This is a genomic window from Shewanella sp. SG41-3, from assembly GCF_014164545.1.
Classification (GTDB): domain Bacteria; phylum Pseudomonadota; class Gammaproteobacteria; order Enterobacterales; family Shewanellaceae; genus Shewanella; species Shewanella vesiculosa.
Genome location: NZ_JACJFJ010000003.1, coordinates 277,283 through 392,625, shown reverse-complemented (window position 1 = coordinate 392,625; position 115,343 = coordinate 277,283). Strand labels below are relative to the sequence as shown.

The following is a 115,343-nucleotide window of genomic DNA, read 5'->3' as shown; positions in this document are numbered from 1 at the left end:
CCACTGCGCAGTAATGAAGTGTTAAAGCCGATTGATTCTGAAATAAACGGCATCGGCGAGAGTGCTTCACGCGTTACTGGGTTAATGTTGGGGTACTTGTTGTTAAAGCTAGTTTGTTCAAACACCCGGTTAGTTGTGGCGTTATCACCCGCAATCATGTAGCCCAGTTGGCTGGCAAGTGCTAATAATCCACCGCCGTTATAGCGAATATCCAATACTAAGTCGTCTACTTGTGCGTTGCTCAGTAACGTCATGGCATCGTATAAGCCTTTTTCGGCCGTCGCGATGTGAGAGTTAAATTGTAGATAACCCACTTTGCCATTAGTCGTTTGAATGGTTTTAGTATTTTGCACTGGCGTTGATACGATTGTGCCTGCCGATAGTGTCACTGTGCGGTCGGTTTGGGCATTTAAATCTCGCACGGTAAACACAGTTTGTTTACCAGTGGCATCGGGAAATAAACCTGCATTTAAAGTATCGATACTGTCGCTATCATTGGCATTTGCTACGCTAACACCGTCCACCGATACAATAATGGCACCACGACTAATACCTGCATTGCTTGCCGGCGTGTTTGGCTCGTTGAAGGCCACAGTCACTTGTCGTGACACACCTGCCGATGCATTACGTAAATTTAGCGTCATGCCATAACCAACAGAGGCCCCAGATCCATTGAGTAATTCCCATTCTGCTGTCGGCATAGAAAAGTGAAAGTTATCTTTGAGGTTGCCTGTGTCTGACAATTCGTCGGTTTTAAGTAGTTCAAAATACTCGGCAACGCTATATGGTGCCGGATCGCGATCAATAATTTCGTCATACCAAAGGTAAGTGTCATCGCTCCACGACCGCAACCACAATTTTTGTGTTAAGGGGACACTGCACTGATTGGCTAATGTCGAGTAGTTAGCAAATTGACCAGCAACCCATTGAGGTGACGTTGAGCCAGTATTGCTATTGTTATCGCCGCTTGATGAGCCGCCACCGCCACAGGCTGTTAGTAACAGGCTGGCGCTGATAATGAATGGGGCGAGAGTGTTGCTTGAGAGTAACTGCATAATAATCCTTTATATACTCAAATATCGTGGTTAATGTTTAATCTTACAATTGACAACTTTATTACAATTGACCTAATTTGTAACTCGGTTTCTTGAGCAATACTAAGATTGATAAACCATGCTATTTGAAGTGTAATGATATTTCTATACGCGGCTACTGGTTGTAATGTTCAGTTCAACCTTAGTACTGTGTTTGTGGTTTCTTGCTACTGTTTTATTGCTTACTCATGTAGATATACTAGATGTCAAAAGCTCCATTTGTATAAAATTGCCACAAGCGGCTGCCAACTTCATTTTGAAAGTTCAACGGCCCTAACCAGAGATATCATTACTATGTTCGACAAATATAAAGTAAAAAAGGCGGGTCAATGCTAATTTCACTTATGCATTTATCTGTATCCCGCCAGCGGCAATATGGCGCATCTGGCATCAAACTACTGTTAATTATTTTAGTGACTATGCTGGTCACAATTGGATTAACGTTTTTTATTATTCGCACTTATATTTTTCCGTCGCCATTAACGCCTGTAACGTTAAATGCCCAAGAAGAGCAAAAGCTGGATCAAAAACTGACCCAGCTTGGTTGGCAAGTTGAACCTAGTCGCCAAGTGAGCCAATCACCTAATTCACGCGAACCAAGTAATCGTGGTCATAACAACGCAGAGCTAACCCCGCAGGCATATCGCGAATTTGATGCCGACCGCCAGGTGACTTTTAGCGAAAAAGAAGTGAATTCAATGATTGGCCGTAATCCTGATTTTGCGCAGCGGGTTGCGATAGATTTTTCAGACAATTTGGCCAGTGCAACCTTGCTGATTTCAATTCCTAAGGACTTTCCTCTGATGGCTGGAGAAATCTTACGGGTTAATACTGGGCTGGACATTCATTTAGATACCAATGGTCGCCCAGTAGTTGCTTTAGTTGGCGTGAGCTTAATGGGCGTGCCTATTCCCAATGCATGGTTGGGTAACATGAAAAACGTCAATCTAGTGAGTGAGTTTGGCGACCGTGGTTTTTGGAATACCTTTGCCGATGGTGTGGATAATATTCAGATTCGTGATGGCGAACTGTCGATCAAACTGCGAAAGTAAATGCTACATATCGGTTTGAAAGCAATGTTATAAGTATGGTGTAAGCAGTGAGCCTGAATATCAAGCTCATTGTTTATTGACCGTTTTTTAAGCCCACTCATGTTGAGTAACACGAATACTTATCACAGCTAACATTATGTTCTGTATAGCACTTTTACCACATGCCAACCAAACTTTGTTTTGACTAGGTGCGGTGTTATTAGCTCGCCATTGAAACAGACTTTATCAAACGGGGGCACCATTTGACCTTTTTTGAACTCACCTAAGTTGCCACCATTTTTGGCTGATGGGCAGCTAGAATGTTTTTTGGCTAGCACATCAAACTTGGCGCCTTTATTGAGCTGCTTGATGATGTCTTCAGCTTGGGTTTGGTGTTTCACTAATATATGTAATGCTGCTGCAGTTTTGGCCATGATATCGGTCTTAGTTTCTCTGTGATTAGCAGATTATTATACCTGTTTCATCAGCTAAATTGGCAGTAGATCCTTGCACTAATGGATCTATTCAATCCCAATATAGGCAAATACTGTAAGGTTTGGACCTGTTAATGCCTAAATCTTGAAGTTTTATTATTGTAATTTACTAATATTAATGATGCTAATAATGATGTCTTTCATTATGTTATATCGCTACAACACGTTGAACTGACGCTGAGTGGCCAGAAAATTAGCTAATTGAGTATTACATGGATTACAGTATTGATCGGTTGGTAAAAAACGACGAGCACATAACAAAAAGGAAATTTTAATGCTTAAGCGAATCATACCCTTATGTATAGCGAGTGCGATAACTATGGCAATACCTGTTCATGCAGAAGAAGATAAATATATTTGGTTAGAAGATGTTGAAGGCGCTAAGCCAATGGAATGGGTTAAGCAGCAAAATAGCTTATCTGCTACCCATATTAAGGCTTATCCAGGTTTTGATAAATTAGTCGCCAACAGCTTAGATATTTTAAACGATAAAGCCCGCATTCCTTATGCAACTCGTATTGGCGATTATTTGTATAACTTTTGGAAAGATGAAACCCACGAGCGTGGCATTTATCGGCGAACTACGTTAGCAGAATATGCTAAAGCCGAACCTAAGTGGGAAACCGTGATCGATATCGATGCCCTTGGTAAAGCTGAGGAAGTTAATTGGGTTTTCAAAGGTATTGAATGCCAATATCCACAGAACAAGCGCTGTTTTGTTTCATTATCTCGTGGTGGTGCTGACGCTGCTGAAGTGCGCGAATTTGATTTAACAACGAAAGCCTTTGTCGATAGTGCTCAAAAGCCATTTTTGTTGGCCGAAGCAAAGTCGATGCTAAGCTGGATTGATAAAGACACTGTGTTTGTTGGTACTGATTTTGGCGATGCGCAAAGCATGACCGACTCTGGTTACCCAAGTGTGGTTAAATTGTGGAAGCGCGGCACTCCTTTATCTGCCGCTAAATTGGTCTTTAGAGGGGATAAAAAGTCAGTAGCCGTGTCGGGTTATGTGATGTTCGATGATAAAACCCCACTCAATATCGTCACAGAAAGCTTAACCTTCTACACCGCTAAACATTATGTCTATCAAGATAGTCAGTTAGTGTCGCTGCCTATTCCTGAAGATGCCGATTTGAAAGGTTACTTTAAAGGTCAGCTATATATTGAGCTAAAAAGCGATTTAGTCACCTCAAAGGGTACGTTCAAACAAGGTGCCATTGTTTATACACCAGTTGATAAGCTCATTGCGCAAAAACCTGAGTTTAGTGAACTGGTATCGCCAACTGCGCACGCTTCAATTTCACAAGTAGCATTTAGTCAGAATGCTATTTTTGTGACTTGGCTGGATGATGTAAAAAGTAAACTCGTCCGATACATGCAAAACGATAAAGGTGAGTGGCAAAGCAAGCCGGTACCATTTGAAGCCAATGGCACCTTAAGTATGTTTGATGTAGAACGCGATAGTGATGACTTTTTTGTTAATTACACCAGCTTTTTAGAACCCGCCAGTTTATATCGCTTAAATGGCGCGAGCTTAAAAGCCGATAAAATTAAAGCCATGCCGCAACAATTTGACGCTAATAAATTTGTCACCCAGCAGTACTTTGTTAAGTCAAAAGACGGCACTAATGTACCTTATTTTGTGGTGATGGCTAAAGACATCAAACTCGATAGCAGTAACCCTACATTACTTTACGGTTATGGCGGTTTTGAAGTGTCGCGTTTGCCAGCCTATTCGGCCACTATTGGTAAAAACTGGTTAGAGCAGGGCGGTGTTTATGTACTGGCTAACATTCGTGGTGGTGGTGAATATGGTCCTGCTTGGCACCAAGCAGCATTGAAGCAAAATCGTCATAAAGCGTATGAAGATTTTGAAGCCATTGCCGAAGACCTAATTGCTCGCAAGATTACTTCAAGCAAACATCTTGGTATTCAAGGTGGCAGTAATGGTGGTTTGTTAATGGGAGCTGCCTTTACCCGTCGTCCTGAGCTCTATAACGCAGTCGTGTGCCAAGTGCCATTGTTGGACATGAAGCGTTATAACAAATTACTGGCTGGTGCTAGTTGGATGGGCGAATACGGTAATCCTGATATTCCTGAAGAGTGGGCATACATTAAAACCTATTCTCCATATCATAATTTAAAACAAGGGGTTAAATACCCTAAAGTGTTTTTTACCACCTCAACACGCGACGATCGGGTTCACCCTGGACATGCGCGTAAAATGGTCGCAAAAATGGAAGATATGGGCATAGATGTGTTGTACTACGAAAATATTGAAGGCGGCCATGCTGGCGCGGCCGACAATACCCAAGCCGCTCAGTTAAGCTCAATGGTTTACGCTTACTTAATGCAGCAACTTCGTTAAATATAGTCGCTCTGTGATGAGTAAAAAGGGTTTCAGCAGTGCTGAACCCCTTTTTTTGTGTCTGACATTGATATGACTCGGCTCGAAACTCCGCATGTCTCAGTCGTACTCTTTTATGATAAAAAGAGCCGCAGTGTAGTGCTGCGGCAAAATAGCCTGAAGCTAATTGCAAGGGTGCTATTCTCGCCATTAGCTAGGGGGAGGCTAAATGACGATGAATTAATCTGCACTTATCAATTCAATTGCATTACTGGCAAGCGAGCCCTTAATTTGAATCGCAACCTTATAAATCATTGCGGCATTGGCCGATGCTTTACTTTGTAAGTCGAGGTCACTGACATTAAAAGTATATTTACCCGCAGTATCGGTTGCTTCTAATGTTCCGCTACAACTATCACTCCCTGCACCATCGCATTGATAGCTTTGAGTGACATGCCAACGTTTCCAAGCCTTAGGTTTTATCGATAGCGATGCTGGATCAGGAAAGCCAAAATAGACGATATCGTAATTGGCTACATCAATGAGGGCTTCGCCGTCATTATTGGCGACCGTGAATAATAACGAGCCAGTGGTAGCATTAAATGTATCCAGGGTAACAACTACGCTGCTTGCATCATCAATACTAATGCCATCAAGAACTGGTGGTACAACAACTACTGGCGGTGTCACCACTGGCGGTACAACCACCACAGGGGGATCAATAACCGCTACATCGTCATCATTGTCACTATTACAGCCAAAGATTAGCAATGAACTGGCTAATATGGCGCTAAGATATTTAACATTCATCATGCGCTCCTTAATTGTAATGTCCGGTATGGCAGGTCGTGCATTCCATGTCGCTTTTCACACTGGCAGCAGAACCCATCGTTTCGGTGACACCATGGCATGATTGACATGCTTGGGTTGTCGCCGATGGTTTCGCTTCTGCTAATACCGAAATATCCTCGCCGCCATGAGCTCGATTCAATAGATCGACAATGTAATAAGCCATAGTGGCAGATAGGCGTTTACAGCGTTCACCTTTTAATGCGAAAGGCTTTCCTGATGCCGCAGACCAATTACTAATGGATGAATGGCACAATGGGCTGTTAGCAATAGATGTTGCCCCCACTTCTAATGATTTTTCGGCTGTAGAGCCTATCCCTGCAATGAACTCAGCTGAAGATAAAGGCAAATCGTTGGTTTCATAGTAACGGAATGAAGCCCCAATAATCGCGTTGTTTTGGCCATTAATATCATCAAGAATGTTGATCAGCATGCCTGCTGCATTTAAGTTACCGCAAAGAGTACCTTGGCCTACCACGCCAGCCCAACCGTAGCCGGCTAATGCTGTTGGGATAGTCGCAAACTTGTCAGCATCAATACTGGCCGATACCGCGAGCATAGTCACAATGGCGTGAAAGACTTGGTGCATACAACCGCCGCCAGTTTCATAGGCTAGCTTGGCAGTAGCCATGGCATCTAACGGTGCATATTTGAGTTTTTCTCCTAACGCTAAACGGTAGTTTCCATCTGCATCTGTAGCAGCAAATGCTGATGTACCTAAGAGGGTTGCCCCGGCTGCGGCAGTGCTTAATCCAATTATTTTTGTTAATGCTTGACGTCGATTTATGCTCATTTTGATCACCCTTATATCATCATTATTGTTGTGTTTAAGCGCTATGACTTCATATGGCTTAGGCTTATTGTCATATTTTTGCTGGTCGGAATATCGACAGCAACTTGATGACCTAACGATAAGCAATGGGGCGATTAAAGGTGTGATTTATGCCAGATAAAACGGCTTTTAAAATAATGTTCAATTGAGTGAATAAACTTGAACTTTGAAGACTAACCCGCCACAAAAAAAAGCCGTATTTTGTGATAGAAGTCTGATCATTTATAGGATTTACGTACATTTATCTGAGTATTTATTGAAATTAACTGTATGAAATGATGTGACAAATATCGCAATTACATCAATTTTGACCACTATTAATTACAAAGAATAAGGAATTAAAGCGTGAAGATAGCAGGATCACAGATTTTATAAGATTTTCTGCATACACTTTAGCCATTATGTGAAGTATTGAGGCAGTTGGTATGCAATTGGGCCATTGCAGGTTTGATAGCGATAAAGGTGAGCTGATCAATCAGGAAAGTGGTCTGGTGTGGTCTCTTCCCAGAGCAGAGTTACATGTACTGAGATTATTAGTCGAGTATCAAGGCAAAGTCGTTGCTAAACCTATATTAGAGTCTGGTCATAAAGACGGTTCACATCTTAGTTCAGCGTCTGTTGCCAGAGCTATTTTTACATTGCGCTCATTTCTTGGGCCGCAACATGAAACGCTTATCGAGACAGTAAAAGGTCAAGGTTATTTGCTCAGACATCACCGTGCCCGCAAAGAAACCCGTTACCAACGAAGACGTTTTACCATCAAATCTTTACCAGTATTGCTGGTGGTCATAAGCCTTTTTAGTGTATTGCTGCTTAGTCTATGGTGGTTTAATCGGCTTGGTCCCTCAATCAGTCCGACTATGCCGCTGAGTATCGACACGGTAACCTTGGATTCTGGTCAGCAAGTTGAAATGATTTTATATTCGCCCTCAAACACCAATAATGAGTTGTTGATTGCTCAAGGGCAGCTGCTCACTCAGAGTCTATTACATTGTCATGAGACAGTATGGAATAAAGTCTTTCTATCTTTATCTCACGATAAGCAGGTGCTGAACATTACCTTCAGAGGCGACTATTTTGGCCAGTCGATTATTCGTAATATCAAAATTAGCGATTTGCGCCAACCCAAGCGTTTTATCAATCCAGAGTGGCTTAAACAGGTGAGTATTTGTGATTCGTCACCAGTCCAGATCGCCTCTTCGCATCAATCTTGGAGGCGTTAGCATAATGGCAAGAAAAGGGTTATGGCTCATCAACAGTGTTATTTTGCTGTGTTTACTGGCTTGTATTGGGACTATTTACTCGCTCACATCTAAGGCGCCAAACTTTATGCTGAGTTGCAGTTCCGAACTGTTTAATCATCAAGCTGGCGAGGCAGACCATAATCATTACTTATTAGTTGATTTGGTCTCTAAAGATGGCTTGGCGCAAATTAACTATCGTTATTTCGACTTATCCGGTAATTCAGCTGGAACGTTAGCGATGACTGGAAAAGTGAACCGAATTGATACTCAAAGGCAAATATACGATATCTCAGTGACCACAAAACAAGAGTATTTAGGCAGTAAAAATGTTTATAAACCAGAGCATTATGAGTATCTATCGTATGTTAGTGGCATTAATTTAAATAAGAACGGTATGCATTCATTAACTATTCAGGTGCTAGAACGTGATGAGGCAAAAGACTATGCAGTGGTATTGTTTCAGCCTAGTAATACCGTATGTGGGTGTCGTTTAGTCAATTAAAGCCAATCTAACAGGCCGAGACTTAGTATCGGCCTGTTAGATTAGGTGTTGTATTTTTTATACGTTTATCGAATTTAACCTTACTTTTGGGGTGTGCGTTAACTCACCAACGGGCAAAATAGTACGCCCGTATTCGGCATTCAACACTTGCGCCATCGCAAAGTAAATAGCGCTTGCACCACAGAAAATACCTTCAAATCCGGCAATAGTGCCAAGCAATGCATTATCAGTAAAATCGCGCGCAGCCAGTAAGAAAAACAATATGGTTAATGAGCCAAATATTACTTGTTTTGCTCGAGGGTAGCGTAACGAACCCACAAACATAAAAGCTGTAAATGTGCCCCACAGGGTTAAATACCAGCCCATAAAGTGTGCTGGACTGGCCGCTACACCCATATTAGGCATTAAAATAATCCCCACTAAGGTTAACCAAAATAAGCCGTATGAGGTAAATGCCGTAGTACCAAAGGTATCGCCCCGCATAAAGCACATTATGCCGACAATCACTTGGCCAATGCCCCCGTAAAAGATCCCCATTGCGAGGATCATCGAGTCAATGGGGAAATAGCCAGCATTATGAATGTTGAGCAGTATGGTGGTCATGCCAAAGCCCATTAATCCTAATGGTGCAGGATTCGCTAATTTTGTAACCATGATGTTTCCTTAATGGAAAAATATAACGACCAAATAACGTCGCTAGAGATTAATTTGTACCCCGATTGGGCAAGGCGCGCATTTTAGAGAAAGCTTCAGCGGGTAGCAATAAGTGACAAGGGAGCCATGATGTTAGTAGTAAGATAGATATTATTATTTAAAAACAATAACTTAGTATTGCCTCGTACGATAAGTGTGTTAAGTATATTAATATGTGAGTAATAAATTATTTAAATTCAATTAGATACAGAAAACACCTTCAACTGGTGTGATATTATTCAAGTCGTTGCTATTGCTGTGATGGGCCTCAAATATAAGGCTAAACTGTTGTCAAATCACCTAATGAAGTCGTTACTGCAGCAGGCTAATTTGTGACGTAAGCAACACTAACTGATTAAGTTTGTAGCGGCTTGCAAAAACAATATTTACTGTAAATTAATCGTTAACCTCTGCTCGAATTAACGAATAGGATAAATGCGCTAAAGTCAGTATCTATGACCTATTTTGTATCAAACGTGTGATTTGTGCCCCAGACCACAGACTAAATTTCTACTGCTAGTTAGTCTGTGGTGAGGTGTTAACTAAAACTACATCAAATAGGCCAACATTATTTTGGTTTATTTATCATCGGAGGTTATATGCAGCATAAGTTTATTACGACGGTCTTAGGGACTTTACAGCCCAATCTTTTGCAATCACTTGCTCAGGTAAGCCGTGAAATTGGCGCAAGTTGGGAGACCAGTAAAGTCATTAAACTCGATGGGCAATTTGTTGCAATGATGCGGGTGATGATAGATGCAGATAAAGAAACGCTATTAAAACAAACATTAGAGCAGAAGTTTAGCCAACTAACCTTTGTGTATGCTGAATTTGAAAGTGAATCGATACATTTTTCTCAAGAGTGTAAGCTCACTTTAGATTGCAGTGACCGTTCAGGGTTAACTCATGATATTAATGAAATTTTAGCGGATCTTGATGTCAGTGTTGATCACCAAGAATGCTACCGTGTGCAAGTAACCAGTTTAGGCAAAACGGTATATAGTGCCAAGATGACGTTAAGATTACCTGAGAATGTAACCATCGCGTTGTTAGTCTCTCAACTTGAAACCTTAAGCGACAATATTCGCATCGGCATAGAAGACTAAAATACCTTGAACTAACGTCCACTATGGATTTAGCTCAAGATGTAAACCATCATATTGAAAATAAACATATAGCGAGAAAGACGGTAGCTTTTTGAACCGTACTTGGCTTTAATCACTGCTTTGGCCTTGGGTTAAGGCAGTGATGCTTTATTGACGGCATTGACGGTTTTATTGGCTGTGTCGCCATCAGCCAGGCTGCCAATGACAACCTGGTTGATGAGGCTCTGCGGCAATTACACCGTTGGACGGTGCAAATCAAAGCGTAATTCTTCAGCAATACCATAATAAGCCGATGGGCCGCCGGCTCTAAATACCGGATCTGCTAATGCGGTTTGGTAGATACCTTCAGCGCTGAGTAAGTGCTTGTCAATGTGCACTGCCACAACCTCTCCGAGCACTAACCAGCTATCAATTTTGTCACCATTTGCTGCCGTTAGTTGGATGCATTGCGACAGTTTACATTCGAAGCTAACAGGACTTTGTGCAATAAGATCGGCCTTAACAATATTACCTGCTATTGGCGTTAATCCGGCAAATTCAAATTCATCAGTACCATGAGGAAGTGCGGCAGATGTTTGATTCATTTGTACTGCTAGGTTACGGGTAGTGAGGTTCCACACAAATTCGCCAGTTTCAACGATATTAGCCACGCTGTCTTTCCAGCCGACACTGGCAAAACCGATAATTGGCGGATCATAGTTAAAACAGTTAAAGAAGCTATAAGGTGCAAGGTTGCGTTGGCCATGAGCATTACGAGAAGAAATCCACCCTATTGGTCGCGGGCCTATAATGGCATTGAGTGGATTATGTGGCAGACCATGGCCTTTGCTTGGTTCATAAAAGTAGCGGTTATCAGTACTCATATCTTACCTTGTTTTATTGTTAAACGTGTCTGATGGTATCAAGTAGGTTAGTGGCAATAATATCAGTAAATCAGCCCCATTAAATTCATACTATCAGATCCATATGATGACTTTATTAGCCTAATGGTGACCTTTACTATCACGGGTTAAATGCCGTCCATAGTAATCGCAAACCAACGATGATCATTAAGCTAAGAATGATTTTTTTAAACTGTTTTTCGTCAAATTTATCCTGGATGCGTAGTCCCAATTTTACGCCAATCCAAGCGATAGGCGCTAATGATGCCGAGATTAATAAATTGCTCAGGTTAATTTGCCCCAACATACTATAGGGAATTAACTTAACTAAATTTATCACCGCAAAAAACACTACGGCAGTTCCCAAGTATTCTGTTTTAGCTAAACGCAGTGGGATCAGATAGGCATTTAATGGTGGTCCTCCCGCATGGGCAACAAAGCTGGTAAAGCCTGCAATGGTGCCGCACATTCTACCAATTAGCGCGGATGGTTTTCGTTGTGACCATTCACCTAATGTGAGGCCGTAGATGCCAAACCCTAATGAAATCACGCCAAGTATACCGCGTAAGTATTGTTCATTAAGTTGATCAAATAATAGATAAGCCACCACAATACCGACGATAGCAGCAGGCAATAAAATCCACAATTGTGCTGTATTTTGCTTCCCCCACCACGAGCGTACACTTAAAAAGTCCATATAAACGAGCAAGGGTAGCATCACTGCCGCAGCGGTTGCGGGGCTAATCGCTAATGCTAATAACGGCACAGTTAACCCGCCAGCACCACCAGCAAAACCTGATTTTGATATACCTGTGATTAATACTGCTGGAATAGCCACTAACCAAAATAATGGATCTGTTAACACCGACACTCCTGCGCCAATCATGATTATTGGCAATTAATAGTAGATAGTTAGAATTGGCAATTTGGATTATTAGGGAAAGATAATATCACTGCCTAATGGTATATGCTCAGCTGGTGAATAGCATATTTAATCTCAACTTAGGAGAAATGCGCGATGATCTAATTGAGCGAATAGTTACCCTAGGGCGTTATTGTACTGATCAATAATTATCTATTTACCCTTGTGGGTGCAATTAATTTATTATGATGTGAGACAATAATGTTGGTTAATTTTAGTTTTATGTTGAAAAGCGTTATTGCCTGATATCCTATTGCAAAATAACGTGATAATTTACGAATAAATGGAATTCACATCGTTAATGGAGGAACAATGCTGGCATTTTTGAGCGCTCATGGAAATGTGCCTTTTTCAATTGCACTGGTAATAGTGATCATGTTGGGCACGTTTGAGCTTATCGCAATGATTGCTGGTTTAAGCATTTTTAGCGCGTTAGACAACTCGTTATCAGTCGATATTGATACTGATGTCGATATGGATGCTGAAACGTCTATCACCGGTATGACAGGTTTATTGGGCTGGTTGTGTCTTGATCGTTTACCGCTGCTTATTTGGCTGGTATTGATATTAAGTAGCTTTGCGATTGCAGGCTATGTGATTAACTTTACTAGCTTACAAATCTCAGCAGCACTACTGCCGCAACTTATCACTGTGCCTATCGCGTTTATTATTACGCTTATTTCTAGCCACTTCCTCGGCAATGCTGTTGCCAATATTCTTCCTAAAAATGAAACCTCGGCTATTTCTGTTGACTCTCTTGTCGGTTGCGTCGCTACCATTACTCAGGGGCGTGCAGTTAAAGGCATGCCTACAGAGGCGGTGGCACGTGACGAATTTCAACAAAAACACTATGTATTAGTTGAGCCAGAACGCCTAGGCATTGAATTTGTCCGAGGCGCGGAAGTTGTACTGTTAGCTCGCAAAGGCAAGGTGTGGACGGCTGCACAAATTTAGTTAACTTAATAATAATCACTCTATATTTTCAAACGGTCATGCCATTGCATTGTGCTGACATGATCGAATTACTCTGTTGTATTTAAAAGGACATTAAATGGAAACCTTAACAAGCTTTGATTCTGGAAGCAGCTTTATCTTATTAATTGCAGGCCTAGTTATATTAGGTTTGATTGTAATAGGACTGATTTTTGCCAAACTGTATAAACGCGCCAGCAAAGAAATGGCATTTGTGCGAACAGGCTTTGGCGGTGAGAAAATCATTAAAGATGGTGGCGCAATTGTGCTGCCAGTGCTGCACGAAACGATTTCGGTCAACATGAATACCTTGCGTATTGAAGTCGAAAAAAACCAAAAAGATGCGCTGATCACCAAAGACAGAATGCGCGTGGACGTAAAAGCCGACTTCTATTTACGAGTAGCGCCGAATGCCGAAGGGATTTCTATGGCGGCACAAACCTTAGGCACTCGTACTAATCGTGTTGAAGAACTCAAAAAATTAATGGAATCAAAGTTTGTCGACGTATTACGTACCGTGGCAGCCGAAATGACCATGACCGAAATGCACGAGCAGCGCGCTGACTTTGTTCAGCGAGTGCAGAATAATGTCGCCAACGATCTTGAGAAAAACGGTTTAGAACTCGAATCTGTTTCACTGACGGGTTTTGATCAAACTGACTTGCAATTCTTTAATGAAAATAATGCATTTGATGCCGAAGGTCGGGCACGTCTAGCTAAAATTATTGAAGAAAAACGTAAAGAAACCAACGATATTCAACAAGAAAACCGCATCAAAATTGAACAGCGTAATCTTGAAGCGGAAAAAGAATCGTTAGAGATTGAAAAGTCGGAAGAAGAAGCACGCCTCGCGCAGCAGCAGTCACTTGAATTTAAACGTGCCGATCAAAAAGCTGAAATCATTAAACAAAAAGAAAACAAAGCCCGCGAAGAGCGTGAAGCCGAAATTGCTAAAGAGCGCGCAATTGAAACCGCTGAAATTGAAAAAACCAAAGACATCGAAACCCGCGAAATTGAAAAATATAAGTCTATTGAACAGTCACGCATTCAGCAGCAACGCGATATCGAAGTATCAGAACAAGACAAACGCATTGCCGTAGCCGCTAAGTCAGAAGAAGAGTCTGCCGCCCGTGCTCGCGCCGCAGAAGCGGAAAAAACTAAGGTAGAAAAAGAAGAAGCGGTGATTACTGCGCGCCAAACTGCTGAAGCTAATCGTCGTAAAGACATCGAAGTTATTGACGCTCGCAAAGAAGCTGAGCGCGACGCAGTAGGTGTTACTGTGAGAGCGGAATCAGAAAAAATTGCCGCGGAAGATAGAGCGAGTGCCATTTTAATTGAAGCGCGTGCCAGTGCAGACGCTAAGATGCTCAAAGCCTCAGCCGATGAGAAAATCTATGCAGTAGAAGCGGCAGGTAAGCGGGCGCAGTACGAAGCTGAAAACGTACTGAGCAACGAACAAATTGCCTTACAAAGATCATTAGCGATATTAAAAGCCTTACCTGAAATTGTCGCACAAGCGGTTAAACCACTGGAAAACATCGAAGGCATTAAGATTTTACAAGGCTATGGTACGGGTAATCAGTTTGGCAATGGTGAGAGTAACGCATCGCAAGGTGGTATTGCTGAGCAAGTGACAACCGCGGCACTAAATTATCGTGCCAATGCACCTGTTGTCGATGCCATGCTGCGCGAGTTGGGGCTAGTTAATGCAGAGTCAGGTAATTTAAACGACCTACTGACAGGCAATAATACACTGACATCTGAAGCGATTAATGCCATTCAATCGGCCAAAACAGACTTTAGTGTCGATGAAGTTGCCCCTGGGGTTAATCCAGCCCAATAAGCTGATTACCCTGAGGGTTTACATAACAGAGTGTTGTTATCTTGATCTATTAATAATAAAAAGCGTCGATAGACGCTTTTTATTATTTACCTGACTGATGAGCATCACACCGCGATAAACCATAAATCAGTCACGCGGGTAAAATGGCTTTACTTTAGCTTTGTGATACCAATTAACACGCAAATGATACCCCCTGCCATTCCTGCCCATGCTTCTATCGGTGTATCACCACTTAATGCCCTAGTAAATTGAGAGCTCGCTGAATCATAAATATTGTAGCCCCACAAAGCTAAAAAAATACCCGCAATGACAAGCACAATTCCGATAATTTTATTATTCATTCTTACTCCAGACTCTGATGACGTTATCCTTGATGGACCTAGTTGAATAGACCTAGTTGAATAGACCAATGTTAATAGCCTCTATTATTAGCCATAAGACTGACGCTGCAAACGAAAAACGGACATTTAAAAGGTACATTTACAGATAGTTTTCGTTAATGAGCAGATAAATGCTCGCGTGTATCGAGTTATTGTCGTTCAAATAATACTGCTATAAGCTAAGTCATTGCTGGCTGTATCAATACCTCTATAAATGATTTTGGTGATTTCTATTGTGGTTTAAAGGCATTAAATTCACCTCTGATTTTTTCTATTCGCTCACGATTCACCCCAAAATCAGAACTGCCAATACGCGAAGCTGATCTAACATGTATGGTTATTTTATCCGCTGCGGTTGATGGGAAGTAAAACTCCACATCATCGACAAAGCGCATTATCTGCGAGGTAAACTCTACGCGAATATAATCGTCCTCAACCACAACGATATTGGCACGCTCTGCAGTCTTGAGTATGTGTAACAGGCGCACTTGTGCTTGCTGCTGGGTTCCGCTGAAATACAGCGGTGCGATAGCGTGCTCTTCATCTGCTGAGGTTTGTTGGCTATTAACGCAGTTTGGCGAATTAGGGCAGGGGGTCAATTGGCTATTATTGATGCCTAAGGTCGGTACAGTGCCAGAGCAGCCCATTAACAGCATCATGCTGAGTGTGATAATTGAAATCTGTTTGTACATTATTAATATCCTTTTATTTATTTTCACGGTGACCGTAACTTAATACTCGAGTTATTTGCCATTTGTCGTCTACTTTACGCCAAACCATGACAAAGTCAGCTTTACCTTCGCATTGGTTGGTTTTATTGTGACAAAAGATATGTTCCCCTTCGGTAATCGCCCCAAAATCTTTAATCGGGTGGACGTTAAAAGAGCCCTCAACCAGCTTTCGAGTGTAATGGCCACAGGCATTATTTTTCGTATTGGCGATCATGGTGTCACGATCCCAGGTTACTCCGCCATTATCATGATAAAACTCGACATCAGTGGCAAAGTAGCTCGCATGTTTCTGCAGTTCTTCAGGATTTTCACAATGATTAAATGAGTCAAACACCGCGGTATCAAGCGCTTTCATTTGGTCAGCTAAGCCGCCATCATCTGCAACCGATGACATCGAAACCAAGGTTAATAAAACTAAGTAGATTTTTTTCATTACTATCGACTCCTTGAGAGTAAGTCACCTGAACTCAGGATATGTACTAATGTTGAGTTCGGACAGCATAACATTGAGCTTAATATTATTGGCCGGCTAACATCGCCGCCAACCTTTAGGTCATTAACATAACGGCTTTTAGGTTAAGTAACGATAGCCTTTTATGACAATTAACAGGGGAAAGAGGCTGATTTAATGACGGTAGGTTTTTTAAGATGAGTTAAGTCATAAAAAAACTGCCGATGAGCATGGCTTATCGGCAGTTGATTTTTATTCAATAAAGCTTTGTCAGCTCGGCATTACTGCTCGGCTTTTACATCACGTAGCGATGCAGCTGCTTTGTCACCAACATCATCAATAACTGTGTTATGTGAGTTGTGAGTCTCCGTCAGGCGACGCATCAGCGGTAATACGGCAAGGGCGATAAAGGTACAAACCACGGCTGCGATACCCAGTTTATTAAATAGGCTGGTATACACAGGCAAGGTTTGCAGTGGATCAACTAAATCTTTCGGCACACTGGCGAAGTTAGCGACCACACCGCCCAGATACTGTGAAATACCAGAGGCGACGAAATAGGCTCCCATCATAAAGCCGCCCATACGCGCTGGCACGTAGCGGGCAATCATCGCAAGACCAAGGCCACTCACCAGCAATTCACCTAAAGAATATGAGGCATAGCCCCAGATCATGATCCATGAAGAGGTTTTACCATTGACGGCAAATTGATCAGCAAAGCCATAGATAAAGAAGCCGATAGCCACTACTGCAAAACCGAGGGCAAATTTCGCCGCGATAGAGAAGTCTTTATTATTGCGACCCGCCCACGAATAACTCCACGCAAGTACAGGGCTTAACACCATGATCCATAATGGGTTTAATGCTTGGAACTGGGCTGGTGACCAAGTCCATAAATGGGTACCAAAGAATTGGAAATCCCAGTCCACATTGCGCAGGGCAAACAACGCTAATGAAGTCGACATTTGCTGATAGAAAATAAAGAAGAACACGGTTTGCACTGTGAGGATCAGCGCTGCGATCAGTCCTGCTCGTTCACTGGTTTCGCTGGTGCGGATCAAGTGAAAGAAGATTGCCAATACCGCTACACCAGCGGTGTAAACGAAGACACGGGCAACCGCTTCATATTCAAGAATAATGGCCGAAGCGACAACCGACAATGCAGCTAGCGCCAATACGATGGCAAGGCTTTTTTTGTTTACTGGGCGCGTATCAGGCTCTGAACCAAAGTGGGCTAAACTTTTACGCATGAGTGCATAATTGCCTAAACCTACCAAAATACCGACACAACACACGGCAAAGGCCGCATGCCAGCCAAATTCGTTACCATACTCGGCATTAACGTAATCTTTAATCCAAGGTGTCAATAACATAGAGAAGGTCGAACCGACGTTTACCGCCATATAATAGATGGTAAATGCACTGTCAATTTTAGAATCATCACCTTCGTAAATCTTACGAACTAAGTTACCGGCATTTGGTTTGAACAGGCCATTACCGACTACAATCACACCGAGTGCTGAAAACATAAACCAAGTATTTTCAGTGGGTACTGCCATTAGCGCATAACCCAGAGACAGAATCCCTGCACCGAGGAGCATAGTGCGTTTAGTGCCGAGGATCTTATCCCCAACCCAGCCACCAATCGCCGGTGATACATAAATGAGCGCCGCACAGGCACTCCACACTAAGTTCGCGCGAGAGTCATCAAAGCCAAGTCGCTGCACCATAAAGTACACAATCAGCGCTTGCATGCCGTAATAGCCAAAGCGTTCCCATAATTCAATAAGGGACACAGTCATAAATGAATGTGTTTTACTTACCGGAGCAGTCCCAATAGTCATATCGCTTGCTTCCAACATTGTTGTTTTAATATTTGAGCTCAAAAGTATAAGGCGATAACCAAAGCAAACCAATGGTAGATAATGGTAAAAACAGATTTTGTTACAAATCAACTTTTCAATTTCAGTTAATCTTAAGGTTTTTGTTGGTTCAATTTTAATAGATAGAAACTTCTGGACTCAAATGGCTCAATCCAAAAAACAATGTTCACAACTGAGCTCTCTCGATAAATGTGGCGGAGGGATAGCTTGCTTACATAAAGAGGAACCCATGGGTTAAAAGTCCTATCTTTCGTCAAATGAAAAAAGGCTCATCATTGCTGATGAGCCCTTCGTCTTTAATGCGGCGAATCGGGGAGGTATTTCCTATTTCTAAGACGCCTGTATACGCGGGTTGCAGGGGTATTGAATGAGTAAATTGTCTATCTAATGTCGCCATAAAAATGATGTTCAGTCAGAAATGCTAAAGCTGAATCATAGTTATAGTTATAGTTATAGTTATAGTTATTGAGCCATAGTCTCTTGTTATGTGTTGTTTTCTGGGAGTTCTTTGATTACAACAAAGTAATAAACAAAATACCCTATCCAGGATATAAAAAACGACATTAGAAACCAAATTACTTTCTGTGCACCTTTTGCTTTCTTAGAAACTAAAGCTAGTATCCAAGGCAACATCCATATTATAAAAACAGGAATAATCAAAATTTGCCAAATACTTATACCTCCCATAATAAACTCCCTTTTAATTGAAACTACAAAAAACATAATGCTTAAAGCTGCTGCACGGTGCGCATCAGTTGCCTTTACTTGTTAGTGTTTGTCCAGCTTTTGCATCAAGGCTAAAAGCTCATTTACAACTAGCTCAGGTTCATCCACCTGAACAAAATGGCCACTTTTTTCTGTTAGAACAGTTTTCCCCTGTGGAAATGCACCAGCCCAAGTTTGCCACAGTTCCCCCCACATTTTTCTGCCTTCATCGGTAAAAAACAAGTTAGCAGGATTCTTTGTTTTCCTGACAGAGGCAATAACCGTTACGGGTATATCTTTGATCTGTGGATAATCAGGAAGCGGTCTTTTACTCCAAAAATCGAGATATTGGTTTGACATACCATTAGCCATATCATCTAGCTTGATTTGAGCAATTTCTCGGTTCGCTTTTTCTAAATCAATGGCCCGCAATATATCAACATCATGTTCAGAGGACGGATCTAACAATAAGAGCGCTTTTATTTGTTTTGGATAAGCAGTTGCAAAGTCTCTTGCGATGTTGCCACCATATGAATGAGCGACCAAAATGACAGGCTGTTTAATATTCAAATTAACTAAAAGTTCACTAGCGTAGTCTGCATAATCATTCGACGTAAAATGACGCTTAATAACTGTTGATTTGCCATTACCAACTCTAGAATAGCGAATGACCGTTGCATGCTCTGCTATTCGGTTGAAAACAGTATCCCAATCAGACATGCTTGCACCACCACCAGCTTCCAATAAAACGGTATGCTTACCCAGCCCAGCAACTTCGTATTCAAGTTGAAACTCATTAACGTTAATCAGGTTAGGTTGTGCCGCTAGTGAGAACGATAATGCAATGCCAATTAATGAAATGAATTTCAAATCTGCTCCTCAAAACAGTAACGCCCCTCTAATAAGTGAACCATGTGCTGGCGGGCGATTTGCTCAGCAAATGGTATGACAGACATGGTAAATCTTAATTTAGAGTCTTGTTATGCATTTTAAGTGCAACCCACTTTATGGGGGTTCGAATAAATACCCAGCAGAGCGATGCTAATAGTAGGCCAGAAAAGTAAGCACTAAGTGCTAACTGCTCATGATAGCTAGCACCATCGACCTCAATCTTTTTCAACAGGTTATTACCTTTAAGGTACTCCCCCTTTATTGATTTACCACGTATTTCATCTCTGTACAATTCGCAAAAATTGTATTTTTTAGTCATGAAATAGTCTGTGCCATTTTTTGAAAATCGAACTGAATAGGTACTAAACTTTCCATTTAGTTCACATGAGATAGCGCTATTACTTAAATCTATTTCTTCGATATTTTCATCTGACCAGACATGAAAAAACCAAACCGATATACTTAAAAGTATTACAGCTAAAATGACAATATCGATTTTATGATTAATCCAAAATTTGGTCATTTACCCACTTTGCATAACAGATTATTGAACGGCTCTCCCGATAAAGTCCGCTATTCAAGTTATTGATTTATATCATCCTACATTCTCTATATCTTTGATGTAAAGTGATAAAATACTCTCAACATTCCAACTCAACCGAGGTTGCGCGTTAATGTCGTTTGAAAAATAAGCGATAATATTTATTTGCAATATTATCAATCAATTATACTTTTCGAAATAAATCTACATTACGACTTTAGGCTTACCTAATGAGTGGTTTGATTTTACTTAAGCAAAATCTATTTATACCTGTATATAAAATCAGCTCATTCTGTTAAGCACAATCTAGCCAGTAAATAATGGTTTGTATAGAAAAGTACCCAATACTTCGAGTAACTATTTCTCAATAAATAAAGTCAGCATGTATGCCTCAGCGATTACACTGAATTACATTTAGGAATGCGGCATATAGCGTTAAATGAATACATAAACTATGTAAAGAATGAATTAACACAAACTGAAAACATTAAAATTCTCGTGTAATTACGCAGTAATCAAAAAAGCTGATTCTATAACAAAAAAGCCCCATCATTGCTGATGAGACTTTCCCGTTGAATGTGGCGGAGTGATAGCTTGCTTGTAATAAATAGGAACCTTGGGTTCAAATGTTACAGACACAAAAAAGCCCTATCATTTCTGATAAGGCTTTTTCATTGAATGTGGCGGAGGGATAGGGATTTGAACCCTAGAACGGGATAAACCGTTGCCGGTTTTCAAGACCGGTGCATTCGACCACTCTGCCATCCCTCCGAACGCGGTGAATAATAAGGGTATTGGCGAAAATGTAAAGCCTTGATGTGTTCGATGGCACAACAAATGTGCAAAATGACACAAAAAGGCTCGCGTTTGCACAATATTTACCCTTTTTAGTCTTTAACGCGCTTTCGCTACTGACCTCTCTTACTGGCGAATTGCCAACAAGAGAGGCTGCTGTAACGACAATAATACCTAGTTAACTAAACCACGACGCTTTAATAAAGCATCCGTTGATGGTTTCTTACCAGTAAAGTCGATGTAGTCTTGCATCAGATCTTGGCTGTTACCTTTTGACAAAATAGTGTCACGGTATTTTTGGCCATTTTCTAAGGTTAATCCACCGTTATCCATCATGTAAGAGAACGCGTCAGCGGCAAAAACTTCAGTCCACAAGTACGCGTAGTAACCTGCTGAGTAACCGCCACCGAAGCTGTGGCTAAAGTAGGTGGTTTTATAGCGAGGAGGCACTGGTGTGTAATCCAAACCGTGTTTTGCGAGTGCTTGTTTTTCAAAGGTTGCCACGTCAGTGATTTCAGTATCTGAAGTAATTGAGTGCCATTCCATATCCAGTAAGGCTGCTGCTAAGTATTCAACTGTGCCGAAACCTTGGTTAAAGGTATGCGACTTTAATACTTTAGCCAGTAGCTCTGCTGGAATAGGTTCGCCCGTTTTATAGTGCTTAGCGTAGTTGGCTAGCACTTGTGGGTCGATACTCCAGTCTTCGTTTGCTTGTGATGGAAACTCAACAAAGTCACGAGCTGTTAACGTACCAGCAAGGCTTGGATAGTTAACTTGTGAGAATAACCCGTGAATAGCATGCCCAAATTCATGGAACATGGTGCTCACTTCGTCGAATGTCATTAGCGTTGGTTGACCGTCGGCTGGCTTTGGAATGTTCAGTGCGTTGTAGACAACAGGCTTAGTGCCTTTCAAGAATGATTGGCTGACTAACTCATCCATCCATGCACCGCCACGCTTGCCTTGGCGCGCGTATGGGTCTAAATAGAATAAACCAATAGAGCTACCGTCTTTATTAAAGATTTCATATGCGGTGACGTCTTCTTGCCACACAGGTAAGTCAGTACGAGGTTTTACCGTGATGCCGTAAAGCTTATTCATTGCAAAGAATAAACCGTCGTTTAATACGGTATTCATTTCAAAGTATGGCTTAACTTGGCCGTCATCTAGGTCATATTTGGCTTTACGAACTTTTTCAGCATAGTAAGCCCAGTCCCATGGCTCAAGTTTGAAGTCTTTACCGTCTTTAACGATTTCAGCTTGAATATCAGCGGCTTCCACTTTTGCTTTAACCAGTGCTTTAGGGGCTAAATCGTCGAGAATTTCGTAAACGGCTTCTGGGGTTTTGGCCATTTGGTCGCCAAGAGAATAAGCAGCCCATGTTGGGTAGCCGAGTAGTTCAGCTTTTTGTGCGCGCAGTTGAGCAATTTTGATGTTTAATGGCGCGTTAGTGTCCATGGCGCGATAAGCTGAAGTTTCCCATAGCTGTTTACGTAAATCGCGGTTTTTGAGGCTAGACAATAGCGGCTGAGTGGTGGTGTTGACTAAGGTGATCATGTAGCCAGTTTTGCCAGCATCTTTTGCGGCAGCGGCCAATGAAGCGATGTCACTGTCTGATAAGCCATCTAGCATGGCTTTATCTGTCACGACGATGACGTCATCTTTAAATGATTTCAATACGTTTTGCGAGAAACTGGTTTCAAATTTAGCCAATTCACCGTTTAATTCACGCATTTTAGTTTTGTCTGCATTAGACAGTTTAGCGCCGGCACGGACAAAACGGTCGTAATACACTTCAACTAAACGTAAGTCTTCACCAGTTAATGTTGCTTTGTTTTTATAAACCGCTTGAATGCGAGCAAATAACTTATCATCAAGATAGATATTGTCTTGATGTGCCGTTAGTTTCGGTACGATTTGTTCTTCAATACTGGTGAAGTTGTCATCTGAAATGAGCCCTGACAGATTGAAAAATACCCGTTGAGTGCGATCTAAAATCGCACCGGTTTTTTCAAGTGCAACAATAGTATTGTCGAATGTGGCCGCTTCACTGTTATTAGTAATTGCTGCGAGTTCAGCATTATGTTCTTTTATGCCTTGCTCAAATGCTGGTAAGTATTCGCTGGTGGTTATCTTGTCGAACTGAGGAGCCATGTATTGTAAAGGGCTTGGTGTTAACAGAACGTTTTCAGCAGTTGCTGGTGCTTGGGTCATGGTTGATGCTTCTACTGTTTCGGCTGCCGCTGAGGTGTTTGCTGATTGCTCTGAACACGCGCTGAGCATCAATGCAGCACTAACTGCAGTGGTAATAAGTGTTTTACGCATTGTAATATCCTTGGGTCTTGGCCCTTTTAGGTGTTTGTATGCCTATTCAAAATGTGTTGCGTGGCTGAATAGTGACAATAAAAACGTAATGAAATCGTACCAAACTCAAAAATAAGCGGTTGCTCATCAGTTGGTATAACTTAATACAATACCAAGCCTGTGCCTTGTCGCAAAGGTTAAAGGGATTAACTAAGATTAATTATTGTAACTAAAGTTGCCAATAGTGATATTTGTTAGATTTTGCTGCAAATCGAGCGCAATTGTAGTGCTAATTTAGCTATATTCGCGTAGCTTAATAGCAATAAGTAGCACTATGAGGGTGATAGATGAAAGCAGGTAAACACGATACAAAACTGCTCAAGCTCGCGATGGAGATTGGCATGGGATATGCGCAAAAACGTGGTTTTGATGATTTTGGCAAAGGCATTTCACCAAAAGATAAAATCGAGTGTATTTATCGATTATTAGTGCAAGACAATTTAATTCAGCCCTTAGCCGAAGATAAAGATGATGGCCCGAATCGCAAACATAAATTGATATTGTGGATTAGTAAGCAGCTGCCTAAAGAGCATGAGTTATTAAACTAACGTTATCAACAGGCACCATAGAATTAAGCCCAAATGAAATGCTATTTCATTTGGGCTTTTTTATTGATGTTAAGGTTATATTGCTGGTACTGGCTTTAATCCAGACTGTTATATTTCGTAGATACTTTAGTGTTAGCTATTGACCTAGCGTGATTCAATTTCAACAATTTTTAAGCTTATCAACTGTTTTTGCCATTGCTGCTTATTAATACCTTCTACCCAAATTGCATCACTTTGACGATGCTGGCCTTTACGCAGGTACGTTTCTGGCATACGGAATATCGCTTCCCAGGCTTCAAGCTTTTCTGTTTTAAGCAACTCACCCATGTCATTGTAAAAACTCACTTCAACTTCAACAACCGTGACATGTTCGTTGCTGGTGCTGTCAAAATCGAACACTAAGCCGAGTTTATCGCCTTTCCATTTTGTGTCTGCAAGGGTGATTTTAATGCCATCTTTAGCCGTACTCGCTAATAATTCTGGCTGTGCTAACGCCGTTGCTGTTAAACGGGTAGTTGATACCTGAGTATTAACTGCTGGCGCAGTGGGCATGGTTACCTTTGGCGCTGCAACAGGGGCTGCTGGTGCAATTGTAGCGGGGGTTGCTATGCTTGTTTGCTCTGTGATGCCTGCTTTAGCGGCGAGCTCTGCTTGGGTTACGGTTTCAGTAATGATGTATTCCCAAGTGAAATCGTCTTTTAGGCGAACATTGGCGCCATTTTCTAAGGTGATCACCGCGACATCGGCGGCCATTGCTGCTGGAGCAAGGAATAAAAATAGGGCTGATGCGAGCGCATTAAGTTTGGTTTTCATCTATTCGTCCTGATTGAAAGTCGTTACTACTTTGGCCATTCTACGTACATTTATCGTTGAATTGGAAATAAAGTAAGATTGTAGATCCATATTATATCCGCTCATGTTAAGTATGGTTTTATCGCTGTGGCTAGGTTATGCGTAAGTCCACTGTAGATGGTGAATTTAAGGTTAAAAAATATACTGCTTTAAACGCAGTTTGTTGATGTTGATCAAATTTAGGTACCTCTTTGTGCGCAACACTGGTTGGGTTTCGAATACATAGAGGACGTGTGATGAAAACTTATTATTCAGTATTAATGTTATCTACGGTTTTATTACTAAGCGCTTGTGGTGGCAGCGATAGCACAACCGATGAGGTTATCCCTTTAGGGCAGTTTTCTTTAGGGGTGTCTGATGCGCCTATGGCTGGAGTGTCTCGGTTAGGATTAGTGATGAATGAACTTGTTATGACAGACGCAGCGGGTGAAATTCACCGTTATAGTTTGCAACATAGGGAGTTTAATTTACTCGATTATCAAGGCATGAACCGGCATCTTGCCATTGATAATATCGATCTACCTGTTGGCCAATATCATAATGTTCACGTGACAATTGATCAGGGTGATGGCAATCAAGGTTGTTATGTTGAAGATGGTCAAGGCCGTCATAGTTTGCAAGTTGAAAATGGTTATTTACCAATAGATGATGTTGAGATTATTGCTAACCAACAACGTGTAATGACGTTGGAAATTAACTTATATCGGGGTTTGTTAAGGGAGCAGGAACAATACCAATTAAGTCATAGTGCAATGTGGTCAGTGGATAATAGTCAAATGGGACATTTAATTGGCGAGGTTGATCCGCAATGGATTGCCAATTGTGAAACTGACTATGCTGCTGTCACTCCTGTTGGTGGGGAGTTTTATCATTTAGCCTATTTATATCCTGAAAGTGTCACCTCTGTTGATCAAATGGCCGATATGGGCACAACACATCCAGCAGGGCTAACGGCTCCGTTATCGGTGAGCCGATTGTTACAAACTGCGGATGGAGATTGGTATTTTGCAATGGGCTATTTGCCTGTAGGCAATTACCGCGTTGGTTATAGTTGTTTAGGTCATTTAGATGATCCAATCATTGATGATATTAGCGCAGGGCCTTTTGCTATGTATGAAGATGCAGGCGCTATCACCATTGAATCTGGCCCTCTCGGCGGACAACAAACGATACATGAGTGCGGCAACGGCAATGGTGGCCATCATCAAGGGCATGGTGGCTAGTGCTGAGGCTAGTTGAACTTTCTATCATTTTATTAATGCGTTATATTTTTTTAACAAGACTTTTTACCCATTTGATTTGGTCAATCAACTAACAATCAGTAAGACATCATTGCTTGTATGTCTTACTGACTCTAGCTAGGTTATTTTCCGATATTTATGCTCATTATGTTGCGAACGATAATAATGTTTGCGCGTCATAACCTCAGTTATCCCCATCGAAATGACCCAATAACAAACCGCTAATATTAGCGATTGCTGAAGGTGATGTAGCTCATAAAAGCTGACATTAGTGCCAAAAACGGCTGTTGATTTACAGGGTAAAGCGTAAACTCATCCTTAACATGTAAAATTTATACATGAATAATATTTAAGGAGTAGAGTTATGTTCTGTGTGCAATGTGAGCAAACCATTAGAACACCGGAAGGCAATGGCTGTAGTTACTCGCAAGGTATGTGCGGCAAGTTAGCGTCGACGTCTGATATTCAAGATTTATTAATTTATATGCTGCAAGGCGTGTCGGCTTACGCAGTTAAAGCCCGTGAGTTTGGCATTGTAGACAGCGACATTGATGTGTTTGTCCCTAAAGCCTTTTTTGCCACACTGACTAACGTCAACTTTGATGATGACCGTTTAATTGATTATGCCTATCAGGCTCAAACCTATCGTGACCAATTAAAAGTGGCTTATATGGCTGCCTGTAAAGGCAAGGGCGTAGAGCCAGAAATGGTTAGCGCCCAGGGCGAGTTATTGCTCGGCGCTTCAAAGCCTGAAATGTTAGCCCAAGCACCCATGGCACTGCCTAATCGTGGTGACGTGCATGAAGATATTCTTGGCTTACGTTTATTATGTTTATACGGTTTAAAAGGTGCGGCTGCTTATATGGAGCATGCTCGCGTATTAGATCAAACTGACGTTGATGTGGCTGCTGAGTTCCATAACATCATGGCATTTTTAGGCGAAGACTCTATTGATGCTGACAAATTATTTGCTACAGCAATGGAAATTGGCCAATTAAACTATCGCATTATGGCGATGTTAGATTTAGGCGAAACCACCTCATTTGGCCACCCAGAGCCAACGCAAGTAAATACAAAATCTGTTAAAGGCAAGGCGATTTTAGTGTCTGGCCACGACATGAAAGATTTAGAGCTTATTCTTGAGCAAACCGAAGGCAAGGGCATTAATGTCTTTACTCACGGTGAGATGTTACCCGCTTTGGCTTACCCAGCCTTTAAAAAATACTCGCATTTAGTCGGTAACTACGGCGGTGCTTGGCAGAATCAGCAAAAAGAATTCGCCACTTTCCCTGGCGCAGTGGTGATGACCTCAAACTGCATTATCGACCCTACAGTGGGTGAATACTCTGACCGCATTTATACCCGCAGTATTGTCGGTTGGCCTGGTGTGACCCATGTTGAAGGTGATGACTTTAGCGAAGTGATTAACAAAGCACTCGCGCTTGAAGGCTTTATCTATGATGAAATCCCTCACATTATCACTATCGGTTTTGCTCGCAATGCATTAATGGCTGCAGCACCAACAGTGGTTGAAAACGTTAAGAATGGTTCTATTAAGCACTTCTTCTTAATTGGTGGTTGTGATGGTGACAAATTAGAGCGCAATTACTTTACAGACTTAGCTAAATCTGTGCCTGATGATTCAATTATTTTGACCTTAGGTTGTGGTAAGTACAAATTCAATAAATTGGAATTTGGCGACATTAACGGTGTGCCACGCTTGTTAGATATTGGCCAGTGTAATGATGCTTATTCGGCGATTCAGTTAGCGTTAGCGTTAAAGGACATTTTTGAATGTGACCTTAATGATTTACCGTTAAGCATTGTGTTGTCGTGGTTTGAGCAAAAAGCGATTGTAGTGTTGTTAACCTTGCTATCTCTAGGGGTGAAAAACATTCGTACAGGCCCAAGTGCACCAGGGTTCTTAACTGAAAACTTGGCCAATATCCTTGAGCAACAATTTGGTTTACGTACCACTACCGATGTTGAATCAGACTTAAAAGCGATGATCAAGGTAGCGTAATCCTGTCATAACAATCGTGCATCTAAGCCAGGCTTGTTTGCACGATTACGACTAAAACGATATGAGATTTTCATATTGCTATCTGTGTTTTTTACTGCGTTAAAGGTATCTAAATGAGTAGTACTCCCTCAGTTGGTTTTTCATTTTCACAAGCGCTTTGTGCCCAAGCGGCTAAATCTGTTACACCTGTTAACGAGGCCCCCGTTATCAAGACCACGCCAACGCTTGAATCTACAGCACAGGTTAGTCAGAAAGCACTTTTGGTTGCCGATAACTGGCAACGAGGCGAGGTACAGCTTTGCTGTGTTGAAAAATGGCATGAAACCCACGATGTGGTCAGCTTTCGCTTTCAGGGCCTTACACCGGTTAAATTTAGTTTTAAACCGGGGCAGTTTATTACCTTTAAGTTAGATATTAATGGCGACAAGGTTTATCGCAGTTACACTATTTCATCGTCACCTTCACGACCATTTTCATTAGTGGTGACGATTAAAAAAATCGCTGGTGGCGTGGTGTCTAATTACTTAACTGAGTCGCTCAACGTAGGTGATGAAGTGACAGTGACTGGCCCAGATGGGATATTTAACTTGGTCGACATTGAGGCCGATAAATACTTATTTTTAAGCGCCGGTTGCGGTGTGACGCCAATGCATTCTATGTCGCGCTGGCTTTGCGATACCACCACCGATAGCGATATTGCCTTTGTACACAGTGCCAAGACGGTCGATGACATTATGTTTGCCAATTCAATGGCGACGATGGCATCTCGTAGCCAACATTTTAATCTTAATTATGTACTTGAGTCTGATGATAATCAGCAAAATTTGACTGATAAATATGCCTCTACAAGTTGTGAAAGTGGTCGTTTAAGTTTAGCAACCTTAGTTAAGTTAGTGCCAGATTATCAACAGCGTACCGTATTTGTGTGCGGACCTGAACCCTACATGGCGGCAGTAAAATTAATGCTTGAAGCTGCCGAATTTGATATGAGTCAATTCAATCAAGAAAGCTTTGGTGCCAGTAGTGCCATGGGGTTGAAAGCTGCATTAGAAAGTAATCCATCAACCGAGCAGTTTATGTTGAGTATAGGTGACAAACAGGTGCCGTTAAGCGGCGATCAAAGCCTACTTGATGGTATCGAGTCAGCAAAGATACCGATAATTGCCGCATGTCGTTCTGGCGTATGCGGTGCGTGTAAATGCCAGGTTGTTTCAGGCACCACAGTATCGTCTAGTCAAATGGCGTTAACGCCAGACGAAATTTCCGCGGGGTTTGTGTTGGCCTGTTCAACTAAAATAACCTCGAATGTGCGCTTACAAATGTGATTAGGGTAAATATCTCCCTATTTATAGCTTCAACACTTAGCCAGTAAACATTTAATGCTACGAGTCTACTCTTGGTTACGACTAATCTTGTGAGGTGATCGAGGTGATTAAGTATTGTTGGGCAAAATCATCAGCATCTACTGGTTTACCCAAATAATAACCCTGCCATATGTTGGCGCCTTGTGTCGCCACAAAGTCGGCTTGAAATTGATTTTCAACACCTTCTGCAACCAATGACAACTGTAAGTTATTTGCCATGGCAATAATGGTGCTGACTAACTGTCGGCTCTGTTCTGAGGTATCAAGATTGCAAATAAAACTGCGATCAATTTTAACCGAATTAAACGGATAATGTTGTAAGTAACTGAGTGACGAATAGCCAGTACCAAAATCATCTAACGATAAACGGATCCCGTGCTGATTTAACTTGCTCAATACATCTTGGGCACATACTGTATCGTGGATTAACGCATTCTCGGTCAGCTCAATTTCAAGTAAATGGCCAGGTATTTTGTATAACTCAAGCAAGTTAACAATCTTGTCGACCAGGTAGCTGTCTTTTAGCTGTATGGGTGACATATTGATCGCCAGATAAAAATCTTGATTATAGAGTTCTCGCCAATAAGCTAATTGTTTCAGCGCACTTCTTAATACAAAATAACCCAGTTCAATGATCTGTCCTGAATGTTCTGCAATTTCAATAAATTCAGTTGGTGAAACTTGGCCTAACGTTGGGTTATGCCATCTTATCAGCACTTCAGCACCGACAACATTTTTGCTTTGTGTGCATACAAACGGTTGGTAATGTAACGACAACTCATCGCGTTTAAGTGCGCCTCTTAGTAATGATTCCATTTGTATGCGACTAGACAGTTCAGATTCCATTTTTTGGTTAAAGAACTTATAGCTATTACTATTACCTGTTTCACAATGAGACAGAGCCGCACTGGATTTTCTGGATAGGTCCATAAATCGGCTACCATCGTTAGGATAAAATGCGACTCCCATTGCGGTGGTAACGGATAATGACAAGTCTTCGACATAAATTTCTTGGCCAAAGTGCTGACATAATCGACAGCAAAAATTCGCTATTTTATCCGCGAACAGCCGTTTTTTTGTGGTGATAACGATACAGAAGGTCGTCTCACTAACAATGGCAATATAGGTGTTATTCGTCATAAAGCGTTGTAGCTTTTGCGCCACTATACTTCGCACTTTTTCACTGATGTCATAACCTAAACCGTCTTGAACGACTTTTAAGTTGGTAATGCTGAAATGGATTACTGAAATACAGGTAAATTCATTTTTTGTCGTCAGTTGGTTAAACATGGTTTCGAGCTGATTGAATTTAGGCAAGCCAGTAACAATATCAAAACGTTGTTGAATATCTAATAGTTTTTCCGCTGCAACTCGTGAGTCGATTTCTTGCATTAATTCATTGTTAAGCTTCTCTAATTCAAAAGTCCGCTGCGCAATACGAGTTTCTAATAGTAAGTTGGCTTGTACCAGTTTTTCCTTTTGATCAAGTATTTCTAGATTACTTTCAACATTTTTACGAAAGCACTCCAATAGCATGATGATGTCGGCGGAGTAGCCTTTTGCTTTTTTGTCTGATACGCAAATGGTGCCAAAGGTCTCGCCGTTGGGCCAATTGAGTGGTAAGCCGTAATAAGAAATCATCCCATGGGCAAGATCTGGATTTTGGCTCCAAAGGGGGTCGTTTAATGCATTCTCAACGTGTAATTCAGTTTGCTGTTTAATCACTGATTCACAATATAAGCCATGGCCTAGCTTGCCCTTCATCCCGGGTGTATATGGGTTATCGTTGTTATTGTTGGCGACACAGACTTCCACTTCATTAGCATGAAGTTTCATGATTAATGATGCTGGCACTTTAGCGACCTTGGCGATGAGGTCGACAGCCGTTTGCCAAGACGTTAGCATTTCTGGCGGTATTGAAATGGTGTTATTTTTCAACAACATTATGACCTCTTATTTTATTGTTACTCAAAAAACATACTGTTTGTACGTAACGAGATACGTCAACAGGTCGCCACTCTGTAACATTGGCGAATTCGAGATTATTAACATTTAAAATAGTGAATCGTTACAAATTATTTTAAAATCAAATGCTTAAAAGTTTTGTGTAAAGTGCAACGAGATAGTGTGAGGTCTTGAATGAAGGGAAATACTGGTTGGGTAATTTCTAAAGAGTCCATTGTGATGCTACATAACGGGCTAACTGCCGTAGCTACTCTTTCATCCATGAATCTCGCATCGATCCCTTACAACGTACAATAACAAACTAACATAAAATACTATCACTATGTTGGTTATTAATGTTTTTGTCGCGAGTTCGAGCACAGCTGGTCTGGTTATATGGATTAGCTTGGCATTGATAGTGTTTAATTTAGTGTATAAAAAAATCATTCAAAAATGACTTTTATCTCTTTGCTTACAAGCGCTTATTTTATAATCAAATTTGCTTTTTTTATAAGCTGGACTTGATAGTGAAACATGAGCTTGGCTAATCGTCAGCTTGGATCATAAAGCCTGCTTTATTGGCAAAGCAGGCAAGCAATTTGCGGTTAGAGCTTTTGTTAAATTGAGTACTTAACTTGAACTTGGGATAAAAGGTCGTTAGTTGTTGTTAAATGACATCACATAACGATTGAAGGTCAACTCGCCATCTTGGTATTGGGAGTGGTAGGTCATTCCTAGTTTAGTCGCAACATTAATTGAACCGCTGTTGGCATCGGCTACATCGGCATAAACAATGTCTAAATTCATATGTTTGTTTGCGTATTCAATACAAGCCTTATTAGCTTCAGTGGCTAAACCTATCCCCCAATAATCTGGATGTAAGCGGTAGCCAATATCAATGGCATTGATGCGGATTTCATTTTTAAAACCGCAAAACCCAATAACAGTATTGCTATCTTTAAGGACCACAGCCCAACGACCAAAACCGTACTGTTGATATTCAACTAACCAAATATCACGAATGATGTTTTCTGCATCTTGCAACCTTGTGCACATTCCCGCATCGCCAGTGTAACGATTAACCTGCTCAGGGGTATTAAAGTGCAATACTGCAGGAGCGTCTTCAAGAGTAAATTCGCGAATAATTAACCTTGGCGTTTCAGTAATGACTTTCATTATTTTTCCTTTTGATTGGTTTCCCTGCTTATCCTCTGTATGACCACAATGAGTTAATCTTTTAAGCGAGTGCCAGGAAATTACAACCCATTACAAAGTGGCCTAAGCTTGTGGTAGGTTAACATATTCAATTTCCGACAATTAAGAATAATATGGCCTGCCTTCGTGTTGTTTACCCGTTATTAGCGTTAGCGATTTCAGCTGCGTCACTGTCATTGACAGCAGCTGCAAGTGAACTTGATCAATCTGTCACTAAAGCCTTGCCTAAACTTGAGCAGCTTTATTTACATTTGCATCAACACCCTGAATTGTCATATCAAGAAAAAGCCACTAGTCAACGTATGGCGCAAGAGCTTAAACAACTCGGTTTTGAAGTGACGTCAAATTTTGGTGGTTATGGTGTGGTTGGCATTGTTAAAAATGGTAATGGGCCAGTGGTGATGATCCGCGCTGACATCGATGGCTTACCTATTATTGAACAAACGGGCAAAGAATATGCCTCGACCGTGACCACAGTAGATGCCAGTAATAATACCGTGGGGATTATGCATGGTTGTGGCCATGACATTCACATGACCAGTTTAATTGGCACAGCACAACAATTGATGCTTCACAAAGCCGATTGGCAAGGTACGTTAATGATGGTGGCTCAACCAGCAGAGGAGGTCGGTGGTGGTGCAAAAGCCATGCTTAAACAGGGGTTATTTGATCAATTCCCAACACCAGATAGTATTATTGGTTTACATGTTAGTGCAGCAATTCCAGCAGGAAAAGTCGGCACCGTAAGCGGTTATGCCTTGGCGAATGTTGATTCGGTTGATATTACCATTAAGGGGAAAGGCGGCCATGGCGCTTATCCGCACGCAACCATAGATCCGGTTGTTATTGCTGCGCGCACCGTACTTGCACTGCAAACCATTGTTAGCCGCGAAGTGTCACCATTAGAGCCTAATGTGGTAACTGTTGGCTCGATCCATGGTGGATCAAAGCACAATATTATTTCCGATGAGGTCAAGCTGCAACTGACATTACGCTCTTACAATCCTAAGGTTCGTGAACAGCAAATAGCGGCGATTAAACGGATTACTTCGGGTATCGCAATAAGTTCAGGTTTGCCTGATGACCTTATGCCTGTGGTGTATGTGCATGATGATGAAACTATCCCTTCAACGTATAACGATCCCTCATTAGCCGCTAAGGTTAAAGCCAGTATTGAAGCCGAGTTAGGTCGTGATAATGTGCTGGTAGCACCGCCCGTAATGGCTGGCGAAGATTTTGGTTTATATGGACTCACACCAGAGAAACGTCCTATTACCTTATTTTGGCTTGGCGGGGTCGACCCTAGCCTGTATCAAGCTAGCCTTGAGTCTGGCGATACCTTACCGTCTTTGCATTCGAGTCAGTTTGCACCAGATTATCCGTTAACGATTCGCACTGGTGTAAGAGCGATGACGCGCACCGCGATGGATTTATTTAATCAGCCAGCGCAATAAATGCCAAGTGTTCAGCGATAGGATTTCCTTTAGCGATAAGTGGAATAGCAGCTATAATGGCGACTATTCTCATTTTTAACCCCGTGGGCAGTATATGATTGTTTTTACAACTAATCTTGGCGATTTTACCGTAGAACTGGAAATGGAACGCGCGCCAGTTTCATCAAAGAACTTTTTAAAATATTGCCAAGACGGCTTTTATGACGGAACGATATTTCATCGAGTGATTAAAGGCTTTATGGTGCAAGGTGGTGGCTTAACTGCCAAAATGAAAGAAAAACCCACTCGTGACCCGATTGCCAATGAAGCCAATAAAGGCTTGAAAAACGTGATCGGCACATTAGCGATGGCGCGAACAGATGCACCACATTCTGCTACTGGGCAGTTCTTCATTAATGTTGCCGACAATGATTTTCTCGACCATGCAGCCATGACTAATGCTGGCTGGGGTTATGCTGTATTTGCTAAAGTCACAGCGGGGATGGATGTTATTCAGCAAATGGAGCGGGTGAAAACTACCACCATGGCTGGCCATGAAGATGTGCCGCGTGAACCTATTATTGTTGAGAAAGTGACTATTATTGACGAAAAAACTGTGGCTTGAGATTGTTGATTTAAGAGTTTTGATTCAGTGACTTGAATCAATTAACTTACTTAACGTTTCAGTTTTGGTCTGTGCTTAAAGGCATAAATATAAAAAAGGTTCGACAGTGATGTCGAACCTTTTTTTGATCGGCAATTAACACCAAATTACATTAAAGTGTGAAACGGATACCAATGGCAACGCCGTCATCTTCAGACACTTCCATTCTTGCTTGTTGTGCTTTGTCTGCGCTGGTGAAATCGCTGTAATCACGACGCGCTTCAATATACACAACAGTATCTGGATCAAATACATAATGTAAACCTACTACGAAAAACTGACGTTTGAACATGTCATTTGGGTCAGCATTATAGTTAGGTTGGATGACATAGTTAGTGCCAGCATCCAATATGTTATACGACAAGAACGTACGAATATTGTTATCAAACTTGTATGAGAATAATGATTCAAGACCTACAGCGTCGTTAATTAAACGGCCGATATTGTCTGTGTCATGATTTTCATTTTTGTTGACGTTGGCAGCAGCATAAAAACCATTCTGGTCAAAGTTGCCCCAAGTAATGCCCATGCCGTAAATAAGATCAACAGCAGTAGATGAAGTGCCATTACCAAAGGTCACATCAAACTCACCGCGGTTAACACCAGCAGTTAACACTAATTTGTCTGTTGCTTGATAAGTTACTGCACCACCATAGGTGTAGTTATACTCAACTTGTTGCGCAGAAGGTGAACTTGCTGCCCATAATTCTTCACAGGCATCTTGAGTAATATTTTCAATATCGCAAGTATAGAAAGCGCTGTTTTTAAGTTGCGCCTGTACTGCAAAACTGACATCGCCAAAACTGTTACGATATTGAACGGTTTTGTCGCCACGACCAACACCGTTTACCGCGCCGTCATCTTTGTTATAAGTGTAAACACCGGCAGTGTTACCGTCCCACACAAAACCATAGTTGGTACTGTATACCACGTCATACCAAGCACCCCACTGCTTGCCAATTGTGATGCTACCGTATTTGTCGTGTGATAAACCTGCATAGCCAAGACGGTTATAGAAAAACTCTTCTTGGATTGATTCAAAGCGGTTGTTATACACAATATCTGTGCTGCCTACAGGGTTTACACCCCATTCAAGCAAAGCGTATGCTTTCCAATCATTTTGTAATTGACGACTAAAACCAAAATTAATTCGAGAAGCACCGTTAACAACTTCTGTTTCGCCTTGGGTATTGATGACGCGCGCATCGATAAATCCGCCAATTTTAACAGCATTGACATCATCTTTATAAATTTCGATTGCTGAGGCCGAAGGGATAACCAGAATGGTTGAAATCAATGCTGCAACTAAAGTTTTATTCATTTTAATCTCTTGTCTTGTTATTTGAGTAAGCACAGCTTAGTCCGTTAATATATCTTTCCATTGAGACGACGGAGAGTAGCAAACCATCAGTCGACTAACAAAGTGAAATATGCTCAAAAAAGGCGATATACATCATAAAATGCATTGTTCAATGACTTAGCTAAAGCTCGTGTTAATAGCGAGTTAGGTGTCAGTTAATAATTGTAAGCAAATGTTAATTGGTGGTTGCTTATGCATGTAAGGTAGTTTTTTACCCAGTCATAGTGGTGTGCATTTTATCTATAATTAATTTGATGTAGATCGCTACTTTATTCTTCAAATGTCATACGCTTAATTAGGCACTGTTATCGATTTTTCGGGAGCAACACTATGCACATGACTTTGCAGTTTTTCGGCGCAACGGAAGAGGTCACTGGATCTTGCCATTTACTCACGGTCAATGGACAGCAAGTGCTGCTTGATTGTGGCTTAATTCAAGGGAGTAAAGCTGACGCGTTACGTAATCACGATCCTTTTCCATTCGATGCGACACAAATCCATGCAGTAGTATTAAGCCATGCACACATTGATCATTCCGGCCGTTTGCCTTATTTGATTAATCAGGGTTTTACTGGCCCCATTTATACTCAAAAAGCCACTGCGCAGTTATGTGATGTCATGTTGCGCGATGCGGCCATGCTGCAAGAAAGAGATACCGACAGGCAAAATAAAAAACGAGCTAAACATGATTTAGCGCTGCTTGAGCCGTTATTTACTGAGAAAGATGTCGATCAAGTGATGGCACAATTTGAGGTGGTAGATTACGGTCAACGAGTGCAGGTTGCCGATGCGGTAGAAGTTTGTTTGTCTGATGCCGGGCATATTCTAGGTTCTGCTGTGGTTGAGTTGTGGTTAGGCAATAAACCTGAGCAAAAAAAACTGGTGTTTAGTGGTGACTTAGGCCGAGCAGGCATGCCTATATTGGATGACCCAACCTTTATTGAACAAGCCGATTTGGTGTTGATGGAAAGCACCTATGGCGATAGATCTCACCGCAGTTGGCAAGATACCTTGGTCGAGTTGAAATCCATCTTTAAAGATACGATTCATCAGAGTCGTGGCAATATTTTAATTCCCGCGTTTTCGGTTGGGCGTGCCCAAGAGTTGTTATATTTGTTTCATTTATATGCCAAAGAGTGGGATTTATCTGGTTGGCGTATTTGCTTAGACAGCCCTATGGCGATAAAGGCTACTGAGATATATGTTAATAATTACCCATTAATGGACGATGATTTTAAGCGCTTTACCCGCTTATCTCCCGGGAAGCATCCCTTGTTGTCTTGCGCTGAGTTTATTAATAGTACCGAAGAGTCGATAGAGCTAAATGATATTCATAAAGGGCTGATTATTATTGCGGGCAGCGGTATGTGTAATGGCGGCCGTATTCGCAATCATTTTGTGCATAATTTGTGGCGTACCGAAGCCGATATTATTATTTGTGGTTTTCAGGCACTAGGTACACCCGGGCGACTATTAGTGGATGGGGCAACAGAACTCACTATTCATGGCCAGAGCGTTAAGGTGGCTGCCCGTCTTCATACTGTGGGGGGCTTATCTGCTCATGCCGATCAAACCGAATTATTGAGTTGGTATCAGCATTTTCATCAAGCCCCCCCGGTGATTTTGGTGCATGGTGAGTCAAAAGCGCAACAAGTATTAATTGAAGCATTGAATCAAGATGCCACTCATAAACCGAAAAATAGTGCCATTGCCCAGCGCGGAGATTGCTTAGATTTAAACGCTTTGCCTGAGTTGGTATGGCTGAATAAGGCAAGTGAATCTAATGAGACACCAGAAACGTGACTCGAGTTAATGTGTTATTAGGTGATCGATTGCTTAGCCTGCGGGCTAAGCATCAATTTCGTGTTGCAGTTTTTCAATATCATCTAAAATACGCATAAACTTTTGCCCAAACTCGGTTACCTCATATTCTACTCTAGGTGGGATTTCAGGGTAGTTGGTTTTATTTAAGATGCCGAATTCGATGTTTTTCTTTAGGCATTGATTCAACACTTTAGTGCTCAGGCCTTCAACCGATTTGACCATTTCACCAGGGCGATTGATGTTATTAGCCAATAACTGATACACAGTTAACGACCATTTGCAGCCGTAAATGGTTTCAACCATACGAGCACTTTTTTCTGGCGCCGATTTTCGGGTAAATAATTTTTCGTTTGTATTCATTAATATGTACCTAAAAGTACCCATGCAACCGATTTGTACTTACTATTCAAAAGGATAGTTTACCAATAAGCTTACCACAATTACTATTACATTAGGTGCGAACACATGACGAATTTAACTTCAAAAACAGCGCTAATTATTGGCGGTACGAGTGGTATTGGTTTTGAAACGGCTAAGCAATTAGTCACTCAAGGTATTGATACCATTATTGTGGGTAACAAGGCTGATAAGCTTAATGCGGCAGTGGCGCAGCTATCATCATTAGGACATGTTAGCGGATTTCAAGCTAATTTATACGACGCAGAAGACTTAGCGCGTTTGCTCAAGATGATCGACGCAACTGATCATCATATTGCACACTTAGTGAATGCCGCTGGATACTTTAATCCTAAGCCATTTTTAGAGCATCAAGTGAGTGATTACGATATTTATATGGAACTTAACAAAGCGATTTTTGTTATTTCCCAAGCCGCTGCTAAAAACATGGTTAAACATGGCGGTGGCAGCATAGTGAATATTGGGTCTATGTGGGCTAAACAAGCCATCAAAGCCACACCATCAAGTGCCTATTCTATGGCTAAAGCAGGTTTACATGCGTTAACTCAACACATGGCAATGGAACTGGCAGACAGTCATATTCGAGTTAATGCAGTATCGCCAGCGGTTGTAAGCACGCCAATTTATGAAGCATTTATTGAACCGCAAGATATGACCGGTGTGCTTGAAAGCTTTAATGCATTTCATCCTATCGGCAGAGTGGGCAGTCCGACCGATGTTGCTAATAGCATAGTGTTTTTGTTATCAGAGCAAGCATCTTGGGTGACCGGAGCCGTGTGGGATATTGATGGCGGCGTAATGGCTGGCCGTAACTAGTTATACTTCAAAAGGCCAATGCAGTCGCCATGGTCGTTACTGTTTGGCTATCGTCCTAATATCTAACCCAGTGTTGAGTATCCGACGATTAAGTTGTCGCGATGCGCTAATGCGCAGGTTGGGGTATTAATGTTCGATGTTAGTTGGCAAGGGGCGATCTGGTTCGCCCTTTGTTAGCAGAGGTCATCTTTTGAGGCTGATTAGATTAAATCACATTTAATAAGCGTTAATATTTCATTCTATAAATCACTCTGACACGTTAAGCTATGCACAAATAAGTGATGTGAGCAGCGTGATGAAGTTAGTTAACATAGATAAAAGCCGATACCGTTCAGTTAACAATCAAGTGCAAATCGGCTTAGTGGCAACACTGGCTATTTTATCTTTGGTGTTTGGGCAACTGATGATTTATTTCTTTGGCGTTAAACAGCTCGCGGGTGTTGAGTCGACGGGCAATTTCCATCTGAACTTTACCGGTTTTATTTTAGCGATAATGGCGTGTAGTTTATTAGTTCGCAATTTACGTCATAAGCCAAGGTTTTATGAAGTGTATTACGTGTGGCAGTTAAAGCAGCTACAAAACAAAATTTTCCGTAAACTAAAATCAGTACAACAAGCCGCCAAAGATAATAATCGCGATGCGTTAGTGATACTGAGTTTCTATTATCAAAGTTTATCGTTAGTTTATAACTTAGATAACAACACCTTAACTATATCAAACGTCAATAATGAATTGGATAAACTCCAACAGTGTATTGATGCTGCTGGATATTCAATTGATGTAGAAGAGTTTACTCCCGGGATGTTGCAAGCTTTTTAGTACCCTCTATTTTTACCTACAATAAGGAGCCATGATGTCAATATTGGCAGATATTCCTTTTTCATTACTCGAACTTGCGCCGATGCGCGAAGATTCCACCATATCAGACACTTTACAAGGCAGTTTGCGTTATGCCCAACACGCCGAAAGCCTTGGTGTTAATCGTTTTTGGTTAGCAGAGCACCACAATATGCCGGGCATTATTTGTTCGGCTACTTCGATTTTAATAGGTTACATTGCCGGCGGTACCAAGCACATTCGTGTTGGTGCTGGTGGTATTATGTTGCCCAATCATCCTCCTTTAGTGGTAGCAGAGCAGTTTGGCACTTTGGCTAGCTTGTATCCGGGACGAATTGATTTAGGCCTGGGCCGCGCACCAGGCAGTGATCCGGTGACCAGTTTAGCGCTTAATCGTGATAATCAAAGGGCAGAGCATTTTCCTGATGAAGTGAGCGAGTTGCAGTCGTTACTCGGCCCAAGTCAACAGCGTGAAAGCCGTCACGATAAAGCAGTGCGGGCGATCCCTGGAGAGGATACCAATGTGCCGATTTGGTTATTAGGCTCTAGCTTATTCAGTGCTAAATTAGCCGCTCAGCGTGGTTTGCCTTATGTGTTTGCAGGCCACTTCGCACCACGTTTTCTGTCTGATGCCATAGCGCTTTATCGACGAGAATTTACTCCTTCTTCAGTATTGGATAAACCTTATGTGATGGTGGGTTTGCCTTTAGTGGCCGCGCCTACCGATGCTGAGGCTCAGCATCTTAGTACGACCTCTAAACAACGTATTTTAGCATTAATTCGTGGTCAAGAGATGTGGCTTAAGCCACCAATCGACAGCATGGATGGTTTATGGAGCGAACAAGAAAAAAACTATGTTGATAGCTTTTTAAGTTTGTCTATTTGCGGTGGACCCGCAACCATTAAACATCGTCTAGAAGTGTTTGTTGAACAGCTTGGTATTGATGAGTTGATGTTTACTAATGATTTGTATGACAGCGAGCATCGTTTACGTGCCCTGGATATTTTAATGAGTGTGAAACAATAAAATAGTTTGAATCACATCCCGTAAAGATGGATTAAAGCGCTCACAGCTTGTGAGCGCTTTTTTTATGTCATGACAAATCAGTGTTCATTAATAAAGTGGGCGCGAATGATTTCTAATATGGCTATTTGGGTTGCCTTGCCATGTTGATTGAATTGATTCATATTAAGTTAATCAATGACTACACGGAATGTTGCCAATGTTGAGCGTTAAGCGTTTATGCAACCCGAAGCTTGCCTTATTATTCTGTACTGTTTTACTTAGCGCTTGCTCTGTCCATTCAAAAAATAGCCAACACGCTTCTGATTTACCACAGTTTAATCAAGCACTGATCCATTCCACTGCTACTGAAAATGTCCCTGAGATTGCTAGTCTGACGTATCTGTCTGAAGCACAGCGACAAGAATTAGCTGCATTTATTGCCAAAGATAATATTAAAGCACTGCCCAATCGCTTAAAAGTGTCTGAGTTCATTAAGCATAAAATGACTAATTTTAATTATGAAGGCAAAAATTATACCAGTACTGAGTCATGGAAGAATCAATCTGGTAATTGTATGGCATTGGCATTATTGACCTATTCAGTTGCAAAAGAATTGAATGTATATCCGGTGTTTCAAGTGGTTCATGCTGCGCCAATATTGACCAATATTACTTCAGATATTCTTGTCACCTCAGACCATGTGCGCACGTTTTTGTATGACGAGAAACCAAGTGGGCATTTTTTTAGTGGCGGTACTGCTACTGTGATTGATTATTTTCCGGATCGTTTTGATCGCACTGGTGCCATCGTCTCTGAATCTGAATTTTTAGCGATGTTTTATCGTAATTTAGCGGCCGATGCCATGCTAGCAAAACAGTATGAATTTGCTTTTATATTACTTGAGCGAGGGTTAATGCTAGCGCCAGATTATGATGCTTTGATCAATATGATGGCCATTACTCATCGGCGCTTAGGCGACGAACAGACAGCTGAAAAACTCTACCTGCATGCCCTTGATATTAAGCCGAATTCCTTGGCAGTATTAAGTAATTATCGCCTATTACTGGAATTACAAAATAGAGTTGTAGCAGCAAAAAAGATCGACCAATACTTGTTGTCGCTTGAGTCGAGTAACCCATATAGCTACTACAGTTTGGGTATTGAGGCATTGGAGTTCAAAGATTATCAAACCACAGTCACTTTCCTAGAAAAGTTTATCGATAACGCGCCTTATTTCCATCCGGCTTATTTTGCGCTAGCCAGAGCTCAATTGGGCCTAGGCAATACAGAAAAGGCTCAGAAAATATTAAAAAAAGCGATAGAACTGACTGATATGCCAGACAGTAAAAAGCATTATTTAGCCAAATTAGATATGTTAAACAATGTGTCTGATTAGCTTTTTGACGCTTCATACCACAGTAGCTTACAAGCATGACAACCTTTGACATTAACATAAAAAAACCAAGACAGATGTCTTGGTTTTTTTATGTTTAAATCAGTGAAACTAATTTATAACAGCTTAAATAGCTTGGCCATTTACGGTTAACTTTACATCAATATTGCCACGTACTGCGTTTGAGTATGGGCAAACTTGGTGCGCTGTTTTAACTAACTGTTCAGCTTCTGCTTGGTCTAAATCAAGTTCAACGGCTAGTGCCACTGTCAATGCAAAGCCACCATTATCATTGGCGCCAATACCGACCGTCGCTGTGGTTGGAGCTGCCTTGATAGCCACTTTAGTTTGGCCAGCGACATGCAAAATTGCGTTAGAAAAACACGCTGCATAACCTGAAGCAAATAACTGTTCTGGGTTAGTAAACTCACCACTACCACCCATTTCTTTTGGGTAGCTTAATTGTAAATCGACTTTTTTGTCGTCGGTAGAAACTTGGCCATTACGACCTGCAAGAGCTGTAGCTGAAGTTGTGTATAACGCTTTCATAATAGACCTCATAAAGTAGTTAAAGATATTGTTGTATCAATTCTGTTGATTGCCCTGGCTGATATCTAAATTGTGTAGATAGCTCATCATTAACTGGTTAACGATATTAGGTTGTGTGCAATCTAATTGTGTTCACTATAGGCCTAGTTTTTTACTTTTGCAACTACATTGTGTGCAATTTAATTTTCTATTATGTCTGCCTATCACGATTTGATTGGCGTAAAGAGTATTTTCATTGCGGTATCAATTTGATTAGCTTGTCATTCTTCTGTCACCTTTATGTCATCATTTGCTTTCACAATAGCATCTCATTAGACCTCTTAGGCGATGCTAAGCATCGCCATATAACAGCTAACGATAAAAAGGATAGGCTATGAAACGGTTTGTAAATCGTCGAGATTTTCTGGCAATGTCAGCCAAAGGCGTAGGCGCGGTAGTCGTGTCGTATGGATTAATGGGCTGCGGTAGTGATGATGACGATGCAGTATCGGCTCAGTTTTTACAAGGTGTTGCCAGTGGCGATCCCGCCACCGATGCGGTGATTTTATGGACCCGTGTTACGCCTGATGTTGACGCTGAGGTTACCGTTTCATGGGAGGTTGCCACCGACAGTAAGTTTACTCAGTTAGTCACTAACGGCCAAATGACAACGACTAAAGACCGTGATTATACCGTTAAAGTTGACGCGGTCGGACTTGAAGCGGGACAGCAGTATTTTTATCGTTTTAAAGCTGGCGATACAGTGTCAGAAATTGGCCAAACGCGCACCTTACCAGAGGGCAGTGTTGCATCGGTAAAGCTAGCGGTAATGTCATGTGCTAACTTCCCCGCGGGTTACTTTAATGTGTACGAAATGGCGGCGCAGCAAGATGATTTAGACGCTGTGGTGCATTTAGGTGATTATTTATATGAATACGCTCGTGGTGAATATGCTAGTGAGCATGCCGTTGAGCTAGGTCGTGAAGTTCTGCCTGCCGGTGAGTTATTTCTACTAGAAGATTATCGCACCCGTTACAGCCAATATCGTAGTGACGCCAGTTTACAAAAACTGCATGCTAAAGTGCCATTTATCACAGTGTGGGACGACCACGAAGTCGCTAACGATACTTGGAAAGACGGCGCCGAAAATCATAACGATGGCGAAGGTGATTTTGATCTGCGTAAACAAGCCGCACTGCAAGCGTACTTTGAATGGCTGCCTATTCGACCATGGAGTGAAGGTAACCATGAGGAAATTTACAGAAGTTTCAATTTCGGTAATTTGGTTGATTTGCACATGCTCGATACTCGGGTATTGGCTCGTGATAAGCAATTAGAATATAGCCAATACATTGATGCCACGACAGGGGCATTTAACAGTGCCACATTTTTAACTGATGTGACGGATACTAACCGTACTTTGCTAGGCCAAACACAGCTTTTGTGGTTACAGCAAACCTTATTGCAGTCTACTGCTAAGTGGCAAGTATTGGGTCAACAAGTGTTAATGGCTAAGATGTTAATGCCAGCCGCTATTGCAACTCAACAAATGAGTATTCCGCAGTTTGCTGAGTTAGCAGGAATCGCGCAATTAGCCGGTCGCGCTCAAGCAAGTGACCCAACATTAACCGCAGAAGAATTAGCGTATTTGCAAGCTAACCAAGCTAGGTTAACTCCAGAGGTTATGGCTCTGCTTCAATTACCTGCTATTCCATATAATTTAGATGCTTGGGATGGTTATGCTTACGAGCGTGAAGTGATTTTAGCAACCGCGAAATCGTTAAATCACAACTTGGTGGTTATTGCTGGTGATACCCACAATGCATGGGCGAGTGAATTAACTGACAGTGGCGGGGATGTCGTAGGAATAGAATTTGCCACCAGTTCGGTATCTTCTCCTGGGCTTGAGTATTATTTGGGATTGTCAGATGCTGAAATGCCGTCAACAGAAGCCGCCATTGTGAGTTTGATTGCCGATCTTAAATATGCCAATTTAAAAGACCGCGGTTATTTATTGCTGAGCTTTACGCAAGATGAAGTGCGCAGTGATTGGCAGTATGTAGATACTATTTTAGATAAAACCTTTGCTCGTTTAGAAGCGCGTGGCTTCAGCGCCACCAGCACAGCAGGTAATCCTAAAGTGACTGCGGTGTAATAATGCTTGGATAATGGTCGCAATTTAGGCCGTGGCCATTTACGCCTATTTACTCACCGATAAGCGCTCATTTATATGAGAGATAACATTCAGCCACCTTTAGGTGGCTGAATGCATTATCCATAAAGCAGATAACGAAAATTAATTTATCGTCAAGGCGACGATTTTTAATGGATGATTGTCATCAAAGGCGGGGAAGTCAGGGTGACAGTGAAGCCACTGGCTGCTAGTGACTGTGCGGCCTTGTTTTTCAACACAACGCACTAAGCTGTCGTACCATGCTTGGCGATCCACTTTAGCGACATTATTACAGCAAACTATAGTGCCACCGGCTTTAGTTGTCAGCACTGCTGGCTTAAATAGGCCTTGGTAATCATTGACCAGATCGACTATACCAAAAGCACTCTTGGCAAAACGCGGGGGATCTAAAAACACTAAATCAAATTGAGTCGCGCGCAGTTTTGGGTATTTTGGCAGTTTTTGATTACGACGTCCGCCGATAGGTAAACCGGCTAATTGACGCAGTGCCGGAAACGCATCACTTTGGACAAACTCACACACATCAGTGACATTATTTAACTCGGCATTTTTTTGCCCAGCAGCCAATGCAAACGATGAGAAGTCGACATTCATGACGCGTCGCGCGCCGCCCATTGCCGCAGCAATACCAATGCCACACGTATATGAAAACAGATTTAATACGGTTTTATCTTGGCTATTGTTGCGAACAAATTCGCGGCCAATGCGCATGTCTAAAAACAGTAGTGGGTCTTGACCTTCATGACGTAATTTAGAGGTAAAGGCTATACCATTTTCATGGATAACTTGGGGTGATTGTGAGTAATCTTGGGCTTCATTTTCGCTATGGTTAGCAATGCGAGAATGGCTGCCTGAGCGATCGTTATATACGATATGGAAATCAGCATGGGCGCTAAGGATGCTTGATATGTCTTCAAGTTGTTGCGCCGTTAGCGTTTGGTGAAAGGTTTGGATTAACCATGCATCGCCGTAGCGGTCGATGTTTAAGCCATTTTCACCTTCAACAGTGCCATGAAAAACGCGATAACAATCGGTCTTATCGTGGGACGCTTGCTCAAAAAAAGCACTTCGTTTGGCTAGCGCATCGGCTAAAACAGCTTGAATAGACATGGGGGCTCGTTAAATGGTGTGGCAATTGGCGCGGATTATAGCAAACATTCCCATTTAGTGAACTTACGGCAGAGACTATTCCTCAGGCAGGTATACCTTAAAGGTTTTGTCGGCAATGATTTTGCCATTGAGGGTTAATGTCATGCGCCAGTTACCAAGTTTGTTGTTAACCGGCGCCCAGATGCAATCACCCAGATAAAAGCGCCAATCATTTTCCTTGATAAACACTTCACCCTCAAACGGTGGGCGAATGTTACCGTCATCGTCAGGAATGTCAGGATGATAAATACAGTAAGTTAGTATCTGGTTTTTGGCTTTTTTGATGCGAGTGATAAAGCCAAATTCAGTATCGATAAGGGCGGGCACATGGACCGTTGCCTGTAACAAGCGCGGTAGCTCGTCACTACTATTGTCCCACTGGCTAAAAATCCCACTGTAAATAATACTGACATCCGCTTTTAATTTACTCAAGCGCTACCCTTATTCACTCTAGTGTTGATCATTTAAGTGTTTAATTGCCGCTTGTAACGCGAATTCATAACCTTGTGCGCCTAAGCCACAAATCACGCCCAGGGCTTTGTCAGAAAAGTACGAATGGTGTCTAAATGGCTCACGGGCATGTACGTTGGATAAATGCACTTCAATAAATGGAATAGCCACGCCGAGTATCGCATCGCGCAGAGCAACACTGGTGTGAGTAAAAGCAGCAGGATTGATAATAATAAATTGTGCATCAGTTGCATGAATCGCATCAATAAGCTGGTACTCAGCATTGGACTGAATATGTTCAAGTTGAACGCCAGCTAGGGCCGCATTTTTGCTTAACTCGTCAACAATAGTTGTCAGGGTTTGGTGACCGTAATGCCCCGGTTCGCGACGGCCAAGTAGATTTAAATTAGGACCGTTGATCAATAAAATTTTTAGGGTTTGGCTCATAATGGTTCCTGTAAACATCGCAAAGTAAGTCGATTTAATCTGCAGCACAAAAGCGGTTAACAAGCATTCTTACCGAAGACGGTTATTAGGTAAACCAAAAAATGCTCAACTCGCGCATAAGGTTAAACGATTGAGCGATGGAAGAGACACTTTTTATTAATAGTCAGATTTATTTTGGCGCATTGCCTTAGTGGCACCGCGTTGTTTCTTTGTTTCAATACGTCGTTTTTGACTGCCTTTTGTTGCCCTGGTAGGGATACGAGCTTTTTGCACAATACCCACGCTTTTTACCAGTTCAATAAACTGTTCTAATGCCGTTTGACGGTTAAAATCTTGGCTGCGTGATTGCTGGCACTTTATAATGATCTTACCGCTTTTAGTTATGCGATGGTCGGCTTTTTCGAGCAGTTTTTGTTGATAAAACTCAGGTAAAGACGATGAGGCAATATCAAAGGTGAGTTGAGCGGCGGTAGAGACTTTATTAATGTGCTGGCCACCCGCACCGCTTGAGCGGACAAATTGCCATTCAATTTCGTTGTCTTGCAATATGACTCGTTGAGTAATTTGTATCATTCGGGTGTGGTCGTCCCCTTAAATTGATTATCGATAAACCTATTCTTATACTTAATATTTCAAAAGTACGAGGGTTTATTTTATGTGGTATTGGCCTATTCTACCGTAATTGGACAAACTTTTCAGTGTTGTCATTGGACCATCTCTAGTCTGATCAGTTGGCTCGGAGCAACTAAAATTCTGATTGGCCTCTGAGTTATTACATATTTAATGAAATGAATAGAATAGTTTTGCTATTATTAGCGCCATTGTGGCTTTACACGATTACATCACCGTATAAAGTCTGTTCTATGGCCTGATTACAAGGCTGGAGTTGCCGTTATGTTGTGTCAAATTCCCGATATTTCCAAGGGTGTGATTAGTTTATTTGTCAGTGGCCGTTTATCGGCACAAGATTATCGTACCCGTTTACAACCTGCCATTAAGAGTTACCGTAAAGATTGGAATCAAGTGTGTCTGTATATTGAAGCTGATGTATTACTCGAAGGCTGGGAATTTGGTTCATTAACCGGCAGTGGTGAAGTGCAGTTACCTGAGTTTGATGCGCTAGTGTTTGTCGGTGGCCCTGATTGGGTGGGTAATTCGGTTAGGTTGATGGGGCCATTTATGCAAGGCGAAGTAGCATGGTTCCCATTAGAGCGTAAGCAAGATGCTGTCTCTTGGATTGCCAAACGTTCTGCGTGCTAGAAGCCGTGTGGTAGCAGCTTTTATATTGCTAACGATTATTTATGGCGAAAATGACTCATCATAAGCGTTAGCTAGTAGCAAATTATCAGCAACTGTTGCAAAATTCATCTTTAAAGGTCAGTAGGCCTTAGTATTAATCGATTACTCTAGAACAGGATTACTTATGTCATTATCAAAGCTTTTTGCCGTATCAAGTGCGTTATTGTTAACGCTTAGTTTAACGGCATGCGCCCCTGAAGTGGGTAGTGAAGCATGGTGTAAGCAAATGAAAGAAAAACAAAGTGGTGATTGGACTGCTAATGAAGCTGCCGATTATGCCAAGCACTGCGTATTTAAATAATATTGTTTAGGAGTGGGTGGTTGAGTTATCGCGTTTTGCCTTTTATGGCTAGTATAGCCAAATTACTGATTGCCATTGTGCTACTTCAATTTGTAGGCGCCAACATGGGCGCGCATCAGTTGCATGCGGGCAACAGTAACGAAGAGCAAAATAACCACCCACATCTGCAATTTACCACCGAAGTGATTACCCTTGCTGAATGTGTCGACTGTGCCTGTGCGCTCGACGGCTTAGGTATTCATTCTGTTAATGATGATCATCAGCATGCTGCCAGTAGTACCGATATTGAGCGCGTTGATGTGTGCTTAGATTGCCAGTGTCATGGCGGTCATGTGGCACTTGCTATGCTTAGCGATAATATCACCCATGAGCATTTTCATGATGCTTATGCCAATGTTAGCCTGCACTACTTAGCTCCAGAATCTTTTCCGACTTATCGTCCTCCGATAGCTTAATCCTGTTAAACAGCTTTTTATTGTTTAGATCTGCACCTTGATCTGCTCACATTGCGTAAATGAGTGCTACTTTTTTGCATTTTATTTTAACGTTATCTGACGCTTATTAAGGCTGGTGGCTAAACCGATTATCGTTGATTCCTTCTGGGGTTGTCGACGGTCTAGATTGTTTTTAGGATTGACCATGAAAACCAAATTAGTAGCGCTTTTATCTTTATTGGCAGGATTAAATGCCAAATTTACCGTACCTCATCTCAAGAGTCGTGTCGTTATCATTGCTCATTCAACAGCATGGATAAATAGCCAGAGGGGGCTATTGCTCTGTTCTGGGTTATTGACATCATTATTCTTATTATCGAGCTTGCCTGTTCAGGCAAGCAATGAATCTACAGCAACTGACCACCAAGAGTTATTGTTAAGCTTAAATACTGAGCAAAGACAGTTAGCCGGAATTGAAGTGTCTGAATTGAGCCTACAAGCGTTTAATTTACAGGCGGTCGCGACCGCGCAATTAATCGTCGATAAAGACAAAACCATTACCATAGCCCCGCAATTAGACATGCAGATCCTCAAGCGTCATGTAGTGCCCGGAGAGCAGGTCACCCAGGGGCAGCCGTTGTTAACCATTGGTGGTGCTGACATTGCTGCTGCCCAAGCCGATTACATTAATGCCGCCACTGAATGGGATCGGATCAAGCGCATGACCCCAGGCACCATCAGTGCCAGTCAGCGGATGCAAATCGAAGTGAATGCCGAGTTAAAGCGAGCTATTTTACAAGCCATCATGATGACACCCGCGCAAATTAAAGCCTTAGCTAAATCACCGAGTTCGATTGGCCAGTTCCAGTTATTAGCACCTATCAATGGGCGAGTTCAACAAGATGTCGCGACGTTAGGCCAGGTACTCGATGCGGGTACGCCTTTAATGCAACTCACCGATGAGTCGTATTTATGGGTGCAGGCCGAGCTTACGCCTCTACAAGCGGATCAAGTGGATATGGGCCGCAATGTGTTAGTGCGTGTCGGTGATCGTACTCGTGACGGCATTATTATTGGTCGTTCCCATGAAATTAGTGCGCAAACCCGTACCGAGCAAGTGTTGGTGAGAATGGCAAATCCAGGCCATGAATTACATGCAGGAGAGTTTGCCGAATTGTACCTAGCGGAAGATAAGCAGGTGAAATCGGTTGGCTTTATTGTGCCTGATGCTGCGTTAACTCGCAGTGGTGATGGCGACTGGCAAGTGTTTATTGAGCAGGAGGGGAAGTTCAGTGCAGTCGAGGTGACTGTGGTTGAGCGTCAACGCGGGTTGAGTTTTATTCGCGGTTTAACACCGAAAACTCGGGTAGTTATTTCAGGGGCTTTTTTCTTAGCATCTGAGCAAGCCAAAGCTGGTTTTGACATCCACAATCACTAAGCGCTAGGACATCATCATGTTATATAAATTAATTGAGATTGCCGTTGAAAAGCGGTTATTGGTTTTACTTAGCTTGCTCGCAGCGGTTGTGGCTTCAATATTCATGCTGCCAAAACTAAATTTAGATGCGTTTCCAGATGTGACTAATGTGCAAGTGACCATTAACACAGAAGCTGAAGGTTTGGCTGCCGAAGAAGTTGAAAAACTGATTAGTTATCCGGTCGAGTCGGCTATGTATGCCTTACCCGCGGTGACTGAAGTGCGTTCATTATCGCGCACTGGTTTGTCGTTGGTGACAGTGGTATTTGCCGAGGGAACCGATATTTACTTTGCCCGTCAGCAAGTGTTTGAACAACTACAAGCTGCCAAAGAGTCGATTCCTGCGGGTGTTGGCACTCCTGAAATAGGCCCAAACACCTCAGGTTTAGGGCAAATTTATCAATACATTTTACGGGCTGAACCTGAAACCCATATCAGCGCATCTGAGCTGCGTAGCTTAAATGATTACTTAGTTAAGCTGATATTAATGCCAGTAAGCGGTGTGACCGAAGTATTGTCATTTGGCGGCGAGGTGCTGCAATACCAAGTGCAAGTTGACCCTAATAAACTGCGCAGTTATGGCTTGTCGCTGACCCAAGTTAGCCAAGCATTGGAAAGTAATAATCGTAACGCAGGCGGTTGGTTTATGGACCAAGGCCAAGAGCAACTAGTGGTCCGTGGTTATGGTTTATTGCCCGCAGGCGATGCTGGCTTACAAGCCATTGCCGACATTCCGTTAACCGAAATCAATGGCACGCCCATTCGAGTGGCCGACATTGCTAACGTGGCATTTGGTAGTGAAATAAGAGTCGGTGCAGTGACCATGTCGCGTAGGCAAGCTGCTGATAATAACTCGTCATCTGATGTACAAGCACTGGGTGAAGTTGTTGCTGGTGTCGTGCTTAAACGCATGGGAGCCAATACCAAAGCCACCATTGATGACATCAATTCACGTATTAGTTTGATTGAGCAATCCTTACCAAAAGGAGTGTCATTTGAGGTGTTTTATGACCAAGCCGATTTGGTCGAGCAAGCGGTGACCACAGTCGTTGAAGCGTTATTAATGGCCTTTGGGTTTATCGTGATTATTCTGGCGTTGTTTTTGGTCAACATCCGCGCCACCTTATTGGTATTGCTGTCGATCCCAGTGTCGATCGGGATCGCGTTATTGATCATGTCTTATTATGGTATGTCGGCTAACTTAATGTCCTTGGGTGGTCTGGCGGTCGCAATAGGTATGCTCGTTGATGGCTCGGTGGTGATGGTTGAGAACATCTTCAAGCATGTTAGCGCTGAAACGGGCGCCAACCCAAATGCTGCTGTGCATCTTGATGGTGATCATCATGCTACTCGTAAAAGTGACTCTGATGCCCAAACCCAAAGTATGGCGATTAGGGTCATGCTGGCGGCCAAAGAAGTGTGCAGCCCTATCTTCTTTGCGACAGCGATTATCATCGTGGTGTTTATGCCGTTATTTGCCCTTGAAGGTGTAGAAGGTAAGTTATTTCAGCCGATGGCGATTAGCATTATTTTAGCCATGATGGCGGCATTGGTGGTGGCATTATTTGCAGTACCCGCATTAGCGGTATTCTTGTTCAAACGCGGTGTTGTGGTGCGTCAAAGTAAAGTGCTGGCACCCATTGATGCGGTTTATCGCCGTATTTTGACACTGGTATTATCAAGCCCTAAATCGGTGATGTTAGCCGCTGTAGTGTTGTTTATCTCAAGCATGTTGTTATTGCCAAAGTTAGGCACTGAATTTGTGCCAGAACTCGAAGAAGGCACCATTAACTTACGCGTCACACTGGCACCGACAGCAAGCTTGGCCACTTCTATTAACGTCGCGCCTAAAATTGAAGCCATGCTGCTGGAGTTTCCAGAGGTGGAATATGCCTTAAGTCGCATTGGCGCACCAGAGCTTGGCGGCGACCCCGAACCTGTGAGTAATATTGAAATCTATATTGGTCTTAAGCCGATAGAGCAATGGACATCGGCAAGTAACCGCTTTGAGCTTCAGCGCTTAATGGAGCAAAGATTAGCGATATTCCCGGGATTATTGCTGACCTTCTCACAACCCATTGCGACTCGAGTGGATGAGCTATTATCAGGGGTTAAAGCGCAGTTAGCGATTAAGATATTTGGCCCAGATTTGAGCATATTATCGGAAAAAGGTCAGGTACTAACAGACTTAGTCGCAGCCATTCCTGGGGCGGTTGATGTATCGTTAGAACAAGTCAGCGGTGAAGCTCAGTTAGTGGTTCGGCCTAAACGTGAAGTACTGGCACGTTATGGGATCAGCGTTGATGAAGTGATGAGTTTAGTCACTCAAGGTATTGGTGGTGCCAGCGCTGGTCAGGTGATTGACGGTAACGCCCGTTATGACATTAACCTGCGATTAGCCGCGCAATATCGTAATGCGCCTGATGCAATTGAAGATTTGCTCCTCAGTGGCGCCAATGGTGCGATTGTTCGCTTGGGCGATCTCGCTGATGTGGTGATTGAAATGGCGCCGCCGAATATTCGTCGTGACGATGTACAGCGCCGCGTGGTGGTGCAAGCCAACGTGTCGGGGCGTGATATGGGCTCGGTGGTCAATGATATTTATGCCATAGTGCCGCAAGCTGAATTACCTGCTGGCTATACTGTGGTGGTGGGCGGCCAATATGAAAACCAGCAACGAGCGCAACAAAAGCTAATGTTAGTGGTGCCCATTTCTATCGCACTGATTGGCCTATTGCTGTATTTCTCGTTTGGTTCAGTCAAACAAGTGGCCTTGATTATGGCTAATGTGCCATTGGCATTAATCGGCGGCGTAGTGGCTTTATATGCTACTGGCACCTATTTATCTGTGCCCAGCTCCATTGGCTTTATCACCTTGTTTGGTGTTGCGGTGTTAAATGGTGTGGTGCTGGTGGACTCAATTAACCAGCGCAGACAATCATCAACTGAAAGCCTATACGACAGTGTTTATCAAGGTACAGTAGGGCGTTTACGTCCGGTGTTAATGACGGCACTCACCTCTGCATTAGGGCTGATCCCTATTTTGTTATCGTCTGGCGTGGGCAGTGAAATTCAACAGCCGTTAGCTGTCGTGATCATCGGCGGTTTGTTTAGCTCAACCGCCTTGACGTTATTAGTGTTGCCTACGGTTTATCAATGGTTGTATCGCGATAAACTATCATTGTCATAAAGCCTATTCGCTAAATAATACTTCAATCTTAAGCCTAATCATCTGATTAGGCTTTTTCATTTTTATGAGTAAATCATGTAAAAAACTGCTTGCTTATTTAAGATTACAGTTGTAATTTAAATAAATAGATTACGTCTGTAATCCTTTTTTGTCCTCACAAGTTTTAACAACAAATGAGCGGTATAGCATGAAAGAGATCAGCAATAGTGAATTAGTGGTGTTGCAGCAGCTTTGGCAACAGTCGCCATTAACCTCGAGCGAAGTGGTTGATGCCTTAGCACAAAGCCATGACATGCATGAGAAAACGGTGAAAACCTTGCTTAATCGTTTAGTTAAAAAACAAGCCGTCAGTTTTGAAAAACAGGGGCGGGTTTACCATTATTCACCGTTAATCGCTGAGCAGGACTATACCGTTAAAGAGTCGCTTTCTTTTGTGGATCGCATGTTTGCCGGCAAGTTAACCCCACTGGTTGCCGGATTTGCGCAGAAAAACAAACTGTCGGCAGAAGATGTCGCCGACCTGCAAACTTTACTCGATGATTGGCAAAAGGAACAAAAGTGATGATCAATTGGTTTATGGAACAAACCCTTTCACTGAGTATGGTGTGTTTGGCAATACTGCTATTACATCGGTTTTTATTGTCTAAGCTTGGCGCGCACTATACCTATTTTATGTGGATATCAGTGCCGCTATTTGTTTTTGCCGATTTACTGCAAATGATATTACCACAGCACTTTAGCTGGTTTGGCAGCGGTAATAGCGTCTCAGTCATCGAGCAATATTATGTGTTGGCTAACGATACTGTTGCCTTGTCGGCAGGTTTACTTGATCAACGCTATTTGCCTTATCTCTACGCCGCAGTGGTTGCCTTATTAGTGATTAATATCGTAATGGAATACGCCAATCTGCAACGGTTAATTAATGATGCAAAACCGCTAGAGGTAAGCTCTAGCAAGCTTAAGGTGCTGGTTCATTCTCAGATTGAATCACCTATGTTAGCGGGATTTTTCACCCCCAGTATTTTAGTCCCTCATAGCTTTATGCAACTCGATGATAGCCAGCAGCAAGCCATTATTCAGCACGAGATGTATCACTATCAACGTGGTGATTTGTGGATGAATATATTGGCTTATGGCTTAACCGTGTTGTTTTGGTTCAATCCCTTGATGTGGCTCAGCTACCGCCGATTTAGACAAGATCAAGAATTGTCATGTGATGCGCAAGTGACCGCCGACATGAAAACCCAAGCTAAAATTGCCTATAGCAAAACACTATTGGCCTATTCACAGCATGCACCTTTGAGCATGCTACACACCCCTTATGGGGACAAAACTATCTTAAAAGAGAGGATCTTACAGATGAAAAAGCAACATGGAAAAAGCACCCTAGCATTGATTGGAATGACCTTGGTTATTGGTATGAGTGCCTTTATGTTTAATCAGCAGGCATTGGCAGGTGACAATCTTAAGGCTAAAACCAACACTGATGCTATGGCAATGCCAGTAATCAGAATTGAGCCTAGCTATCCCATAGATGCCGCTAAAGAAGGGCTCAACGGCTATGTGCAAATGATATTTGATATTAGCCCAGCAGGAAAAGTGAGTAATGTTAGGGTAATGAAGTCAGCGCCAAAACAAATGTTCGACGCATCGGCAGTTGAGGCGCTTGAACAGTGGCAGTATCAAACTTCAGCAGATGGTTTTAAAGACGTACAAGTACAGTTAGATTATGTGATCCATCAGCCTGAAAAATCAGTGGAGAGAATCACAGTAAATTAGGGTTTAGTCATATCGCCAATATTGAAAATGATTCAATGCCTCATTGCTATGGGGCATTGAATCATTTTTAAACCTGAGGCGGTTTGGGCTTTAATTTGAGTCCCAGTTTATTGGCAAGTGGTTCGATGGCTGCGCCTTGAACAATGACCGATATCAGCACAATAAAAAACACCATGTGGATCATTTCTCGCGAACCTTCAACACCTGCCGCAGCGGGGATCAGCGCAAATACAATTGGCGTAGCGCCTTTTAGACCTATCATAGAGACAAACAAACGCTTGCGCCAAGTTGCTTGCCTAAAGGGCAGATAACACAATTGCACCGCTAATGGCCGTGCCACCAGAATAAGCAAGATAGCAGGCAGTAAAGACACCATAAACACAGGTAATAACTGCTGCGGGAATATTTGTAAGCCCAAAATAATAAACATTAATGATTGCGCTAACCAAGAAATCCCATTAAAAAAATGCTTACTGACTTCAGCACCTTTCTTTAAATAGTTACCAATAATCACTCCGGTAATGTAAACCGCAATCAGTTCGTTACCGCCTAATATTTCGGTACCAGATACTGTGATGGCAAAAGTCGCCAAAATAAATACAGGAATAAGTCCAAATTCAGGTAGTTTGATACGATTCAATGTCCAAACGGTTATTTTACCCATCAATAGGCCAATAATTGCCCCAACACCAATTTGTTGTCCTAGGTTTAATAGTATCGATATTGTTGTCGGAGCGCCGTTAGTACTATTGATAATGTAGTCGGTTAGCATGATAACCATCAGCAAGGCGACCGGGTCATTAGTGGCCGATTCGAATTCTAAAATAGTGCCGGTGCCGTGTTTTAATTTAAGTTTTTTGGATTCTAAAATAGAAAATACGGCTGCAGCATCAGTCGATGACACTACCGCCGCAAATAACATGCAAGTAATGAGGTTAAAGTCGAGTAAGGCATTCAGGATAAAGCCAAAAATGATTGTCGTGAAGATGACGCCGGCAGTGGACAGCATGCCGCCTTCTTTCCAAGAAAATTGAATATTTTTCATTGGTGTATTCAGCCCGCCCACAAATACTATGGTGTTTAATGCGAGAGTGCCAATCAACGAGGTCAGTTGCAGATCATCGTATACAAAACCAAATTCCCCATTACCAAAGGCAAGTCCTACACCCATGAAAATTAAGAGTGAGGGTAGGCCTAATGTCTTAGAAGGGTGATGGAGCAAAATGCCAATAGCAATAAGAATAGAGATCCCTAAAATAATGATATCAGATGGCATATAGGCACTCCTTGGCTAATTTAAACGTTATTAAATGGCTATTTTAACATTAAATTAGCCCAAACTTGCTTTATGAGTATTTATTAATAGTTATTAATATTAATTTATAACTCATCAGTGATTTGCACCAACTAGCATGCGTTCAGGTATCAGAGTTTATAAATAGCGGCTATGAGCCACTCTACTTTAGCTTTCATCATAATTGATAGATCTTTTTTCCTGCTAAACAATATTAGTTTGCCACATTTTCATTACATTATTTGGTGCTAATATCTGCATATATAAGTGCATTGTGGAGACATCATGGCGATATTAATTAGTGTTTGGGGTGTTATCATCAGTTGTGTTGGGCTGTTTATGTTACTTAAGCCACAAGGTTTTGCTGATGCTATTGTTCTATTTAGTCGCCAAAGGTATTTTCATGCTGTCGAAATCATTTCTCGGTTAATGATTGGCGCAGCATTGTTACTCGATGCGGATAATACTTCATTCCCGCTAGTGTTTGAGGTGATAGCTAACTTGCTGTTTATCATTGCAGTTTTTTTAGTTTTTATGACTGAGAAATATCATAAGATGTTTGCTTTATGGGCCGGTACACATTGTATTAGTTGGTTCAGACCTGCTGGTGTAAGTGCGCTGATATTTGGCTTATGGGCAGTATATGTCAGCATCAATTAACCACTCTTATTTGTTATGCAAACAGTTGCTAAGTTATTTTTTTGTCTTTTTTGTTAATTTTTTTCGCAAGTAAAATTCCTCCTAAGCCGCAGCACCATTGAACTTGAATATTTCTGAAATGTTAATGAAATGTGAGTGTAATATTTAAGCAGTCTCTTTGTCATTTTTGCAGGTTAGTTTGTCATCCAGCCAACTTACTCACATGCTTACATCCGTCTCCGGAGATGATAATGGAACTGAAAAATCTTTTTAAACTGACTGCACTTTCTACTGCTCTTGCTGCAACATTAGGGCTCGCTGGTTGTGGTGGCGATATTAATATCAATACAGGTAGTGATGTTGTTACCCCTACCACACCAACAACGCCAACTACTCCAACTCAGACAGCTCAAGAAAAATCATACAGTGGCTTTGCAACTAAAAGCACCACAATGACTGCTGTTGATGGAAAAGAAGTTTGGGTATTAAAAGGAACATTAGCGCCTTCAACCGCCGCATCAACCGTGACTACTGGTGGCCAAGATGGCGACAAAATTGTACTAGGTAATGATGTTGTTTGGCAGCTAGATGGTGCTGTCATCGCCGGTGGCGATAACGCCAATTCGGTTGAGTTATCTATTTTGCCCGGCACTAAAATACTCGGTGGTAGCGATTCTTATTTAGTGATCAGCCGTGGTTCAAAAATCATTGCCGACGGTACAGCAACTGCGCCAATCGTATTTACTTCAGTTGAAACCGCTTTAGGGCAAGAGGGTAAAGCGGGTCAGTGGGGTGGCTTAGTGTTACTTGGTAATGCACCGGTAAACACATGTCCTGATTTAACCAATTGTTCAGCGTCTTTTGAAGTGGGTAACCATAGCTACGGCGGCAACGATACTGAAGATAATTCTGGCTCAATCAAGTATGTACGCGTTGAGTTTGGTGGTTTCAAAATTAACGACACACAAGAAATGAACGGCATCAGTTTTGCTGCTGTAGGTGCGGGTACTGAAGTTGATCACGTACAAGTGCACATGAATAACGATGATGGTTTTGAATTTTGGGGCGGCAATGTTTCCGTTACCAATATCGTACTAACAGAAAACTTTGATGACTCGTTAGATTGGACTAACGGTTGGCAAGGTAGCGCACAACACGTTTATATTCGTCAAGCTGATAACGGTTCTAACCGTGGTATTGAAGCCGACAGTAACAGCGACGCAAGCGCATTACCTATGTCGAAACCAACACTCGCCAACTTCACTATCCAAGTCGCTAACGGCACTAACAGTGGCGGTGACGATGCAGAAGGCATTTTGTTCCGTAAAGGCACAGGTGTTAATGCTTATAACATGCTCGTTAAAGGTGATGTTGATTCGGGCGAATGTTTAGAAGTTAACGATGACGACACAGTAAACAATGCCAATACTGCAGAATTAATCATGCAGAACAGTTTAATTGACTGTGTTGAGCCGTTTAAAAATGCTAAGGCAGATGCAGCAGAAGGTCGTACATTGGCATTAGATGTTGAAGCATGGTTTAACGACCAAGACGGTAACTTAGTTGCTGCAGCAGATTTAACTGACTATATGCCTAATTCATCATCGGTAGCCTTAACCGGTGGTAAAGCTGACTTAAGCAACCTTGATTCTCGCTTAGTGAATGCCCAGTATATTGGTGCATTTGACGGCACAAATGATTGGACGACTGGTTGGACTACAGCAATCCATGATGATGCGACGCCAACACCAACTGAGCTGCCGGTGTTAACTTCTTGTCCTGTTGGCACCACAGCTTCAGCTGCGACAGCGGGTTTATATAAAGATGCATCAGTGACGCTTATTTGTACCCTAGAAGGGAATGTTCTGAGTAACACAACCTTACTTGCTGGTCAGAACGTGATGTACAAAATTGATGGCGGCGCTGTTCTTGTCGGGGCAGATAAAACCACATCGGCAACATTAGCAATTCAAGCGGGTGTTAAATTATTCGCGACATCTAACAGCTATATTGCCATTAGCCGTGGTTCTAAAATTATGGCTCAAGGTAGTGCTACTCACCCAATCGAAATGACGTCTGAAGAAGATGTTATTGCCGGTGCCACTGGTGAGCGCGGACAATGGGGTGGATTAGTTATCTTAGGTAACGGTTTAACAAATACCTGCCCAGATAAAACGGCTTGTGATGCATCGTTTGAAGTCGGTGACTTCCCATATGGTGGTAACGACAACGCAGATAACAGCGGACAAATCAGTTACGTAGTAGTTAAGTATGCTGGCTTTAAAGTCAATGATACTCAAGAAATGAACGGTATCTCATTTGCGGCAGTAGGCAGCGGAACTCAAGTAGACCATATTCAAATTCACGCTAACGGCGACGATGGCGTTGAGTTTTGGGGCGGTGCTGTAAACTTGAAATATGTCTACTTAACAGCCAACTTCGATGACAGCTTAGACTGGACCAATGGTTGGACGGGTAAAGCACAGTTTGTCTACATCACTCATGAAGACGGCAATGCAAACCGCGGTATTGAAGCTGATAGCAGCAGTACTGGTGCAGCAGCGACCCCTGTTTCTGCCCCTAAGTTAGCTAACTTCACTATTCTACCCGGTACAGATACTGCAAACGCTAGCGGTGACAACGGCGAAGGTATCTTACTTCGAGTGGGAACAGCAGGTGAGTTATACAACGTACTTGTGCAAGGCCGCAAAGGTAGTACTGCTGACACTGAGTCTGGTGAGTGTTTAGAGCTAGATGGTTCAGTATCAAGCTTGGTTGATAACGTGAATAACAACACCTTAGTGATGTCTCATTCAATTATCGATTGTAATGAGCCATTCAAGACTTCAGGTACTACCGCGATTAATACTGAAACCTGGTTCTTGGGTCAACAAGGTAACTCTGCAACGGCAGTGACTATCACTGACGGCATGCCAGCAGCAACCGATACAACACTACTTGGTAAAGGTAAAGATTTAAGTACAGATGATAGCTTCTTCGAATCAACCAACTTTATTGGTGCATTCGATGGCCAGAATGACTGGCGTCAAGGTTGGGCTTACTTTCCACAGTAATCACCTTTGATGAACTAAATCTGTGACCTATTAATAGCCGCTCGCAAGGGCGGCTATCTCTGAACCGCATACAGGATAGTATAAGTATGAAAACCAAGCCGAGTTTTACCGTTAATAAGTTAAGCCTTGCCATTATCTCTGTGATTTCTGCGGCAACGTTATTAACCACAACCCCCGTATACTCGCAAGAACCCGCTCCTGTTCGTGATCCTGGTGAAGTGATTCCGATTGAACCCATTGAAGTGATTTCAGTGACAGGGCGTTTACGCAGCTCAGCATCAGAAGCAACCGAAGAGCGTCGTGAACAAATTGCTGTAGCCGATATTATGGGCTCAGAACAAATTTCAAGAACCGGTGACGGTGATGCAGCAGCAGCGCTTCGTCGAGTGACCGGTTTGACCTTAAAAGATGGTAAATTTATCTATGTTCGTGGTCTGGGTGAACGTTATTCAAGTACTTCGCTTAACGGCGCGACTGTACCCTCACCGGATCCAACCCGTAACGTAGTGCCACTGGATATGTTCCCAGCATCGATCATTGAATCGTTATCGGTGCAAAAGTCAGCGTCAGCCAATGCGCCAGCAGCATTTGGTGGCGGACATGTGGATATTCGTACTAAATCTATCCCTGCAGATTTCTTTTTTAAAGCTTCAGTAGGCGGTCGTTATAACACTAATGACTCGAATGACAGCTACACCTATAACGGTGGTGGCGATGATTGGACTGGCCAAGACGATGGCACCCGCGGTATGCCAAGCAACATTAATAATACTATTGATCAATACGGTGGCATCAGCCCGATTGATATCGTCAGTGGCTCAAATGGAGCGATTAACTACCCTGCGGCGCAACAAATTAACCGTGAGTTAGCGTTAGATATGTATCGCGACATGACGCTACAAAGTCAAAGTACAGATCCTGCCGTGCGCGGTGATATTGCCATTGGTGATCGTTGGGACATTAGCGACGACATCATTTTTGGTGCTTTGTCTGCGGTGTCGTACAAGAAACAAGCTGAAAATTACACTAAACGTGAAGTTGAACTTGATGGTGACAGCAGCCAAGTGCAAGTTGAAAACCAAAAAGATATTGTTGGCACCGATTCGATAGTGCAGGTGTCTGGCATGTTGAACTTAGGTTTAGAAATTGGCTACAACCATAAAATCGAAACCTTCACCACTTATCTTCAAGATACCTCAGATGACGTATCAACGGGTATTGAAGAAACTATCGATACCTTAGGCGAGCCTAATGCACTGCAAGTCTATGCTATTGATTACGAAGAACGTTCATTAATCAGTAATCAAATAAAAGGTCATCATTTCATTGAGTATTTGAATGACGCTGAATTTAATTGGAAGTTTTCTGATGCACGTTCTGAGCGTTATGCACCAAATGAAGTGTCGTATACCTATAACGTGATTTTAGATGCAAACAACCAGTTACTCTCTCGCAATCTTAACACTCAAGATGCACCTAAGTATGTCTACAGCCGCTTAGAAGATAACACTCAAAACTACGCTTGGGACTTTACTTACCCAATCAATTTAGATGCCACAGTGATTAAACTGACAACGGGTTATGAATACTTTGAACGCACCCGAGAAAGCTATGCTACCCGCTTAGGTTTTGATGTTGATTTAAGCCCAACAGATGTTAACGGTGGTATTTTATCCGGCGACTTTAATGATATTTTCTCTGATAAAAATATCAACGACAACACTCTAGGGCTAGAGCTAAAAGACGCGTCAACCGATACTGAAGACTACATTGCCGCCGAGAAAAACGATGCTGCTTTTGTCAGCATGGACATCGACTTTGACGATGTATGGCGAGTCTATGCTGGTCTTCGCTACGAAGACTTCCGCCGTGTCACTTTGCCTATTGACCCAAATGGACAGATTTCAGATGAAGGTGGCCGTTACGATTTGGCGGATTACGCCATCGCTGAAGATGGTTGGTTCCCGTCGTTATCATTAACCTGGAAACAAACCGACACCACTCAGTGGCGTTTAGGCGCAAGTAAAACCATAGTGCGTCCAGATCTCCGTGAAGTATCGCCAGTTCGCTTCCAAGATCCGGTTACCGATTTTGATTTCTTCGGTAATCCAGAACTTAAGAGCTCCGACATTCTAAACTTCGACTTACGTTGGGAATATTACTCAGATTCGGGTAACAATTTCAGTATGGGCGCGTTCTATAAGGATGTAGATGCACCGATTGAACCTATTCAACGTATTTCAGAAGCCGGTCGTCAGCTGAAGTTTTATAACGCCGAGTCGGGTTATGTGTATGGTCTTGAAACCGAGTTTTTACAAGAATTGGCGTTTTTGGGCAGCGAAGGCAGTATTTGGGAAGACTTCTTTGTGGCGGGGAACTTAACCCTTGGCGACTCAGAAATCAATATCGCTGCTAATGGCGAAATTGACCCAACCAATCAAACGCGTCGTATGACTGGGCATTCACAATGGGTGGCTAACTTACAATTAAGTTACGACTCATCAGACAGTTATCACAGTGCTACATTGGTATATAACGTGTTTGGCGAACGCATTGCTTACGGCGGACGTGGTGGTTTAGATGATGTATTAGAAAAGCCATTTCACAGCCTAGATTTTACCTATAGTTTCTTCCCGACAACCAGCACTACTGTGAAGTTAAAAGCGAAGAATATCTTAGGTGAAACCACGGAATACCAACAGCAAGATATTGAAGTTTATGCCAAAGATCCTGGCACTGAATTTACCTTGCAGTTTAGTTATCAATACTAATACGCGTTAGTTTTAAGACTTAGAAGAGTACTGGTTTTTAGTGATTTTTACTCATCATTTCAATCGCTAAAAATGTGCACGGCCACTTTCTTCGGAACAAAGAAAGTGGCCTTTTTAGGTTATGTCGCTGCGAAACTCATATAAGTTCAGCTTATCCTCATGATGAATAGATTAACCCCAGTTTAGACATTGACACTTTTTCATTCCAAATTGGGTAGAATACAGATTCGCTCATGATTGAACTCTCGATGGAACCACCTTAATGCCCAAAGTATCATCCGTATCCATTCACCTTAAAATATGTGTTTACATAATGTTAGCGTTATCAGCCAGTGCTTGTGCTATGCCTCTAGGGCTCACTCAAGCCGGTACGATTGTGTCATCTGATATTGATGAGGCCAGTGGTTTAGCCATATCGCGACTTAATGACAAGGTATTATGGGTACATAATGATAGCGGCGATTCGGCGCGATTGTTTGCGATTGACTCAAGCGGTAAGCAGCTGGCAACGGTTAACGTTGAAGGGGTAAAAAGTATCGATTGGGAAGATATAGCCTCGTTTACGTATCACAATCAGTCTTATTTACTCATCGCCGATATCGGTGATAACCAGGCGCAACGATCGCAGTATCAATTACATCTGATCAAAGAGCCTGATTTGAGTCAATTACACGGTAATAAACTACTCTCGGTCAAACCCAGTTGGAGTATGACATTTACCTATGGAGATGGTGCTCACGATAGTGAATCTGTAGCGGTTGATGTTGCCAAGCAAAAAATACTGCTACTGACTAAACGTGATAAATTGCCGATTTTGTATGAGTTGCCATTGATCGATCCTGCTTTAGGACAAACTGAATCAAACCATTCAGCTAACAATCTAGCCGCTAATTCAACTAAACAGTTCAACAGGCAAGCAAAAAAGTTGGGCGAGATAGCGCCGTTACCATCGGCGATGCTCGATTACACCAGTATCTATACTTGGATAGGTTTTGCCGGAAAGCCTACGGCAATGGACATTTCTGCTGATGGCTTATCGGCGGTGGTATTAACCTACACTCACGCGTTCTATTTTACTCAAACAGAGCCAGGCGATTGGTTAACGCTGTTTTCTTCACCGCCACAACAGATCAATTTACCCAATATCAGACAAGCCGAAGCGGTGGGTTTTAGTCAAGATGGCCGCAGTATTTACATCACGTCTGAAAATCTACCTGCGCCATTGTATAAAGTTGATTTAAAGGCTTATCGAACTCAATTTTAGGTAATTTGCACCCGCGCTGCGATGAAATCCCCTAGATTGAATAAATGTTAACCCTCAAGGTTCAACAATCACTTGGCCGAGAGCTCTTTTCTAACAATTTCAGCCCCTGCACTCAATGCATGTAACTTACCTCTTGCGACATGATGAGGTAAGGGCGCCATGCCACAGTTGGTGCATGGATATAGTTTATCGGCATCGACATACTGAAGTGCTTTTCGGAGGGTATTGGCGACTTCCTCTGGTGTTTCAATCGTATTGCTTGCTACATCTATGGCACCAACCATCACTTTTTTACCTCGAATGAGTTCTAGCAGCTCAATGGGCACATGAGAGTTATGGCATTCTAGTGAGATAATATCGATATTAGACTGCTGTAGTTTCGGGAAAGCTTTTTCATACTGTCGCCACTCTGAACCCAGTGTTTTTTTCCAATCTGTGTTGGCTTTGATGCCATAGCCATAACAAATATGCACAGCTGTTTCGCACTTTAGTCCTTCAATGGCTCTTTCTAAACAAGCAATCCCCCAATCATTTACCTCATCAAAAAAGACATTAAATGCTGGCTCATCAAATTGAATAATATCAACACCTGCCGCTTCTAATTCTTTGGCTTCCTGATTAAGTATTTTAGCAAATTCCCACGCTAGCTTTTCGCGACTTTTATAATGGTCATCAAAAAGCGTATCTATCATTGTCATGGGGCCTGGCAGAGCCCATTTAATGGGCTGTGTGGTTTGCTGACGTAAAAACTTGGCATCTTCAACAAAAACTGATTTTTGGCGACTAACCGGGCCGACAACCGTTGGTACACTGGCATCATAGCGATCACGAATTTTAACGGTTTTACGTTTATTAAAATCAACGCCGTTAAGATGTTCAATAAACGTAGTCACAAAATGTTGGCGTGTTTGCTCACCATCACCAACAATATCAATGCCTGCGTGTTGTTGATCTTGTAATGACAAACGTAACGCGTCTTGTTTGCCCTTAATTAATTCTTCACCTTGTAGTTTCCAAGGTGACCAAAGTGTTTCGGGTTCAGCGAGCCAAGAAGGCTTAGGTAAACTGCCTGCAGTTGAAGTGGGTAGTATTCTTTTGTTAATAAGTTTTTTCATAATAAATCATGCCGTATATTGGGTGTAATTATTAAACGCAGCGATTAAACGTAATTGGCAGACCATTGCTCAAGCACCGTTTGATATGGTTTGATGAAGTGTTTTTCAGCAAACTTTCCCTGCTCATTAGCCAACTGGCTACGTTCTTCTCGATCATAAACAATTTGCGTTAATGAATGATCCTGGTTCTTTAAATTGGGTTGATAGGACTTTCCAGCGGCGGCATTCGCATTATAAATCTCTGGTCGGTAGATTTTTTGAAAGGTTCCCATGGTGCTGATGGTGCTTATAAGCTCAAGATTAGTGTAATCATTAAGTAGATCACCAAAGAAATGGAAAGCCAACGGCGCAACACTATTTGGCGGCATAAAATAACGTACCTGTAGGCCCATTTTTTTGAAATATTGCTCAGTCAAAGACGACTCGTTTGGCTGGTATTCAACACCCAATACAGGATGCTGATTTTCAGTTCTATGATAGGTTTTGTTATCTGAAACACTAAGGCAGATAACAGGCGTTTTGTTAAAATTTTGTTTGTAAGCATCTGAATTAACAAAATACTGAAACAGCTTGCCATGCAGTTCGCCAAAGTTATCTGGAATACTGAAGTTGGGCTGGTCTTTATTATGAGCCTGCAGTAATACGCTAAAATCATAATCCCGCACATAAGAGGAAAAATTATTTCCTACAATACCTTCAATGCGTTGATTAGTTTGATGATCAACAATATTCGTTTTCAATATTTCAATCGATGGGAAGGTTTTACCACTACCTTCAATATCCATATCAACAGAAATGATTTCAAGTTCGACGGAGTAACGATCGCCTTTAGGATTATCCCAATTCGCTAAGGCATTAAAACTGTTGTCAATCATCTTCAACGCGTTGCGCAAGTTTGCTTGGCGATAGCTTCCTCTGGCCAAATTCGCAAAGTTGGTGGTGATACGTGTATTGTTTGATGGATGATAATTTTCATCGAGACAAATGCTCTTAATCGTAAATGTGAAATCTTTATTCATGATGATCTGGTATCCAATTTTGTGATTTAAAAGCCGGAATGTATGTTTTGCTCTTTATCGATATGTTCTATTCGTACTGATTTTCTGAGCAAGTCACTGTTACAGCTTTGTTTGCTTGGTGCCTGATGGCTTACTTAGGGAGCAGCTGTAATATTGCTTGGCGCTAAAAGCATGAGTTATTTATACGTGGGTCAGAACATGAAGAAAAACGGTTTTATTTCACCTGCTACATGAGCAGTATTCATGATTATAAATAAGCGTGATTACCTAGACATAGTTTGCGGTGTCGGATGACAATTCTGGATAATATGAGTATTGAATAACAGGCTATCTGACCTTGTTAGCCAGTGCTTGTTGAAGAGACTGGAGATATTTTTGTACTAAAACCTGCAATATTTTCACAATCTAACCAAACAGCAGCAGCGAAAAAATGGCGACGAAATGGATCCCGCTTTTAACTTCATTTGTAGTCAGCTTCGGTCTATCTGATTTGTAACGAGTGAAAATTCTAACGTTTTCCACGGGGAGCTGATGTGAATGGAATCTCGAATGTCGTGGGGCATGGTCAATAATGTTCTCGACATCAACTGACATTCCCCATATCCATATGGGTCAGGTGCCAAAGAGCGACCCTGCCACCGAAAACTAGCCTGACGTCTTGTCATTCTCAAGTATTCTTCTCTTTTATAAATAGTCTTCAATCCATTGTATTCTCATAGGTTTGAAGCTAAGAATTCTCAAAGAGATAATCGAAAAGTTTGTCGGTTTCAGCTAATGTGCTCGCAATATTTACATTACTGTTGTTTGGCTTGATATTGCTGTTTAACGTCTTCAATCAGTTTTTGCCACTGAGGATATTCAGCAAAGCTTTGTTGTAAGTCGCCCCAAGGCGTTAGCGCATCGGCCATTGAAGGCGCTTTAGATTGTGTGGTCTGGTATAAATAATAAAATGCTGACGCACGATAATTTGCTGCGCAATGGACTAGCACTGGAGCGTCGCCATTTTGCTTCATCAGGATAAAGAACTGCTCAACATCTTCTTTTGTAGGATGCTGCCAGTCCACGCTAATATTGTGATAATTCATCCCTAGCTGAGTCACTATTTGCTGCTCATTTTTTAATGCATTTGGGTTGTCATTAGGAATGAGATTAATCACCGTTTTGATACCTGCTTGAGCGAGTTGTGCAAATTGCTGCTGTGTGGGCAAACCCGCGGTAATCACTTGTTGGTTATTAAATTTAACCGCTTTTATGTCGCCAAGTTTACTGGTGTCAATATGAGCCATGCTACCTCCTTTGTTCATATCCGCACTGAACACTTGCGCACTAAAAAAGAAACAACAGATCAATAAGCTAGCTGACAGTACGCAATAGCGTTGCAGTATATTCATGTGGATCCCTCAGATTGATTGAATATGTAATAACACGTTTCGAATTTCCGCTAAGCTGGTTAATCATTGATGATAGTTAAGCGTGTCGGATATGCGCAATTATCTGCAATTAATACCAGTGATAGCAATCCTTAAATTGGCAGCTAACGGGCACAGGCTATTTTTGTTGTCACTGCTGCTGAATCTCATTATTGAGCAATTGTTGTGTGAATGGTTGTGTAAATTGCTCAATATTTCAATTTGTCCTTTCGCTTGAGTAACAATCCGCTCAGGGTTGGTTTGCTAATCAGTATCAAGGCTTGTTTAATGTCTTTTTCATCGTTAAACACAGTGAAATAGATATCTATTGGCAAATATCATTGTCGAGTTAAAACTTGTCTATATCGACTCCAAATTGCTTAGTGTCACTATCCAGTCTACTTTTAAAGTAAGACAAGACAAAAAACTCATCAAAGGACGTGTTATGCAGACATTTACAAAGTCATTTATCTTAGTTTCTGTTCTTAGCAGTAGTGCAGTATTGGCGGATACCATTAGCATTCGAGCCGACAATTGGTTTCCCATGAATGGCCAACCCAATGCTAAGCAACCAGGTTACATGATTGAGTTAGCAACCAATATTTTTACTGCGGCAGGTCATACGGTGGATTACAAATTAATGCCTTGGGAGCGCGCTGTTGACTCAGTACGTAAGGGCGAATTTGACTGTGTGGTGGGTGCCTACAAAGATGACGCGCCAGATTTTATATATCCTCAGGTACCCTGGGGAATGGACAGTACGGTATTTTTTGTTAAAGCAGGAGGTAGCTGGACTTACACTGGACTGTCATCACTACAAGGAAATAAGATTGCGATAATTAAAGGTTATGCCTACGGTGATGAATTTGATAAATATGTGACAGAGAACCCCAGTGTGTTTGATGCCATAGGTGCCAATAATGGCCTTGAAAACAACATTAAGAAACTCCAGGCAGGAAGGGTAAATGCTGTTGCCGAATCTCCCAGTGTCATGGGAGCAAAACTTAAAGATATGGGCGTTAGTGGCATAGTTGCGGCGGGCTCTTTGGGCGAGGCGACAGAAATGTATATTGCCTGCAGTCCGGCAAAGGCAACGTCTGCTGGCTACATCAAGTTGATTGATGAGGGAACCGCAAAGCTAAGGGCATCGGGCGAATTCAATAAAATATTATCATCTTATGGGATCAGTGATTGGCAGTAATTGTGTGCCGCTATAGTTAGTCATTCTACATCCATTCAGCCTTGTGCGAGCAAGATACTGAAGACAATATATCGTCACTCAAACATAGACGCTTTCGGTGAATTAAGACCATCGTCTCTCACCGAAGGCTCTTGATCTAAGACTATTGCCTAAGCTATCTATTTAACTGCTCTCCCTTGTTGTTACGTTTGATGCGACTCATCCTGCTATAAGCGATTGTACTGCGCTGATGTTCATCAAAGAGGCAGGCTATGCATGCATTCTTTTGAATGGGGTACCCCAATGAACTCCGTACCACTGTGCCTGTCAATTGTCACCCCCATGCGGATAACCTTATCCTTAGCCCATTCGGGCTAGTACGGGTTGGACTGTGTCACTTATTCATCGTAAACAGCAACCTTAGTGAGTTTGCAAAATTATACCGAGTTACCCTAGCTTGGTTTCTATTTGCGAAAATGAGCATTGTCGTTTATTGTTCAACGACTCTCCTCACCTTCGATTTTCTATATATGCGAAAGCTCGCACTTCTAATTCTTGTTTGCTCTACTCTGGAAGCTTGGGCTACGCCAAGGGTAAGAGTTGAGTATCGTGATAAGCCACCTTACACTTATAGCGAAAGTGGTCAACCTCGCGGCTTTATTATCGATATGACCAAGGAGATCTTCCGCCGTGCTGATGTTGCAGCAACTTATTCAGAAGTCCCGGTTAAGCGTATTTTTGCTAATATTCAGAACGACAGTGAAGCTATCTGCTCCCCCAGCTGGTATAAGCTGGCCGACCGGGAGTTATATGCAAATTTTTCTCTGGTGATCCATAAAGATAGGCCGCATATGGTGCTAGTGGCCCCCAGGGTTATCGAGCTTGTAAAACAACACCAGAGCTTAAGTTCATTGTTCGAAGACCCACGACTCAAGCTCGGCGTGGTTGCCCACGTGTCCTATGGCCCTGAGCTTGATCTGGTGATAGAGAGTAAAAGTCATTCTGTAACAGATTCGGCGCGATCCGTGGAGAGTTTGGCTAAGATGGTGTCACTCAATCATGGGGCCGACTATATGCTTATAGACAGGGAAGATTATGATTATATCAACCGAATGGGTGAAATCAGTGCCATGGGTTTGTTGCCAATGTATTATTCTGACATGCCGCCAGGACTTAATCGTTACCTTATGTGTTCCAAAAGCGTAGATGCAGAGACTATGGCTCGTCTGAATCAGGCAATACGTGAGTTGTTACCCGAAATCAACGACTGATGCATCGAGCTACCCACGGTTAAGTTTATTCACTTGGCTCATTCGTTCTGACCCCACTTATATGAGCATAGTCCCTGCTTAGTTAATCTAGCTGCATCCAATCGACTTGAACGCCAGCTTGCTCAAACATATCTTGGCTGACTTTAATCTTATCTCCCCAGCGTGACAGGTAATCTTCGTTGGGTTGTGGACTATGTACGGCGCGCAATCCAGTTTGGATAATCTTGGCGGCGCAGTTTGGACAAGGGAAGTGAGTCACCCAAATCTCACAGCTACTGAGATCTCGTTTTGCATGGAGAATGGCATTTTCTTCTGCATGAAGTGTCTTTAGCAGTTTCATTTCACGGTTATCGGTTTCAGCACTATCAGATATTCCGTGAGGATAACCATTAAAGCCTAAAGAGACGATGCGATTGTTTTCGGTGATTACTGCGCCAACTCGGGTGGAGGGGTCTTTACTCCAAGATGCTACGAGCTCGGCCATTTGTAAAAAGCGTATCGCCCATTTTGTCATCATCTTATTGCTATTCCTATGCTTTATGTATCACTTTAATTGGCTGCTATTCTCTATGCACAACAGTGATAAATCAACCTTCAACCTTCAATATTCTAATCTTGGACCCACTTATCCTTTGTTATATAAGTAGGGTCATAGTGCGCCTGTAAAGCTGAATTTAACTGCCAATTCTTTAGGTTGCGTTGACTTATTTCAATGAGAGAGCCCGAACTTACTCTTCATGGCTCAAAATAAAATTATTCACAGCTTTTGATATCAGGTCTTTTTTCATCGTAGTGCGTGCGAGAGGCTGGTTAAACCAAAAGCTCATCGGCTGATCAAAACCGATACCGTGCATATAGTTGTAAAGCGCTTTACGTAGCCCTTCGCCAAGCATGTCATGATCGGTACCTGTTGGGTCGGTGAAGTCGACATCGTTTTCAGCGAATAAGATTTCAGGACGTTCAGCAAGGGTGATGCCAAATTGCTCTGGGTTGATGCCGATAGGGCTGTGGATCGTGGCGACAAAACGGTGCCAGTAGGCGGACTGGAAACAACCTTGCTGCATCAACTGACGCACCATTTCCAATGAGTCTATGGTTTCTTGTTCGGTTTGTGTGGGAAAACCATACATTAAATAGGCATGCACCAGAATACCCGCGTCACTGAAGGCTTTAGTCACGTGGGCGACTCGTTCAACGCTCACGCCTTTTTTCATTAGTTTCAGTAGTCTGTCTGACGCCACTTCAAGGCCGCCGCTGACCGCGATACAACCAGAATCTGCCAGTAACTGGCAGCGGTCTGGGCTAAAGGTGCGCTCAAAACGGATATTGCCCCACCAACTGATCACGACCCCACGTTCTATAAGGCGTTTTGCAAACGCAAATAAGGTTTTTGGCGGTAAAGCTTCATCGACAAAATGAAAACCTGTTTGTCCGGTTTCTTCGATAAGCTCTACAATTCGGTCAACCAACACATCGGCGCCTGCGGTATCGTAGCGGTCGATGTAGTCCAAGCTAACGTCGCAGAAGCTGCATTTGCGCCAGTAACAGCCATGGGCTATGGTGAGTTTATTCCAGCGGCCATCACTCCAAATACGGTGCATCGGGTTGAGCATTTCACACAAAGACAGGTATTCGCCCAGTGGCAGGCCGTCGTAAATCGGTGCGCCGACTTCGCTTTGCGGAATATCGTGCAGCTGATCATTCTGATTTAAGTGGACATAAGGTTGGCCATTTTCATCTTCGGCGAGAAAGTAAGTTCGCACTAACTCGTCTATCTCTCGCTTACCTTCAAAGTACTCTAGTAGGGTGATTAAGGGACGTTCGCCGTCGTCTAGACAGATATAGTCGACAAACTCAAATACCCGAGGGTCTTTGAGTGCGCGCAGTTCGGTATTAACAAACCCGCCGCCCATGACGATAGGGATATCAGGGTTAATGGCCTTACAGGTTTGCGCAATCCGTAACGCGCCGAGCATATTACCGGGAAACGGCACGGTTAGTGCGACTACGCTCGGTTGCGTGTCTTCCAGATACATCTCGACCAACTGCTCCAAAATTTCAGAGCTGAAACTCGGTTCGCCCATTAGAGTGTCGTAAAGGTTGTCAAAGCTTGGGTTGGCCGCTGCTAATTTCTCGCCATAACGGCTGACTTCAAAATACGGGTCAACACCTTGGGTGATGACGTTCGACAGATCATTGATAAACAGTGTCGCGAGATATTTAGCTTTATCTTGTACGCCTAAATTACCAAAGGCCGCTTGCAACACATCGCCAGATACGGCTTCCATTTGAGCAATTGCATCAAACGCTGGGCCTTCAGGTAAGAAGCGGCGCGAGTTAATCCGCATCGCTAGGCTGGGGTCTTTACCCTGTAAAAAACGAATCGCGGGCTCTACGGTCAGATGATAACGCTCAAACTCAGCCAGAAAATTGAAGATAACATCAGGCAGTTCATCGTCTTCAAAATGCTCGAAGTTTTCTTCCACGTGCTGACGAATAATCTCTAGCGCAGGCGCCGTCATCATCTCAAGAAACAGCTCAATCGCAGGATCTCGTTGCACCGCCTCATAGCCTCGTGAGCGTAAAAAACCGGTCAAATACGCTGTTGCTGGATACGGTGTATTCAGCTGAGTCATAGGTGGAGTCATTAGAAGAACGGTCATAACCTGCCTTTAAATAGTAAAACCTGAATGCTTATTGCGAAGCAGAATAATGGCAGCAAACACTGCGGCCACAACATAATAATGAATTCTAACAAATGGCCTGTAAAAAAGCCCCGTAAATTAGATAATGGTTGATTGAGCAACAGCTCTTTAATTCATCAGGATTGACTATATGCAGCGTCACTCAAGGATGAATAGTCGTCAGTGTCGACCTTAATAGTTTGCGAATCATGCGATTAGGATACTGAGGCTTGCCGATAAAGTGCTCGAGTCAGATGGACTCAATCTTCATCTGACCCTTTTTAAGGTGTTAGCGTTAATTAATAATAGGGCGTAAATAGCCTGCGCCAAGTTGTTTCATTTGTCGTTCAACCCAGACGACTCTCTGGCGAAGGTAAGGGGTTAAATTATTGGGATCGCGTTTACGAGGGCTTGGTAGTAGCACTGCCAGCCGCGCAGCTTCATTACTGCTGAGATTGCGTGCCGATTTATGAAAGTAATGCTGGCTGGCTGCTTCTACGCCGTAAATTCCTTTGCCAAACTCAGCCACGTTTACATACACCTCTAAGATACGTTTTTTACCCCAAATCACCTCAAGGCTCAAGGCTAAACCCGCTTCCAGACCTTTACGAATAAAGCTTCGCCCCGGCCATAGCAAAAGGTTTTTAGCCGTTTGTTGGGTTATAGTGCTAGCCCCGCGAAGGCCTTCGCCATCGTCTGACTGGTTAAGGGCTTTACTGATAGCAGTGAAATCGACACCGAAGTGCTCTGGAAAACGCTGATCTTCTGAGGCAACCATTGCCAGCGCTATTTGCGACGGCAACTTATCAATGCTGACCCAGTGCTGGGTAACTGGATAAGGGCTTTGCAGCATAAATGACGTAGTCGGTGGTGGCACAAATCGTAGCAGCAATAATAATAGCGTCAGTAATAGCAACAACCGCCACATGACAAACCATGTCCAACCGAAAAAACCTCGTTTACGATCTGCCATTCACTGCCTCTTGTTATCATTAGCCTTTAGGTCTGTGTCGTTTTCGACGTGCAAGAGTATAGGATATTAACCATCAATACCAAATGCTAATCAATGTCGTGCAGATTATATATCTAAAAGACAGATTATCTGGTCTCAGTGTACAGATTGGATTAAGCCACAACAGTAAGCCATGGCATAAAAATGTGTTCTTATGACAACCTCAACAAGCTGGAGGATTTGATAAAATAGTACGGATGTCGGCTAAACTCGTTTGCCATTGTTGGTAATCAAGCCTAATAGGATAGGCGTCGTTAGCAACCATCAATACTAACGAGGGGAATCCTTGAATAGGCAGTTGGCGGGCAAGGTTAATTTCTGTGATTAATTGCTCTTCTGTTTCACTGGCGTTTAGTTGCTGGTTAAAAAGATCTGCCGGGATGCCTAATTGAGTGGCGATAGATGTTAAGGTGCCAATATCAGATGGATTGCGCGCGTGCAGGTAATAAGCCTGTTGGATTGAGTTGATCATTTGCTGCTCAAGTCCATATTGGCGTGCAACTATAGTGGTTCTGCAGGCCAGATAAGTTGATCGTCTAGGTTGGCAGTGCTGCCAAAAGTCGTGATTAAATTGAGTCCCCAATTGTTGAGCTATCTTGTGCCAAGTTTGTTGGAGCATTTGCTGCATGGATTGTGGCATAGGCAGTTCAGAATCGGGTGCTAAACCGCCAACTAAGTATTTTATTGTCAGTTGTTGGTTAAATTGCTGCAGCAGTTGGGCTTGGAGGGTGTCCCATGTGGGGCGATATCCCCAACACCAGCTGCACATAGGGTCGTGTACATAATAGAGTGTTGTATCTGACATTATGGTTCTCTTTATTAATTGCTTTGCAGCCTAGCAACTCAATCTATCTTAAATACAGTAGATACTAATATTGTCATATTAGTTCGCTATTTTAGTCATATTCATTGCGTAAGATAATTTTAACAAACAATGCATTACAGCATTACTACACGGAGGTACTAAAATGACAGGGCAAAAAAGTATAACACTGGGCATTATTTCTATTTTAACCAGTATGTTATGGGTCTCAGGCTGTAACAGTAACGACAATAATGACACGGCTTCAGCAGTGGTAGATAAAAGTGTTGTCGCGCAAGTCGGCCCTAGGCCGTTATTTTTAGTCGATCAAATGCAAGACAGTGAATTAAAAACTCAATTAGCCCAATGCGAGACTGGACCATTTTACCGCACTGACTTTGCCATTGGCCATCGTGGTGCCTCGATGCAATTTCCTGAGCACACCAAAGAATCTTATCAAGCGGCTATTGATTCCGGTGCCGGTATTGTTGAGTGTGACGTCACTTTTACAGCCGACAAAGCGCTGGTATGTCGCCATTCACAGTGCGACTTAGCAACGACGACGAATATTCTCGCAATCCCTGAGCTTGCCAATAAATGTTCGGTGCCGTTTTCACCTGCCGATGCCGCTAATGGCGTTAGTGCTACAGCAACCTGTTGTACAAGTGATATTACGCTGGCTGAATTTAAAACCTTAAAAGGCAAAATGGATGGCTTTAATCCTAAGGCCACCACGGTTGCAGAGTTTATTGATGGTACACCAAACTGGCGCACCGATTTATATGCGGGTAATGGCACCTTAATGACCCATGCTGAGAGTATAGCCTTGTTTAAAGCCGCAGGTGTAAAGATGACCCCTGAGCTTAAATCGGCCAGTGTGAGCATGCCTTATGATGGATTTACTCAGCAAGATTATGCCCAAAAAATGCTAGATGAATATGCCGCCGCAGGTGTCGATGCATCACAGGTATTCCCGCAGTCATTTAATTTAGACGATGTAAAATATTGGATAGCCAATGCGCCAGAGTTTGCCGAGCAGGCGGTTTACCTTGATGGCCGCGATGAGCAGGCTGGATTTGATCCGCAAAACAGCGCGACTTGGTCACCGAGTATGGATGCCTTAGCCGCTGATGGCGTGAAAATTATCGCGCCACCTTTATGGATGTTAGTCACCTTAGATAATAACAAGGCCATCATAGCTTCTGAATATGCCAACGCGGCTAATGAAGCAGGCTTAAAAATTATCGCATGGTCTCTTGAGCGTTCTGGCCCACTGAGTCAAGGTGGGGGCGGTTGGTATTATCAAAGCATTGCTGATGCTATAGATAACGAAGGCGACACTTTTGAGTTATTAGATGTACTGGCTAAAGATGTTGGTGTTATTGGTGTGTTTTCCGATTGGCCTGCAACGGTAACTTATTATGCAAATTGCATGAATATGTAATGTTTAACAGCATGCTTATCCCGCGTTTAAATGGGGTAAACAGGATTGACTTAAAAGGTGCCAACATTGTTGGCACCTTTTTTATTCTATTCACTATACTCGTTATGGTGCGGTATTAATCACTCACGGTTCGATTAGCGATACACAATGGGTGATGATCATTGCCTAGGTTACGTGTCGAAGCATTATTGAAGTGACTGAAATAGTAAATAAATTCAATCTACAACCATGTTGTTAGCCTTTAGTCTATATAGGCAGTATTGGATGACAGTGGTAGTGTTACAGCACAATAATACTGATAACAATATAAAAAATAAGGATATTGCAGGATGAAATTAACTAAACGTTTTTGCATGATTGGCGCAGCTGCTGCGCTGTCTATTAGTACCGCTGTTATGGCTGCGCCGACATTTATTAACATCCTCACCGGCGGAACCAGTGGTGTGTATTATCCTATTGGAGTTGCACTTTCACAACTCTATAGCAAGGGTATTGAGGACTCTAAAACTTCTGTTCAAGCGACTAAAGCTTCTGTTGAAAATCTTAACTTATTACAAGCGGGACGAGGTGAGTTAGCCCTTGCATTAGGTGATTCTGTGTCTGCAGCATGGGCTGGTGATGCTGACGCTGGCTTTAACAAACCACTGGATAAGTTACGTGTGATTGCGGCAACCTATCCAAACTTTATTCAAATTGTCGCCAATAAAGACGCTGGGATTAATAGCCTTGCAGATTTAAAAGGTAAACGCATTTCTGTCGGCGCGCCAAAATCAGGTACCGAGTTAAACGCACGCGCTATTTTCAGCGCTGCCGGCTTAAGTTATGACGATATGGCTAAAGTCGAGTTTTTGCCTTATGCCGAATCTGTTGAGTTGATTAAAAACCGTCAATTGGATGCGACGTTGCAATCATCTGGCCTAGGTATGGCAGCCATTCGAGATTTAGCAGCAACAATGGCGATTAACTTTGTTGAGATCCCTGCTGATGTGGTGGCTAAAATCAATAATCCTGCTTACCAAGTCGGAGTGATTACAGCCAATACTTATGAAGGTCAAACGGAAGATGTCAGTACCGTGGCGATTCAGAATTTACTTGTGAGCCACAGTAAGGTCTCTGATGAAATTGCTTATCAAATGACTAAGTTGATGTTTGAAAACCTTGACCGTTTAGGCACAGCGCACTCTGCGGCGAAAGACATAAGCTTAGAAACGGCTACTAAAAACTTACCCATCCCATTACATCCAGGTGCTGAACGTTACTACAAAGAAGTGAATGCACTGTAATCTTATGCTTCTTTTTGTGAGCGCTTGCTTAACCTTAAGCAAGCGCTTAGTTGTTTTTTAGACACACCGATTTTAGCTGTAGTAAGTGTAGAGGCGTACCATGAGTGATCCATCCAATAACCAGACTACTATGTCTGAACATGGCTTAAGTGCAGATACCCGCGATTGGCCAAAAGCATTGTTTTTTGTGGCGCTGATTTTTTCAATTTTTCAAATTACCACAGCTGCATTTCATCCGGTTTCAACCCAAGTATTACGCGCAGTGCACGTGGGTTTTTTATTATTAGTGGTGTTTATCAGTTACCCCGGTATGGGCAAGAGTCAGCCATGGCAACCTTTGGCGTGGCTACTCGGTTTAGCGGGTATGGCAACTGCTGTGTATCAATGGGTGTTTGAAGCAGACTTAATTCAACGCTCTGGTGACTTAACCCAAAATGACATGATAATTGGTGTGGTATTAGTTGCGTTAGTGTTTGAAGCGGCAAGGCGAGTGATGGGCATTGCACTGCCTATTATCTGTGGTTTGTTTTTAGCTTATGGTTTGTTTGGCGAATATTTACCGGGTGAATTAATGCACCGGGGCTATGGTTTTGACCAAATAGTTAACCAGTTAGCCTTTGGTACAGAAGGCTTATATGGCACACCAACCTATGTTTCAGCGACTTATATTTTCTTATTTATTTTGTTCGGTGCCTTTTTAGAACAAGCCGGAATGATCCGTTTATTCACCGACTTTGCCATGGGCTTATTTGGTCACAAAGTCGGTGGGCCAGCAAAAGTGTCTGTGGTGTCATCGGCACTCATGGGCACCATTACCGGGTCGGGGGTTGCTAATGTGGTCACCACTGGACAGTTTACTATTCCGCTTATGAAACGCTTTGGCTATCGTTCAGCTTTTGCCGGCGGGGTCGAGGCCACGTCCAGTATGGGTAGCCAAATTATGCCGCCGATTATGGGCGCTGTGGCTTTTATTATGGCCGAAACCATTAACGTGCAATTTATTGAAATTGCTAAAGCGGCGATGATCCCTGCGGTATTGTACTTTTGCTCAGTATTTTGGATGGTGCATTTAGAGGCCAAACGCGCCAATTTATCTGGCTTACCCAAAGATCAATGTCCTGATCCATGGGCGGCGATTAAGTTACGTTGGTACTTACTCATTCCGTTATTTATTTTGATTGGCTTGTTGTTCTCTGGGCGTACGCCACTGTTTTCAGGCATGGTAGGTTTAGCACTGACCGCCATTGTGATTTTAGGTTCGGCGATAATTTTAAATGTATCATCTGCTGTGATGCGTTTTGCTTTTTGGATAGCACTTGGCGTGTTATGTGCTGGCTTCTTTCAATTGGGCATAGGGGTGATGTTTGGCATCATTGCCATACTGATGGTGATGTGTTGGTTTGTTAAAGGCGGCAAAGAAACCTTAATATTATGTTTACATGCATTGGTTGAAGGTGCCCGTCATGCCGTGCCTGTAGGTATTGCCTGTGCGCTGGTGGGGGTGATTATTGGTATCGTCTCACTTACGGGTATAGCCTCTACTTTTGCTGGATATATCTTGGCGGTGGGCCAAGATAATCTGTTTTTATCGTTAGTATTGACCATGATAACTTGTCTTATTTTAGGCATGGGGATCCCCACGATTCCTAATTACATTATTACCAGTTCAATAGCTGCTCCAGCATTACTCGACTTAGGTGTGCCGTTAATTGTGTCGCACATGTTTGTGTTTTATTTTGGCATTATGGCTGACCTGACTCCACCGGTTGCGCTAGCGTGTTTCGCGGCCGCGCCAATAGCAAAAGAGAAAGGCTTAAAAATCAGTTTGTGGGCTATTCGTATTGCGATTGCTGGGTTTATTATTCCTTTTATGGCGGTATACGACCCCGCGTTAATGCTCCAAAGTGGCGGTGTGCTAGAGACTATTTTTGTAGTGCTTAAAGCAACCGTTGCTATTGGTATTTGGGGGGTGATTTTTACCGGCTACTTATTACAAAACCTTTATTGGTGGGAACGTATTTTAGGCTTTGTTGCTGGTGGCTGTTTGATTTTAGCGACGCCATTAAGTGATGAATTAGGCTTTGGTTTAGCTCTGGCATTTATTTTACACCACGTATGGCGCGCTCGTAAGCTCAAACGTTTAGCGCAGGACGAATAATGCTAGGGTTATGTTTAGGGTTAGCTGGCACTATTTGGGCGCAATTGCCGGCTGAACAAATGACTCTGTCTTGGACGCACACGATTGAAAAAATTCGTTGGGCCGAAGATTATCGTTTAACGAATAAAGGTTTTATTTTAGAACAAGCCAGGGTAAAAGGCAGTGGTGCAGGGATGGAAATTCCTGCCGATGCGGTGTTAAAAGATGGCAGTTGGCACTACAAACCCAATTTACCTATTTTGCCAATACTAAAGTTAGGCCGAACTCCAGAAGCGGGGGATTTTCAGTTATGTGTTTCATCGGCTCAGGCTGGGCAACAATGCCACCCAATGAGCTTTTGGGTCGGTGAGCCTACCACTAAACAGCCCTCCATTGAGCTATGGGGCTGTGATATACCTGTATGAGTTTGGTGTGTTAACAATGCCGATAAGATGTATTAGACATAAAAAAAGCTGAATCAATTGATTCAGCTTTTTTTATTGAATTTTTTACCACGACTTACTTTGCAAATGCATCTTGTAGTGCAGGTACAACTTGTTTTTTACGGCTTAATACGCCGTCTAACCACACGCGGCCATCAACGGTAGGCTTACCGTAAGCACGCTCGGTTAAATCTGCTGAATCAGAAACCACTAACATTTCTGAACCTTCTTTCATGATATCGGTTAGCAGTAATAATACGCTGTGACGATTGCCTTCGACTTTCAATTTAGCTATATCAGCTTCTAAATCAGCTTTGATGTCGTCAAATACAGACAAGTCGATCACTTCTAATTGGCCAATACCAACTAAGTTACCGTTCATGTTGAAGTCTTTAAAATCGCGCATAACTAGGTCACGTGCTGGCGTGCCTTCAACTGCTGATTTTACTTTAAACATGTCCATGCCGACTTCTTTAAAGTCTTCAACACCCGCTATTTCAGCTAATGCTTCGACACAACGAATGTCTGCAGTGGTACAGGTTGGTGATTTGAAAATGACAGTGTCACTTAAAATGGCGCACATCATGATGCCAGCGATGTTTGCTGGAATTTTTACTTGGTAAAAATCGTACATCATTTTGATTACTGTGTTGCTACAACCAACTGGGCGAATCCAACATTCTAGCGGAGTAGAAGTGGTGAGATCGCCTAATTTGTGGTGATCAACAATACCGACGATAGTTGCTTGAGCAATATCATCTGGTGCTTGAGTAATTTCTGAATGGTCAACAATGTAGACTTCTTCACCAGCATAGCTGGTTTTGTATTCAGGTGCTTCAAAACCAAATTTCTCTAAAATAAATGCGGTTTCTGGTGATAACTCACCTAAACGGGCAGCAATAGCTGGTTCACCGATTTGGTTTTTTAAATATGCTAATGCGATTGCACCACAAATTGAATCTGAATCAGGGATCTTGTGACCCACTACATACATTGCCATTGAAACACTCTCCTATAAAGTTACCATGATTTTAACAAGGATTAATCCTGATAGCATTAAAAAATACCACTTGAGTTGTTTAGCGCATCACCGGAGTATTATTACTAATGATTTGAGTCATCCATTAATAAAAAGCCCCAAGCTAAGAGTCTCAAGGCCTATTGTATTCTATAACCTAAAATAGCACATATGAACTTAGCTATCTTTTATGTAAGGCCATTAAATTCGAACTTTAATGACTACTTTGCGGACTTTCTGTGGGGTTGCGCTCGTACCAGGCATATGAATGTCACCAGGGAAAAATAGCGCAAACATCCCCGCCTTTAGCGGAATAAATGCTGCGTCATCTTGGTTCGATTGAAAATCGAATTCGGCGTAATCATGCTTATCAAAATATGGCTTAGAAGGGGTTTGGTTGGCTAAAGGTAAATAGCCAAACTCTTCTTCACCGCTAACCACATATTGCACATCAATATATTGACGATGAACTTCAAATGGCTCTGTTTCTTTGGGTTTAGTTTCATAATCATTAATGATAACGAAAATATCTTTGCCTTCGATTGGGTAGTTTCCTACCTCAAGTTGGCTAAAGTCGGTCTCGGCAAGATGGGCTAAGGCTTTGGCTAATCTCGGGCTGAGTGACGTATATAGGTGACGGTTAGTTAAAGTATCAACAATCATAAAAATTCCGTAAGATAATAATCACAAAAACATCATAGCGTGTTAGCGTTAAAGCATACAGTTTTAGCAAGATATCAGCATTACAAATATAAGAAGGATTGTACATTGCCTGCATTACGTTTACTTGCTGGACCAACTGCTTACGAACAACTTGAAGCGAACGGCTTGCAACAATCATTATTTACCCAGATTTTTGCTGCTTCAGGCGGGCCTAAATGGTTGGCGATAGCGGGCTTAGATAAATATTTATTTAGTGAGTTTTTTAAACAACGCCAAGATCCACTCTATACCATGGGCGCCTCGTCGGGCGCATGGCGCTTATCTTGTATGGCACAACAAGATCCCTTAGCGGCTTATGAAAGATTAGAACATTTTTATATCCATCAAGATTACCAAAAAAAACCAACGCGTGAACAAGTCAGTGCCCAAGTATTGCACATTGTGGATGGTATTCTGGGTGAGCAGCAAGGTGCTGATATTATTGCTAATCCGTTAATTCGTCATCATATGGTGGCGTGCCGCGCTCGGCATTTAAATCGCATTCAGGCCAAGTTTGGCTTAATGATTGGGCTGTCGATGGCGGCTGTGAGTAATGTGGTTAATCGTAAAAGCTTAGGTTGGCATTTTGAGCGGGTAATTCTGAGCCATAAAGATGATGCATCACCTTTTAGGCGCTTAAAAGATTTGCCGACTAAGCATGTTGAATTAACCCAAGACAATATTCGTCATGGACTATTGGCCAGTGGATCGATCCCGTTGCTGCTTGATCCGGTTAAAGACCTGCAAGGATCGCCAAAAGGCCATTATTACGATGGCGGCATTACCGATTACCATTTTGATATGCCATTACCCGCAGCAACTGGCTTGAGTTTATATCCGCACTTTTATCCTTATATGAGCCCCGGCTGGTTTGATAAATCCCTTTTATGGCGCAAAGCCAAAGCCAATTACCACAATGGCTTAATTTTAGCACCGAGTAAGCAATTTATTGCCAGTTTACCCTTTAGTAAAATTCCAGACCGTGAAGATTTTAAGCATTTAGATACCCCAACTCGTATTGCTTATTGGCAGCAAAGTGTACAACAAAGTCAAATATTAGCGGATGAATTTGCCGAGATAGTCGCCTCTGGCACGATAATGGATCGTATTGAACGTTTGTAAAGTGGCCACTCTCTGAGTGTTTTTTGTGCTGTTTGTGAAAGATAGTCTTATTGAACTAGGTCTATTGAAATAAGACCAAGTGTAAATGGCTGGTGCCGTCGGTAATAAGCATTATTTACACTGCTTAAGTTGTTGAAATATTAACCACTGCTACACTTGTCTTATTGATTTGACTTTAGTTCAGTAACTTCACCTATGGTGTAGGAGGCTGTTATGCAAACAAAAGAAGTGGCATTACTTATCCAAGATGGAGTGTTATTGCCAGGTGGTCGACTTGAAATTCGAGTGGTGACACCGAGCGATTTACGCATGGTTGCCGATTTACTCAAAGGCCACTATGGCTTAGCATTCGCGCCATTGAAACTCAATAGTGAGCCGCCTTGTTACATTGCCGTTACCCAATGTAATATCATTGATTTCAACCAGTTAGATGATGGCTCTTTAAGCATTATTATTGAAGGTTTACAGCGGCTTAAAATATTATCTGCAGCAAAAAAACGCGACGGTTGCTGGATAGCCCGCGCGCTTCCTTGTGCTAATTGGGATCATGAACCCATTGCGGGCGAGTTTGAAATTATCAGTGCCGCACTGGATCAATTTTATCAAGTGAATCCAGATTTACTGGAATTGTATTCACAAACTCATTTAGAAGATGCTACTTGGGTTAGTCAGCGTTGGTTAGAAGTCTTACCTATGTATAATCGCGATAAGTTGATTCTTGTCGAGCAACCTAACTGCCATAAAACCATGGATTTTGTCCTGCAGTTGCTTAAATCGCATGTGGATGTATGACGCATTACGTGGCTTATTGAGATAGTGATAATCAAGATACAATCTGGGCCTAGCCTGATAAGATAGCGTTATCATTTTGCCATTTGTTATCTTCATATAGCCAAGTTATTTATGCCTAATTCAGCAAACTATAGCAAGAGTCACACTCAATCAGCCTCCAAAACAGCAACCGCCGCCATTGCCGCTCAACCTTCGTATATTGTGTTACCACGCGCGACTGAGTTAGCGGGCAAGCAATACCAAACTGTGTTGGAGTTTTTGGTCGATCATTTTCAGCAAATCGATGTCAGTGTATGGCAACAGCGGATTAACGATGGCAAAGTGCATTGGCTAAATGGTGAATTAATTACCGCTGACAGTGCTTATCAAGCTACTGCGCGGGTATATTATTACCGTGAAGTGTTAGCCGAAACGCAAGTGCCGTTTGCAGAGCAAGTACTGTATCAAGACAGTCATACCATTATCGTCTACAAGCCGCATTTTTTACCTGTAACGCCAGGTGGTAATTACGTTAACGAATGCCTAGTACATCGATTACGTATTGCGACACAAATTGACACTGTTGCACCCGCTCATCGGCTCGATAAGGACACCGCAGGGGTGATGTTAATGACACTCAATCCGCAAACTCGGCATGCTTATCATCAATTGTTTTTAGATGACAACATCACTAAAAACTATCAGGCCATTGCAAAGATAACCCCGCAATTATTGACTCAATTAGCTGATAATAGCTGTGCATTACCTATCCACTGGACGGTGAAAAATCGTATCGCCCCAGCTAACCCAAGCTTTACTATGCAGGTGATTGAAGGTGAGGCCAATAGCCATTCTGAAATCAGCTTAGTGGCAGTAAAAGGTGATTTAGGATTATTTGAGTTAAGCCCGATTACTGGCAAAACTCATCAATTACGAGTACATATGCTGAGTCTGGGCATGCCTATCATCAATGATCGCTTTTATCCGGTGTTACAACCTAAAGGGCCGGATAATTTTGATAAACCATTACAGTTATTGGCTAAACGCTTGCGTTTTATTGATCCTGTCAGTGGTATTGAACAAGATTTCCAGTGCCAAGGTTTAGCTTTTTAGTCCATTTTTAACGACTAAAAAAACCGCCATCAATATGTTGATGGCGGTTTTGGGTTTGATACTCGTCTTTTACACTAGAGATTTATGCGACTTTATTCTGCTTTAGCGTGCTTAATCCCTTTGCTGTTTTTCATTGGGTCGCCATCATAACCAAGGGCTTGCCAGTTTAAACGTTGGCCTTTGTTATGGCAGTCATTACACTGTAATGCTTTATCTTTTGGTGACACCATATGGTTGATACGCCACCACATTTCGGTTTCAACAAAACCATGTTTACCGCTGTACTTAAGTCCTTTTTCTACCATGGTTGGGTTCGCTTCCATACCCAGCTTGGCCGCTAAGTCCCAATCAAAGTCAGTCCAGTAACCACCTTTACCGTATGTTTTAGGGGTCAGTAATATGTTGAGTTCGGTGTCGTATATTTGCTTACCTGTATGCACTTTAAATGGATAGATTTTAGCTTTAGGGTCTTTTATATCACCTAATGGAAAAGCTAATTTTACCACTGTAGTTGGATCAATTTTGTCGCCCGCCATGTAGGCATCTGCGTGACCGTTAAACCAAGCGTATTGTGGTGGAACGTCTTTTTGCCAAATAAAGCTGCCTTTCTTTTTCATAAAGGTGTGCTTGCCATATTGGTCTGTAGTTTCAGGAAGATCTTGTCCTGCCTTTGACCAGTCCCAACGCATTTTAGTGGGTTCATTTTTAGCAAATGACGGTATATGACAGGTCTGACACGCTACTGTTGCAGTATGTGTATTAAGCTTTTTATTTTTGTGAGGCGCGGCATCATGGCAGTTTTCACAGCCAATTTTGTTTTCACCACCAGGTGATACGCCCATAGCGTTACCGCTGATTTGATGATTTTCAGTGACGTGACAAGTTTGGCACTGGAAGTCATTACCGTCGGTGTCCATGTGGACATCGGTTGCCTTGTCTGGGTAAGCCATCGATGAGTCTAAATCACCATGTTTAACGGCATCACCACCGCCGCCGTAGAAGTGGCAACTGCCGCAATTATCACGCACGGGCGCTCCCACATTCTGTGCTACGTTCGTTAAATTGACTTTGGCTAACGGTTCACCTGCACCAGCTGGATCTTTAATGTACGTCCCTGTTGTGTCATGACATACCAAGCAATCGACTTTGGTCATGTCTTTAAAATCAAATGTAGAATCTTTCCAACCATAACCAGCATGGCAACTGGTACAACGTGGTTCATTGCCAGAGATCGACACACAAAAGTTGTTAATGCTATTTTTCTTGCCTCTTTTAACTGTAAGACCTGGCAGTTTTTGTTCTAACTCCCAAGTCCAGTGCGAAGATTTCATAAATTCTTCGGCATGTTCTTGATGGCAAGTTAAGCATTGTGTTGTCACCTCGGTGCCGCTGGTAAAAGGCCCTTGTAATGCCTCTTTGTGGTTAAAGGCAGCCTGCGCACTACTGCTTAATAACAATAATACAGCCAGTGCTGATAATAGTTTCATGGTGTTTGTCCTTACCCCTGAGCTTGTGCTCAGGGGGGCCAAGTTAGAAGGTTAAGTGAGTGTTAGAAGTTAACGGTCAGTGAGGCATTGACGTCATAAGCAGTGTCAACCACAGGCAACATTGAGTAGGCACTACCGGCAATCACATCGTCAATTTTCTGAGGGGCACCCACTGGTGAGCCACTTCCGGTATATTCATAGTCGTAATACAAACCGGCTAACTTGATAAACATTTTTGGATTAATATCAAAGATATAATAGGCTTCGGCAACATGACCGCGGGTGGCTAACTTACTGCCGATTGGGTCGTCTTGTGCTTGGGTGAAGGGACTCCAGTATTTAGAACCATAGTTATATTCCAAGCCGAATTTACCGAAGGGGGCAGGGATTTGCATACCCACATAAATGCCATAACCGTCTTTGGTGTCGCTATCAACGGTTTCTTTTGGCACCATAATGATTTCAGTACCTGTGCTATTAAGTTCGGCTTCAAATACCGCATCGCTTAACATGCCGCCGAATAAACCGGCATTGCCGTTAGGTTCTGCACGAGTCCAACCGAGTGAAGCAAACACTTTCATATCGTCATCGGATTCATAGGCATAACCAAGTCCACCTAAGTACATATCACCAATCACACCGCTTGGTTGCACGCGGGTGACGAAGTTAAAGTTGTCAAATTTTTGCATGTCTTGATACATGGTTGGGGCAAAGATACCTGCCAGTTGAGTTGGGAATGCCATGGTGCCTGTAAAGCCATCATTGACATCTTTAGCACCGAATAAGGTGAACTGTAAGAAATGGTTACCGTCATTAATCACGTCGATATTAAACCCGCCGAGGTGGGTGTCTTTAGTGATGATGTCGCCAAACAATTCGCCATTACCGTACTGTGACTCAAAGCCTTGACCGTAACAAAAACGTACAGTTTGCCCTTCAATACCTGTGATATCACCTAAGTTGTAACCTAAGGTAAGACCATCGAAGTTGAAATTGACTAAGTGGCCTGACGGTGTGCCGCCTCTGAGTTCATTTTCACGATAATGGCTTGGTGGGCCATAGGTTGAAGGACGACGCCCAATAGAGAGGTAAACGCCACTATCGTTAATATCTTTCCAGTTAAAATAGGCGCGCTCTACTTTTAACTCATCACCACTGGTGCTACCGCTACTGGTGCCATCCATGGTGAATGAGTTCCACGAGTCGAATACTTTAACCCCAGCTGAGTCTCCCCAACTCTTAAACATGGTTAAGCGTCCGGCAAAGCTGACGTTGTCCCATACTTTGGCATCAATGTTTAGGCGTAACCGGGTAGTGTAAAATATGTCGTTATTAATATCTTGTTGGGTTTTTTGGCCTAACACCATTGGCATAATGCCTTGCAGCATACCGCTTTGAAACGCGCTGGCTAAATCAGGATTAGCCATCATCATTTGGCCCAATGGTGAGGTGGCACTATTTGGATCGCCAAATGCTCCTGACATGGCTTTCGCGCCAAAATCAGAAAAGTTAACGTTCATGGCAGGGTTCCATGTGACATTTTGATAATGTAATGAGTGTGCTTTGGTTCTAAAGTCACCAGTGATGGACACTCTGTCCAGTGCCGTATGGCGCTCAGTTTTATCAACCCGTGAGTTTAAGTCGTCAAGATCTTCGGTAATGGTGGCCAGTTGTTGTTTAAGATCGGCAATTTTTTGTGCATCGGTGTCTGCCGCTAAGCTAGCGCCGCTCATGAAAAGCGCATTAGCTACAAGTATTGATATCAGAGTTCTCATCATCTTTCTCTCCCCCTAAACTTGCCAAATGTATAAGCTGATGTGGCAAATTTTTGGTGTAAAAATCCCTGAGGCTAAGCCTCACTATTTTGTCAGTTTGGTTATTGGCTGATGTTGACGCTTAAGACGACAAGGCCCTAAGCTGTAATGACTTAGCCACAGGTTGCTGGTTGGTCTGAATCGGCTGCGTGGTCATATAAAAACTGTTGAATATCTTTCAAGTCTTTTTCTGATAGCGCCTCGAAAACAGCAGGTTTGGCTTTATGCATATCACGGGTGAAAAAGCGATCCCACTGGCTCATGGTTTTGGTCATAGGGGTGAGCTCTTTGCCTTCACTATTGGCACTGTGGCAAGCTTTACATTCTTTTTTATAAAGATGTTTACCTTTTTTAGGGTTACCACCTTCTGCAGCCATTACTTGGCTACCAAGAGAAAATGCAATCGCGATTGCAATACCAACTTTAACGTAAATGTTCATCATTTTATCCTCTACAAAGCTTTTTATGGCTGGTGCCTTGGCAACATATATTTATTGTTTTGCTGTAAATAATGTTACCTAAAAGGAGTTAGTGTTAATTTGAAGTAGATCATATCCATGAGAAAAAACTAATTGAAAAAAAGTTAATTGATAAAAATCTAATGGAGTTGGTGTGATGCAGATCTATTGTCTAGAGGGTAATAGTTTGCTAGAGGATAAATTAACGTTTAGTGACAGGGATTCAGCCACATAAAATAATGTGCAGCCCTGTTTGTTGGAAGGTCATTTGATAAAGAGAATCAGTGAGTGGCGTTAAATTAATGCGATTGTCGACTTTATTACTAATATTGTTGCGCTAATGCTACACAATATTAATGTCGCAGCCCGGGTTTTCTCTTTATCGACACGGCCAATTAATCGACCAGAGACAAGGTAGCCTGCAATGACTGAGGGGAGTAATAGCAGTGATAGCCATAAATGTTTTACTTCAACTAAGCCGACAACGGCTAAAATAGCCAATGCGATTAATGAGCTAAAGACAAAAAAGGCTGATAGCGCCGCCCTAAATTGACTGGCATCTTGACCGGCAAGTAAAATGGCCATTGGTGGGCCGCCGATCGCAGCGATATTGCCAAATATGCCCGAAAATACCCCAGCGATAAATAAACTGATGCGATTGATTGGTGCGGTAAAGCGAAAGACGCTTAGGATAACGGCAATAAACACGATTGCTGCAATCACCAAGCCTAGTATGGCTTGTGGTGCAAACAGTAATAACCCTGCACCTAAAAATCCTCCTGGAACACGTCCCAGTAAGGCATATTGTAATCCATTAAACTGCAGGTGGCCGCGCTCTCTAAACAAGGTCATTGCAGAGATTGCAAAACCCATGGCAATAATAGGAACAGGAACTAATTGAGGATTAACAATATACAGTAGTGGGCTTGCTACAACGGCTAACCCAAAGCCAATTAAGCTTTGGGTTAGCGCGCCAAAAAATACAATAATTGATGCCAGTATCAAAGTGGTTGGATCGATAAATGACATCATAATTTCTCTTTAAAATATTACTGCTTATAGCAATCCACATTGAAATTGGATCTATTTTAGGCGTACAGCAACTTTGCCTTTAAAAGACTGCCTCGAATACCACGCTAATCATTTTCGCTAAAAGAGCAAACTTCAATAAGGATTGGTATCAATGGGCAGTTTTAAAGTCGGTGAGGGATTCATTAACCTGTAGGTTATTCGAGCTCTTCCCATTCGATACCCATATCATCCATTAACTTTTTCGCTTCACTTGGAATGCTATCAGGCTGATCTTTTGATAAATCACCGTCATAAGGTAATGGTTGACCTGTGTACGCGTGCAAAAATGCTTCGCATAGCAGTTCACTGTTAGTTGCATGGCGCAGATTATTTATCTGGCGACGCGTCCGCTCATCTGTCAGTACTTTTAATACTTTTAAAGGGATAGAAACCGTAATTTTTTTTACTTGTTCATTTTTTTTGCCGTGTTCGGCATATGGGCTGATATATTCGCCATTCCATTCAGTCATTAACTTACCCTTAACGATAAATACGCTGCAGATTTTAAACCGTTACAATCTCTAGTCAAATTATTGCTACTATTTAATCCCGATGCAAATAGATTTCTCGATGTTTAGACGTCTAAACGGCTATTTTGGTTGACTCGGGGAGAACTCTTCGGTAAATTTGGACGTCTAGACATCTATTGTGTGTTTGTGACTTTTTAGGAATCAATTATGACTCAGTATCAAAGTGCCACTTTGGCCGTTCGCCAGGGTATAGAAACAGACACACAACATGGTGCTATTGTGCCGCCGATTTATTTATCGACCAATTATTCATTTGATGGCCACACTAATCCTCGCGAGTTTGACTACAGCCGTTCAGGTAATCCGACGCGTTGTATATTAGGTGAGGCGATTGCAAAACTTGAGCAAGGTGTAACTGGTGTGGTGACATGTACCGGCATGGCGGCCATTACCTTAGTGACCAGTTTGTTGGGCCCAGATGATTTATTGGTTGTGCCGCACGATTGTTATGGTGGCAGTTACCGTTTATTTACTAACCTGGCCAAAAAAGGTCAATTTAAGTTATTGGTTGTTGATCAAACTGATGCGCAAGCGCTGGGCAACGCGATAGCGCAAAATCCCAAAATGGTCTGGTTAGAAACGCCATCAAATCCATTACTGCGGGTAGTCGATATTAATGCGATCAGTATCGCTTGCCATGAGGTTGGCGCGTTAGTGGCGGTTGATAACACTTTTTTGTCGCCAATATTACAACAACCTTTATTGTTGGGGGCCGATATCGTTATTCACTCAACCACCAAATACATTAATGGTCACAGTGATGTGGTCGGTGGCGCTGTGGTGGCTAAAGATGCTGAAGTGGGTGAATTATTACATTGGTGGTCAAACACCCTTGGATTAACCGGTTCTGCTTTTGATAGCTATTTAACCTTACGTGGCTTAAGAACGCTGGCAGTCCGCATTCGTGAGCATCAACGTAATGCGCAAAAAATTGTAGAATTACTCAATGCCAGTGATGTGGTTGCCAAGGTGTATTATCCAGGTCTAAAAGACCATCCGGGTCACGAAATTGCCGCAAAACAACAACAAGGTTTTGGCGCTATGTTAAGTTTTGAATTAACCGGTGGTGAAGCTGAAGTGGTGGCCTTTTTACAGGCATTATCTTTGTTTAGTATTGCTGAAAGTTTAGGCGGAGTGGAAAGTTTAGTTGCTGTTCCTGCCACCATGACTCACCGTGCAATGGACCCACAGGCAAGGCAACAGGCTGGTATTAAAGACACTTTACTGAGATTATCAGTCGGTATTGAAGATGCAGATGACCTGCTCGCGGATATTCAAGCCGGTCTCGCCGCTGTTACAGCGATAAAATCAGCTTGAGTTGGCTTAATTCGAGTTTAAGTTTGCTGTGGTTCCGGCCAAATAAAGTAAAATAGAAAATATGCACTTGCCACACTATTTATTTCAAATTAGAAGTATAGCCGTCGCAATAAAAGTCTTAGTTGTTTAAGGAGTTAGTAATGACGCGAAGTCATTTACATAAGTTTGGTGGTTCAAGTTTAGCGGATGCAGATTGCTATCGCCGTGTTGCCCATATTTTGCTTACACATGGTCAAAGTGATGATTTAGTTGTGGTATCGGCCGCCGGCAAGACGACTAACTTTTTATACAAATTACTCACTCTGCGTGACAGCGGTCAGTTATGGCAAGAAGAGCTTCAAGTGCTGATTAGTTATCAGCAGACATTAATTGAACAGTTATTATCAAATGAGCTGGCTCGTGACCTACGTGAGCGCCTGTCGACTGACAAATCGCAATTAGTCAGTTTATTGTCTTTAGAGCAGCGTAATGACTACCAATTAAACCAAGTGGTCAGTTTTGGTGAGCGTTGGTCTGCACGCCTTATGGCCGCATTGCTGAGAGAAATGGGCGTAACAGCCACTCATGTGGATGCGTGTTCTATTTTGGTTGCAGACGAAGGTGCTATTCCCAATATTTTAGTGGCGCAATCGCGTGAAAAAGTACAAGCCTTACTCGCTTTGCATCCGCAAGAGCGTTTAGTTATTACAGGTTTTATTTGTGCTAATCGTCATGGTGATACGTTATTGTTGGGCCGTAATGGTTCAGATTTTAGTGCTACCTTAATTGCCAGTTTAGCCGACATTGAGCGTGTGACGATTTGGACTGATGTTGAAGGGGTATTTAACGCCGACCCGAATAAAATTAATGACGCTAAATTACTTAAGAGTATGTCACTAGCAGAAGCGGATCGCTTAGCTCGTCTAGGCTCGCCTGTGTTGCACTCACGTACCTTACAGCCATTGTTTAATACTCACGTAAGTTTAGCCGTGCGGTCCAGTTATGCTTCACACACTGACTTTACCTTAATTGCTCCACTGAGTTCATCAGCCAGTGCACCCGTTGTGACTAACTTAAATGAAGTGGTGTTGTTTAGTTTTAAAATGAACGCTGACATTGAGCCGTTACTGACTATTTTAGATAACGTTGGCATTACGCCTTTAGCTTATTGGTCGCTAGCACAGAATAAGATTGAACTTGCACTTACCCTAGAGTGCCAGAAACAAGTACAGGCCTTATTGACGCAATACAGCAGTGAGTTTGGTATTGACGAGTTAAGTGCCCAAACTGATTTAGGTTTAGTGGCCCTTGTCAGTGCTGATGCGCATCACTTTAGACGCAGTTTTGCCCGATTACTTAGCCGCGATGCTAAACCTGTTTATCAAGATTCACTGAGTTTAGTCACCTTAGTGCCGCAAGCTCAAGTGAGCTTATTGACTCAGAAAGTGCATCGTCGTTGCGCTGGGCCAAGAATGCGCATCGGAGTGTTATTGTTGGGCGTGGGTAATATAGGTGAGGCGTGGATTGATTTATTTAAACGCGCAAGCCCTGCATTGGATCATGAACTTGAGGCTACTGTTGAGTTAGTGGGTTTAGTCGGCTCGAAAAAAGCCTTAATCTCTAATGACGGAATTAATCTCGAGCAATGGCAACAAGATTATCAGCAGCACGGCATTGAATGGGATTATGACAAATTGTTTGATCAGTTGGCACTGTTATCATGCGATGAAATTGTCGCACTCGATATCAGTGCCAGTGCAGCGTTAACCTTACAATATCCAGAGTTATTTGCCCGCGGAATTCATGTGGTGAGCGCGAATAAATTAGCCGGCTCTGGGCCATTACCTTTTTATCGCGAATTAAAACTGCAACTCAGTAATCGTCGCTTGTTTTGGCGTTATAACGCGAGTTGTGGCGCCGGTTTACCAATACAACATGCATTAAATGATTTACGTAACAGTGGCGACACAATTGAGGCCGTTGGTGGCATATTTTCCGGCACCTTGTGTTGGTTGTTCGAAAATTATGACGGCAGTAAACCGTTTTCTGAATTAGTACTCCACGCTCGAAGTTTAGGTATTACAGAACCTGATCCGCGTGATGACTTGTCGGGCCGCGATATGCAACGTAAGTTGTTAATCTTGGCGCGCGAGATTGGTTTGGCGATAGAATTAGATGATATCAGTCTTAACTCGTTAGTGCCCAAAGCCTTAGCAGAGTTATCACTTGAAGACTTTTTATCACGCATCAGTGAATTAGATGATGGTTTGTTGCAGCAATATGTCGCCGCAACAGAGCAACATAAAGTACTGCGCTATGTGGCTTCGTTGGATAAAGTGGAAGGTGAGTTACAAGCTGAAGTGAGTTTGCAGTGGGTGGATAATCATCATCCTTATGCCAATTTAACCCCAGGCGATAATGTGTTTGTTATTCGCAGTACGTTTTATCAAGGTAACCCTTTGATTATCCGCGGACCAGGGGCCGGGCGTGAGGTGACTGCTGCAGCGGTGCAGTCCGATTTAGTGCATATCTGCAAAGACCTATTGCAAGAGTAGGTCAGTTAAGTTGTCATCCCGGTAACGCTTTGGAGCCGGGGTTTAGCTTTTTTGGCCTGCGGCCATCAACGTCATGCCGACACTTCACTATTTCGTCAGCCCGACACTTCACTATTTAGTCATTTTGATATTTCACTATTTCGTCATTCCGGCAATGCTTGTGAGCCGGAATCCAGCACTATTATTTATTGCTTTGTACTTATGGCCAGCGGCCAGCTTAGTGGTGCTTGGCTCATAACAGAGTAAAGGGGAAGAGCGCTTATACTCTTTTGCAAACCCTTAGCGCCCGATCAACATTTCCTGGAAAGCTAACACTTCGCGACAGGGTTTTATCCTACTGCTCACGTATTCTGTTATGGGAAGTTTTCAACGGCCTCAATGTTAGTTAGCATTACCGTTTTGGATAAAGCCAACTAGCGATTTATGCTCTTATCAATATCGCCACACATGAGTACTGACTCTCTGGGCAAAAGGATATCCAATGCAAAGGCCAACAAAGGAACAAATTCGAGATTTACCCCTTTATGACGGTATTAGTTTAGAGAATATTATCGTCGTTACAAACAAAGCCGACTTTATAAATGCAATAGCGGAGTTAAGAACTCATTCTTGTTTAGGGTTTGATACAGAGAGCAAACCTTGTTTTGTAAAAGGTGAGGTCAGTGATGGACCTCATTTAATCCAGATAGCCACAAAATCTAAAGTATTCTTATTTCCTACAAAATTTTATGAAAACTTTACTGCAATCGCTGAAATATTATCTGACCCGACAATAAAGAAGGTAGGTTTTGGATTGAAAGAAGATAAAAAACTTCTTTTTAGAAAATTTGGCATTAAATTAATCAATACAGAAGAACTCTCTTCAAAGGTGATGCGTTTTGCGCAAGTTAAACAACGCGTTGGCGCTAGAGTTGCGGTTGCGATGTTTTTTAATCAACGGCTATCTAAGAGTGCACAACAATCCAATTGGTCAATATTCCCCTTACACGATCATCAGAAAAGATACGCCGCAAATGATGCACATAGCGCATTATTAATTGCTCTCGAAATAGAAAGACAGAGCCATTCATCTCCCTAAAGAATATGAGCCTCTCACCAATTAATTTAATAAACAACATTAGCTTATTTGACCAAATAAATAAGCTTGTTGACAATTAGTTAGGGTCATCAAGTTTCCTGCACTGCCTCTGCGCTTAATCACTCACCTATTAAACCCGTTGCTTGATTTCTACTCGTTGGTTCTCAAGCTCTCTGCTGTGTTGAATTTGTCTTGTTGGCTAAAGCTATATCATTGCTTGAGAATCTCTATTTTGTGATTATCAAAGTGTTATAAATTTAAATTATCAATTAGATAAGTTTTGATAATTTTTATTCATTCACTGTCCGCCGTAAGATTACGCCATCGAACAAAGACGAATCAATAGTATTTAGGAGTAAGTTATGAAAATGAATCATGTAGGTTTGATGGTTGGCGACATGGATAAAGCGGTTGAGTTTTATACTAAAGCGCTGGGACTAAGAGTGGTGATGGGTAACACTAAGGTTCAAGAAGAACGTAAAACCGCTATTGGCAGAATGTGTGTGGCCGTTTTTGGTGAAGGCTTTAAAGGCTTTAACATTGCACACTTAGTCACGACTGACGGTATTGGTGTGGAGATGTTTGAAATGATCGATCGTCAACAACGTCACGAAGTTGATTTTACCCGTCTTGGTATCTTCCACTTTTGTTTGCAAACAGATGACTTTGAAGGCGCTATTGCGCGTACGGAGCAATATGGCGGTAAAGTAAGAATGGACATTATGCGCTACCACCCAGAAGACGACAGTAAGCTAGCACAAATGGTCTACTTAGAAGACCCGTTTGGCAACTTGTTTGAACTTTACTCGCACAGCTATGAAGAAACTTACTCTACTGATTACGAGTAATTTGTTTAACGATATCCGTATTACTTTAACGCTACCTAGATGGTAGCTTTTTTATGTCATGGGAAACATTTCTGAGGTTACTTTTGAGCATTTTTGCAGAGAAACTTAAAATATATCAACTGATTAAATAAGCTAACCAGCTTCATCAGAGTAACACTCGCTTTTTATTAACCGCATAAGAAACTCATTTATTGTCAGTTTGATGGTTTATCACACCGTGATTTGATAAAGGCTTGCAGACATATGCAGATGTCTGCGTAACTGATTTGAGCTGTTATGCACTAAAAGGAATACAGTGAACACTTATAGTCGGTCTGTAGTCATTTTTATCGTGACTCAAAGGATTTGGCTGGTTTCGTTATTGCTCGCGTTATTGCTTGCGATTGAGCTGTAGACTTAAATTGGTTAATTGATGGTATTTTAGCTTGACTTAGGATGCAGTTAAACTAGTATATGGACATATAGACGTCCAAACGGCTAAATTAAAAGTTAGTTAATTGGTATTGGCTCCTAAGTTTTACAGAAGTTGAAGGAATACATTATGGCTTTTCATCATGCGCAACATGCCCAGTCGTTAAATCAGAGCTTGTCTGAGCTGAATGATATTAATGTTTCTTTTGAATTCTTCCCGCCATCAACGCCAGAGATGGAAGAGATCCTGTGGAATTCAGTTCGTCGTTTAGAGCCGTTAAACCCTAAATTTGTCTCTGTGACTTATGGTGCCAATTCCGGCGTACGTGATCGTACTCATAGCGTGATTGAACGTATTCAGAAAGAGACGAATCTTCTAGCGGCACCGCATTTAACCTTGGTTGATGCTAGTGATGAAGAGTTAGTTGAACTGGCAAAGCATTATTGGAATTCAGGTATTAGAGACATTGTCGCCTTACGTGGTGATTTACCTGAAGGCAGCCCAAAACCAACTCGCTTTGCTAATGATTTAGTACGTTTATTACGTTCAGTGGCAGATTTTGATATTTCGGTTGCGGCGTATCCTGAGGTTCATCCAGATGCGCGTAACGCTCAGGCTGATTTAATTAACTTGAAGAAAAAAATTGATGCGGGCGCCAACCGTGCCATCACTCAGTTTTTCTTTGATGTTGAATCCTATTTACGTTTTCGTGATCGCTGTGTCACCGCTGGCATAGATGTTGAAATTATCCCAGGCATTTTGCCGGTGACTAACTTTAAGCAAACTAAACGTTTTGCTGGAATGACTAACGTGGCGATTCCACATTGGTTACATCGCCAATTTGAAGGTTTAGATGACGACCCTGCAACTCGTCAGTTAGTTGGAGCCAACGTTGCGATTGATATGGTAAAAGTATTGTCTCGTGAAGGGGTTAAAGATTTTCATTTTTATACTCTTAACCGTGCCGAATTAACTTATGCTATTTGCCATACGTTAGGTGTGCGTCCAAAGTAAACAGGCGTAACGACTCTACGCCTATTTTATCGTTGCAAAAATGCTCATTCATTTAAACCATTAAATTGCGCCTTTTGCCTTGAACTAAGCGTAAATGGCTTAGCGTTGAATAGGCCGTCCTATTCAAAAAAGTTAAATTAGAATGGCTGCTGAGTCGATACCAACAGACGCAGTGGTCATAGTCTCTAACCCCCGTTAATGATTTCATTAGCGGGGTTTTTGTTTAATATTTATGGCCTTTTGTGTGAGTATTCGACGTTTGCCGTATTCTTTTTTTCATATTTATAGCCTATGGTATATTAACAACAATTAATAACTAAAAAGGTGTGATGATGAAAACATCCTTTTATGTACTCAGTGTATTGGCTGGCTTAACCATAGTTAATATTGTGCAAGCAAATGCTGCAGAACCTCAACAAGCCATTCCACCCGCCGCTCAGTTATGTACTTCTTGTCATGGTGCTCAAGGTCAAGGAATTGATATCATTGGCCCTCGTTTAGCTGGTTTATCGGCTGAATACATTACCAATCAACTCAAGTTGTTTCATGCCGGTAAACGTCAAAACCCCACCATGCTAGCAATGGCTGCCACGGTACAAGGTGATAATATTGGCCTAGTGGCACAATATTTTAGCCAACAGCCAGTTGCAGATATTTCGCTGCAATTTCGCGGTGACAAGGTTGCCATTAGTGATCCCTCTGAAAGATTAGCCTTTCAAGGCGATTGGTCGCGAACTATTCCGGCGTGTACCAGTTGTCATGGGCCATCGGCCATTGGTGGAGGCAATTTCCCTCGCTTAGCAGGCCAGCAAGCCAGTTACATCAAGACCCAACTATTAGCTTGGCAAGACGGCACTCGAACCGGTGATGTTGACAATATGATGGGTAATATTGCGCGGAAATTAACAGCTGCCGAAATCGATGGATTATCGCAGTATTTTGCCAATATAAAATAAGGACATGGCTATGAAATTATTATCGCTATTGAGCATTGGTGTCCTGTTTAGCTTGCCTTTACAGGCCAATGAAATGTTAACTGAAGTCCCTGTTACAGCTTCAGCAGCACTACCTGATCGCCAAGCGGCATTGCCTGCAGTACCTAAAAAAGTGGGTGAGAACTATCTACAACCTGCGTCATTAACCGATATTCCTGCGGGAGTTTTTGGTGACAAAGTTCGCCTAGGTTATCAATTGTTCGTGAATACTCAAACGCTTAGAGATAAGTACGTTGGTAATCAACTCAGTTGTGCTAATTGTCATATGAATGCAGGGCAACAAGCTAATTCGTCGCCTTTATGGGGGGCATATTTTGCCTATCCGGCCTATCGTAAGAAAAATGATAAAGTGAACAGCTTTCAAGAGCGTGTTCAAGGTTGTTTTACTTATTCAATGAACGGTAAAGCGCCCGAGTCTGGTTCTCCTGAGTTAGTGGCAATATCTGCTTATTCATACTGGTTAGGCATGAGTGGATTAATGGCACAATATAACGTTAGCGGCCCTGTGCCTGAGTTATCTGATGCTGAATTAGTGAAAGGTGCAATGCGGGATGATTTCCCGATGCCAGAGGCCATTGCCAAAAATTTAGATACCAAAGCGCTAAGTCAGTTACCTGGACGGGGCTTTCCTAAAGCGCCAGATCCAGAATTAGCCTATGCGCCGGAGCGCGGTATGATTGTTTATCAAGCTCATTGCCAAACTTGTCATGGCGAAGATGGTCAAGGACAAATAATCGCTGGGGTTGCTGCCTTGCCGCCATTATGGGGACCTCAAAGCTTCAACTGGGGCGCTGGAATGCATCGCGTAAATACGGCTGCTGATTTTATTTATGAAAATATGCCGTTAGGTAAAAGTGTCCAGCTTACCGTTCAGCAAGCTTGGGATGTTGCCGCTTATGTTAATTCGTTTGATCGCCCACAAGATCCTCGTTTTGATGGTGATGTGAGTAAGACTCAAGCCACATACCATCAGCACCAGGGCTATTATGGCCAATCGGTTGCCGGTAAGCCTATTTTAGGGACTGATTCGTATCCGGTTTTTCCGCTTAAAAATACAGTTAAGCCTTGATATCTATCTGAATTAAGATAAACCTATGAATGATGCCCATTGAGTGAACGCTTAATGGGCTTTTTTGTAAGTGTACACATTACTTAGACAGAGCTTATTGAGCATAGCGATCAGAAATGGCAGTATGTTGATCTTAGCTTTTATTTATTATTACCTCATAGGTTGGGCAATGACATTATTCACCTTTGCTGCACAATTGTGCCCACTGTGCCAACAAGATAATGCTTGTGCCATGGAGCAAGGATTAGCCATAGATGCATGTTGGTGCGCTAAGCAAACAGTGGATATGCCCTCAGTTATTGCGCAGTTTAACGCAACATCTTCTGGGGTTGATTTACCCAATAATCAATGTGTTTGTCAGTCTTGTATGGCTAAATTAGTGCAACAATCTGATATTGATGCCGTTGAAATTTATTCACCCTAACCTTAGATTACTCATTAGCGAAATCTCAATGCTATTTGAGTGATGGTTTGTGTTACCGCTTCGAAGCGGCTTAACTTGGCATATAAACACTTAACGCCAATCAATAGCTGCTTTGATGTCCTCGCTCTTGTCCTTCCCAAGTAAGTTAATATTTTATTTATCGACCTATAAACCAATATTGGTACTTATCTATAACCGTCTCTGAATGCATATTTGTGTCATGGCAGAACAATGCGCGATTTATATTAATAGGGGGATCTTCTGATGACTTTAGGACGGTATTATTGAAGTTGGCGCTAGTCACATATACATGGTTGCTATGATTAACGAAATCGAGGTAATCTAAAATGATTGTTTTTCAACGGAGTTGGGCTGTTGAGGGGGAATCAGAAGATAATTAACCTCAGTTTTGGATAATAAACGGTTTTCAAACAGCCTGGTGAGTAAAGCACAGTGTAGGTTTGATTTTGTAGATTTGGTATGACTCCCGTTTAAACGTTTTATCCTGTCTATTATCCGCGAGGTGAGGTTAGTTAATAATAATTATAACTTTAGACATAAATCATTACTCATTATGAGGTTTTTACATGGAAGCAGTCACACAATTTGTCAATATGGTTAACGGTATAGTATGGGGTGTTCCCATGCTAATTATGATTTTAGGTGTCGGGCTATTTCTGTCGATTGGCTTAAAATTCATGCCTATTTTAAAGCTAAATCGAGGCTTTAGATTGTTATGGGCGGGTCGTCAGGTTACAGATGATAGCGAAAAGGGTGATGTCAGCCCGTTTAATGCATTAATGACCTCATTATCAGCCACTATTGGTACCGGTAACATTGCGGGTGTGGCAACGGCGATTTTTATTGGTGGTCCGGGTGCGCTATTTTGGATGTGGTGTACGGCGCTCGTGGGTATGGCGACTAAGTTTTCGGAAGCTGTTTTGGCGGTGAGGTTTCGTGAAACAGATGCTAATGGCAACCATGTTGGTGGCCCTATGTATTACATCAAAAACGGTTTAGGCAGTAAGTGGGCTTGGTTAGGTACTGCATTTGCTATTTTTGGCTCTATTGCTGGTTTTGGTATTGGTAATACCGTACAAGCTAACTCGGTTGCGGATGCGATGAGCAGTAATTTTGGCGTGCCTAGTTGGGTGACCGGCGTTGTGTTAATGGTGCTGGTTGGTGCGGTACTGATGGGCGGTATTAAGCGTATTGCAGAAGTAGCTGGTAAGCTAGTGCCATTAATGACAGTGTTTTATATTACTGCGGGTTTAGCGGTATTGATTGTTAATGCAGCGCAAGTACCCGCGGCTTTTCTGTTAATTATTGAAAGTGCTTTTAACCCGGTCGCAGCCCAAGGTGGTTTTGCAGGCGCAGCGGTATGGGCTGCAATTCGATTTGGTGTAGCGCGAGGCGTATTTTCCAATGAAGCTGGTTTAGGTAGTGCCCCGATTGCTCATGCCGCAGCACAAACTAATAATCCTGTAAAACAAGGTTTAGTCGCTATGTTAGGCACGTTTATTGACACCCTTATTGTGTGTTCAATTACCGGTTTGGCTATTGTGGTTTCTGGTGCGTGGACATCAGGTGAAAACGGCGCGGCGTTAACCTCATTGGCATTTTCAAATGCATTGCCTATGGGAAATTATATTGTGGCAATTGCATTGGCTATATTTGCCTTTACCACCATTTTAGGTTGGAGTTTTTACAGTGAAAAATGTGTCCAATACCTTTTAGGTGATAAAGCCGTCAAACCATTTCGTCTAATTTGGACCTTAGTTGTACCGATAGGTGCAGTCAGTTCGTTAGAGTTTATTTGGTTATTAGCTGATACATTAAATGCGATGATGGCGATTCCAAACTTAATTGCGTTGGTGTTGTTAAGTCCTGTGGTGTTTGGCTTAACTCGTGAGTATTTTATTAAGCAACGAGCTTTGAAAGCTAACGCTTAAACTCGTCTAGTTAACGACTCACGTTAATATTTCGCAATTGTGGTTAAGCATGTTCATTGGTAAATAGATGAACATGCTTCCTTAAAAGGATTTTTATGAAACATCTTACTTTTGCTGTATCAAGCGCAGCGTTATTGATGGTGATGCTCTTGTCCGGGTGTTCTAATCTGTCGCTGCGAACAAATGCGGGTACCATTGCGCTTGGCAATGCCAAGATAGCAGAGATTGATACTTATACCTCTGGAGAAATATCCCGGTTCAAAGCAAAGTTTCTAGGCGATGTGACCACTTCATATTGTGAAGTCTCATCGGATCCTGATAAGTTAGATGATCTCCCTAGCTTGTCTTCAATGACTAAATCGCTCAAATTACAAGTGAAACAACGTGGTGGAAATGCCATTGTTATGAAGCAATGCGGCAAAGTTAATTACCCATCGTGTGCTGTGTATTTAGAGTGTAATGGTGAGGCGTATGTCATCGACCGAGGCATTTAGATAGATTCGTTACTTAGTGTCTATTAGTGCAATATAGTGAGCGTTACCTGCATCATTTAAAAGAAGTTTATTTTTATTTTTAATAGGTTAAGTGTGACTATCGCGCACTTAACCTATTACATTATCACTGTGGTTTATTCGAAATTGTTATCAAACTCTGAGTCTTCAAATAAGTCGACGGCAGAACTTGGAACAACATTTTTGAATTGGCGAGCAAAATGGCGTTGCACCCCTTTGAGGTCGATATTGCCTATTCCTGAGGCAAAACCAAACCAAGCATAAAGCCCGCTAATATCTTCAAACATCGGAGGTAAATACTTAGGGTGGGCAATAATACCTTCTTGATAAGCTTGGTACAGTACCGGAATATCCTCAATGGCTAATTTGCCTAAAAATAGCATAGGGATTAACTCAGGTAGCCCAGTGCTGATGGCACTACGAATAAAGTTAATATTTTCTACATAACCGCGCACGTAAGAGATGTCTTTAGTAAAAAAGCTACCGCCGCCTACCATGCCACCACGAAATACCCGTTGAGTTACCCGATAGCTGTCTTTTGAGCTTAAATTAAGGTCCCTGAAATAGCGGTACACTTCAATAAAATCAGCCCCTTTCTCTGCCATGTCTACCGCAGATACTCGATCGCTAATACGTCGAGCGCGGCCCGGATTTGAGCTTAAGGTGAGCATTTCCATGAGCACAGCTAAGCCTTCTTGCGAAGCGGTAACGCGTGGTGATCCAACGCTGAGCCAAGTGGCATGAGGTTGAGCTCGGCCATTGAGTGTGGTGCCCACATGAACCCAGCCTTCATGAACTTCATAGATATTCAGATCTGATTCGCTGAACATGGCGCGAGTATTGAGCTTAACCGTATCGCCACCGACGGCGGCATCGGACACAATACCATCACTCAATTTAACGTGAATTTCATCATTATGAAAATACTTCACTAAGCGTTCGCTGAGGACATTTACCGCTTCTGGTGCCGTTACAATCTTAGGATGGCGGCTATTCATGTGGCGCGCCGCTGGCAAAGAAAATATATGGCTTAAGCGATCGCCCAGTTGGCGTAATGTATGGCGATCGCCATGTAATTTGTGGCTGGCACTGCCGTAAAGCTCTTGGCTCAGTTTACCAAACATCGGCTTGCCACGATTATGCAGCATGTCTATTACTATGCGATATTGATCAATATTGGCCAGTAAAATTTTACCTAATTTATCGCGTTTACCTAAACCACGCTCAACGGCAGTTTTTAAACCTTGCAGGTCTGTTTGAGTTTGATCTGCGTTAAACGATAGCGGAATTGACTGATAAAAGTCATTACTAACGTTGGGTAATTGTTTACTTTTTTGCGCTAAAAAATCATCTTCAATTTGTCTTGGCCATTTTATTGAGTCTAAAATTTTAATTGGCGCTTGGATGCGAATTAATTCATCAGAAAAACGACGAATATCTTGTTGATAACGCAATAAAGAGTCAGACATTGTCTTTTCCTAATCTAGAGAAGTTGTTAGCAGTGCTAGCGGCCATATTAGCAGATGTTGATCATAAAACTGCAATGAAAAAATAACCATCTAGTCAGCACTATTTTAGTGCAATTTATCATGGCGTATAGCAATGTTTTAAGGGTGGTTTTTTTAAGTTACTAAAAATATTCAATTATTTTCTTGGCATTAAAACTGCTTTACCTAAAGTAGTAATAATTAAAAGGAAAATTTATGGCAGCGATGAGCTATTTAAGTGTGATTGAGCGTTATCATGAATATGAGCATTTAGTGCACGAGCTACTAGAGTCTATTTTGATTGGTGTAGGCGATATTAATTTATTCGAGCAACCTATATCGGCTAAAATTTTTGAAGATATGGCGATAAGCTATCCCTTCGTGGAACTGATTTATTTATTGAATGCTCAGGGCATACAGATTTGCCCCAATATCAGCGTCATTAACCAGCAGGTTAAATTAATGAATTGCGGTGACCGTGCAGATCGAAGTCAGCGGCCTTACTTTACCCAATTGACTGCGGTTGATACTGTGCATATTACTCGACCTTATTTGTCTAATTCTGGTGGTGGCTTGTGTTTGTCAGCATCACAAATGATTAAATCTGCGTCTGGGCAAGTGGTAATTGTGGTTATTGATGTCAACTTAACGCGCTTAATTGAGTTTATGATGGGCGACAGTGCTAGACGCAAAATGTCGCCTTTTTTTAAAAGTATTTATGCTGCAATTGTACTGGGCCTTTTTGTGTTAGTGAGCGTGCTAATGTGGACTGTAGTTCGTGACATTTATACCCTTTTTAGCCAAATTTCTGCTACCCATGATCCATTGCAACCCTTCGGCATTATTATTTTTCTTACCTTGGCATTAGCCATTTTTGATTTGGGTAAAACTATTTTGGAAGAAGAAGTATTGATGCATAAAGATATTTTTCGTCACAGTTCAACTCGACGAACGATTACGCGGTTTATTTCGACCATTTTGATTGCGATTTCAATAGAAGCCTTGTTGACTATGTTTAAAGCGTCGCTAGGGGAAAAGCAATATATTGAGCCAGCAATTTTAATGATGTTAGCCGTAGTGGGCTTGTTGGTAGGGCTGGGAATCTATGTCTATCTAGGGGCCAAAGCCGAGCTGCTGCTCACCCAAACCCAAGCGGGTAAGCATATGCGGCGCGAACAAATTAAAAGCGTATAGCATATTGATCAGCGCCTAACATCCGCTGAGATAAAGATGATAATACAGACAGGGATAAACGATATAAGCGTTTATCCCTATTTTTTAGAAAAAGTCATCGTCACCAATTGCTTTGCGTAATTGGGCTTGTTCGAGAAAATCCTCTAATCTTCGTTTCACTTGGCGTTTATGCTGTAAACTTTCGGCAGACTTAACGTTTCTAGGCGTCGTCATCGCATCTATTTCTGTGTCATCAGGCACTATTTCACTAATATTAGCCATCACAAAACCCTCATGTAAAATAAAAGCGTGGTATTAATTCAATGAGCATTTTCTAACTAAAAAAACGTTAATAGGGAAGTAAAATATTTTTCCTTAATTGGACAGCTATTTTTACCCTTCGTTTTGAGCTTAGCAGTAAATGTATTTCTTGCTAGTAAAACATAAAGCCAAGTGCGAAGAGTGCGTGCTTAAACAAGTATTATCTATGCCATGATGTCGCCAGAGAATACTGCTTCTATCTGCTACAGATAGAAAAACGCCACCTGATAATGAGGTGGCGTTGATATACTCATAAAGCGAGCCAGTAATGGTGTTACTCGTTATAGTGTAAACCCGTAAGAGTAGCCTAAAACAACTTTTGCATCATTGTCTGGTAAGTCAGTATCAGCCGCCATGAATGATACGGTACCTATGTCTGTTTCAGCACTTAATGTGACGTTGTAGTCTGCATAAGTGTCACCGAATAAATCTTCAACTACATCGCCTTGTGAATAACCATAGTGGAATGCGACGCTGAGCTTTTCTGTTAACGGGAAGCTGGCATTGGCCTGGATATAGCTCCAATCTGTTTCGTCACTGGCACCAGAAACACCTGAGTCAGCATTAATTACTTTAGAATAGCCAACATCTAGCCATTTCCATCCAAGAGTGAGCGCGACTTCACCAAAATCAATACTGCCACCAGCATCTGGGTAAGCATAATAAAGGTAGCTAATGTCGTAAGTTAAGTCTTCAGTAAAGTTACCACCATAACCGCCGTACAAATCTAACTCGTAACTGGTTTCATCACCAAAATCGACATTAGATACCCAAGTGCCAGCATAAAAACCAGAGTCATGAGCATAATCAATGCCACCTTGAACCGCAGCCGCATCATTAGTTTGTGTAGTGCCACGCCATAAATAGTTTGATGTTGCGCCAATATTACCCGTAACTTCAGCAAGGGCAGAGCCACTCAGTAATAAGCCTGTTGATAATGCAATTGCTTGATATAGTGATTTTTTCATCTTCATCCCTTAACGTTTTATTATCAATGAGGCATTTATGTGTAACTAAATGAACTCAATGTTGGTTTGTCTGAAGATTAATTAGCGAATCGCATGCCAACTCTATTTTCCTATTAAAGTCAGTTGCTTATGTATTTATGGATCATTTTGTTGCATATTTGTTGCAACTTAATGATGCAAGCTCGCCCCTTTTTTGTGCAACAGTGCTCAGCATCCTAATATTCGTTGATGTTGAATTAAGAGATAATATTGTTTGCAGAGGATAAATATAAAAAGCAGGCAATAAAAAACCTCCATAAAGGAGGTTTCTAGCAAAAAAAGAGTAAACGAATAATTAATTAACGCTATCTTTTAGTGTTTTTCCAGCTTTAAACTTAGGCACTGTAGCTGCTGCGATTTGAATTTCTTTGCCAGTTTGTGGATTACGACCAGTACGCGCGGCACGTTGAGTGGTTTCAAAAGAACCAAAGCCAACAATAGAAATTTTATCACCATTTTTCATGGCTTCAGTTACCGCTTGTTCGAAAGACTTTAGAGCGCGGCCAGCTTCAGCTTTTGTTAGTTCCGCATTTTCAGCGATTTTTGCAATTAATTCACTTTTGTTCATATTGATATTCTCTGCTTTCCATAGAAGTGTTTTTTTAAAACATGATTAACATGCCACAAGCGATGCTGGTTTAAAAGCACTTTATCCCATAAATTCAGTATCTGTAATGGTTTTAAAGCAAAATTAGCACAAATAATGTCTTTATTTGCCTTGTTGTTACTCTTCTAAGAGCTGATAAAGAATTTTCTTAACTAACTGCGGCTCGAAAGGCTTGTCACAAAGCGCATTGACGCCAGCACTAAATACATTACTCAGATGAGTGTCGTTGGCTTCTGACGATACCATTAGGATTGGAATATGAGATTGTTGACTGTGGTTACGGATGTACTGAGTCAGTGCAAGTCCGTCTACCGAGGGCATATTGTAATCAGTGATCACTAAATCATACATATTGTCTTTCATCAGGCTAATCGCTTGTTCACCATCAACAGCCTCAGTAATTAGCTGTATGCCTAAATTGCCTATGGTGCGTTTAATAACATTTCGTGCCATTCGGCTATCATCAACCACCAATACTCTAATGCTGTGAACATCAAAGTGGGTTAAATCGAGCTCGTCATTGCTGAGTAAATCAATGGTTGAGTTAAGTGCCGTAGCTAAGTGTTCGGCATTAAATGGTTTTGGTAAAATAGCCACCACGCCTGATTGTCTAAAAATTTCTAGCTGCTCACGACGACACTCACTGGAAACCAGCATAAATTGAATATCACTCAATGCTGGAGTCATTTTGATGTACTGCAATAGCTCAGTGGCTTCGCCATCGATAAAATGCAGTGCGCTGGCAATTAAGTCTGGTTTATGGCGATGGATTATCTCTTTCGCTTCAGCAATGGTTGCGGCAGTTTGGATGCTGCTGACACCTTCTTGCTGAAGGCGAGTAATAATGATCTTACGTTGAGTCTCGGAAGGCTCAAGTAATAGGATGGATAATTCACTTGGAGATAAGCTAGTCATAATTCATGTTCCACAGATATTTATTATTAGTATTATTTTAATGTTGCATGTGTGAGTAAATTGTACACTAAAAAAATGCTAGAGATGATAGTTAAGCTAGGCCTATAGCACTTGGTGTTTATTTTTGAGCAAGATAGTCTCTGGTCGCGTTCGACAGACCAACCCACCATTGAAACACCACCACACTTAACAGTAATAACCATAGCGGAATTAATGGAATATTATAGCCTCGAAATACCAGTTTGACGTCTTCAGGGGTGATTTGATAGGCAATCAACGCCGTTGTTGTCATTGCAACTAACCCTAGGCTTTGTAAGGCGACATAGCTGAGTAGCAGTACTTTTGTCCATGGCGCACGTATTAGTAAACCAATAAAAACCGGTATCACTCCCAGAGTTAATAAGTCAAAGGCTTCAAAGGTGATCGCGCGCCAAATAGCAACAAGAGTGAGTACAACATACAGTGAGATAAGGATCATCACTCTAACGGGCATTCGTTGGGCTGAATTTTGGTTCATATTGATCATAGTACTGGAGAATTTGAGGTAGAATATCGCACAAAACAGAGAGATGGGTATATTTTGATGACAGAAACACATTTTTGGGCGCTAGTGACCCGCGATAAACCTGAGCAGTCTTCTGCAGATCTCACCCTGAGTTTACGCCAGCAATTAGAAAGCTTGGACGATGAAGCACTCAAGGCATTCGATAAAATATTAGGCCAACAATTACGTCGCAGTTATTCCTGGTCGATTTGGGGAGCAGCATACATAGTGACAGGTTGCGATTCTGATGATGCTTTTACTGAGTTTAGGTGTTTTTTATTGTCGTTAGGTCAGCAATGGTACAACAAGATTATCGCCAATCCAGATAGCTTAGGGGAATTAGAACATTGGCCGTTAGTGGACGATTATGCTTACCCGTTTGTTGAAGATTATGATTTGATTGCAGGACAAGTCTACGAAGACCGCACTGGCTTAGAGCTGCCATTCTTACCCTCAGGACACAGTACTCCAGAAGGGAAAAAATTTAGCACTAAGCCAAAAATTATGCGTCAAACCTATCCTTTATTGAGTGCGCGTTTTCCATTTTAGTGGACCGCTTGATCTTAGGCGTTGTTAAGCTTTGGTTCAGCTTATGAGGACTATAGTCAATTTATAGTGATGATAGCTTAATGGCTAACATTTGATTTGATGATAAGTATCGGCGTGCAAATATGGTCAAAGTTGCTTTAACAGAAGCTGAATAGCGTTATCTGAAGCAGCCGTTGAAACCTGTGTTATCACAAGCGCCTAAGTCCCAGGAGGTCTATTATGAATGTAAAATATATAATGCTAGCTTCGGTATTAGTATCCCAGATTGTTATGGCTGAAGATGCGCCACTACCTAATCCTGTTACTGAAGTTGGGCTGGTAAAAATTGAATGGCAAAATCCAAAAGATTTCAGTGATATCAGAACTTCTAACGAGCTTCAGTCACGATTTGAAAACCGTTTATTTGACACTTTAACCAAGAACATCAATAAAGAAGCCGAAAAAAACCTCAAGCCAGGACAGACACTGCAAATGACAGTGACTAACTTTGATCTAGCGGGAGACATGCGACCAACATTTGGTGCCACGCCGGGTGATTTACGTGTTGTAAAAGATTTATACCCACCCAGAGCCACCTTTAGTTACACGATTAAAGAAGGTGACAAGGTGATTATTGTTGGTGATGAAAAAATCACAGATATGAGTTTTATGTCTAACTCACATCGCTTTAATGACCGACCATTTCAGTACGAAACAACTTTATTTACCGATTGGTTACAAAAGAGTGTCGCACCTAAACTATAGCCCTTGGCGACAGTACTTAGGATTATATCGATAAGGTTGATTTAGCGCAGGGGTTGTCTGTTTTATCTGTAGTGACTTGATGAATCGTTGTTGATAACCAAATGTGCCAGTGACGCGGGTTACGCTTGATTGTCGCCATTGGGTTTTATCAATGCATGTCGCCGCAACATGTAAAGGTCATATCAACTAAGGTTGCTCCTGCATGAAGATTCCGCAGGAGCATAAAGATTATTTAGACAGTTTAAATACTTGCAGCGTTTGCAGTAAAGTCGCAAGTTTTTTGACAAAGGCTTCGAGAGTTTCAGGTGCGACATGAGTACTACTCTGCATCGCATCAAACTCAGCTACCAATTCTTGTACATAGGGCAAGAAACGGTTGCTACTTTCCGTAAATCCTTGATCTTCAGTAAAGATAGCCACAAACTTACCATGTCCTGCTTTACGCAATTCGTCAAGGCGAGCATCAGAGTCAATCGCTTGTCTATAGGCTATTTGCAGGTTTTCTTTTATCTGTAGAAAAACATTGGTGTACGGCATAATTGCCTCATAGTGCATTTGTAAATAATAAAGCTAATTATAAGGAGCCGCTATGCTGGCAACAAGGAAAAGTCCGCTTATTTTTAATATAGGGATGATTTATCGTCGTTTACAGCGATATAGCTTTAGTTTAGTGGTATTTCTACTGTGTTTTGGCTCTACATCGGCAACGGCATTGGATTCGCCAGTATTTTATAAAATTGAGTATCAGCAACAGCAAGCGTATTTACTGGGTTCAATTCATATCGGTCGCCAAGATTTTTACCCATTAGGACAACATATTGAGTCGGCATTTAAACAAGCAGATGCACTCGTGGTTGAGGCCGATATTAGCCAAGGTGACACGGGAGCGCTATTACAGCAGTACGGTGCGTTGTCTGCCGATATTGCCGCAGACGTTAATGTGACACGCCAAGTTTATTGCCAAAGTCATCAAAGTTTGTGTCAGGCATTAGCACCATATGCTCCCTGGTTACAGTCAGCACAAATTAGTATGGGCCGTTATGCGCAATTGGGTTATAGCGCAGACCAAGGCGTCGATGCTTATTTTATGGCCAATCGCAGTGACAAAGCCCTAGTTGAACTTGAAAGTATGCAGTTTCAATTTGAATTAATTTCATCATTTTCAACCGCGACCCAAATGCAAATGCTGGATGATTCGATCAACGTCAGTGATGCCGAAATGCTTGATTTAATTTATGCTTGGCGCCAAGGCGATGCCAGTGCATTGGCAACCATTATGGAATCGCAAGCGGGCGATGCCGATGAATTGCTTGAAAAATTACTGTGGCAACGCAATCACACCATGACGCAAAAAATTATCCAGTTGCTACAACAGCGTAATTATAAACAGCTGTTTATTGTGGTTGGAGCAGGCCATATTGTTGGTCAGCAAGCCATTCCTGACTTACTTAAACAGCAAGGTGCAACGGTCACCCCTTGTACCTTTTTGCAGTGTTAAGGAGAATGTTGTGCGTCCATAAGGGCCAATAATAGTATAACTTTATGCTTATATTGGCTTTGATTGACCAAGAAAATGAACATATCGACCTAAAGATAAATATGGCTCACGTTGTGAATAAGCCAATTCCATTTCAATAAGCTGATGTTTATCGAAGTTGGGCGGGAGATTATTTTTTAAGTAATCATTAATCACCCTAACCCCAGACTGACTGATCATCGACAGTTGCCATTGGGCAAACCAAGCGCGAACATCTGCAATATACAGGGGATGGTTGGGGGTTAATCCAACCTTCTTTTTAACCTTAAAATCACGCTTAACATAGTCAAAGTTGCCTGAAATTAAACTGTGAAAGCGCAAGGCTTCCTTATTAAAAAACATCAGCGAAAATAACCCATTCGGTTTTAGCAGGCTTAACAACCCATGCAAAGTCGATTCAGCATCAGTGAGCCATTCGGCTACAGCGTGGCATAAGATGACATCAAACAGACCAAACTGCTGCACGGTTAGTGCTTGAATAGGGCTATGCACTAACTCGATTGATAATTCTGTGTCTGAGGCGGCAATCTGTTGTTGGGCTATGGCCAACATCTGCTCAGAAATATCACATAGCACCACATCATGACCCAACGCAGCCAGTTTTTGGCTCAAAAAACCAAATCCTCCCCCAGCATCTAAAATGCGTAATCGTGGTTTATTCAAGCGAGTTAATGCTGGGATTAAGTCTCGCCACAATACTGCAGCACGGATTTCACCTTTAGTGGTGCCATAGATGTTTTGCGCAAACTTTTGACTAAGAGTATCGAAATTTTTATCTTGCACGATTTAAGTTACATCACGTTATTGAGCTGATATGGAGTAACGTAATTGTCGCACTGTAGGCTGAAAAAGGTAAAGACAAATCAGTGATTGTGTATAGAGGGTAAATAAAAGTTTATCGATTAATCAATATAAGCAGCAATGACAACCGACTTTAAACGCATTTTATAATTAGCGGTTTAGCAACAGTAAGAGTCTAAGGTATAATGATCGACTAACCATCTTTGCAGCGCATACTTTTTGCTGCCTATTTAGGGTACAACATTGTGAGTCACGACTACGCTATCGAATTACAGGCGATGCCTTCGCTGTTGTCTTTGTATCGAAAAATCCTATTTGGTCGTAAACCGGGATGGGATCAACAACCGCTGCCGAATATTTATGTGCAAGCTTCTAATGTGGTGCTGTCGCAAGAGAAAATTCGGCAATATGCCGCTGTATGTGGTTTTGAATACGATGATAGGGTGTTACCTCCAACGTATTTATATGTGTGGGCATTTCGTTTGCATGCGATGATTTTTACTCATAAAGCCGTGACATTTCCGTTGCTTGGAATGATCCACTTAAAAAATAGTATTAGTGTATTTCGTCCTGTACGTACTGATGAAATATTGACTGTGCAGTGCGAACTGTCAGCGAGTCGCACTACAGATGCTGGACTTGAGTTTGATTTAGTTTCAAAAGTGTTGGTTGGTGAAGAGCTTGTATGGCAAGCGTTATCAACATACTTATATCGCATTGAGTCTGCTGGGCGGCGGGCTCGTCCGCCTAAAGCGTCTGAGATGGCATGGGAAAATGTCCAGCAATGGCGTTTAACCGATGACTTAGGCCGTCGTTATGCCAAAGCTTCGGGCGATTATAACTTGATCCATTTGCATCCTTTGTTGTCAAAACGCTTTGGTTTTGAGCGAGTGTTGGCCCATGGCATGTGGTCTAAAGCACGTGCATTATCTCAGTTGATGACTTATATCGGTGATCGACCTTTTCAGGTTGATGTTGAATTTAAATTACCGGTGTTTATGCCGTCTGAAGTGACATTTGCATTTGAAAGTACTGAGAATGGTAAACGTTTTCAAATACGTGATGTCAAAGGTCGTCGACCGCATTTGCAGGGTGATGTTACCTATTTATAAGCAGATAGACCTCGCTGAGGTGGCTTAAACGTCAGTGGTAAGTCAATTGCAAACATAAAAAAGCTCAGGTTAATACCTGAGCTTTTTTATGGCAGACTTAAGGTACCGAGTGGCCCATTGCCGCTTCCCAAATGCTAAACCATTGTTGACGATCAAGTTTAATGTTAGCTGAATTTACCGCGCTGGTGATACGTTCTAGATTACCACTGCCGATAATAGGAGCTGGGCGACTTGGATGCATACGAACCCAAGCATAAATCACTTGGCTAATGTCTTGTGCGCCAACTTGCTGAGCAATATCGTGCAGGGTATTGCGAATTCTCAGTGCTTGGGGCGTGTTCGCTGAAAGGAGATCTCCACCGCCCAAACAAGACCATGCCATTGGGGTGATGCGGTGTTGTTGACACTGATCAAGCACACCATCATGCAAGCTCTGCATGGCTAAAGGCGATATTTCAACTTGGTTAGTGATCAACGGAGCATTGAGGCGTGATTGCAGTAAATCAAATTGGCTGGTGGTAAAGTTAGATACACCAAAGTGGCTGACTTTACCTTGGGCATGCAATTGCTCGAAAGCGGCAGCCATTTCGTCAGCATTCATTAATGGATCGGGGCGATGGATGAGTAACACATCTAAGTGATCAGTTTTTAATTCAGTAAGTGAATTTTCAACACTTTGAATAATATGCGCTTTACTTGTGTCGTAATGATTAACATAACGACCATCATAGCCATCAAACAAGGGTTTAATGCCACACTTACTGATCAACTGCATTTGCTGACGTAACTGTGGTTTTAGGGCTAACGCTTCACCAAATAAGGTTTCACACTGATACATACCATATATATCAGCGTGGTCCATGGTCGTGACGCCAAGATCAAGATAATGCTCAATTAAGCCAAGCAGTTGCTGTGGCGACATATTCCAAGCATCAGCACGCCAAAATCCGGCGATAAAATCAGAAAATCTAAAAGTAGATTGGGTCATAAGTTAATTTTAACCTTAGTTAGGGGTAATAAATGCTTATTAAAGCACTTTTAGATCGGCATTGACTGATAAGCAACTCGCTATCAAAAGCCAACGAATCTTAGCAAGACAGAACAAAATCACTGAGCCAGTGTTATTTTTAGCTATTTACCTCATCCGCTAAATGGATGAGGTCAGTTAATCATTGTTGTAGCATACTTTGACACAATGTTTGACTACATTAGGCGACATAGCATGCCATTGATTTAGATTGATTAGCTTAAGCACTGGGTTATTTTTGGTAAATATGTACATCGCGTTGTGGGAACGGAATACTAATGCCTTCAGCATCAAAGCGTATTTTCACTGCACGAGTAATATCCCAGTAAACCTCCCAGTAATCATCAGGGTTAACCCAGGGCCTGACAACAAAGTCGACTGAAGATTCACCTAATGTGTGCAGTTTTACAATTGGTTCTGGATGTTCTTGCACCTTAGGGTGTTGCTCAACAATACTTTTTAAAATGGTTTCAGCATGTTCAACATTGTCGCTGTAACTAATACCAAAAATCATGTCTACGCGGCGCTGATGCTCGGCAGTAATATTGTTAATGGTATCGCCCCAAATTTTATTGTTTGGCACAATCAAGCGTTGGTTATCGAGGGTTTTGATGGTTGTTGATACTAAGCTCATGTGACTCACACGACCGGTAACATTGGCTGCATTAATTAGATCACCGACATCAAATGGACGATAGAT

At 42.2% G+C, this 115,343-nt stretch carries 104 protein-coding genes and 1 tRNA gene (2 of these 105 running past the window's edge); 54 read left to right on the top strand and 51 right to left on the bottom strand.

Annotated features, from left to right (window positions below; translation table 11 throughout):
• On the bottom strand, positions 1-1,055 hold the 5' portion of the coding sequence (locus H5164_RS07765; RefSeq protein ID WP_182696823.1) for a S41 family peptidase. 517 nt of this gene lie to the left of the window's left edge; 1,055 of the gene's 1,572 nt are visible here — the first part of the coding sequence; the start codon lies at positions 1,053-1,055; its stop codon lies beyond the left edge, outside the window.
• A 368-nt stretch (positions 1,056-1,423) separates the two neighbouring features.
• On the opposite strand from H5164_RS07765, the gene H5164_RS07760 reads away from it, so the two are divergent.
• Positions 1,424-2,146, top strand: coding sequence for an arginine N-succinyltransferase (locus H5164_RS07760; protein ID WP_182755466.1), 723 nt, complete (start codon positions 1,424-1,426; stop codon positions 2,144-2,146).
• A gap of 134 nt (positions 2,147-2,280) precedes the next feature.
• Here H5164_RS07760 and H5164_RS07755 read toward each other — a convergent pair whose 3' ends face one another.
• On the bottom strand, positions 2,281-2,559 hold the full coding sequence (locus tag H5164_RS07755; RefSeq protein WP_182696821.1) for a peptidylprolyl isomerase: 279 nt from the start codon (positions 2,557-2,559) through the stop codon (positions 2,281-2,283).
• Between the two features lie 334 nt (positions 2,560-2,893).
• Between H5164_RS07755 and H5164_RS07750 the strand changes: the two genes are divergently transcribed.
• On the top strand, positions 2,894-4,987 hold the full coding sequence (locus tag H5164_RS07750) for a prolyl oligopeptidase family protein (protein WP_182755464.1): 2,094 nt from the start codon (positions 2,894-2,896) through the stop codon (positions 4,985-4,987).
• Positions 4,988-5,206: 219 nt separating this feature from the next.
• On the opposite strand, the gene H5164_RS07745 is transcribed toward H5164_RS07750, so the two are convergent.
• Both H5164_RS07745 and H5164_RS07740 read right to left on the bottom strand, forming a co-directional pair.
• Complete coding sequence (locus tag H5164_RS07745; RefSeq protein WP_124015217.1) at positions 5,207-5,776, bottom strand: hypothetical protein; 570 nt, start codon at positions 5,774-5,776, stop codon at positions 5,207-5,209.
• A gap of 10 nt (positions 5,777-5,786) precedes the next feature.
• Positions 5,787-6,608 carry a cytochrome C gene (locus H5164_RS07740; RefSeq protein WP_124015216.1) on the bottom strand — a complete coding sequence of 274 codons (822 nt, stop codon included), beginning with the start codon at positions 6,606-6,608 and terminating at the stop codon, positions 5,787-5,789.
• 464 nt (positions 6,609-7,072) lie between these two features.
• Here H5164_RS07740 and H5164_RS07735 point away from each other — a divergent pair, with 464 nt between their 5' ends.
• Both H5164_RS07735 and H5164_RS07730 read left to right on the top strand, forming a co-directional pair.
• Complete coding sequence (locus H5164_RS07735) at positions 7,073-7,870, top strand: helix-turn-helix domain-containing protein (RefSeq protein ID WP_182741733.1); 798 nt, start codon at positions 7,073-7,075, stop codon at positions 7,868-7,870.
• Between the two features lie 4 nt (positions 7,871-7,874).
• Positions 7,875-8,393, top strand: coding sequence for a hypothetical protein (locus tag H5164_RS07730; protein ID WP_182696817.1), 519 nt, complete (start codon positions 7,875-7,877; stop codon positions 8,391-8,393).
• A gap of 57 nt (positions 8,394-8,450) precedes the next feature.
• Here the strand turns inward: H5164_RS07730 and H5164_RS07725 are convergent, their stop codons facing one another.
• A complete protein-coding gene (locus H5164_RS07725) occupies positions 8,451-9,047 on the bottom strand; it encodes an acetate uptake transporter (RefSeq protein WP_182741734.1) in 597 nt (198 codons plus the stop codon).
• A gap of 638 nt (positions 9,048-9,685) precedes the next feature.
• Between H5164_RS07725 and H5164_RS07720 the strand changes: the two genes are divergently transcribed.
• A complete protein-coding gene (locus H5164_RS07720; protein WP_182696816.1) occupies positions 9,686-10,192 on the top strand; it encodes a glycine cleavage system protein R in 507 nt (168 codons plus the stop codon).
• 233 nt (positions 10,193-10,425) lie between these two features.
• On the opposite strand, the gene H5164_RS07715 is transcribed toward H5164_RS07720, so the two are convergent.
• Positions 10,426-11,055, bottom strand: coding sequence for a flavin reductase family protein (locus tag H5164_RS07715; RefSeq protein ID WP_182755462.1), 630 nt, complete (start codon positions 11,053-11,055; stop codon positions 10,426-10,428).
• A 139-nt stretch (positions 11,056-11,194) separates the two neighbouring features.
• On the bottom strand, positions 11,195-11,938 hold the full coding sequence (locus H5164_RS07710) for a sulfite exporter TauE/SafE family protein (RefSeq protein WP_182755460.1): 744 nt from the start codon (positions 11,936-11,938) through the stop codon (positions 11,195-11,197).
• A 369-nt stretch (positions 11,939-12,307) separates the two neighbouring features.
• On the opposite strand from H5164_RS07710, the gene H5164_RS07705 reads away from it, so the two are divergent.
• Together H5164_RS07705 and H5164_RS07700 are read left to right on the top strand one after the other, a co-directional pair.
• Positions 12,308-12,949, top strand: a complete 642-nt coding sequence (locus H5164_RS07705) for a YqiJ family protein (RefSeq protein WP_124015209.1) — start codon at positions 12,308-12,310, stop codon at positions 12,947-12,949.
• Between the two features lie 97 nt (positions 12,950-13,046).
• The gene (locus tag H5164_RS07700) at positions 13,047-14,810 is read left to right on the top strand and encodes a flotillin family protein (protein ID WP_182755458.1); all 1,764 of its coding nucleotides are present in this window, start codon (positions 13,047-13,049) and stop codon (positions 14,808-14,810) included.
• A gap of 149 nt (positions 14,811-14,959) precedes the next feature.
• Here the strand turns inward: H5164_RS07700 and H5164_RS07695 are convergent, their stop codons facing one another.
• From H5164_RS07695 to H5164_RS07655, 9 genes are all read right to left on the bottom strand, one after another.
• Positions 14,960-15,151, bottom strand: a complete 192-nt coding sequence (locus tag H5164_RS07695; protein WP_124015207.1) for a DUF3185 family protein — start codon at positions 15,149-15,151, stop codon at positions 14,960-14,962.
• 269 nt (positions 15,152-15,420) lie between these two features.
• On the bottom strand, positions 15,421-15,882 hold the full coding sequence (locus H5164_RS07690; RefSeq protein ID WP_182723596.1) for a DUF1499 domain-containing protein: 462 nt from the start codon (positions 15,880-15,882) through the stop codon (positions 15,421-15,423).
• 13 nt (positions 15,883-15,895) lie between these two features.
• Positions 15,896-16,354, bottom strand: a complete 459-nt coding sequence (locus H5164_RS07685; RefSeq protein ID WP_182696810.1) for a nuclear transport factor 2 family protein — start codon at positions 16,352-16,354, stop codon at positions 15,896-15,898.
• Between the two features lie 299 nt (positions 16,355-16,653).
• A complete protein-coding gene (locus H5164_RS07680; RefSeq protein ID WP_182755456.1) occupies positions 16,654-18,216 on the bottom strand; it encodes a peptide MFS transporter in 1,563 nt (520 codons plus the stop codon).
• Positions 18,217-18,738: 522 nt separating this feature from the next.
• Positions 18,739-18,942: a hypothetical protein gene (locus tag H5164_RS07675; protein WP_182696808.1), complete on the bottom strand. Its 204-nt coding sequence runs from the start codon at positions 18,940-18,942 to the stop codon at positions 18,739-18,741.
• Between the two features lie 81 nt (positions 18,943-19,023).
• Positions 19,024-19,821, bottom strand: coding sequence for an alpha/beta hydrolase (locus H5164_RS07670; RefSeq protein ID WP_310736177.1), 798 nt, complete (start codon positions 19,819-19,821; stop codon positions 19,024-19,026).
• Between the two features lie 103 nt (positions 19,822-19,924).
• Positions 19,925-20,374, bottom strand: a complete 450-nt coding sequence (locus H5164_RS07665; RefSeq protein ID WP_124015201.1) for a hypothetical protein — start codon at positions 20,372-20,374, stop codon at positions 19,925-19,927.
• A 699-nt stretch (positions 20,375-21,073) separates the two neighbouring features.
• Positions 21,074-21,163, bottom strand: a tRNA-Ser gene (locus H5164_RS07660).
• A gap of 198 nt (positions 21,164-21,361) precedes the next feature.
• Positions 21,362-23,512, bottom strand: coding sequence for a M3 family metallopeptidase (locus tag H5164_RS07655; protein ID WP_182696803.1), 2,151 nt, complete (start codon positions 23,510-23,512; stop codon positions 21,362-21,364).
• A gap of 326 nt (positions 23,513-23,838) precedes the next feature.
• Between H5164_RS07655 and H5164_RS07650 the strand changes: the two genes are divergently transcribed.
• On the top strand, positions 23,839-24,099 hold the full coding sequence (locus tag H5164_RS07650) for a DUF5062 family protein (RefSeq protein ID WP_124015199.1): 261 nt from the start codon (positions 23,839-23,841) through the stop codon (positions 24,097-24,099).
• A gap of 144 nt (positions 24,100-24,243) precedes the next feature.
• On the opposite strand, the gene H5164_RS07645 is transcribed toward H5164_RS07650, so the two are convergent.
• On the bottom strand, positions 24,244-24,912 hold the full coding sequence (locus H5164_RS07645; RefSeq protein WP_182755452.1) for a DUF3157 family protein: 669 nt from the start codon (positions 24,910-24,912) through the stop codon (positions 24,244-24,246).
• Positions 24,913-25,187: 275 nt separating this feature from the next.
• Here H5164_RS07645 and H5164_RS07640 point away from each other — a divergent pair, with 275 nt between their 5' ends.
• The 3 genes from H5164_RS07640 to H5164_RS07630 all read left to right on the top strand — a co-directional run bounded on the left by H5164_RS07640 (position 25,188) and on the right by H5164_RS07630 (position 29,540).
• Positions 25,188-26,174 (top strand): DUF4382 domain-containing protein, encoded by a 987-nt coding sequence (locus H5164_RS07640; RefSeq protein ID WP_182723588.1) that lies wholly within the window; start codon positions 25,188-25,190, stop codon positions 26,172-26,174.
• Between the two features lie 382 nt (positions 26,175-26,556).
• Positions 26,557-28,215 (top strand): hydroxylamine reductase, encoded by a 1,659-nt coding sequence (hcp, locus tag H5164_RS07635; RefSeq protein WP_182755450.1) that lies wholly within the window; start codon positions 26,557-26,559, stop codon positions 28,213-28,215.
• Positions 28,216-28,328: 113 nt separating this feature from the next.
• Positions 28,329-29,540 carry a hybrid-cluster NAD(P)-dependent oxidoreductase gene (locus H5164_RS07630; protein ID WP_182755448.1) on the top strand — a complete coding sequence of 404 codons (1,212 nt, stop codon included), beginning with the start codon at positions 28,329-28,331 and terminating at the stop codon, positions 29,538-29,540.
• A gap of 81 nt (positions 29,541-29,621) precedes the next feature.
• Here the strand turns inward: H5164_RS07630 and H5164_RS07625 are convergent, their stop codons facing one another.
• Together H5164_RS07625 and H5164_RS07620 are read right to left on the bottom strand one after the other, a co-directional pair.
• Positions 29,622-31,523, bottom strand: a complete 1,902-nt coding sequence (locus tag H5164_RS07625) for an EAL domain-containing protein (RefSeq protein ID WP_182755446.1) — start codon at positions 31,521-31,523, stop codon at positions 29,622-29,624.
• A gap of 657 nt (positions 31,524-32,180) precedes the next feature.
• Positions 32,181-32,699, bottom strand: a complete 519-nt coding sequence (locus H5164_RS07620; protein ID WP_182755445.1) for a GNAT family N-acetyltransferase — start codon at positions 32,697-32,699, stop codon at positions 32,181-32,183.
• Between the two features lie 152 nt (positions 32,700-32,851).
• Between H5164_RS07620 and H5164_RS07615 the strand changes: the two genes are divergently transcribed.
• Entirely contained in the window at positions 32,852-34,192 is a 1,341-nt protein-coding gene (locus H5164_RS07615) for a M20 family metallopeptidase (RefSeq protein WP_182755443.1), read from the top strand.
• Between the two features lie 94 nt (positions 34,193-34,286).
• Positions 34,287-34,796, top strand: a complete 510-nt coding sequence (locus H5164_RS07610) for a peptidylprolyl isomerase (protein WP_182755441.1) — start codon at positions 34,287-34,289, stop codon at positions 34,794-34,796.
• A 151-nt stretch (positions 34,797-34,947) separates the two neighbouring features.
• Here H5164_RS07610 and H5164_RS07605 read toward each other — a convergent pair whose 3' ends face one another.
• Positions 34,948-36,156, bottom strand: a complete 1,209-nt coding sequence (locus H5164_RS07605) for a porin (protein WP_182741203.1) — start codon at positions 36,154-36,156, stop codon at positions 34,948-34,950.
• 369 nt (positions 36,157-36,525) lie between these two features.
• Here H5164_RS07605 and H5164_RS07600 point away from each other — a divergent pair, with 369 nt between their 5' ends.
• Positions 36,526-37,998: an MBL fold metallo-hydrolase RNA specificity domain-containing protein gene (locus H5164_RS07600; protein WP_124015189.1), complete on the top strand. Its 1,473-nt coding sequence runs from the start codon at positions 36,526-36,528 to the stop codon at positions 37,996-37,998.
• A 45-nt stretch (positions 37,999-38,043) separates the two neighbouring features.
• Here H5164_RS07600 and H5164_RS07595 read toward each other — a convergent pair whose 3' ends face one another.
• On the bottom strand, positions 38,044-38,379 hold the full coding sequence (locus H5164_RS07595) for a helix-turn-helix domain-containing protein (RefSeq protein ID WP_124015188.1): 336 nt from the start codon (positions 38,377-38,379) through the stop codon (positions 38,044-38,046).
• A 105-nt stretch (positions 38,380-38,484) separates the two neighbouring features.
• Between H5164_RS07595 and H5164_RS07590 the strand changes: the two genes are divergently transcribed.
• From H5164_RS07590 to H5164_RS07575, 4 genes are all read left to right on the top strand, one after another.
• Complete coding sequence (locus tag H5164_RS07590; protein WP_124015187.1) at positions 38,485-39,252, top strand: SDR family NAD(P)-dependent oxidoreductase; 768 nt, start codon at positions 38,485-38,487, stop codon at positions 39,250-39,252.
• A 295-nt stretch (positions 39,253-39,547) separates the two neighbouring features.
• Positions 39,548-40,072: a DUF3087 domain-containing protein gene (locus H5164_RS07585; RefSeq protein WP_124015186.1), complete on the top strand. Its 525-nt coding sequence runs from the start codon at positions 39,548-39,550 to the stop codon at positions 40,070-40,072.
• Positions 40,073-40,106: 34 nt separating this feature from the next.
• Complete coding sequence (locus H5164_RS07580) at positions 40,107-41,117, top strand: LLM class flavin-dependent oxidoreductase (protein WP_182755439.1); 1,011 nt, start codon at positions 40,107-40,109, stop codon at positions 41,115-41,117.
• Between the two features lie 196 nt (positions 41,118-41,313).
• On the top strand, positions 41,314-42,492 hold the full coding sequence (locus tag H5164_RS07575; protein ID WP_182755437.1) for a tetratricopeptide repeat protein: 1,179 nt from the start codon (positions 41,314-41,316) through the stop codon (positions 42,490-42,492).
• A 123-nt stretch (positions 42,493-42,615) separates the two neighbouring features.
• Here the strand turns inward: H5164_RS07575 and H5164_RS07570 are convergent, their stop codons facing one another.
• Entirely contained in the window at positions 42,616-43,038 is a 423-nt protein-coding gene (locus H5164_RS07570) for an organic hydroperoxide resistance protein (protein WP_182696790.1), read from the bottom strand.
• 373 nt (positions 43,039-43,411) lie between these two features.
• On the opposite strand from H5164_RS07570, the gene H5164_RS07565 reads away from it, so the two are divergent.
• On the top strand, positions 43,412-45,172 hold the full coding sequence (locus H5164_RS07565) for an alkaline phosphatase (protein WP_182696789.1): 1,761 nt from the start codon (positions 43,412-43,414) through the stop codon (positions 45,170-45,172).
• A gap of 141 nt (positions 45,173-45,313) precedes the next feature.
• On the opposite strand, the gene H5164_RS07560 is transcribed toward H5164_RS07565, so the two are convergent.
• The 4 genes from H5164_RS07560 to arfB form a co-directional block, all read right to left on the bottom strand.
• Positions 45,314-46,321 carry a class I SAM-dependent rRNA methyltransferase gene (locus tag H5164_RS07560; RefSeq protein WP_182696788.1) on the bottom strand — a complete coding sequence of 336 codons (1,008 nt, stop codon included), beginning with the start codon at positions 46,319-46,321 and terminating at the stop codon, positions 45,314-45,316.
• A gap of 75 nt (positions 46,322-46,396) precedes the next feature.
• A complete protein-coding gene (locus tag H5164_RS07555; RefSeq protein ID WP_182741209.1) occupies positions 46,397-46,792 on the bottom strand; it encodes a DUF3859 domain-containing protein in 396 nt (131 codons plus the stop codon).
• Between the two features lie 18 nt (positions 46,793-46,810).
• On the bottom strand, positions 46,811-47,257 hold the full coding sequence (aroQ, locus tag H5164_RS07550; protein ID WP_182723575.1) for a type II 3-dehydroquinate dehydratase: 447 nt from the start codon (positions 47,255-47,257) through the stop codon (positions 46,811-46,813).
• Positions 47,258-47,413: 156 nt separating this feature from the next.
• Entirely contained in the window at positions 47,414-47,830 is a 417-nt protein-coding gene (arfB, locus tag H5164_RS07545; protein WP_124015178.1) for an alternative ribosome rescue aminoacyl-tRNA hydrolase ArfB, read from the bottom strand.
• A gap of 321 nt (positions 47,831-48,151) precedes the next feature.
• Here arfB and H5164_RS07540 point away from each other — a divergent pair, with 321 nt between their 5' ends.
• The 7 genes from H5164_RS07540 to H5164_RS07510 all read left to right on the top strand — a co-directional run bounded on the left by H5164_RS07540 (position 48,152) and on the right by H5164_RS07510 (position 55,737).
• Positions 48,152-48,517, top strand: coding sequence for an STAS/SEC14 domain-containing protein (locus tag H5164_RS07540; protein WP_124015177.1), 366 nt, complete (start codon positions 48,152-48,154; stop codon positions 48,515-48,517).
• A gap of 163 nt (positions 48,518-48,680) precedes the next feature.
• A complete protein-coding gene (locus H5164_RS07535; protein WP_082707351.1) occupies positions 48,681-48,857 on the top strand; it encodes a DUF3012 domain-containing protein in 177 nt (58 codons plus the stop codon).
• A 44-nt stretch (positions 48,858-48,901) separates the two neighbouring features.
• Positions 48,902-49,312, top strand: coding sequence for a hypothetical protein (locus H5164_RS07530; RefSeq protein WP_182755630.1), 411 nt, complete (start codon positions 48,902-48,904; stop codon positions 49,310-49,312).
• Positions 49,313-49,496: 184 nt separating this feature from the next.
• Entirely contained in the window at positions 49,497-50,729 is a 1,233-nt protein-coding gene (locus H5164_RS07525) for an efflux RND transporter periplasmic adaptor subunit (RefSeq protein ID WP_182755435.1), read from the top strand.
• 16 nt (positions 50,730-50,745) lie between these two features.
• Entirely contained in the window at positions 50,746-53,958 is a 3,213-nt protein-coding gene (locus tag H5164_RS07520) for an efflux RND transporter permease subunit (RefSeq protein WP_182755433.1), read from the top strand.
• Positions 53,959-54,145: 187 nt separating this feature from the next.
• Entirely contained in the window at positions 54,146-54,520 is a 375-nt protein-coding gene (locus H5164_RS07515) for a BlaI/MecI/CopY family transcriptional regulator (RefSeq protein WP_124015175.1), read from the top strand.
• Entirely contained in the window at positions 54,520-55,737 is a 1,218-nt protein-coding gene (locus tag H5164_RS07510) for a M56 family metallopeptidase (protein ID WP_182755432.1), read from the top strand. Before H5164_RS07515 ends, H5164_RS07510 begins: the two co-directional genes overlap by 1 nt.
• Positions 55,738-55,804: 67 nt before the next feature.
• Here H5164_RS07510 and H5164_RS07505 read toward each other — a convergent pair whose 3' ends face one another.
• The gene (locus H5164_RS07505) at positions 55,805-57,013 is read right to left on the bottom strand and encodes a potassium/proton antiporter (RefSeq protein WP_124015173.1); all 1,209 of its coding nucleotides are present in this window, start codon (positions 57,011-57,013) and stop codon (positions 55,805-55,807) included.
• A gap of 303 nt (positions 57,014-57,316) precedes the next feature.
• Between H5164_RS07505 and H5164_RS07500 the strand changes: the two genes are divergently transcribed.
• The 4 genes from H5164_RS07500 to H5164_RS07485 all read left to right on the top strand — a co-directional run bounded on the left by H5164_RS07500 (position 57,317) and on the right by H5164_RS07485 (position 64,779).
• Positions 57,317-57,691, top strand: coding sequence for a hypothetical protein (locus H5164_RS07500; protein WP_124015172.1), 375 nt, complete (start codon positions 57,317-57,319; stop codon positions 57,689-57,691).
• A gap of 230 nt (positions 57,692-57,921) precedes the next feature.
• Complete coding sequence (locus tag H5164_RS07495; protein WP_182755430.1) at positions 57,922-60,744, top strand: hypothetical protein; 2,823 nt, start codon at positions 57,922-57,924, stop codon at positions 60,742-60,744.
• 86 nt (positions 60,745-60,830) lie between these two features.
• A complete protein-coding gene (locus H5164_RS07490; protein WP_124015170.1) occupies positions 60,831-63,515 on the top strand; it encodes a TonB-dependent receptor domain-containing protein in 2,685 nt (894 codons plus the stop codon).
• A 313-nt stretch (positions 63,516-63,828) separates the two neighbouring features.
• Positions 63,829-64,779, top strand: a complete 951-nt coding sequence (locus tag H5164_RS07485; RefSeq protein ID WP_182755428.1) for a hypothetical protein — start codon at positions 63,829-63,831, stop codon at positions 64,777-64,779.
• A gap of 68 nt (positions 64,780-64,847) precedes the next feature.
• Here H5164_RS07485 and H5164_RS07480 read toward each other — a convergent pair whose 3' ends face one another.
• From H5164_RS07480 to H5164_RS07470, 3 genes are all read right to left on the bottom strand, one after another.
• Positions 64,848-65,894, bottom strand: a complete 1,047-nt coding sequence (locus H5164_RS07480) for a methionine synthase (protein ID WP_124015166.1) — start codon at positions 65,892-65,894, stop codon at positions 64,848-64,850.
• Between the two features lie 44 nt (positions 65,895-65,938).
• On the bottom strand, positions 65,939-66,913 hold the full coding sequence (locus H5164_RS07475; protein WP_124015165.1) for a DUF1852 domain-containing protein: 975 nt from the start codon (positions 66,911-66,913) through the stop codon (positions 65,939-65,941).
• A gap of 794 nt (positions 66,914-67,707) precedes the next feature.
• Entirely contained in the window at positions 67,708-68,199 is a 492-nt protein-coding gene (locus H5164_RS07470; protein WP_259396761.1) for a protein tyrosine phosphatase family protein, read from the bottom strand.
• A 568-nt stretch (positions 68,200-68,767) separates the two neighbouring features.
• On the opposite strand from H5164_RS07470, the gene H5164_RS07465 reads away from it, so the two are divergent.
• Both H5164_RS07465 and H5164_RS07460 read left to right on the top strand, forming a co-directional pair.
• Positions 68,768-69,523: an ABC transporter substrate-binding protein gene (locus H5164_RS07465; RefSeq protein ID WP_124015163.1), complete on the top strand. Its 756-nt coding sequence runs from the start codon at positions 68,768-68,770 to the stop codon at positions 69,521-69,523.
• Between the two features lie 455 nt (positions 69,524-69,978).
• A complete protein-coding gene (locus tag H5164_RS07460; protein WP_182755424.1) occupies positions 69,979-70,773 on the top strand; it encodes a transporter substrate-binding domain-containing protein in 795 nt (264 codons plus the stop codon).
• Positions 70,774-70,855: 82 nt separating this feature from the next.
• On the opposite strand, the gene H5164_RS07455 is transcribed toward H5164_RS07460, so the two are convergent.
• The 4 genes from H5164_RS07455 to H5164_RS07440 form a co-directional block, all read right to left on the bottom strand.
• Positions 70,856-71,290: a dCMP deaminase family protein gene (locus tag H5164_RS07455; RefSeq protein ID WP_124015161.1), complete on the bottom strand. Its 435-nt coding sequence runs from the start codon at positions 71,288-71,290 to the stop codon at positions 70,856-70,858.
• A 211-nt stretch (positions 71,291-71,501) separates the two neighbouring features.
• Positions 71,502-73,436 (bottom strand): radical SAM protein, encoded by a 1,935-nt coding sequence (locus H5164_RS07450; protein ID WP_182741220.1) that lies wholly within the window; start codon positions 73,434-73,436, stop codon positions 71,502-71,504.
• Positions 73,437-73,752: 316 nt separating this feature from the next.
• Positions 73,753-74,430, bottom strand: coding sequence for a monofunctional biosynthetic peptidoglycan transglycosylase (mtgA, locus tag H5164_RS07445; protein ID WP_182755422.1), 678 nt, complete (start codon positions 74,428-74,430; stop codon positions 73,753-73,755).
• Between the two features lie 202 nt (positions 74,431-74,632).
• Positions 74,633-75,274, bottom strand: a complete 642-nt coding sequence (locus H5164_RS07440) for a DsbA family protein (RefSeq protein WP_182755420.1) — start codon at positions 75,272-75,274, stop codon at positions 74,633-74,635.
• 163 nt (positions 75,275-75,437) lie between these two features.
• Here H5164_RS07440 and H5164_RS07435 point away from each other — a divergent pair, with 163 nt between their 5' ends.
• From H5164_RS07435 to H5164_RS07420, 4 genes are all read left to right on the top strand, one after another.
• A complete protein-coding gene (locus H5164_RS07435) occupies positions 75,438-76,715 on the top strand; it encodes a glycerophosphodiester phosphodiesterase family protein (protein WP_182755418.1) in 1,278 nt (425 codons plus the stop codon).
• A 329-nt stretch (positions 76,716-77,044) separates the two neighbouring features.
• Positions 77,045-77,998, top strand: a complete 954-nt coding sequence (locus H5164_RS07430; RefSeq protein ID WP_182696774.1) for a TAXI family TRAP transporter solute-binding subunit — start codon at positions 77,045-77,047, stop codon at positions 77,996-77,998.
• 100 nt (positions 77,999-78,098) lie between these two features.
• Positions 78,099-80,156 (top strand): TRAP transporter permease, encoded by a 2,058-nt coding sequence (locus H5164_RS07425; RefSeq protein ID WP_259396760.1) that lies wholly within the window; start codon positions 78,099-78,101, stop codon positions 80,154-80,156.
• Positions 80,156-80,560 (top strand): DUF1850 domain-containing protein, encoded by a 405-nt coding sequence (locus H5164_RS07420; protein ID WP_182755416.1) that lies wholly within the window; start codon positions 80,156-80,158, stop codon positions 80,558-80,560. Before H5164_RS07425 ends, H5164_RS07420 begins: the two co-directional genes overlap by 1 nt.
• A 94-nt stretch (positions 80,561-80,654) precedes the next feature.
• Here H5164_RS07420 and H5164_RS07415 read toward each other — a convergent pair whose 3' ends face one another.
• Complete coding sequence (locus tag H5164_RS07415) at positions 80,655-81,578, bottom strand: manganese-dependent inorganic pyrophosphatase (protein WP_182696772.1); 924 nt, start codon at positions 81,576-81,578, stop codon at positions 80,655-80,657.
• A 219-nt stretch (positions 81,579-81,797) separates the two neighbouring features.
• Entirely contained in the window at positions 81,798-82,259 is a 462-nt protein-coding gene (locus tag H5164_RS07410; protein ID WP_182696771.1) for a YhcH/YjgK/YiaL family protein, read from the bottom strand.
• Between the two features lie 105 nt (positions 82,260-82,364).
• Here H5164_RS07410 and H5164_RS07405 point away from each other — a divergent pair, with 105 nt between their 5' ends.
• The 3 genes from H5164_RS07405 (at position 82,365) to H5164_RS07395 (ending at position 85,304) form a co-directional block, all read left to right on the top strand.
• Positions 82,365-83,420 (top strand): alpha/beta hydrolase, encoded by a 1,056-nt coding sequence (locus H5164_RS07405; protein WP_182755414.1) that lies wholly within the window; start codon positions 82,365-82,367, stop codon positions 83,418-83,420.
• 213 nt (positions 83,421-83,633) lie between these two features.
• Complete coding sequence (locus H5164_RS07400; RefSeq protein ID WP_182755412.1) at positions 83,634-84,212, top strand: LON peptidase substrate-binding domain-containing protein; 579 nt, start codon at positions 83,634-83,636, stop codon at positions 84,210-84,212.
• 111 nt (positions 84,213-84,323) lie between these two features.
• Positions 84,324-85,304 (top strand): pseudouridine synthase, encoded by a 981-nt coding sequence (locus tag H5164_RS07395; protein ID WP_182755410.1) that lies wholly within the window; start codon positions 84,324-84,326, stop codon positions 85,302-85,304.
• Positions 85,305-85,396: 92 nt separating this feature from the next.
• On the opposite strand, the gene H5164_RS07390 is transcribed toward H5164_RS07395, so the two are convergent.
• The 5 genes from H5164_RS07390 to metJ all read right to left on the bottom strand — a co-directional run bounded on the left by H5164_RS07390 (position 85,397) and on the right by metJ (position 90,604).
• A complete protein-coding gene (locus tag H5164_RS07390) occupies positions 85,397-86,791 on the bottom strand; it encodes a tetrathionate reductase family octaheme c-type cytochrome (RefSeq protein ID WP_182755408.1) in 1,395 nt (464 codons plus the stop codon).
• A 62-nt stretch (positions 86,792-86,853) separates the two neighbouring features.
• Positions 86,854-88,566, bottom strand: coding sequence for a DUF3373 domain-containing protein (locus H5164_RS07385; RefSeq protein WP_182755626.1), 1,713 nt, complete (start codon positions 88,564-88,566; stop codon positions 86,854-86,856).
• Positions 88,567-88,718: 152 nt separating this feature from the next.
• Positions 88,719-89,048: a cytochrome c gene (locus tag H5164_RS07380; protein WP_124015148.1), complete on the bottom strand. Its 330-nt coding sequence runs from the start codon at positions 89,046-89,048 to the stop codon at positions 88,719-88,721.
• Positions 89,049-89,357: 309 nt separating this feature from the next.
• Positions 89,358-90,095 (bottom strand): sulfite exporter TauE/SafE family protein, encoded by a 738-nt coding sequence (locus H5164_RS07375; protein WP_182696767.1) that lies wholly within the window; start codon positions 90,093-90,095, stop codon positions 89,358-89,360.
• A 194-nt stretch (positions 90,096-90,289) separates the two neighbouring features.
• A complete protein-coding gene (gene metJ / locus H5164_RS07370) occupies positions 90,290-90,604 on the bottom strand; it encodes a met regulon transcriptional regulator MetJ (protein WP_011638970.1) in 315 nt (104 codons plus the stop codon).
• A gap of 207 nt (positions 90,605-90,811) precedes the next feature.
• Between metJ and metB the strand changes: the two genes are divergently transcribed.
• From metB to H5164_RS07320, 10 genes are all read left to right on the top strand, one after another.
• Entirely contained in the window at positions 90,812-91,981 is a 1,170-nt protein-coding gene (gene metB / locus H5164_RS07365) for a cystathionine gamma-synthase (RefSeq protein WP_124015146.1), read from the top strand.
• Between the two features lie 140 nt (positions 91,982-92,121).
• Positions 92,122-94,515, top strand: a complete 2,394-nt coding sequence (locus H5164_RS07360) for a bifunctional aspartate kinase/homoserine dehydrogenase II (protein WP_182755406.1) — start codon at positions 92,122-92,124, stop codon at positions 94,513-94,515.
• A 481-nt stretch (positions 94,516-94,996) separates the two neighbouring features.
• On the top strand, positions 94,997-95,593 hold the full coding sequence (locus tag H5164_RS07355) for a 3'-5' exonuclease (RefSeq protein WP_182755404.1): 597 nt from the start codon (positions 94,997-94,999) through the stop codon (positions 95,591-95,593).
• A 362-nt stretch (positions 95,594-95,955) separates the two neighbouring features.
• The gene (locus H5164_RS07350) at positions 95,956-96,441 is read left to right on the top strand and encodes a VOC family protein (protein WP_124015143.1); all 486 of its coding nucleotides are present in this window, start codon (positions 95,956-95,958) and stop codon (positions 96,439-96,441) included.
• A 541-nt stretch (positions 96,442-96,982) separates the two neighbouring features.
• Positions 96,983-97,867: a methylenetetrahydrofolate reductase gene (gene metF / locus H5164_RS07345; protein WP_124015142.1), complete on the top strand. Its 885-nt coding sequence runs from the start codon at positions 96,983-96,985 to the stop codon at positions 97,865-97,867.
• Between the two features lie 332 nt (positions 97,868-98,199).
• On the top strand, positions 98,200-98,823 hold the full coding sequence (locus tag H5164_RS07340; protein WP_124015141.1) for a c-type cytochrome: 624 nt from the start codon (positions 98,200-98,202) through the stop codon (positions 98,821-98,823).
• Positions 98,824-98,833: 10 nt separating this feature from the next.
• Complete coding sequence (locus tag H5164_RS07335) at positions 98,834-99,931, top strand: c-type cytochrome (RefSeq protein WP_182755402.1); 1,098 nt, start codon at positions 98,834-98,836, stop codon at positions 99,929-99,931.
• Positions 99,932-100,100: 169 nt separating this feature from the next.
• Positions 100,101-100,355 (top strand): cysteine-rich CWC family protein, encoded by a 255-nt coding sequence (locus tag H5164_RS07330; RefSeq protein WP_165870036.1) that lies wholly within the window; start codon positions 100,101-100,103, stop codon positions 100,353-100,355.
• Positions 100,356-100,942: 587 nt separating this feature from the next.
• Positions 100,943-102,307: a sodium:alanine symporter family protein gene (locus H5164_RS07325; RefSeq protein WP_124015138.1), complete on the top strand. Its 1,365-nt coding sequence runs from the start codon at positions 100,943-100,945 to the stop codon at positions 102,305-102,307.
• Between the two features lie 95 nt (positions 102,308-102,402).
• Positions 102,403-102,801 carry a hypothetical protein gene (locus H5164_RS07320; RefSeq protein ID WP_259395240.1) on the top strand — a complete coding sequence of 133 codons (399 nt, stop codon included), beginning with the start codon at positions 102,403-102,405 and terminating at the stop codon, positions 102,799-102,801.
• Positions 102,802-102,935: 134 nt separating this feature from the next.
• Here the strand turns inward: H5164_RS07320 and H5164_RS07315 are convergent, their stop codons facing one another.
• Positions 102,936-104,288: a flavohemoglobin expression-modulating QEGLA motif protein gene (locus tag H5164_RS07315; protein ID WP_124015137.1), complete on the bottom strand. Its 1,353-nt coding sequence runs from the start codon at positions 104,286-104,288 to the stop codon at positions 102,936-102,938.
• A 234-nt stretch (positions 104,289-104,522) separates the two neighbouring features.
• On the opposite strand from H5164_RS07315, the gene H5164_RS07310 reads away from it, so the two are divergent.
• On the top strand, positions 104,523-105,500 hold the full coding sequence (locus H5164_RS07310; RefSeq protein WP_182696761.1) for a PDC sensor domain-containing protein: 978 nt from the start codon (positions 104,523-104,525) through the stop codon (positions 105,498-105,500).
• Positions 105,501-105,584: 84 nt separating this feature from the next.
• On the opposite strand, the gene H5164_RS07305 is transcribed toward H5164_RS07310, so the two are convergent.
• The 5 genes from H5164_RS07305 to H5164_RS07285 form a co-directional block, all read right to left on the bottom strand.
• Positions 105,585-105,761 carry a PA3496 family putative envelope integrity protein gene (locus tag H5164_RS07305; protein WP_165870035.1) on the bottom strand — a complete coding sequence of 59 codons (177 nt, stop codon included), beginning with the start codon at positions 105,759-105,761 and terminating at the stop codon, positions 105,585-105,587.
• A 320-nt stretch (positions 105,762-106,081) separates the two neighbouring features.
• A complete protein-coding gene (locus H5164_RS07300; RefSeq protein WP_124015135.1) occupies positions 106,082-106,768 on the bottom strand; it encodes a TorF family putative porin in 687 nt (228 codons plus the stop codon).
• A 334-nt stretch (positions 106,769-107,102) separates the two neighbouring features.
• Positions 107,103-107,375: an HU family DNA-binding protein gene (locus H5164_RS07295; protein WP_101033991.1), complete on the bottom strand. Its 273-nt coding sequence runs from the start codon at positions 107,373-107,375 to the stop codon at positions 107,103-107,105.
• Positions 107,376-107,531: 156 nt separating this feature from the next.
• Positions 107,532-108,329 (bottom strand): response regulator, encoded by a 798-nt coding sequence (locus H5164_RS07290; protein ID WP_182696760.1) that lies wholly within the window; start codon positions 108,327-108,329, stop codon positions 107,532-107,534.
• A gap of 118 nt (positions 108,330-108,447) precedes the next feature.
• The gene (locus tag H5164_RS07285; RefSeq protein ID WP_235781736.1) at positions 108,448-108,846 is read right to left on the bottom strand and encodes a hypothetical protein; all 399 of its coding nucleotides are present in this window, start codon (positions 108,844-108,846) and stop codon (positions 108,448-108,450) included.
• 66 nt (positions 108,847-108,912) lie between these two features.
• Here H5164_RS07285 and H5164_RS07280 point away from each other — a divergent pair, with 66 nt between their 5' ends.
• Together H5164_RS07280 and H5164_RS07275 are read left to right on the top strand one after the other, a co-directional pair.
• Entirely contained in the window at positions 108,913-109,422 is a 510-nt protein-coding gene (locus H5164_RS07280) for a DUF4240 domain-containing protein (protein ID WP_124015132.1), read from the top strand.
• A gap of 219 nt (positions 109,423-109,641) precedes the next feature.
• Entirely contained in the window at positions 109,642-110,166 is a 525-nt protein-coding gene (locus tag H5164_RS07275) for a DUF3016 domain-containing protein (RefSeq protein ID WP_182755400.1), read from the top strand.
• 228 nt (positions 110,167-110,394) lie between these two features.
• On the opposite strand, the gene H5164_RS07270 is transcribed toward H5164_RS07275, so the two are convergent.
• Complete coding sequence (locus tag H5164_RS07270; RefSeq protein WP_182696758.1) at positions 110,395-110,703, bottom strand: prephenate dehydrogenase; 309 nt, start codon at positions 110,701-110,703, stop codon at positions 110,395-110,397.
• A 52-nt stretch (positions 110,704-110,755) separates the two neighbouring features.
• Between H5164_RS07270 and H5164_RS07265 the strand changes: the two genes are divergently transcribed.
• Positions 110,756-111,664 (top strand): TraB/GumN family protein, encoded by a 909-nt coding sequence (locus H5164_RS07265; protein WP_182755398.1) that lies wholly within the window; start codon positions 110,756-110,758, stop codon positions 111,662-111,664.
• Positions 111,665-111,712: 48 nt separating this feature from the next.
• Here H5164_RS07265 and H5164_RS07260 read toward each other — a convergent pair whose 3' ends face one another.
• Complete coding sequence (locus H5164_RS07260) at positions 111,713-112,486, bottom strand: methyltransferase domain-containing protein (RefSeq protein ID WP_182722398.1); 774 nt, start codon at positions 112,484-112,486, stop codon at positions 111,713-111,715.
• Positions 112,487-112,782: 296 nt separating this feature from the next.
• Between H5164_RS07260 and H5164_RS07255 the strand changes: the two genes are divergently transcribed.
• The gene (locus H5164_RS07255; protein WP_124015364.1) at positions 112,783-113,616 is read left to right on the top strand and encodes a MaoC/PaaZ C-terminal domain-containing protein; all 834 of its coding nucleotides are present in this window, start codon (positions 112,783-112,785) and stop codon (positions 113,614-113,616) included.
• Between the two features lie 97 nt (positions 113,617-113,713).
• Here H5164_RS07255 and H5164_RS07250 read toward each other — a convergent pair whose 3' ends face one another.
• The gene (locus tag H5164_RS07250) at positions 113,714-114,604 is read right to left on the bottom strand and encodes an aldo/keto reductase family oxidoreductase (protein WP_182755396.1); all 891 of its coding nucleotides are present in this window, start codon (positions 114,602-114,604) and stop codon (positions 113,714-113,716) included.
• Positions 114,605-114,875: 271 nt separating this feature from the next.
• Positions 114,876-115,343, bottom strand: partial view of a mechanosensitive ion channel family protein gene (locus H5164_RS07245; RefSeq protein ID WP_182755394.1) — the 3' end only. 1,173 nt of this gene lie beyond the right edge of the window; 468 of the gene's 1,641 nt are visible here — the last part of the coding sequence; its start codon lies off the right edge, out of view; its stop codon occupies positions 114,876-114,878.

Bases quoted from the DNA above. Each gene is read 5' to 3' on its own strand.
- H5164_RS07760 (WP_182755466.1), top strand. From the start codon at position 1,424: ATGCTAATTTCACTTATGCATTTATCTGTATCCCGCCAGCGGCAATAT.
- H5164_RS07755 (WP_182696821.1), bottom strand. From the start codon at position 2,559: ATGGCCAAAACTGCAGCAGCATTACATATATTAGTGAAACACCAAACC.
- H5164_RS07750 (WP_182755464.1), top strand. From the start codon at position 2,894: ATGCTTAAGCGAATCATACCCTTATGTATAGCGAGTGCGATAACTATG.
- H5164_RS07745 (WP_124015217.1), bottom strand. From the start codon at position 5,776: ATGAATGTTAAATATCTTAGCGCCATATTAGCCAGTTCATTGCTAATC.
- H5164_RS07740 (WP_124015216.1), bottom strand. From the start codon at position 6,608: ATGAGCATAAATCGACGTCAAGCATTAACAAAAATAATTGGATTAAGC.
- H5164_RS07735 (WP_182741733.1), top strand. From the start codon at position 7,073: ATGCAATTGGGCCATTGCAGGTTTGATAGCGATAAAGGTGAGCTGATC.
- H5164_RS07730 (WP_182696817.1), top strand. From the start codon at position 7,875: ATGGCAAGAAAAGGGTTATGGCTCATCAACAGTGTTATTTTGCTGTGT.
- H5164_RS07725 (WP_182741734.1), bottom strand. From the start codon at position 9,047: ATGGTTACAAAATTAGCGAATCCTGCACCATTAGGATTAATGGGCTTT.
- H5164_RS07720 (WP_182696816.1), top strand. From the start codon at position 9,686: ATGCAGCATAAGTTTATTACGACGGTCTTAGGGACTTTACAGCCCAAT.
- H5164_RS07715 (WP_182755462.1), bottom strand. From the start codon at position 11,055: ATGAGTACTGATAACCGCTACTTTTATGAACCAAGCAAAGGCCATGGT.
- H5164_RS07705 (WP_124015209.1), top strand. From the start codon at position 12,308: ATGCTGGCATTTTTGAGCGCTCATGGAAATGTGCCTTTTTCAATTGCA.
- H5164_RS07700 (WP_182755458.1), top strand. From the start codon at position 13,047: ATGGAAACCTTAACAAGCTTTGATTCTGGAAGCAGCTTTATCTTATTA.
- H5164_RS07695 (WP_124015207.1), bottom strand. From the start codon at position 15,151: ATGAATAATAAAATTATCGGAATTGTGCTTGTCATTGCGGGTATTTTT.
- H5164_RS07690 (WP_182723596.1), bottom strand. From the start codon at position 15,882: ATGTACAAACAGATTTCAATTATCACACTCAGCATGATGCTGTTAATG.
- H5164_RS07685 (WP_182696810.1), bottom strand. From the start codon at position 16,354: ATGAAAAAAATCTACTTAGTTTTATTAACCTTGGTTTCGATGTCATCG.
- H5164_RS07680 (WP_182755456.1), bottom strand. From the start codon at position 18,216: ATGACTATTGGGACTGCTCCGGTAAGTAAAACACATTCATTTATGACT.
- H5164_RS07675 (WP_182696808.1), bottom strand. From the start codon at position 18,942: ATGGGAGGTATAAGTATTTGGCAAATTTTGATTATTCCTGTTTTTATA.
- H5164_RS07665 (WP_124015201.1), bottom strand. From the start codon at position 20,374: ATGACCAAATTTTGGATTAATCATAAAATCGATATTGTCATTTTAGCT.
- H5164_RS07655 (WP_182696803.1), bottom strand. From the start codon at position 23,512: ATGCGTAAAACACTTATTACCACTGCAGTTAGTGCTGCATTGATGCTC.
- H5164_RS07650 (WP_124015199.1), top strand. From the start codon at position 23,839: ATGAAAGCAGGTAAACACGATACAAAACTGCTCAAGCTCGCGATGGAG.
- H5164_RS07645 (WP_182755452.1), bottom strand. From the start codon at position 24,912: ATGAAAACCAAACTTAATGCGCTCGCATCAGCCCTATTTTTATTCCTT.
- H5164_RS07640 (WP_182723588.1), top strand. From the start codon at position 25,188: ATGAAAACTTATTATTCAGTATTAATGTTATCTACGGTTTTATTACTA.
- hcp (WP_182755450.1), top strand. From the start codon at position 26,557: ATGTTCTGTGTGCAATGTGAGCAAACCATTAGAACACCGGAAGGCAAT.
- H5164_RS07630 (WP_182755448.1), top strand. From the start codon at position 28,329: ATGAGTAGTACTCCCTCAGTTGGTTTTTCATTTTCACAAGCGCTTTGT.
- H5164_RS07625 (WP_182755446.1), bottom strand. From the start codon at position 31,523: ATGTTGTTGAAAAATAACACCATTTCAATACCGCCAGAAATGCTAACG.
- H5164_RS07620 (WP_182755445.1), bottom strand. From the start codon at position 32,699: ATGAAAGTCATTACTGAAACGCCAAGGTTAATTATTCGCGAATTTACT.
- H5164_RS07615 (WP_182755443.1), top strand. From the start codon at position 32,852: ATGGCCTGCCTTCGTGTTGTTTACCCGTTATTAGCGTTAGCGATTTCA.
- H5164_RS07610 (WP_182755441.1), top strand. From the start codon at position 34,287: ATGATTGTTTTTACAACTAATCTTGGCGATTTTACCGTAGAACTGGAA.
- H5164_RS07605 (WP_182741203.1), bottom strand. From the start codon at position 36,156: ATGAATAAAACTTTAGTTGCAGCATTGATTTCAACCATTCTGGTTATC.
- H5164_RS07600 (WP_124015189.1), top strand. From the start codon at position 36,526: ATGCACATGACTTTGCAGTTTTTCGGCGCAACGGAAGAGGTCACTGGA.
- H5164_RS07595 (WP_124015188.1), bottom strand. From the start codon at position 38,379: ATGAATACAAACGAAAAATTATTTACCCGAAAATCGGCGCCAGAAAAA.
- H5164_RS07590 (WP_124015187.1), top strand. From the start codon at position 38,485: ATGACGAATTTAACTTCAAAAACAGCGCTAATTATTGGCGGTACGAGT.
- H5164_RS07585 (WP_124015186.1), top strand. From the start codon at position 39,548: ATGAAGTTAGTTAACATAGATAAAAGCCGATACCGTTCAGTTAACAAT.
- H5164_RS07580 (WP_182755439.1), top strand. From the start codon at position 40,107: ATGTCAATATTGGCAGATATTCCTTTTTCATTACTCGAACTTGCGCCG.
- H5164_RS07575 (WP_182755437.1), top strand. From the start codon at position 41,314: ATGTTGAGCGTTAAGCGTTTATGCAACCCGAAGCTTGCCTTATTATTC.
- H5164_RS07570 (WP_182696790.1), bottom strand. From the start codon at position 43,038: ATGAAAGCGTTATACACAACTTCAGCTACAGCTCTTGCAGGTCGTAAT.
- H5164_RS07565 (WP_182696789.1), top strand. From the start codon at position 43,412: ATGAAACGGTTTGTAAATCGTCGAGATTTTCTGGCAATGTCAGCCAAA.
- H5164_RS07560 (WP_182696788.1), bottom strand. From the start codon at position 46,321: ATGTCTATTCAAGCTGTTTTAGCCGATGCGCTAGCCAAACGAAGTGCT.
- aroQ (WP_182723575.1), bottom strand. From the start codon at position 47,257: ATGAGCCAAACCCTAAAAATTTTATTGATCAACGGTCCTAATTTAAAT.
- arfB (WP_124015178.1), bottom strand. From the start codon at position 47,830: ATGATACAAATTACTCAACGAGTCATATTGCAAGACAACGAAATTGAA.
- H5164_RS07540 (WP_124015177.1), top strand. From the start codon at position 48,152: ATGTTGTGTCAAATTCCCGATATTTCCAAGGGTGTGATTAGTTTATTT.
- H5164_RS07535 (WP_082707351.1), top strand. From the start codon at position 48,681: ATGTCATTATCAAAGCTTTTTGCCGTATCAAGTGCGTTATTGTTAACG.
- H5164_RS07530 (WP_182755630.1), top strand. From the start codon at position 48,902: ATGGCTAGTATAGCCAAATTACTGATTGCCATTGTGCTACTTCAATTT.
- H5164_RS07525 (WP_182755435.1), top strand. From the start codon at position 49,497: ATGAAAACCAAATTAGTAGCGCTTTTATCTTTATTGGCAGGATTAAAT.
- H5164_RS07520 (WP_182755433.1), top strand. From the start codon at position 50,746: ATGTTATATAAATTAATTGAGATTGCCGTTGAAAAGCGGTTATTGGTT.
- H5164_RS07515 (WP_124015175.1), top strand. From the start codon at position 54,146: ATGAAAGAGATCAGCAATAGTGAATTAGTGGTGTTGCAGCAGCTTTGG.
- H5164_RS07510 (WP_182755432.1), top strand. From the start codon at position 54,520: ATGATCAATTGGTTTATGGAACAAACCCTTTCACTGAGTATGGTGTGT.
- H5164_RS07505 (WP_124015173.1), bottom strand. From the start codon at position 57,013: ATGCCATCTGATATCATTATTTTAGGGATCTCTATTCTTATTGCTATT.
- H5164_RS07500 (WP_124015172.1), top strand. From the start codon at position 57,317: ATGGCGATATTAATTAGTGTTTGGGGTGTTATCATCAGTTGTGTTGGG.
- H5164_RS07495 (WP_182755430.1), top strand. From the start codon at position 57,922: ATGGAACTGAAAAATCTTTTTAAACTGACTGCACTTTCTACTGCTCTT.
- H5164_RS07490 (WP_124015170.1), top strand. From the start codon at position 60,831: ATGAAAACCAAGCCGAGTTTTACCGTTAATAAGTTAAGCCTTGCCATT.
- H5164_RS07485 (WP_182755428.1), top strand. From the start codon at position 63,829: ATGTTAGCGTTATCAGCCAGTGCTTGTGCTATGCCTCTAGGGCTCACT.
- H5164_RS07480 (WP_124015166.1), bottom strand. From the start codon at position 65,894: ATGAAAAAACTTATTAACAAAAGAATACTACCCACTTCAACTGCAGGC.
- H5164_RS07475 (WP_124015165.1), bottom strand. From the start codon at position 66,913: ATGAATAAAGATTTCACATTTACGATTAAGAGCATTTGTCTCGATGAA.
- H5164_RS07470 (WP_259396761.1), bottom strand. From the start codon at position 68,199: ATGGCTCATATTGACACCAGTAAACTTGGCGACATAAAAGCGGTTAAA.
- H5164_RS07465 (WP_124015163.1), top strand. From the start codon at position 68,768: ATGCAGACATTTACAAAGTCATTTATCTTAGTTTCTGTTCTTAGCAGT.
- H5164_RS07460 (WP_182755424.1), top strand. From the start codon at position 69,979: ATGAGCATTGTCGTTTATTGTTCAACGACTCTCCTCACCTTCGATTTT.
- H5164_RS07455 (WP_124015161.1), bottom strand. From the start codon at position 71,290: ATGATGACAAAATGGGCGATACGCTTTTTACAAATGGCCGAGCTCGTA.
- H5164_RS07450 (WP_182741220.1), bottom strand. From the start codon at position 73,436: ATGACCGTTCTTCTAATGACTCCACCTATGACTCAGCTGAATACACCG.
- mtgA (WP_182755422.1), bottom strand. From the start codon at position 74,430: ATGGCAGATCGTAAACGAGGTTTTTTCGGTTGGACATGGTTTGTCATG.
- H5164_RS07440 (WP_182755420.1), bottom strand. From the start codon at position 75,274: ATGTCAGATACAACACTCTATTATGTACACGACCCTATGTGCAGCTGG.
- H5164_RS07435 (WP_182755418.1), top strand. From the start codon at position 75,438: ATGACAGGGCAAAAAAGTATAACACTGGGCATTATTTCTATTTTAACC.
- H5164_RS07430 (WP_182696774.1), top strand. From the start codon at position 77,045: ATGAAATTAACTAAACGTTTTTGCATGATTGGCGCAGCTGCTGCGCTG.
- H5164_RS07425 (WP_259396760.1), top strand. From the start codon at position 78,099: ATGAGTGATCCATCCAATAACCAGACTACTATGTCTGAACATGGCTTA.
- H5164_RS07420 (WP_182755416.1), top strand. From the start codon at position 80,156: ATGCTAGGGTTATGTTTAGGGTTAGCTGGCACTATTTGGGCGCAATTG.
- H5164_RS07415 (WP_182696772.1), bottom strand. From the start codon at position 81,578: ATGGCAATGTATGTAGTGGGTCACAAGATCCCTGATTCAGATTCAATT.
- H5164_RS07410 (WP_182696771.1), bottom strand. From the start codon at position 82,259: ATGATTGTTGATACTTTAACTAACCGTCACCTATATACGTCACTCAGC.
- H5164_RS07400 (WP_182755412.1), top strand. From the start codon at position 83,634: ATGCAAACAAAAGAAGTGGCATTACTTATCCAAGATGGAGTGTTATTG.
- H5164_RS07395 (WP_182755410.1), top strand. From the start codon at position 84,324: ATGCCTAATTCAGCAAACTATAGCAAGAGTCACACTCAATCAGCCTCC.
- H5164_RS07390 (WP_182755408.1), bottom strand. From the start codon at position 86,791: ATGAAACTATTATCAGCACTGGCTGTATTATTGTTATTAAGCAGTAGT.
- H5164_RS07385 (WP_182755626.1), bottom strand. From the start codon at position 88,566: ATGAGAACTCTGATATCAATACTTGTAGCTAATGCGCTTTTCATGAGC.
- H5164_RS07380 (WP_124015148.1), bottom strand. From the start codon at position 89,048: ATGATGAACATTTACGTTAAAGTTGGTATTGCAATCGCGATTGCATTT.
- H5164_RS07375 (WP_182696767.1), bottom strand. From the start codon at position 90,095: ATGATGTCATTTATCGATCCAACCACTTTGATACTGGCATCAATTATT.
- metJ (WP_011638970.1), bottom strand. From the start codon at position 90,604: ATGACTGAATGGAATGGCGAATATATCAGCCCATATGCCGAACACGGC.
- metB (WP_124015146.1), top strand. From the start codon at position 90,812: ATGACTCAGTATCAAAGTGCCACTTTGGCCGTTCGCCAGGGTATAGAA.
- H5164_RS07360 (WP_182755406.1), top strand. From the start codon at position 92,122: ATGACGCGAAGTCATTTACATAAGTTTGGTGGTTCAAGTTTAGCGGAT.
- H5164_RS07355 (WP_182755404.1), top strand. From the start codon at position 94,997: ATGCAAAGGCCAACAAAGGAACAAATTCGAGATTTACCCCTTTATGAC.
- H5164_RS07350 (WP_124015143.1), top strand. From the start codon at position 95,956: ATGAAAATGAATCATGTAGGTTTGATGGTTGGCGACATGGATAAAGCG.
- metF (WP_124015142.1), top strand. From the start codon at position 96,983: ATGGCTTTTCATCATGCGCAACATGCCCAGTCGTTAAATCAGAGCTTG.
- H5164_RS07340 (WP_124015141.1), top strand. From the start codon at position 98,200: ATGAAAACATCCTTTTATGTACTCAGTGTATTGGCTGGCTTAACCATA.
- H5164_RS07335 (WP_182755402.1), top strand. From the start codon at position 98,834: ATGAAATTATTATCGCTATTGAGCATTGGTGTCCTGTTTAGCTTGCCT.
- H5164_RS07330 (WP_165870036.1), top strand. From the start codon at position 100,101: ATGACATTATTCACCTTTGCTGCACAATTGTGCCCACTGTGCCAACAA.
- H5164_RS07325 (WP_124015138.1), top strand. From the start codon at position 100,943: ATGGAAGCAGTCACACAATTTGTCAATATGGTTAACGGTATAGTATGG.
- H5164_RS07320 (WP_259395240.1), top strand. From the start codon at position 102,403: ATGAAACATCTTACTTTTGCTGTATCAAGCGCAGCGTTATTGATGGTG.
- H5164_RS07315 (WP_124015137.1), bottom strand. From the start codon at position 104,288: ATGTCTGACTCTTTATTGCGTTATCAACAAGATATTCGTCGTTTTTCT.
- H5164_RS07310 (WP_182696761.1), top strand. From the start codon at position 104,523: ATGGCAGCGATGAGCTATTTAAGTGTGATTGAGCGTTATCATGAATAT.
- H5164_RS07305 (WP_165870035.1), bottom strand. From the start codon at position 105,761: ATGGCTAATATTAGTGAAATAGTGCCTGATGACACAGAAATAGATGCG.
- H5164_RS07300 (WP_124015135.1), bottom strand. From the start codon at position 106,768: ATGAAAAAATCACTATATCAAGCAATTGCATTATCAACAGGCTTATTA.
- H5164_RS07295 (WP_101033991.1), bottom strand. From the start codon at position 107,375: ATGAACAAAAGTGAATTAATTGCAAAAATCGCTGAAAATGCGGAACTA.
- H5164_RS07290 (WP_182696760.1), bottom strand. From the start codon at position 108,329: ATGACTAGCTTATCTCCAAGTGAATTATCCATCCTATTACTTGAGCCT.
- H5164_RS07285 (WP_235781736.1), bottom strand. From the start codon at position 108,846: ATGAACCAAAATTCAGCCCAACGAATGCCCGTTAGAGTGATGATCCTT.
- H5164_RS07280 (WP_124015132.1), top strand. From the start codon at position 108,913: ATGACAGAAACACATTTTTGGGCGCTAGTGACCCGCGATAAACCTGAG.
- H5164_RS07275 (WP_182755400.1), top strand. From the start codon at position 109,642: ATGAATGTAAAATATATAATGCTAGCTTCGGTATTAGTATCCCAGATT.
- H5164_RS07270 (WP_182696758.1), bottom strand. From the start codon at position 110,703: ATGCCGTACACCAATGTTTTTCTACAGATAAAAGAAAACCTGCAAATA.
- H5164_RS07265 (WP_182755398.1), top strand. From the start codon at position 110,756: ATGCTGGCAACAAGGAAAAGTCCGCTTATTTTTAATATAGGGATGATT.
- H5164_RS07255 (WP_124015364.1), top strand. From the start codon at position 112,783: ATGCCTTCGCTGTTGTCTTTGTATCGAAAAATCCTATTTGGTCGTAAA.
- H5164_RS07250 (WP_182755396.1), bottom strand. From the start codon at position 114,604: ATGACCCAATCTACTTTTAGATTTTCTGATTTTATCGCCGGATTTTGG.